A 115343-nucleotide genomic window follows, 5' to 3' on the forward strand; every position below is an offset into this window, starting at 1 on the left:
GTGGATGGGCGGCAATATCTACGGGCTCGCGCCACAGGTAGGCCGGGCGGATGCGGGCCGCGGTACGCTGCTGCTAAACGACGGCAACCGGCAGTGGCGTTCCGTGCCCCCCTCGGAGGCGGGAATCAAGTTGGCGGGCCAGGTCCGGGATGCTAAGTTCATCGATCTTGCCGACGGTAGCCGCGCCCTGATGGTCGCCCGCAATGATGCCGCCCTGCGGACTTACCGGGTTTCTCAGTCAGCTACCCGCTGACCTTTCGTGCATATCCCATTCACCGATCGATCTATCTCCTGCGCTCCGCCGCCCTATTTAAGTCTATTGAGCATGGAAAAACATGTCTATCTCGCCGCTTTCTGTACGATGTTGTTGTTGGCCTGCGGGCCCGAGCGCGATGCCCCTCTCTTTACCCGCCTGGAGGCGGAACGGACGGGGGTGGACTTCGTGAACCGCACCGGCGAGAGTGATTCCTTTAACATCCTGACCAATGAGTACATCTACAACGGCGGAGGCGTCGGCGTCGGCGACTTCGATGCGGACGGACGGCCGGACCTCTTCTTCACCGGTTGTAATGTACCGAACCGCATGTACCTCAATACCGGCGACTGGGCCTTTACGGACGTGACGGAAACGGCCGGCGTCGGCGGTGGCGACAGGTGGAATAACGGGGTGACCGTGGTGGACGTGAATGGCGACGGCCTGGACGACGTGTACGTCTGCTCCTCGACGCGGGAGGAGGCAAGCGGGCGGGCGAATCAGCTATTCCTGAATCAGGGCAACAATTCCGACGGGGTGCCCACTTTCGTGGATGCCGCCCCGGAAATGGGCATCGCCGACACCAGCCATAACACCCAGGCAGCCTGGCTCGACTACGACCTAGACGGTGACCTGGATCTGTTCCTGCTGGTCAATAAAATGGTTAATAACAAGCGGCCCAACGACTTTAGCCGGAAGGTGGTCGATGGAAGCGGTAGCCGGACGGACAAACTGTACCGCCAGGATCGCGACGGCGACCGCATTTATTTTACGGAAGTGGGAAAGGAAACCGGTATTTTGTTTCAGGGCTTCGCGCTCGCTGTAAGCGTATGTGACCTGAACCGTGACGGCGCACCCGACCTCTACGTCAGCAATGATTACCTCAGTAACGACCTCGTCTATCTTAATACCGTAGACGAAAAAGGCAATCATTACTTCCGGGACATAGCGGCCGGCCTGGTGAAGCATACGAGCTACAGCGCGATGGGCAACGATGTGGTGGACCTGAATAACGACGGGCTTTCGGACATCTTCGTAGTCGATATGCTGCCCGAGGACAACCTGCGGCAGAAGACGATGATGACCGCGAATAACTACACCTACCTCCTGAATCTGGAGCGCTATGGCTATCAGCCCCAATTCGTCCGGAATACGCTCCAGCTCAGCCAGGGCCACCGCCCGGATTCCCTACAGGGGCTGCCGGTGTATACGGAAATTGCCATGCAGGCCGGCTTACCCGCCACGGACTGGAGTTGGGCACCGCTAATTGCGGATTTCGATCTGGACGGTAATAAGGATGTCATCATTACCAATGGCTTCCCGCGTGATATCACGGACAAGGACTTCATGGATTACCACGGCGTGAACGCCCGCTTCTTCTCCATCGATCGCATTCTCGAAAAAATCCCATCGGTCAAACTCCTGAATTACGCCTACCGGCAAACCGAGCGGGAGAATGGCATCCCTCACTTTGAGGATGTCACGGCCCATTGGGGCATCACCCTACCGACCTTTAGCAACGGGGCGGTTTACGCCGACCTCGACCTGGACGGTGATTTGGATTACGTTGTCAATAACATCGACGACCCGGCGCACCTCTTCCGGAACGAACGTGCCGATACCGCAGCAAAGGAAGTGCTTAGCGTGAAGCTGCCCGACGATTTGACCGATGCCGAAGTGTGGGGGTCAGAATTCGCTTACGGCGGCGAGTTCGACCAGCAGACGATTTACCTCCACCCGCACCGAGGCTATCTGTCCAGTCAGGGTCGGGAACTAAATTTTGCCTGGAATGCGGAGGCGACCCTCAGTGTGCGCTGGAAATCCGGGCTTACGGAATCTTTCGGTCCCTTCCCGGCGGCGGGCTCGGTGGAGGTTACCCCGGGGCGCGGCCGGGCGACCACTTTAAATCCCGAGGTAGCGGAAACACTGCTCGAGTCAGTCTCCTCTCCGGACTATGTGCACGAGGAAATGGATTACATCGATTTCAACGTGCAACCGATGTTGTTGCGAAAACTGAGCCAGCAAGGGCCCGGCATCGCCGTAACCGACTGGAACGATGATGGCTACGATGACCTGTACGTCAGCGGTAGCTACGAGAAGCCGGGGACCTGGCTGGAGGGTGGCCGTTCGGGCTTCACCGTCGTCGAAGCTCGCTTCACCGCCGAGGTAGCCCCGGGGCCGGAAGAGTTAGGCTGTCTGTTTTTCGATGCTGACGGAGACGGTGACGACGATTTATACCTCGTCAGCGGGAGCTATGAGCGTAGCGCTCCTGACGGTGCGTACGGCGACCGGCTCTTCCGGAATGAGGGAGGCACCTTCACCAAAATCGAGAACTGGTCGGATACGGCAATAGATTTTTCCGGGTCTTGTGTGCGCGCGGCGGATTACGACCAGGACGGTGATCTCGATTTGTTCGTAGGCGCCCGCGTCCATCCCCACGGGTACCCCAGGCCGGTTGTCAGCCGCCTGTTGCGCAACGAGAGCAAAAACGGTGAGATAAGTTTCGTAGCCGATGAATCCGTCGGGGACCTGCTGGCAGAGGCCACCAACGTTTGCGATGCTGCCTTTGCCGACTTTACGGGCGACGGTCGTCCTGATCTGGTGACCGTAGGGGAATGGGAACCACCACGGTTGTTCGTTAACGGGTCGGATGGCTGGGAACTTTCCGGGCAGGCCGTGCCCGAAAACTGGAACGGTCTCTGGAATAGCCTGGTGGCCACGGACCTGGACCACGATGGTGACCTCGACCTGGTAGCTGGAAACTATGGGACGAATACGATCCTCCGGGCCAGCCCGGAAACACCGGCCACTGCGCTGCTCACCGACGTGGATATGAACGGCACCCTCGATTTTATCCCCTTCCGTTACTACCGGGACCGGCAAGGACGTCAGATGGCCCATCCCTTCTTTGGACGTAGCGACTTTGCCAAACAGTCCACGAAAATCAAAGGATTATACGGAACGCATAGCGCCTACGCCGGAGCTAAAGCCGAGGATTTTCTTCCGACGGACGACCGGGAAGCCTACACTTTCCACGCGGATCGAACCGAGACAGTTATTCTACGGAATGAAGGTGGTGTATTTACCATCGAGCCACTGCCCGCCGCCGCACAGAGCTTTCCAGTTTACGGGGTCATGCCCTTCCCGCTAAATGACGATGATTACACCGACCTACTCCTGATCGGCAACGATTTCGGTGGCGAAAGCGGTCAGGGTTACCTTGATGGAGGTAACGGTCTGGTTTTGCTCGGTGGACCAGATGGTTTCGAGGCACTTACGCCGGAGGCCTCCGGATTTTTCGTGCCCGGCGAAGGCCGCGGCATTGTGATCACTAGCACCCCTTCCGGTCCGCAGATCGTGGCCGCTCAGAATTCTGGTCCACTCGTGATCGTGCGTCCCCGGGGTACCTACGAGCGATCGAATACGGACAGCCCCGTATTGGGTGGGTACCTCGGTCAGTCCAGTCGTCATGCCTGGTACCGCGAGCAGCGAAACACGAATGAGCCCAGCCGCTAGCGGCACCGATGTTGCCGTACAAAGGGGTACACGCTCAGGGCTCTCCGGAACCTGCTGATTTCAAGTAAGCCAACTATAAAAAAGGAGAGCAAGGCAGTACATTACGTGCTGCCCTGCTCTCGGTAGACTCACTTTGACACTCACATAGTTCTGGAAATCTACCGCTTGCCAGAAACTAGAATCGGGTGGCCGGAGGCAGATTATTCCCCGTAAAGGTCAGTACCCAGTATAATGTTTACGTTAAGTGAGCATTTATCCGTTATAACGTCGACATTAATTCAAGTAACCGGCATTCTGAGGGTACCCCCCCAGCGTTCGGTCTATTTGGTTCTGGGGTATCGGGCGCACCACGTGATAATCCTGAATATTCGGACCGCCGACGGGATTATACTCGCGCACTCGTTCCACTAGGGTCATGGTACGGGTCAGATCGAACCAGCGGTGTCCCTCTCCAACAAGCTCTCTGGCGCGTTCGTCCAGGAGAAAATCCAGGTCGACGTCCGATGCCGCGATCTTGATATCTTCTTCCATGCCTGAAACGGCTGACCGCATGCGGATGGTGTTGATGTCTTCCGCGGCACCTTCGGTATCCCCTAGCTGGAGACGGGCTTCCGCGCGGAGTAAGTAGGCATCACCGAGGCGCATCAAAATCATATCCCGCTGCCCCTGCTCGTGCTGGCGGTTGGGCCGTGTCGGGTCGAGCCATTTCTTCAGGGAAGGAAAGTTACGCTCGGTATACTCATCCGCCGTAAGGACCATATAGGGTGTCGCGGCCTGCCGTTCCTGGGTCCAATACGCGTCCTGACCGGGCCCGGGAATGTAGAGCGCGGTGTCACCCACTTCGAATTTGGGTTGACCCTCCGTGCCATAACCCGCCGCCTCATCGGCGGCGGTCCATAGGGGGATGGTAGCCTCGTTGTTGGAGTACCAAACCTGCTTGAAGGATTTGTCGTAACGGGTATCGATTGACCGGTCCCACAGACTGAGCGTGTAATCCGTAGGTTTGAAACGCTTCCACGGGCGGCCGTTTTGGATATCCCGAAGCATACCTGCCTGTACGTCGTATTCCATGATAAAGTACAGGTGTCCGCGGTTTCCGTTACCGTCCAGTCCTTCGTCCACCTGCCCTTTGGAATTTTGCACCGCGAATACAACTTCCGCGTTTTGCTCATTAGAGATATCCCACAGGTCAGCGTAATCATCCAGCAAACGGAAGTTGTAGTTTTCGATTACGCTGTTGAACAGGGTATCGGCCTCCACGGCATCCCCCCCTTCGGCAAAATCGCGGTAGCTCCGTCGAAGGAGTACTTTACCCAGCAGCATTTCGGCGGCCGGCCTAGTGGCGCGACCGTATTCCTCCTGCTCGACGGGCAGGTTTGCAATGGCATACCGCAGATCGGGAATGATTGCTTCGTTGTAAATCGTCCCCTGGCCGGTACGGTTGGCTTCGACTTCTATTCCTTCCGTTTCTTCCAACGTAAGGTGAACGTCTCCGTAAATACGGGTGAGATCGAAATAATACAGCGCCCGTAGGAAGCGGACCTCCGCCAGTCGCACCGTTTTTTCTTCCTCACTCATGCCCTCGAGATCCTGTGACCGGTTGATCACGGCATTCGCCTGATTGATACCGCGGTAGAGGTCGCTCCAGGTATCCCTTATAAATCCGTCCGTGCCGTTCAGGCGGCCGTCGTAGGCATTAATGCCCTTGTAGCTGCCGTCCGCCCCGTTGGTGTAGGTATCCGTACCGAAAACGGTCATGGTAAACCCACGCTCGACTCCGTAGAACGGTTTCATGAATGAGTAGGTCGCCTTTACGGCATCCTCAAAACCGGAAACGGTGGGGTAATAAGTGGCAGCGGAAACACCGGATACGAGTTCCTCCTCCAGGTAATCCGCACAGGAGGGTGCCATCAGGCATACGGCCCCCAGCGCCATTGTTTTGAATATGGTTTTAAACATCACGATAGTATTTTTAGAAGGTGGCACGCAGGCCGCCCAAAATGATCTTGGTGGTTGGAATGAGATCGTCGATGTCCGGATCTTGAGTCTCCGGGTCGAAAGATTCGTAATCGGACTTAAACCAGAGATTCTGCCCGGATACGTAAAGGCGCAAACGGGATAGTCCGATGCGCGAAACGATGTTGTCCGGCACCTGGTAACCCAGCTGGATGTTGCGTAGCTTCACGAAACTTCCGTCGAAGTAGCTCAGGGTAGAACCGTTCCGTGGGCTTTCCTGATTCTCATTCGGCCGTGGGTTGGCATTTGTCGGATTGTCGATGGTCCAATAATCGACGTCGAGGTTGTTGTAGCGGGCGAAAAGGGAGTTATTTCCTCTGTGGAAGCGACTGCTGATCATCTGGCCCTGACGGAAGTACAGGAAGAAGGACAGATCGAGACCGCGGTACTCGAAGCGGTTGGTGAGCCCACCGAAGTAGTCGGGAACGTCCGATCCCAGGATCACGCGGTCATCGGCGGTAATGACGCCGTCACCATTCACGTCGTCCAGTTTGATTTCTCCTGGCACCTTATTCTCCATGGCGTCGGCCATCTCCACTTCATTGGCCTGGTAGATGCCAATCTTACGGTAGTCAAAGAAGACGTTCAGGGGCTCGCCGATAAACCATTGGTTGCCGACGTCGTCGGCGGGATTCCCGTCCGCATCCACCAGGGCAAGTTCCTTGATGGATTCCCGGTAGCCCGATATATTGAAGTCCACGCTCCAGTTAAAGCCGGTAGGATTATTCAGGATACCGGCGCCAAGCACCAGCTCTACACCATTGGTCTGGGTTGCTCCGACGTTCTGCAAAATGTTGTTGTAGCCGGAGGTCGGTGGCAGGTTCCGCTCCAGCAGTAGATTCTCCGTGCTGGTCCGGTAAAACTCGAAGGACGCATTGAAACGGCCGTTGAGCACATCGATATCGACACCCGCATTAATGGTCTTCGATACTTCCCAGCCCAGGGCGGAGTTCGGAATCGAACCCAACGCAAAACCGAAGGCCGGGCTTTCGTCCCAAGCGTAGACGGTACGCTGAAGACCACCGCGTGTCTGGTAGGGATCAACCGACGTGTTACCTACCTCACCGTAGCTGGCCCGCAGCTTCAGTCCGTTCAGCCAGCTGATGTTTTCCATGAACGGCTCGGCACCAACACGCCAACCGACGGAAATGCCGGGGAAGTAAGCCCACTTATTGCCTTCGGCGAGTCGGCTGGACCCATCCGCCCGCAGACTGGCCTGGAAGAGGTACTTACCGTTGATCGAATAGTTGGCCCGGGCCATAAAGGAGGCTAGCTGCCACTCCTCCAGGTTGGAATCGATATTTCCCTTTACCTCACCGGTGGACAGGTTGTAAAACAACTGGCTCTCGTAGGGCAGGTTAGAGACGCTGGACCATTCCTGTTCAACGCGCAGGCTCTGTATGGACTGTAGCAGCGTAATGCCCAGCTCGTCATCCCCACCGATGGTCCGGTTGAAGTTCAGGATATTCTCCAGCGTGTAGCCAAAGTCCTGCTGATACTCCGTGGATGCGTCCGCGGGACCTCCACGGTTATCGTTGGTTTCGCTGCCAAAGAAGGCTCCCCGCCGGTAATAGCGGATGTCGGGGCCGAAATTGGTGGTGAATACCAAACCCTCCAGCAGATTAGCCTTAATGTAGAGCGGCGCGAAAATGCGGGTAACCCGGCGGTCGTCAACCACAGCATTGGGGACGACTTCGGAGAGCGGATTGGTCCGAATACCATCGTTGGTGGGAAGGAACCTGACCGAACCGTCCTCATTGTACGGAACACCCAGTGGGTTGTTAGCCAGGGCTTCTCCGATCGTGGCGTTGGAGCCGAAGTTCTGCAGGGAATTCGAAGCGGTAAAGGAAATACCGGCCTGAAAGATTGGGCTGATCTGCTGGTCCAGGTTCACCCGGGCGGTGAAGCGCCGGAAATCCTGATTGGAGATGATACCCTGTTCGTCGAAGTAGCCAAGCGAAATATTGAATTGCGTAGCCTCGCTACCACCGCGAACGCCCAGTTGGTGGTTCATCTGCCAGCCGTCGTTGAGTACGAGGTCCTGAAAGTCCGTGCTTCGGTTCTGCGCGATGCTTTCGAGTTCGGTGGGATCCAGGAAAACATCCTCATCCGCCGGGATGCTGCCGTTCCATCCTTCACGTTGGCTCTCGCGCTTCATTTCGGCGAATTCCGAGCCGTTCATCATATCGACGGTGTTCAGGGCACTGGTTCCCCCATAGTAGCCATCGTAGCTAACGATCGTACGGCCGGCGGAACCACGCTTGGTGGTCACGATCACGACACCGTTGGACCCCCGGCTACCGTAAATGGCGGTAGCCGCCGCGTCCTTAAGGACTTCCATGGATTCGATATCCTGTGGATTGATGTCCGCAATAGCACTGGTACCGCTGGTTTGGGGGATACCGTCAATGACGAATAAGGGGTCGTTGTCGGCCGCGATCGACCGGCGGCCTCGGATGCGAATCGTCGGGTTGGAACCGGGGCGGCCTCCCGGGCTGATGATATCCACGCCGCTGACCTGACCCTGCATGGCGGCTACGCCGCTCGAGGTAGCGATTTTCTTGATCTGTTCGTCATTTAGGCTGGATATCGCACCGGTTACGTCGCGCTTCTTCTGAATGCCATAGCCTACGACAACTACCTCCTCCAGGGTTTCAGCGTCTTCACTCATGACCACGTTGAATTCGGATTGGTTACCAACCTGGACGATCTGACTTTCGTAGCCCGTGTAGGTGATGACCAGATGGGGATCGTCTCCCTGGACATCGATTCCAAAAGTTCCGTCGATATCGGTCACGGTTCCGTTCGTGGTGCCTTCTTCCAGTATGGTTGCGCCGATGAGCGGCATCCCACTCTCATCAGTGACTGTTCCGGTGATCATTCGCCACGGAAAACGGTCAGGGGGATTTTCGGCCGCGGACAAGCCGGTCAAGCCGCCCAGCAGCAGCAGTAATAAAATCAGTCGCATGATCAGGATCGATTTAGTGAGTAAAGCATAAAATAGCGGTCCGCCCATCTAAGGCCAACCATAGTTTCATATCTGCCGCTAATACTACAACTAAATTGTATAAATGGCAACTAAAGAATAATTTTTCAGCCTGCCCCGATCTGTTGTCAATACAAGCTTTAGTCTTAATAGCGCTGTACCTTGCGACGATGCTGAATACGCTACAGGAGGGCCCGGGATGGGCGGTCATAAATAAACCGGCGGGGATTGCTACGGAGAAACACTTTACCTACGACACCCTGGAAGGCCGCGCGTTGGAAGCGTGGAAGCGACCGGGAGCTAAAAAGCCACCGTTCGTCGGTATCGTCCACCGGCTGGACCGGGTGACCAGTGGTGCGGTCATCCTGGCACGACGTAAATCAACCCTTGTTTTTCTCAACGATGCCTTCGCCAGCGGCAAGACAAGTAAACGCTACGTCGCCGTAACCACGAAGGCGTTGCCTGAAGACAGCGGTCGCCTTCACCATTACCTGAGCAGAAATTCTACCAACAAACTGGCTGTCACCAGTACACGACCGGCGGCGGGAATGAAGGAGGCTATCCTGGAATACCGGCTCACTGCATCCAGAGATGGTCTGTTCGTCTACGAAGTCAGCCTACTCACCGGCCGTTTCCACCAAATCCGCGCGCAGCTAGCCGCGGCCGGCGCGCCGGTATTCGGGGATGTTGCCTACGGTTCCGATCGAATACTAGGCGATCACCGCATCGCGCTACACGCCCGTGAGCTTACTTTTCCGGACCACGCCACGGGAGAAGCCATTACCGTACAAGCGCCCCTTCCCGATTACTGGCCGGTCAAAACAACTTAGAAGCATGCGTGCTTATCTGATTCGCTATTATATACTGCTGCATCTCCTACTTCTGGTGGGCACCCTGCCGGGACAGGCACAACTCGAGTCGCCCTACCAACTTTCTCTACCGCGGGAATTAGGGATCTCCCTGGCCGGCGCCGGTAGCGTCACGGCGGGATATTTCCTCAACCACGCCACCGATGAGGTGGTCCTCTCGAGTCTGTCGCTGCCAAAAGTTCCATCATTTGATCGGACTTCACTGGGCCGTGACTCCGAATCAGCCGCTACGGGTTCGGACATCGTTGCCTATGGCTCGCTATTGCTCCCCGTGACGCTTATGGCAGACAAGCGTATGGCCACCGACGTCAAGCAACTAACCATCATCTTCGCCGAAACCATGCTGCTCAATCAGGGGCTGACCGACATCATTAAGGGCCTGGCGAAGCGACCCCGGCCCTATCTATACGATGCAAGTCTTCCCGCCGATCGTGTGGTTTCCGCCTACGATCGCAGTTCCTTCCTGTCCAACCATACCAGTACGGTAGCAGCTGCGACTTTCTTCGTCGGTCGCGTATTTGCCGATTACCACCCGGACAGCAAGTTAAAGCCCTATGTATGGGTGGCCACGGCGACCCTTCCCGCCGTCGGAGGACTTCTACGGGTCCGGGCGGGTCAGCACTTTCCCAGTGATGTGGTTGCCGGATATGCACTGGGGGCGATTATGGGATACACGATACCGGTTTTGCACAGGCGGAAAGGCGACGAACGGAAGTGGACGCTGACCCCCCTTAGCTCGGGCATGCTGTTTACTTATCAATTGAACTAAGGAGAGGACCGCCTCACCGACAAATTGAACCGACTGGCCAGGCCGTTGCTTAGTATGGCCTAACGGTCAGTAGATGAAAATCAACTTACAATTACCTTGTCTGGGAAGTTACCTGCTGACCGCCCCGGAAATACTGTGGCGATCGATACCTCATGTATTTCAGCCTAAAGGCCTGGCCGCTCTGACCATCGCTTTGCTTTTCGGTGCTTGCGGCCCGGCGGATCCCGTCCCGCCCGTGTCTACCATCCTCAGCCCGGCATCCGCTCCGAAGATATACCAAGACTATGTCGCGGTTGCCCCCCTGTTCGAACAGCAGGGCGATACCACCTACCTCATCAATTTTTGGGCGACGTGGTGCAAACCCTGTTTGGAAGAATTACCCCTGTTACAACAATTATCGGAGGATCACGCGGACGATGCCCTGCAAATAATTTTGGTTAGCCTGGATACGGAACCTTCCGCCATCGACCGTATTCCCGCTTATCTAAAGGAACAGCGAATCGAACTGCCTACTATCGTCCTCACCGACGAGGGCAACGAATGGAAGCGGAATCTGGATGACAAATGGGATGGATCATTACCTACCACGCTTATTTACCGTAAGGAACTTCGCTACGTCTACCGGCGTCCGTTTATGAGTATGCCGGACGTGAGCGGCGCCGTCGCACCCTTAGTTAGCCAATAGCCGACGATCTTCGGCGAGGGATATTGACCGAGTCGGTAAAATTGCTATTTTGAGACTCAAATAATCGGCATATGCGGCAGCTTTACCTGATAGTATTTTTGCTAATCTGCTCTACCCTCTCCGCTGAGTCATACCGGGGTTTCCTGCTGACCAAGGATGGCTTCCAACTCACCGGCTACCTCAACGTACTGGCCTACGCCCCGGGGGGAAACCAGATCACGTTCACCAACGATTTTGGTGACGAGTACACCATCCATCCGTTTCTGGTCAGCGGTTTCGGTTTCAACTACGATGGAAAACCCCTCCGCTTCGTCAGTCGCCGACACGAAGGGCTGTGGTACTTCCTGCAGGAGGATATCAGCGGCCGCGCGGTCAGTTTGTTCCGCTTACCCCGCGGAGGCAGCCGCTGGATCGACGATCGCATGCTTCGGGTGTTTACGGAGCAGCCCCCGGAATACTATCTGGAGTACGGTCGGGGAGAATTTCTGGCGGTGCCCCGGACCGGATATAAGCGGAACTTACGCGACTTCTTCCGCACTACCAGCCCGGGCCTTGCCAATAAAATTGGTAAACGGGGCTACCGCTACCGCGATCTGCCATCCATCATAAAGGAATACAACGAGCTCAGCCGGAGAAAGCGTAAGCGCCTGTAAGCACCCGACGAATTCTATCCAACCCTGGTAGAATATTGTGCGTTAGCTATGCACCGGCTACGGACCTTGCCGGAAACTTCTTCGCTGCCTCACATGCTTAAAAAAGATCTAGCCGGTTTTTTTGCCTTTTTCCTGGGCGTCTTCGGCGTGCACCGATTCTACCTCGGGCAGTGGTGGCGGGGTGCGGCCCAGTTTGTCGGATTCTGGGCCATCATCGCCATTCTGGCGGAGAATGGTCCGGAAATGCCCCTACCCTTTTTGCTGGTCGGCATGGTGCTGGCGCCCCTGATTACGGCCGTCGTATTCTGGGCAACCCCCTACGAACGATGGGCCGCCAAGTACGACCCGCAGGCGCTGGTAGCGCCGGGCTATACTTACCCGAAAACCAGTCAACGCCCGACCATGCAAAGTAGGCAACCGCGAAAGCCCAGCCTGCGCGCCCTCAAGGCCGAAGGAGTGAAGTATTACCGCGCCGGTGATTACGACCTGGCCGTGGAAGCTTTTTCGGAGGCGCTCGATCAGGCACCCACGGATCCGGTAGCCCACTTTAACATCGCCTGCTGCTACGCACTCATGAGTGAGTTCCCACCGGCTATTCGATCGCTCGAGGTAGCGATTACCTACGAATTACCAAAGCCGGAGCGGATCGAAACCCATCCCGCGCTTACCGATCTGCGCGCAAGCGAGGCGTACCGCACCTTCCGCAATAACAATTACCGACGGCTTAATCTTTTGGACCTGCACCACGATCAGGTACCCCCGCATCATTACCAATCGACAAGGGAGGAAACGGAGGAGTTGGAAGACAACCCCGATCTGTTGGAGCAAATCAACCGGTTGCGGGAACTTCGGGAAGCCGGCATTCTCACCCAGACCGAATATCAGAATCAACGGCAAAAACTGCACTGATGCGGATTTTGCTTTTGTGTGCTTTTCTATTCACCGCTGCCCTGCCCGGGCAGGGACTTGCGGGTGTACGCAATGCGGACCGTGCCCTATTGATCTCGGCCGGTTACGGGCTCTTTACGACCGCCGGCGATTTGGCCGATCGATTTGGAGGGGGATTCGCTCTCGATGGCGGACTGGACTACCTGCCCGCCGCCGCCAGGTGGCATGTGGGCGTTATGGCGCGATTCGGCTTTGGGAATTCCGTCTACGAGGATGTTCTTGCCGGAGTGCGCACGGATGCGGGCTACATTATCGGCAATCAGCGGCAACCCGCCCAGATCGCTTTACGCCAGCGCCAGCTCTTTATCGGCCCCCGCTTCGGTTATACGCTTTCGCTGGGTAAGAACGAGCGGGCCGGATTGCAAACCACCACGGGCCTCGGTTACTTCTTTAGTCGGATCAGGTTTCAGGAAGATCCGGTACAGTACGTCCCCCAGCTCGAGCGAAGCCGTCAGGCCGGATACGATCGCCTAGCCGGGGGGCCGGCAATCTACCAGTTCATCGGGTACCAGCAGCTTGCCCTAAACCGCCGCCTGAACTTCTATGTGGGGGGAGAATTTCTCCTCGGACTTACCCAGCACCTCCGATCGTACGACATTGCCAGCGGCGCTCCGCCGGACCCCAACCGAAGGACTGACGTGGTACTCGGCCTACGGGCCGGCATCATCCTGCCCATCTACTTCGGGGAAGGAGAAGAAATCTTCTATTAATTGCGCTGGCTGTACCGTACCGGGGTGGGCGCGTACCACTTGGGCATCCAGCTGGCCGCACGGGTAGGAAACGACCGTGCGCAAAAGTGGATCGCCGGGCGGCGCGAACAGCCCGTCCAAGAAATTGGACAACTTCACCGCCAGGGCCGACCTATTCTCTGGTTGCATGCCGCCAGCCTGGGTGAATTCGAGCAGGGCAGGCCGATACTCACGGAGCTACGGAAGCAACACCCCAACTGGGCAGTAGTCGTCACCTTTTTTAGCCCGAGTGGCTACGACCGTTGTCGCCAAACGGAATTAGCCGAAGTTGTTGCCTATCTGCCCCGAGACAATAAGGAGGCGGCACAAAGCTGGATCGCTTTGCTTCAACCCAAGTTGGCGGTATTCGTGAAGTACGAATTCTGGTACCACCACCTCAATGCCCTTCGGTCCGCTAGCGTGCCTACTTTCCTAATTGCCGGCAGTTTTCGCCCCGACCAACCCTTCTTCAAGTGGTACGGATCGGTCTGGCGCGAAATGCTGCAATGCTTCACCTATTTTGCCGTACAAACCCAGGCTGACAAGGCACTGCTTAAAAGTCTGTCTCTAACGAATATTTGCGTCACGGGTGATCCCCGCCTGGATCGCACCGCCGATCTGGCCGAAGCCCCTTTCCACGATGAGCGGCTTGCCGATTTTTGCGACCGGCAGACGCTATTTGCCGGCTCGGTATGGCCGCCCGATGTTAAACTGTTGGCTGAGGTCTGGCCCCGGTTCGAGGACCGGTGGAAGTTGGTTCTGGCCCCACACCAACTTAAGAAAGACGAGCTGGAAGAGTGGCAGCGGCTGTTCGCGGCCGAACGGTACACGGAATCCCCGGAGAACAAACGGGTTTTACTCCTCGACACGATAGGCATCCTTAGCCGCGCCTACCGTTACGGATCGGCCGCCTACGTCGGCGGAGCCTTCGGAAGTGGACTACACAATACGCTGGAGCCGCTGAGTTATGGCTTACCGGTCATATTCGGCCCCCGATATCATAAATTTCCGGAGGCGGATGCCGCCCGGAAGAAAGGTGGCGCATTTAGCGTGGAAACGCCCCAGGAGCTGGAAAAGGTCTGGCAGCAACTGAGTGATTCCTCCGCTAGGGCAGCGGCGACTCAGGCCCAATTAGCCTACCGGGATTTGCATCGGGGTGCAGGTAAACGGACCGCCACCCTGATCAGCAAACTGCTCCTTTTCCTGATACTATTACTCCCGCTTTACAGCCCGGCCCAGTCCTGGTCCGCCAGCGACCGGGTAGTAGGCACCCTGGATGGGGTATTCGGTAAGTGCAACCTGATGGTTGCCCTATCGGGGAAGGAATGGCGCCCCGGACTCTGCATGGCCGCTGCGGAACTGGAGCCAGGAGCTTCCATATCTCTGGCGCTGTACCTAGAAGCCGATACCGATTACATTTTCATTGCCTCGGCCGAAACGAAGCGTAACGACCTTGACCTGTACTTGCGCAACGGCCAGGATAGCCTGCTATTGGAAGACGACAAAGCGGATGGCACCCCGATCATGGAGTTTTCTCCGGAATTTGACGGGAATTACGTCATCCAGCTGCACCTGCCGAGCGGCAAATCGCCCAATACCTTCGTCGGTCTGGGGATTCTGAGCTCACGCGGGGTGCCCTTTACCGACCTGGAATACCGAAAGGTCAGCACACAATTCGGCGCGGCGGCCGGGGCCGTACACGCGGCGGGGGGAGCTCAACGCTTTGGCGGCGGCCAGAACGGTTGGTGCGTGTACGGATATATACTGGGTGAAGGAGAGGGGGCCACGCTGGATAACCTGAGCTTACCTCTCGGTCAAAATTTTCTGGCGGCGACGGGGTCGGACGTAGTCCGTGATCTGGACATCTTTCTGGCCGACGAGGAAATGCGCATTTTGCGGCGGGATCGCGACCCCGATCCGTATCCCATGATCGAATACGACAGCCAGGCTCCGGGGCCTTACATCTTGCGCGTAGAAGTCGAAAAGGCCACCGATACGGGATTGATCCTCCTCGGCCTGTTCACCCGGTAAGCGGACGGCTAAACGCATACACCGGCTTACGCTATATTGGAGCCATGCCGATCATCATTACTCTGCTGGCCGTTGTCGTCCTGCTGCTCCTCATTGTATTCTTAAAATGGCATCCTTTCATTGCGCTCATCCTCGTGGCGACCGCCACGGGGTTACTGCTGGGTATGCCGGCTGGCGAAGCGCTGGAATCCATTACATCGGGGGTCGGGGGTACACTTGGGGGGCTGGCGCTGATTCTCGGACTAGGTGCCGCCCTCGGCGGGGTCATCGCCGAAACGGGAGCGGCACAGCAGATCACGGACCGGCTGGTTGGTCAACAAAAAGGATACTCCGTGGTATGGGGCCTTTGCCTGGTTGGATTCCTGATCGGCATTCCCTTGTTCTATTCGGTCGGCTTCGTCATGATGGCCCCCATCATATTCGCGACGGCGAAAAAGACGGGGCTTCCGCTGGCAATGGTCGCCGTAGCCTCCGTCGCCTCCTTATCGGTGACGCATGGATTTCTACCGCCCCACCCTGCCCCCGTACTGATTGCCGACACCTACGGCGCTGATCTGGGAATAACGCTCTTGTACGGGCTCCTGCTCGCCGTACCATCCGTTATCATTGCCGGCCCGCTATTTTCGAGAACCCTGGCGGGTATGCCCCAGACGATCGCGGCGGCCGCACTCGACGATGTTGAGTCACCCCCCCACCGACCGGGCTTTCTGCTCAGCCTCTTCTGTGCTTTGCTACCGGTGTTCCTGCTTGCCGGCGTGGCGATACTTAAAACCGTCAATCCGAATTGGGCCGACACGGCTTTCCTGACCGTCATGGGCGATGCCACGATAGCCTTGCTGATCGGCGTCATCGTTGCCATGACGCTACTCGGATCACAGACCGGGCAACCCGTGGGTCATCTGATGTCGCGCGTAGGAGCGCAGCTGGCCCCGATGGCCGCCGTCCTCCTGATCATCGCCGGTGGCGGAGCCTTTAAGCAGGTGCTGGTCGACAGCGGCACCAGCGAATACATCGTCAGTACGCTGGAAGGATTCAACGCACATCCTCTCCTCATCGCCTGGATGATCGCCGCCGCCCTGCGCATTACGCTCGGGTCGGCGACGGTTGCGGCCATCACTGCCGCCGGTATAGCGCTCCCGCTGGCCGGCAGCGGTCAGGTTTCCCCGGAGTTGTTGGTACTGGCCACCGGGGCCGGTAGTCTGACCTGCAGCCACGTCAATGATACGGGCTTCTGGCTGTTCAAGGAATACTTCGGCCTTTCGGTCACCCAAACCTTACGCAGCTGGACGGTGATGGAAACCCTCGTCAGCGTGATCGGACTGGCAGGCTGCTTTCTGCTGGAGGCGTTTGGAGTCTGATCCGACTATTTGACCAGGCCACAGATAGCCTTCACTTCCTTGACGGTTTCCTGCGCGCGCTTCCGGATCTCCCAGCTGCTTTGCTTTATCTGATCCTTTACGGCCCGACGGTCTTGCTTCAGTTCCCGCAACTTCTCCTGTACACCGGAAGCGATGGCCACCAGCCCGTCGGCAACGGACTCTTTCAGGTCGGCATAACGTAGATTACCGGCTTCGTAGTCAGCGAGTAGGCTGGCGTGTGCTTCCTGCTGACCGGAGGCCGACAGGAGGCTGAACAGGTTCGCCACACCCGGGGACATGGTATTCGTCTCTTCGCCCGTATCGGTGACGGCAGAGCGGATCTGCTTCCGGATGCGCGACTCATCGGCAAATACGTCAATGTTGTGCTTGTCGCCCAGGCTGGCGCTCATTTTTCGATTTGGATCCGCGGTCGACATCACCTTCGGGATCTGCGTATAGAGGGCTTCCGGGATGGGGAAGAATTCCTTTCCGGCGAAGTTGTTGAAGCGCTGGGCGATATCGCGGGTCAGTTCGAGATGCTGCTCCTGATCCTTTCCTACCGGCACGACTCCGGCGCGGTAGATTAGGATATCGGCGGCCTGTAAAACCGGATAGGTGAGTAGGCCCGCAGAGATGAAATCCTCGTTCTGCGCCCCCTTATCCTTGAATTGGGTCATGCGCGTCAACTGCCCGTAGCTGGTGAAGCAGTTCAGGATCCAGTTCAGCTCGGTATGCTCGGGAACGAGGCTCTGAATGAAGAGATTTTCCACCTGGATACCGCAAGCCAGCAAGTTAAAGCAGAGTTCCCAGGAGTTTTCAGCCAGCTTTTTGGCGGTGAACGGCATCGTCATGGCGTGGTAGTTCACGACCATGTATAGACAGTCGTATTCTTCCTGCAGGCGCTTCCAGTTTTCGATGGCACCAAAGTAGCGGCCAAAATGAAGCTTGCCGGTAGGTTGAATACCGGATAGGATGGTCTGGCGGTTGGACATGGCGCGAAGGTAAAACATTAGCTGTAGGTTTGCCCGGGCAGGTACGCCCCGATTCCATGACCAAATCCATTCTCATCCTGATTGCCCTGGCGGTCGGATTATTCCTGCCACTATTGGACGCCTATACGTTTACCCTGCGTCCGTTCCTGATGATTCTGCTGTTCTTCTCTTTTCTGAATATCCGCATCGATAGCAGCATCTTCAGCCGCAAGCAGGTATGGATCGCTCTACTGCTACCGCCGGTAGGCTTACTGGTCTACTTTCTCGGCCGGATGTACAGCGAGGATTTAGGACTAACGTTACTGCTGATGGGGCTAGCCCCGACGGCCGTCATCACGCCCGTACTCGCCGAACTGATGAGTCGGCGCGTCGGCTATATGGTTGGAGCCATTATCATCACGCACGCCATCTTCGCCCTGATCGTTCCCCTAGTTCTTCCCTGGATCTTGGGAATACAGTTGTCGATTGCCGCCCTTGGCCGGCTGGTCGTGACCATCGGCAGCACCATCATCATTCCCCTGGTTTTGGGTCAGCTCGTGCGGCGATATGGGGGCAGTCTGAGGCGAGGCCTGCAAATTGTCGCGCCCTACGGCTTCGCTCTCTTCTTAAGCAATATTACCGTAGCTGCCGGCAGCCTGTCCCACTACTTACAGTATGAGGGGGATACGCCATTTGCCTTTATCGGGGCCACGACACTCGCCATAGGTACGTTAATGCTATTCAATTTTGCCGTAGGTGGCAGGATAAGCCCCCCGAACCACGGCGTGGAAGGCAGCCTGGCCCTCGGACGTAAAAACACGATGCTGTCCATCTGGATCGCCCTCGAGTACATCAACCCACTGGTGGTCCTCGGGCCTATGCTGTACATCCTGCTCCAGAATGTATTCGTTGCCGGGCAGATCGTGTACGTCGAGCGAGCGGATCGCAAGCGGGATCACAATTTGTCCCAACGCAGCTGAAGTACCCCGCCCCGCTCGAAGACGGTCACGTTTAGCGAGTTGTTGTTCAGGCGATCGATGGTCCCCAGCCATTGGAAGGCGGGGCGTCCCCGAAAATCGAAGAAATCAGCGTCGAGCGTAAATTCTGTATCGTCGTCTAAATCCCGAACGGCGGAAATCACCCAAAAGCCATCGAACAGAACCCCCGATCCCGTTTCGTATAGCAAGGTATTATCCGGCAGAAAAGTGACGATGTCGCCCCGAAATTCAGCGGTAACGTTATCGCGAAAGAGCGCGTTATCGTCCTTGAAGGTTGCCTTGTCGATCTGCCAGGTACCTAACAGACGATCCTCGCGGCGTTCGATGCGATCCTCGATGGAACAAGCAGCGAAGAAGAACAAAATAAGAAACGGAAAAACAGAAGTATAGCGCACGGCCGGGACATTTGGATCTACGGAAGATCGGCCCCATTTATGATGGTCACGGTGTCCGGTCCGGTGTTTAGCTATAGTTTAACCAACGTGAAAAATATTAACCCACAGCCTGGTGAACAAGGCAATCAGGCTCGCTCGAATTTCTGCAGGCTTTCCTCGTAGCTTTTCAGGGTACGAGCCTGAATTTCGGCGGTGGCGTTGAGCACCTTGAGTTCCTCGTTTAACTGGGTCTCGCGTTTGGGATCCTCGCGAAAGAACTTCCGCTTTCGATTGATTTCCAGAAGTTGCTGAATGGTTTGGCTGAGAGCGATTTTCGTCTTCAGGTATTTGTACTTCAGATTTCTTCTGGTGCTCATTTCAAGGTGTAATTAGGGTATCGGTCAATGAAATTACCTACGCAGAAAATAGGATTAAATTGCGTAATGGGCAAATTTTACCTACCAAATCTTCTGCGTCGGGCGATGCTTCAAGGAACCCGATTCGCCGCCCCGGGGTTGCCCGGACAACCATATTATTCTTCCATTTTAACTCCCTCGTGACCCTGCTACCGGAGCGGGTTCCGAGGCACCCAACTCTCCGGTGTATGTACATAGCGGAGCAGGCGTTCGAGAATCGGATTGAACCACCGAAAACGGCTCGTGGCCAGTACACCGTAGGCATGGCCTTCGGCGCCTAGCGAGCTCTTGATTTCCAGGGCGGTACGCCCGAAGTCCAGTACGCTGACCGAATGCAAGAGGGCATCCTGAAGCAGGTCGAACAGCATATTGTGGTAAAGATGATGGCTGTATTTGTATGGCTCCCGCAGTCCCAAATAGTGAGCGTGTAGATAGTCACCGCTAATGATCGCCGTGGTGAACCCAACCAGGGTTTCCCCGTCGTAATATCCATGAAACTCGGCGCGGTCCCGCAACCAGGCAAAATAATCGAGCGAGAGTTCCACGAAGCTAACGTCCGCTCCCCTCCTAGTTTCCAGGTGTAATTCGTAGATAGTGGGTAAGCTGGCCTTGAGCGCTTCTCCTTTTAGCAGCCGTCTGTTCAGCCCTTCCCCTTTGGAACGGGCCCGTCGGTAGCGCACACGGTATTTACTGGAAAGCGCAGCGAGATAGTCGCTGAAGTCAGTGAAACGATCCAGGTGCAGCAGCATCACTGGATCGACCCCTACTGATGTGAATCCGCGATCCCGCAATAAAACCTCCGCCGGATGTGCCGAAGGAAGAAGGTCCTTGACAACCACCCCGGCAAAGCGCTTGCCCCGGATAAGGTACCGGCCCAAGGCATCCAGCAGCTCTGCGGTGGCATGCGGAGATAATTGTTCCAAACCGCTACCCCCGAACGGACCCGAGGTGAGTAGTTGTCCGAGCACCAGCACGTCAACCGGCGAACGGGCCAATAGCCGCCGCCAAAGATGGGAGAAGCTGAAGGCACGCTGCCGCTGCCGACGAATCTGCTCGCGCAGGTTCAAGCTAAGGGATTGCACGCAGAGCAGTATCGGCCGGTCATAGTCGGGATGCCGAAGTACGACTGCCTGGCTCCGCATACCCTGTGGGTGCTGTTGTAGGAAGGAGAGAAATTCCGCGGACAACCAGAATGATTCAGCGGACGTCCCCCCGGGCCAATCGTCCCAATCCTCCTCCTCCCGGTAACTTCTTATCCGCCAGCCGGGTAGGCCGGTCAGCGCAGGCCACCCCTCTTCGGATTGGGCGGTCGTCGGGCGGCAAAAAGCAGTGGATATAGACATGAAAAGGTTTAGCAATCGGCATGATAACAGGCTAAAGCCGGAATGGATTGCCGGGAAGTGGTAGCTCGCGTTTATCTTTCGCCCTTCATATTTTTCGCTAGCATGATCCACAAAGTTCTCGTTTCGATAGATTTCAGCAAAGGTTCGGCCGCGGCACTCCGGTACGCAGAAGCTTTCTCGGCCTCCGTCGGTATCCGGGAGATCCAAGTTATCCACATCTTTACGCCCCAGACCGTCGCCGCCGGCGAGGCCATGTCTGCCGTTCCCGTTGGCGAGCTAATGGATGCCCGTGAAGAAGCGCTGGCCGAATTTCTCCGTACGCACCCCCCCCACCCCGACGTCCGCCGCCGCAGCGAGCTCATGCTCGGATTTCCCGCCGATAAGATCACCGAGGAAAGCAAACGCTACGATCTCGTCATTCTCGGCGCCACCGGTGACAGCGACGTGCTCGAATCGGTTTTCGGAAGCATCGCCTCCGAAGTAGCCCAGAAGTCCCACTGTCCCGTCCTCCTCGTTCCTTACGGCGCCCACTTCGACGAGTACCGTCACATCCTCTACGCGAGCAGCAGCCTCAGCCTAAGCCGCAAGGCGGTCCTTAAGCTAATGGACTTCAACGATCTGTTCCGGGCCCGGATCCACTTCGTCCACGTCAATAAAGAAGACGGCGATAACCGCCGCGAACGCGAGAAGCTTTTCGCTCCCCTGTTCAATAACCCCGACCCCGAATTCGCCTTCGAGATCGTCGAGGTCAATGCCAATTCCGTCCGCAAAGGATTAGTCGACTACCTCCAGGCCAACGCCGTCCAGTTGGCAGTCATGGTCACCGAACACCGTGGCTTCTGGGAAGGCCTTTTCCACAGCAGCGCCACCAAGCAGATGGTCCTCCACCCGGAGGTGCCGGTTCTAGTGTTCCACTTGAATTAACCCCCCCTACGAAAGCGAAGCATCATCTCTACCGCGAGCGCAGCGAGCCTCTACCACAGAAGCGCAGCCGCCCTGTCTACCACGAACGCAGTGAGCTTCTAAAACCGAACGCGCAGCGTCGGTATCTACCGCGAGCAAAGCGAGTCTCTACAACGAAAGCGAAGCGTCGTCTCTACCACAAGCGGAGCGTCGTCTCTACCGCGAGCGCAGCGAGCCCCTAAACCGCAACAACCTCCTCCTCCTCATCCCGTTCCACCCGCAGGTTATCGATGATGAAGTTCTGGCGGGAGGGCGTGTTCTTACCCATGTAATAACTGAGCAGATCGTCGATATTGGTGTTGGCGGCCATGACGACCGGCTCCAAGCGGATGTTGTCACCGATGAAATCCTTGAACTCGCCGGGAGATATCTCCCCGAGCCCCTTGAAACGGGTGATCTCGGCCTTGCCGCGCAGCTTCTCGATCGCCCCCTGCTTTTCCTCCTCGCTGTAGCAGTAGTAGGTCTTCTGCTTGTCGCGTACGCGGAAAAGGGGCGTCTCGAGAATGTAGAGGTGACCTTTTTCGACCATGTCCGGGAAGAACTGCAAAAAGAAAGTGAGGAGCAGTAGCCGGATGTGCATACCGTCGACGTCCGCGTCGGTGGCGATCACGACCCGGTTGTAGCGGATTTCGTCTACGTCGTCCTCGATGTTGAGCGCGTGCTGGAGCAGGTTGAATTCCTCGTTCTCGTAGACGACCTTTTTCGTCAGGCCGAAGCAGTTGAGCGGCTTACCCCGGAGGGAGAAGACCGCCTGGGTCTGGACGTCGCGGGCCACGGTGATGGAACCACTGGCCGAATCACCCTCCGTAATAAAGATGGTGGTGGCCAGCCGCGTTTCCTCGTCCTTGCTCTTCGCGTTGTCGCTAAAGTGGACCCGGCAGTCGCGGAGTTTCTTATTGTGCAGGTTGGCCTTCTTAGCGCGTTGGTTAGCCAATTTTTTGATGCCGGCGATCTCCTTGCGTTCCCGCTCGCTCTGCTTGATGCGCTTCTCCAGCGCCTGGGCAATGGTCGCGTTCTTGTGGAGGAAGTTGTCCAGTTTTTCCATGAGGAAATTCCGGAGAAAGGTCTGCACCGTCGGGCCCTGTGGTCCCATATCCGTGCTGCCCAGCTTGGTCTTTGTCTGCGATTCGAAGACCGGCTCCTCCACCTTGATGGCGATGGCGGCGATCACGCTGGCCAGGATGTCCTTGCGGTCGTAATTCTTATTGTAGTGCTTCTGAATGGTCTCCACCAGTGCCTGGCGGAAGGCGTTCAGGTGCGTACCGCCCTGGGTAGTAAACTGACCGTTGACGAAGCTGAAGTAATTCTCGCCGTAGGCGTTACCGTGCGTGATAGCTACCTCGATATCGTCGTCCTTTAGGTGGATGATATCGTAGCGCAACTGCTCCACGTTGGTTTTCCGCTCCAGCAGGTCGCGCAGACCGTTCTTCGACACCAGCGTCTTCCCGTTGAAATTGATCTTCAGGCCGGCATTGAGGTAGGCGTAGTTCCAGAGCTGGTTCTCGACGAAATCATTGCGAAACCGGTACTTTTTGAAGATCGAATTATCCGGGACGAAGCTGACGAAGGTGCCGTTCTTTTCCTCGGTCTTCGTGGCGCGGTGATCCTTCACGAGGTCACCCTTCGAGAAGTCGGCCTGCTTGAGCTTGCCTTCGCGGACGGCGTAAACCTGGAAGTCGTTGGACAGGGCGTTCGTGGCCTTCAATCCTACCCCGTTCAGGCCGACCGCCTTCTTAAAGGCCTTGCTGTCGTATTTCCCGCCGGTGTTGATCTTGGACACCACGTCCACGACCTTGCCGAGGGGGATGCCCCGGCCGTAGTCGCGGATGCGTACGGTACCGTCCTCGATCACGACGTCGATCTGGCGGCCGTGGCCCATCACGTACTCGTCGATGGAGTTATCGATGACTTCCTTCAGCAGAATATAGATACCGTCATCGGGGCTGGAGCCGTCGCCCAACTTACCGATGTACATGCCCGGTCGCATGCGGATATGCTCCTTCCAGTCGAGTGACCGGATGTTATCTTCCGTATAGGTAGTCTCTGCCATTAATCGCTGCTGTTCTTAGACCACAAACATACGAAATCCAGGGAATATTATCAAACAATTTGTTGCGTATTGTTGGTAATCCGGTTCGCGATGTACCTTATACCTGCGCTCCGCCGCCCAAACATTCCCACGCAAGCTGCGCTATATGCAAAGTTACGCTTTCGCTTCACCTCGTTTATGTCCGCATCTTCCTTCCGCTTTCGCTGGTGGTACCTTCTATTGCTTCTTCCGGTAGCTCTGTATCTGGGCGCCCGCTGGTACGTGGGGCACCGTATCGACCGCGCCATATCGCAGGCGAATGAGGATGGAAACGAGCTAAAGATTGGAGAGTATAGCTACGGGCTATTCCCCCTGCGGGTGGAAGCCCACCGGATAAGCTTCGACCAGGACCGGAAGAATTTCTCCGCCCGGGGTCGCCTCACGGTGCTCGAAGCCGACCGCCTCCACCTCTTTAGCCTGATCGGCTCCGATCCGATACACCTGGAGTTGATTCGTTTACAGGGACTGGACGCGGAGATACGACGAACCGGCACCAACAACACCGACAGCAGCTCGCTCGCCCTGCAGGTCTCCGAAATCGAGTTGGACAGCATTTTCCTGAATCTGACGGACGAAGCGAACGGGACGGAAGTGCAGCTCACCAACTTCGCGCTCTCGCTGCAGGCTTTCCGGATCCCTTTTCAGCCGGCCGGCATCCAGTCGCTCCGCATCACGGCGGATTCAACACTTTACGCCAATGGCGACGGCCTGGAGGTGACGGCCACCGGTATCGGCTACGGCACCGGTTCGGAATCCGTGGCGATCGCGAATTTGCTGCTGCGCCGGGGCGAGGGTACCACCATTCAGGCGGAGAACATCCTGCTGGCCGGCCTGAACGCCGAGGACCTGGAAGAGGTGATATCGATCGACAGCCTGTCCATCGGCCATTTGGGCGGCGCAGCGCAGGTAAAAAGCCAATCGGATACGTCATCCGGTTCCACAAGGTCCACCCAAACCACGCCGTTGCGAATCAAGCAAATCACTTTGCCGAGTATAGACCTGGCGATAAGCAGTGACTTTGGAAATACGGAATACGCCGGCAGCCTCACTGCAAGAGAAACACACTACGGCGACAGCCTATCCATCGGTACGCTCGAGGTTAACACCGATAGCGCCTCCTTCGATAACCTGAAGGGCTTGGCTGTCGGGCTGCAACGTATGGACCTGGAACAGCGCGACCTGCGCATCCCCCTCTCGGCCGGGGCCATGGGACGAACCGTCCTGGACCTGCCTCAATTCAGCGTCAAGCTCGACGGCCAAACCATCCGCGGCGAGCAACTGAAGTACCGGAGCGAAGCCGGGGAAGCCACGGTCGCCAACCTGAATTTGCGTGGCGATAAGGTCAACGGCCGTACCGACCAACTGCGCGTCACCGGCATCGACCGATCCGCCCTGATCGACGGGCGCCCCGCTCCGTTACGTACCGTATCCCTGGAGGGGGCCGCGGTGAAAATTGCTACCAGCGACGGTGGGCACTACGAGCTATCGGTACCGGAGGTGAATCTGGAGGAAGTAGCGGTACGAAAACCCATCTCCGCCGGGCGGGCCCGCGTAGAGAACGCTACCTTCGAACGCTATGGGTCCGACGGCCGCAAGGATATGCGGGGGGAGGGCATCTACGTCGACCAGCGGTCGATCCCGCTGCCCTTCGACGCTGATAAGTTGGGAGAAGGAAACGTGCGGCTGCGTCAATTGCGAATGATCGGAAAGCCCAGTTTACCAGTTGACTATTTATTCGATCGGGTCGTCTACGATAGTCGGGCGCAATCGGTGAACATGGATAGTCTCCGGCGCCGTACCCAGGTAGAGCCGGAAGAATTATTCGAGCGCGAACTGGCGAAAAGCTGGATGGACTTCTCCTTCGATAGCGTCCGCCTGAAGGGGGTTCGCCGCAATCCCCTTCTGAAAGGCGAGCTGATCTACCTGGACTCTTTGCGGGCCGCCGACTTCCGCCTCATGGTAGTGGAGGATTTATCCCTCAACCTGGACCGCGACAAACGCCCCATGCCCATACAGGCCCTGCGCGGCCTCGGCATGCGCATCGTGATGAACGGGGCGCGCTTTCGGTCGACCAACATTGCCTACGGCGTCGTGGACTCCATTATGGAGCCGAAGACCATTCACTTCACCGAGGGAACGGTGACCATCGACAAACTGGATACGGAAGTGAGTCAGGAGGATTCCGTCCTGGCGAAGATCGACGCCACTTTCGAGGAAACGACGCCCCTCCACGCCGAATTCCGGCTGTCGCGGCGGGAGGGGGGGCGGGGCTATTCCGCCCGGGGGAAAATGGGAGAGTACGACCTCTCGCGGGTGAATCCGCTGATGCGGGTGGCGGCCGGCGCGGTCATTGAGGAGGGGGTCATTGAAGAGCTCTCCTACGATTCCCGTATGGAACACGACACCATCCGCGGCACCCTCACCCTACTCTACCGAAACCTGGACCTCAAGATGGTCGACGGCGGCCTGGCCTGGCTCAAGAACCTGCTGTCCGGGGTGGTCGTCAAGAATAGCAACAGCCGGGGAGAGGACTTTCGCCAGGGGCAGATATTCCACGCCCACATCCCCGAGAAAAGCTTCTTCAACAGCTACTGGAAAGGCTTGGTAAGCGGCATGAAATCAACGGCCCTGTCCGACATAGCCCTTCCCGACGAGCTGGAGGGGAACGACGACTGACGGGCTAAGAAGGGTCGGCGATGGCTTCTTCCTGGGCCGTCCGAATGACCTTGTCCCGTTTCAGTTTCTTCGTATTCACCTCTCCGTTCCGGCTCAGCAAAATGGCGATCGGCCGCGTCTGGTCGAACTGGGCGCAGATGATGATGATGGCCACCGTGATTGGCACGCTGAGCAGCATCCCGACGATTCCCCACAGCATCGACCACAGAATCAGCGTCAGCACGACTACGAGCGGGCTGATATTCAGGGTGCTACCCATCAGGCGTGGCTCGATGATGTTGCCGACAAGAATTTGCACCCCCGTCACGCCGAGCACGACCACCAGAAAAGGGGTCAGGTTATCGTACTGAACCAGCGCCAGGAGGGCCGGCAGTGCCGTCGCGGTGATGGACCCGATGGTCGGGATGAAATTGAACAGGAAGATCAGGAAGGCCCAGAAAAGGGCGTAGTCCAGCCCGATAATCGTAAAGATGACAAAGCTGAGCACGGCCGTGGCGATGCTCGTCACCGTCTTCACGCCCAGGTAGGTACGCATGGCGGAGTTGATCTCGGCCAGGGTGCGGGTAAATCGGGTGCTGCGGCGCATGTCCAGGCCAAGGGCTTCGAGCTTCTTCGGGAAGGTCTGTTGCTCGACAAGGAAGAAGAGCACGTATAGGAGTACCAAAGCTACACCCTTGGCCGCGCTGGTCACCCCCGCCAGTACGAGGGCGAAATTGCCCAGGACCTGCTGCCCGAGTTCCAGGTCGGATACCGAGGGCGGTTCGCGGTCGATGCCGATGCGCTCGTAGGCGTGGGCGATCTGATTCTCGATCTTGGGCAGGTAGACGCCGCTTTCCAGGATGAAGCCGTTGACGGTATTGACGATCATATCGGAGATGGCGTAGAGCGTCAGACCGATAAAGATCAGCGACATGCCGAGGGTCACCGCGTTAGGTAGCCGCGTACCCAAGAAGGGCAGGTGGCGGAACTGGTTGTTTAATGCATTGACCAAATACCACAGGACCAGGGCCACGAAGATGGGCACCAGGTAGCTTTTCCCCACCACGATGAGGGTAAGAATCAGACCGATGGTGAGTAACCAGGCGGCAACGCGAAAGATGGACATGCGGGCTAGCGGCTATTAGTGCTTGGTTAACGATACAAACGACCCTTATGTGTTGTTAAACCTCCACCCGTATTGACTAGTTAAACTAGACAGTCTGCGACAATTCGCTATTTTCGCCGGCCCGCCCGGATTAGGGCACATCAATTTAAACCTGAGAACATCGAATGACCGGATCTAAAATAACCATAACCGACGGCACCCTAAACGTACCCAACGACCCCATCCTGCCCTTCATCGAGGGCGACGGCATCGGTCCCGATATCTGGGCAGCGGCCAGCCGCGTGCTGGAGGCCGCCGTGGAAAAAGCATACAACGGCGAAAAGAAAATCGTCTGGAAAGAAATCCTGGCCGGGCAAAAGGCCATGGACCAGACCGGCGAATGGCTGCCCCAGGCAACCCTCGACGCCATCGAAGAATACCTCGTATCCATTAAGGGTCCCCTGACGACCCCCGTTGGTGGTGGCATCCGCTCGCTGAACGTAGCGCTGCGGCAGAAACTCGACCTCTACGCCTGTGTCCGCCCCGTGCAGTACTTCACCGGCGTGCCCAGTCCGGTCAAGAACCCCCAGGACGTCGACATGATCATCTTCCGGGAAAATACCGAGGATATCTACGCCGGCATCGAATTCGCCGAGGGAACCGACGAGAACAAGAAGTTCCTGACTTGGCTGAAGGACACCTACCCCGAGAAGTACGCCAAAGTCCGCTTCCCCGATACGGCCGGCATCGGCATCAAGCCCGTCAGCCAGGAAGGTACCCGTCGCCTCGTCAAGGCCGCGATCAAGTACGCCATCGACAACGATAAGGACAGCGTAACCCTCGTCCACAAGGGCAACATCATGAAGTTCACGGAGGGCAGCTTCCGCGACTGGGGCTACGAAACGGCCGCCAAAGACTTCGGTGCCACCCCGCTCGACGGCGGCCCCTGGCACGTCCTCAAGACCGACGCTGGAAAGGAGATCATCATCAAGGATGTCATTGCCGACGCCATGCTCCAGCAGATCATCCTGCGCCCGAAGGAGTACAGCATCATCGCCACCCTCAACCTGAACGGTGACTACATCTCCGACGCGCTCGCCGCCCAGGTAGGCGGTATCGGTATCGCACCGGGTGCCAACATTAACTACACCACGGGCATTTCCATCTTCGAAGCTACCCACGGTACCGCTCCGAAGTATGCCGGTCAGGACAAGGTCAACCCCAGCTCGGTCATCCTCTCCGGGGAGATGATGTTCCGTTACATGGGCTGGCCGGAAGCCGCCGACCTCGTCATCAAAGGCATCGAGGGCGCCATCTCCAAGAAACGCGTCACCTACGATTTCGAACGTCAGATGGACGGAGCCACCCTACTCAAGTGCAGCGAGTTCGGAGACGAGATCATCGCGAATATGTAAAAAGCGAATCTGAGCTGATTTTAGATTCACGGGAGAGGTCGTTGCCTATGGGTAGCGGCCTCTTTTTTTGCTGGGTGCTGGGTGCTGGGTGCTGGTTGCTGGTTGCTGGTTGCTGGTTGCTGGGTGATACAATTAGTTTAAAGACTATTTTTATAAACTATTTTGTTTTATATTTAAACCACCACTTAGTATGAGACATGCAACAATCCTACAGAGCCCTTGAGGTCTATCGTGCTTCGTTTGAGTTATTCCTTAAAACGCATCGTTTCTCTATGCGGCTTCCCAGCTACGAAAAGTTTGAGCTCGGGAGTCAGATTCGAAGATCTGCGGATTCCGTGAATTCTAATATTGTAGAAGGGTACGGGCGCCGACGTTACAAACGAGAATTTATTCGTTTCCTGACTTTCAGCCTGGCGAGTAACGACGAATTGACCAATCATCTAAAGAAGGTAGGCCAGCTTTACCCGAACCTGAAAGCGGAGGCAAGCGAATTGCAGGAAGCTTACGAGCGTGTAGGCAAGCAACTAAATAATTTCATTCGGTACGTAGCGCAAAATTGGAAGACCCCCGCCAGTAACCAGTAACCAGTAACCAGCAACCAGTAACTCCCCAAACCAGCAACCAGCAACCAGCACCCAGCAACCGCCCACCCAGCAACCTACCCCACCGCCCGCTTCACCAGCTCCCGCACCGTCAGCGACATGAGTAATTGTTCCTCCTTATCGTTCAAATCGTCGGGAATAAATTCGAAGGCCCGTTGGCTCAGCGGATCGTCCGCTTTGGCGGGCAGATTGGTCAAGGCGCCCACTTCGCGGCTGCCTACACTGACCGGCAGGTAGTTCTCGCGCGGCGTGGTTTCGATGCGGGCCAGTTCCTTACCAGTGCGCTGCCCCAGCAGGACGTTATTATCGATGCGCCCCACGGGTTGGTCGTCGATTTCCAGGCTCGTTTTGCCGTTTTCGGTCCAGTAAACGTAATCGTGCTCGGCCGTGCGGGCGTAGAGCAACTCGTTGACCTTTTTGCCCAAATAGCGCCGGTAGGTATAGCTCACCACCGGTTCGTGAAATATCGTGGTGAATGTTCCCTTGGCAGTGGTGCCGGTGCCCTTTTTCACGACCTGCTTGTCCTGGGTCAGGCTGAACAGATCCAGTTCCTCCTTGCTCATCTTCACCAAGTCCGAACTCCAGGTATCCATATCCGCCTTCAATTCACGGACCACGCGTTCCCGCTGCTTCTTGGAAGGCATGCGGTTGCGGCTCCACTGGTTGAACATGTAGACCATCATGGCCACGAGCAGGATGGAAATAATTAGCAGGACGATCATACGTAGAAAACAGCTTCTTAGGGCCCGTGGGTTGAGCGCTTGGTCGATTTATACGCCCCCTTCGTCTTTCCGGGCGGCGGAGCGCAGGTAAAGTGTCCTTCATGAACCCGGCCGGCTTTCCGGACCTTCTACCATTTCTAAGCCCCGACATTTAACCAACATGGATACCAAAACAACACAGGAGGGCAACGCTACCCTCATCTACCTTCAAGCCTGGGAATGGATCCCCAATAGTAAGCTGCCCGTTATCGTATACCCGGGCGCCTTCCCCAACGAAAAACCCGGCATCAAGGACCGCGTGGCTAAACGGCTGCAGACCAGCGGCTGGGGCAATACCTGGGTCGCCGGCATATACCCCTATCCCCACTACCACAGCAATACCCATGAGGTACTGGTCATTCTCAGCGGTCGGTGTACCGTACAGCTAGGCGGGCCGGAGGGCTATGACCTGGAAGCCACCGCCGGCGACGTAATCGTTCTGCCGGCCGGCACCGGGCACGCGTGCTACTCGAAATCCGATTACCGGGTCTTCGGTGCCTACCCCGGCGGAAGAAGCTGGGACCTCATCACCGGGGCGCCGGAGCACCGCGAACCCGATAATCTGCCGGTACCCGAACAGGACCCGATTGGTGAACGGGGGGTGATGCGGAAGGTATGGCAGGGCGTCGGGGCTGCTACTCGATAGCGGGCTCCGCCGGGTCGATGGTCGCCATCTCCGGGTAATCCGCCCGGTAGTGGACCGTCGGTTTACGATTTGTAGTATGGACTGCCAGGCCGCGGCATATTCCGTTTGCATCCAACTCAAAGGTCAGCCCTTCTCCGGTATCGTGTACCCAAAGGGAATCACCCCCGGATACGAAGACTGCCGCAGGCGACTCAAGTGCGTAGTGGGATGCGATGCTGTCGCGCCCACTACCCACCCCGAGCCCGAATGAGTCCCGGTAGCGGGTGAACGTGGTCCGGGCGACCTGTAGATCCTTCCGCATACTGTCCTGCGGCTCGAAAGTGAGGATCAGGATCAGGTCGGCCTCATTCCCGCCGTCTTTCAGCTCATATCTGGAAACCGTTGTACCGGCACCCGAGTCGCTAAAGACCGCTGGACCGAGCTTCTGACTGACCGTATCCATACGGTCCAGAATGCGTAGCGTGCCGAGCCGTTCACCCGCCACGATCGGGTAGCTCGGCTCCGGTGGGCTGAGTGAAGATTCCGAATCCCGAGTTACCGATGACTCGGTGGAAGGTCCGTCCGAACAGGCCATGCATAGCAGCAGCACCGCGTAGGCAAGTCGTGATAACCAGTAGCCCCTCATCATGCTCCTACGTGTTGCGTGCCAAATCGCTCCATCACCAGGGCGTGGTTGACCATGGCACCGGCCTTCCCCCCCGATCCCGTTGCGGCACTAACCATCCGCATATGCGTGATACAGTCACCGGCGGCGTAGATACCGGTTACGGTGGTCATGGAAAATTCATCGACCACCAAGGTTCCATTATCCGCCAGCTCACAGCCTATCCGTTCGGGCAGCGGACACTTCTGGGAAAGAAAGGGATGGAGGTAAAGGGCGGCAACTCCAATTTCGCTACCATCCAGCAGACGGACCGCCCGTAGCTGCCCATCCTGTTGCACAAGACATTCGATCGGCTGCTCGATGAGCTGTGCCCCGCAGTCGTGGACCTGCTCCTTCTTCACCACGGATGGACCGTTGGTAAACAGCGTCACCCCGTCGGTGAGATTTCGGATCAGCTGCAGCATATGGACCGTATGTTCCGTATTCATCAGGATACCCGTGGCCTGCCCGCGGAACTCGTAGCCGTGACAGTACGGACAGTGAATGACGGTTTTACCCCAGCATTCCGCCACCCCCGGAATGTCGGGTAGTTCGTCGTGCAAGCCCGTAGCAAACAAGATCTTTGCCGCCTGGTAAGATTCGCCGGAAACCGTGCTCACCGTAAAGTCACCATCACTTCCCTTTAGGCCGGTAGCCTTGTCGGACACGAAAGCAACCGTATCGTAAGCCAGCACCTGCTGCCGCGCGCGTTCGGTGACCGCTGCCGGATCGGCGCCGTCGTGCGTAATGAAGTTGTGGGTGGCCGGCGCGGGTTTGTTACACGGCTCGCCGCCATCGATGATCAGTACGCGCCGTAACGAACGGCCTAGACTCATTGCGGCCGACAGACCAGCGTAGCTACCGCCAATGATGATCACTTCGTAGGAATGCTCCATAGTAAATTTTTTTGGGAAACGCCACTATTGCAAATTAGTTGCATTAAAGGAATCACGAGGTTACCTTGGTGCGCAGCTCCGCTACAGCAGGCCGATCACCTCCGCCCGCTTGCGGCTGGCCACCGGCACTTCGTCGCCGTTCGTTAGACGTAGGTATCCCGAGTCCACCTTACGAAATTCAACAACGTGGCGGAGGTTGACCAGGTGCGACTGGTGTACCCGCACGAAGGCATGAGCGCTGAGGAGACGCTCGTAGTGTTTAAGGGTCTTGGTTACGAAAACGGTTTGCTGTCCCTCCAGTACGAAGCGGGTGTTGTTATCGTCTGACTCGCAGCGGATAATGTCTTGGATGGGGGTGACAATGATGTTGTCGGAGGTATGCAGGGATAAGCGATCGGGCAGGGTGTGTGGGTCCCGCAATGTATCCCGGAGTAGATCGAGCCGGTCGTGCGGGGCCGGCCCGAGCTGGGCCAACGCCCGGTCTACGGCGGCCCGGAGCTGCTCCCCCTCCACCGGCTTGAGCAAGTAGTCCACCGCGGCGAAGCGAAAGGCGCGGACGGCAAATTCGTCGGAGGCCGTCACGAAGATGAGTCGGGCGGTGAGCTCCGGAAGAATTTCCAGCAGGTCGAAACTGGTGCCGTCGCCAAGCATAATATCGAGGAAGAGCACATCAGGTTGGGAATGGCGGAGCAGCTTTGCCGCTTCCACTACCCCACCGGCGGTGCCAATCACGCGAATCTCCGGACAGTAGTCCTTCAGGTCGCGCTGCAGAGAAGCTAACGCAGGGGCCATATCTTCTACAATGACGGCGGTGTATTCTTTCTTACCACTCATAGCTGACAGGTATCTCTAAAGTGACGACCGTACCATGGGGCTCGCCGTCTTGTATGGTCATACTCCCCCCCATGGCGGAGATACGCTCCTGCGTAACGCCTACGGCGACCGATTGGTGACCGGGCTGCCGGTCGGCTTGCCGCTGCCCGGCTATAGCCCGACCCACGCCGTTATCCCGGATGGATATCCGGCACCTGCGGCCGACCAATTCGAAGGCAATGTGTAATTCCGCCGGTCGATCCAGTCCCGAAAATCCGTGCAGAATGGCATTCTCCGCGAACGGCTGGACGAGCATGGGCGGTAAACTGACCTCTTCGGAATTTACGGATCCGGGAATATCGATGGAGTAGGTAAAGGGATGCGGATGACAGAACTGCTCCATGCGCAGGTAATTTTCCAGGGTGGCGATCTCCTCCGCCAGCGTGATACGCTCCTGCCGGCTGTTGTGCAGGATACCCCGCATCAGTGTGGCAAAGCGGCTCAATTGGTCGCGGGCTTCCCGGCGATCGACGAGGCCGCGGATACCGTTCAGGGCATTAAAAATAAAGTGGGGATTCATTTGCAACTGCCGCGCCTGCTGTTCCAGTTTGAGCAGTTGATTCTGTTTCTCCCAGTCGCTTCGCACAACAGCCTGCCTGCGAAGCATCCGACGGTTATAGCCGTAAAAGGCTCCGGTCAGCAGCACACTGATCAAAGCCACTCCGGTGATGAGTAACCAGGGCTGCAATAGCAACGGAACCTCGATGGTGAAGCGATAGCTGGCGGGTCTTCCCCAGGTATTGCCCCCGTCGGTACTGGCTGATGCGGTAAATGTGTACCGCCCCCCGGGGAGGCCCGCGTAGCGAACGCTAGTTTCCGTGGTAGCGGGCGACCATTCCGGCTCCAGGGGGGAAAGCCGGTAGCGATAGCGTATTTTTTCCGGATGCGTGAGGTCCACCGCTCGGAAACGAAATCCGAGGTGGTTCTCCCGCGCCCGGAAGGTCACCCGGTTCGGGGCGATCGTATCGTAGAAAAGGGTCACGGCCTCGAGGCTCGTCACCGGCGGCGTTCGGTAATTGTCTTCGTCGTTGGTTAGTCGCACCAGACCGGATTCGGTGGCGAACCACACCCCTCCGCGGTCGTCGGCAAAGATGACGGTGGGTCCGTCACCCCTTACGGGAAAGCCCTCGGCCGCACCGTACTGGCGGGCGTACAGAGGCTGTCCGTTTTGATCGAGGTACAAGCGACTAACACCCTGGTCGGTTCCTACCCATACTTCACGCTGCTCCTCCCGGGCCAGCACGGCGGAGTACTGCTCGGCACCGGCGAGCAAGCGATCGTCGATACGGGCATACCGAAAGGGTTTGGCTCCCAGGTCGGTATAGAAGATGCCCCGGTCATCGGTCGTATACCACAACTGGGTGCCCCTCCGAAGGCTCATTTGCCGCACTGCGGGTAGGCCACTGACGAGTGTCCCAATCGTACGCGATTCGACCTGCCTCTCGCCGTCCGCCAACTGGATGATCAATCGGTGGCTGCTATCGCTGACCATATCGACGATAGAGGGTAGATCCTTTGTACCTAGTGCGTCCAGGCTCACCTGTGTAGTCGTATCACCGACCGTAACGTACGCCAGGTCACCGGCAATAGTCAGCACGGTCAGCCCTGAATGATTCAGCAGCAGCTTTCGAACCCAGTTGCTCGGTAATCCATCCCGCTGCCGTACCTGGAAAAGTGTATCCCGGCCGAGTGCGTATACGCCCCGCCCGGCGGTACCGACGTACAAAAAACTCGTATCGGCGACCAGGGAGGTGATGCGGAGGCCCTCCAGTTCGGCCCCCTGACCGGCGGGCTGCGGTGACCCGTCCACCATTCGGTACAGCCCCCTGCCTTCCGTGCCGATGTAGAGCGTACCGTCTTGCTGCGTGATTGTGCTAACACCGCCTCCCACCGAATACGTGACGAAACTGCTCGGCAACTGGCGGAGGAGCCCGCGGTCGCTGGTAGCCAACCAACGGTAGCCGTGCACGTCGTCGGTGAGGTCCAGGATCTCGGTGTCCGCGTAAGGGGTATCCCGCAAATAGCGCTGCCGGATATGGTCCATTTCGCCCTCGGATAGCCAAACATCGTCACGCACGTAGGCTGGTGGCAGGTCGACGTCCGAAAACTGCAGCCCATCAAACCGTACCCAACCGAGCGGGGTCCGCGCATACAGGTAGCCGAGCGAATCGGTGACTACGCGTTCCACCCGGGCATCGGGCAGACCGGCCGCGGTGGAATACTGGCGGTAGCCGTAATCCTGCGCGGCCAGTCCGACCGAAAGAAAAAATGCCAGCATACGGAGTATCATGCATCACGAAAGTAGCGCAGCCGTACCGTTTGGGCCCGGTCGACCGGCACCAGGATGCAAAACAAGCGGGAGGTGCCCCGGGCCCGGGCGGCGGGTATGCGGCTTCCATCAGCCAGCCGGTAGGTTGTTCGGTCGAACGTCCACCGGAAGTCCGCGTGGGTCAGGCCCATTCCGGCCAGTTCCCGCACCAGGGCTTCCTCTCCCTCCAACCACGCCGTGCGCTCGGCTTCCCGGCCGGGAAGGTAGACTTCCCCGCCCTCCGGGTGCACGCGTAGCCATTCGACGGGCACGTTAAACTGGTAGAGGTACGGCAGCAGGGCTTCGGAAAAGCGATCGCGGGCCAGGGCTGCCCCCCAGTCGACCGCCACGTGGGGGTATTTTCGCCCGAAGCGGACGGCCATCACCGCCGGTAGGGGGTAATCGCCCAGCGGGCGGGCCCGGAAGTAAGCGTCTGCGTAGTGCCGCTCCATACCGCGCGGCCCCTCGCGAAACAGGGTGAACTGCTCCGTCGCCTCCACTTCCGGGAACACCCCTTCGCCGCCGAATACACGGCTCATCTCCCGCAACAGGGAAGGGTCTTTACCCAGACCACAGCCGTGAAGAATGACGCGCGTCGATGAGGTGATACCCGTCAGAGGTTCGGGCGACCATTCCGACAGGCTTTGGGCGGTCGACCGGGCCTCCGCGGCGGTACGGCCGACGGCCAGCCCGGACCACGGATTACCGTGAACGACCAGGTGAATCTGCCCCCAGCCCGCGCGGGGTCGTCGGCTGTCGAGGTAGTAGCGTACCGCGGCCAGGCTTTCCAGACCGGTGACGATCCGCTCCTGCCCCCGTTCGCAGAAGTAGCGTTCCGCCCGGGCGAAGTAGGGGTTGTCCGACTGGTCGCGCCCGAGGATAAAGGTCACGTCGTTAGCCGCCGGCGCTACCGCTTTCTCCTGCATCGCCACTTGTGCGACCGATTGAACCTGCGGTTCCGGGCGCTGAGTCGCTAACGGCATCAGGGCATCGACCACTGTATCGAAATTCTCTACCGGATCAGGTTCCGATACCTCGGTCATGGCCGGAGGAGATTGCGTACACCCCGTAACCAGCCCCAATAGCAACACCAGGGGCGTAAGCGACCGCAACTTCCGAAAACCGACTACGAAGACCAGCAACACCACGAATACCGTAGCAAAACTCCACCAGGGAAGTCCGGATCCCGAAACGGGAAGACCGGACACGCCCGCCACACCCAGGGCGAATCCGACCGCATTGGCCGATACGCCGGCCGGTAGCGGCAGGGGTTGCTTGACCGTTTCGGGGTTGCCGCCGCCCGCGAGTACCGGTCGCTTATCCACGGCGACGAAGGAAGTATAACGAGTCAACAAATTGTGGGCGAGCCCCAGCTCGGTCACTTCCTCTACCCGTTGGTCGCTTTCCCGCAGGTGGTTGTAATCGTCCAGCCGCTGAATCCGGCTTCGGGCCCACAGGTAGGCCAGGGCCTTGTTACGCTCATCGGGTCGGCTATCGCGTACCCGCTGGGTGATAAGTAAATCGCCAGCGCCCGTCTTTCCGGTGAGAACCATTTCGCCCCTCGCTTTGCCGCGGTACTTTCCGAAGACCACCAGCGGTCGTTCACGACTTACATCGGGCAAGGACAGCGGCTCGAGGTCGTAGACATCAAAACCATCATAGGTGAGCCGGACGTCGGTAAGCAGTGGCTCGGAGATGTACCGGCGAAAACGTTCGGCTTCCGCCGGGGCGGCTCCTTCGTCCAATACGACCGCCGGCCGACCCCTTCCTACCCTGGCCATACCGTCGATGAGGTGGCGATTGACACTGCCGCCGATTCCGAAAGTGTAGACATTGGCCTTATCCAGGTTGCCGTCGATCAGGTCAAACACTTCGGGCTCGACGGAGATGTAGCCGTCGGTCACGATGACGAAGTTGCGGCTGATCGAGCCGGGGTCGGTCCGCGCAAAATTCGTCGGACGAATAACCGCCCGCCCGATTGCCTCCGGACCGGGCAGGGCATAGGCATGGTTAAGCGCGGCCAGCAATTCCGTACCCCCGCCGCCGTGGATGCCGCTTAGCCACTCCGTTGCGGTACGCAGATTAGCCGGCATAGCCGGTACCGAGGCCGGGCGCCACGTATCGGATGCCCCGGCGAAGAGCATGATGTTGAAGTGGTCGACGGGTCGCAGGTTACCGACCAGGTCGATCATCAGCCGCTTCGTGACCTCCAGCGGGAAGCCGGTCATCGAGCCGCTAACATCTACGATAAACACGAATTCCCGGGCCGGTATCTCGTCAGCGGCAACTTCGTCCACGGGAGGCTGGGCCATATAGAGGAAGTAATTTTCCTCTTTGCCCTCATACAGCAGTAAGCCCGTATAAATGCCGTCACCGCCCAGGCAGTATTCCAGCACGAAATCCCGGTTACCCGAAGTCGAGGGATTCTCCAGACGGAGGCTTACGTTTTCTTTTCCACTCCACTGCCGGGAAATGCCGTGGGTCGGGCTGCCCAAACCGGCGATCGGCATGCCGGCCGCCAGGTGGAGCCGGAGATCGAAGGGGGAGGCCTTTTCGCTTTTACGGTATGGCTGACCGGTATATTCCGAGGTCTTATCGTCTTCTCCCGTAAAGCGCGGACCCACCACCGTCGGATATACGAAGCGATAGGTACCCGCTTCCGGTACGAGGAGTTCGGTGTACCGCAACCTGACCCGCACGGAGTCACCCGGCAAGATGTTAGCCACGCTCATTTGAAAGACGTTGGGCCGGTGCTGCTCGAGCAGGCTACTTCGCTTGCCTTCGGTTTTCGCGCGCTCGTAGGTTTGCCTGGCCGCTTCCTTGCGCATCACCACTCCTTCGATCACCCGATCCCCGATTTGCATTTCCATGCCGTGCACCGCAGCCCCGGTGGACGCGGGAAAAACGTAGGTTGCTTCAATGGGTCGGTCACCAATATTGCTATACACCTGCTCCACGGTCACCTCGGCGATCACGCCCGCGATATCCACTTCCGCGGTAGTCGAACGGAGCGGAAAGGCCGCCGCATCTCCTTTCACGAGAAAGTACGGGCTCTCCGGCTGTGCAAGTATCCAGCCGGAACCGAGGCAGAGTAGTAAGAATATGAGAAAGTATTTCATTGCGTTGTTCTTTGTTGACAAGGCAATGTTCGGGGCGGAATGCAGGGCCCGGACCGGTGATCTAGAATTCGCGGGGATAACACGAGAATTCGCGGCCGTCCCGGTAGTGGATCACCGCTTCCCCTCGTAGAATTGTACTACTTCGGGATCGACCATCACGTCGCGCAGGCTAAGCGGTTGCCGTAGTACGATCCCCTCCAACGTCCGACAACGGCTGAGCGCAACGTAGGTCTGGCCGTGCTCGAAAGCCCCCGACCGCCCCAGGTCGATGATGATGCGATCGAAGGTTTTGCCCTGCGCCTTGTGGATGGTGACCGCCCAGGCCAGGCGGATCGGCAGTTGGCGGTAGGTGCCCAGGGTTTCGGTGGCGATCTTGCGCAGGTCCTCCCCGTCGGCGGTGTAGCGGATGATGTCCCACTCGTCAAACTCCACCTCTACCTCCACGGGCCTTCCTTCCTCCACGATCTCGATCGTCACGGATTTCGGTTTGCACGCCGTAATGGTACCGATGGTGCCGTTCACGAACCGACGGTCGGGGTCGTTGCGCAGCGTCATCACCTGGGCACCCACCTTCAGCCGCAGGATCTGCGGGACGGGAAAGAGGCGATCCGGAAAATTGCCCTTCACCTCGGCGGTATACAGGTGTTCGGGAGCTTCCAGCGCTTCCAGGGCTCCGCTGTTAATGCGGGTGACGGTCGCATTGCGGGCGGCCAGGGTCAGGTAGTTGCTTCCCTCCTCGGGGGCAAAGTCGGGAAGGCACCGCTGATTGAGGTCGGCCAGCTCGTCGTAGTCGACCGTCGCGTTGCGGATACTCTCCAGGAGGCGAAGAAAGTGGCGACTGTCCTGGCGGTACACCTGCCGCAGCTCCACCATTTCCAGGTCGATGTAGTCGAGGCAATCGGCGCTGAAGAAGTACGGACTGGCATACCGCAGCGAGAAAAACTCCCGTTCCGTTTCGCTGCTTACCACCGGCGGTAATTGAAACAGGTCACCGAAGAGAATCAATTGCACGCCACCGAAGGGCTTTTCACTACCCCGGTTGACGCGCAGGCCGAGATCGATGGCCTCCATCACGTCGGCGCGCACCATACTGATCTCATCGATGACCAGCGTTTCCAGGTTTTGAAAGACGCGGCGGTTGCGCCGATTCGGACGCACGTCCTTCGACTGCAGCAGGCGCGGGGGGAAATTGAAAAAGGAGTGGATCGTCTGTCCGCCCACGTTCAGGGCCGCGACGCCGGTGGGGGCCAGTACCACCACGTTCTTGCGGGTACTGCGCTTGAAGATCTGCAACAGGGTCGATTTGCCGGTACCCGCCCGCCCCGTGATGAAGAGGTGGGCTCCGGCCTCCATACGCTCGAGGGCGTAGTTGAAATCATCGGATAGTTGCAGGGCTTCGGGCATGCGGGCGAAGGTAGGAAGGCCCGGACATTAACCCCACCGTAACAGCTTTAGCTAATCATTCATTAAAGCCGTACGTCACCCATTGTACCGATCGTGACGGGGACTACATTCGATACGTATTACCCAACATCCATTAAGAAAAAGACATGAAACACTTCTTTACCCTCCTCCTACTCCTCGTCGCCACTTGCTTCGTATCCGCCCAGGTGGACGCCAAACTCAACGCCGGTTCGGCCATCACGGGCGGCATCAACCTCTCGGCCGAATTTCCGGTCGGGCAACAAATGGGTATCGCCATCGGTGCCGCCTATTCCAGTTTGGGCTTGCTCATCAACGAGGAAGATGACTACCGCTACCGGAATCTTCGCCTGATTCCGGAAGTCCGCTACTACTTCAACCCCCGGGAAGGCTTCGACCGCTTTTACGTCGGTGGCTACGGCAAACTAGGCCAGCTGACGGGCATCAACCGCGACACCGATGCCTCCGTCGATGCCACCCGCGCCGCTCTCGGCATCATGACCGGGCATAAGTGGGTATCGCCCTCCGGCTTCCTGTTCGACCTGAACTTCGGTGTCGGTCGGGCAGCTACCTTCGGAGGGAATGATAACGACGCGGAGTACGCCGCAGCCATCGGGGCGCTTACCGCCATTGATCTGCGTCTGGGCATCATCGTCGGCTGGCGCTTCGGCGGCGGCAAGGATTAGGCTTTCCCTGTAATCGATCTAAATAAACCGGGGCACCTTGACCCGCTTTACTTCCCGACCGACCTTAGGAATAAAGCGAGATCATGGTGCCCCGTTCCTTTTTCCGGCTGCTGTACATCGGCGTTACCGGTATCCTGTTCACACTGGCGGTCATTTGCCTGAATGCCCTGGACTCCGACCGCATGCCTTTGGCTAACACCACGTATGGGTATTGCGGCACACCGGACTCCCCTTTCGAAGCGGACAGCCTGGCCACCATAGGCTACGATTTGTGGCGGGAAAACGCCTGCGGCAGCTGTCACGATTCCTCCATGCGCCGCGACATGACCGCTCCGGCGCTAATGGGGGTGACGGAGCGCTGGGCGGACTACCCCCGTGAAGATCTGTACCATTGGGTACGCAGAAGCCAGCGCCTGGTAGACTCCGGCCACCCGCGCGCCAAGGAATTGTGGGCGGAGTGGGGACCTTCGGTCATGTCGAACTTCACCAATTTGACGGACGAGGACGTAGCAGCATTGCTGGCCTTCATTGAAGCGAGGGGGCGGGGCTAGCCGACGGGCAACGTACCTTTGCCTCATGCTCACTTCCCGTTTTCTGACTCAGCTGGCCGGCATTACCGGCCTAGCCGTCCTGGGGCTCGCGCTCAGTCACTGGTTGCTTCCGATTGGGTACGCCCTGCCCTTTTCCATCATCACGCTGGTTCTGTTCCTCGGGATATGCGTCGCTCTGTTTTTTTTAGGGCGGCGGAGCGCAGGTGCAGAGAATCGCATGTTATTCAGTAATGTTTTCCTTGCCGCCACCATTGCCAAAATGTTCCTCTGCGGTATGCTGGTGGTAGGATACGTGATCCTCGCCGAACCGACCAGCAAACTATTCATCGTCCCCTTCTTCTGGCTTTACCTGGTGTACACCGGGTTCGAGGTGTACTTCCTGATGAAGCTGAGCGCGATCGTGGCCTCCCCCCGCGAGACGGCCAAGCGTTAAAAGCGAGAAGGCTAATTTTAGGATTGGCACCTCCCCACCACGCTTTCGGGTGGAGAACCTCCGGTTCGACTTTTCTTCGGCCGCCTAGCTCAGGGCCCCTCGCGGCGCTCGGGTGCGTTCGGACCTGAGGTCCTCAACCCGTGCGTGTTTTGACCGGCAGGCTTACCAATCTGGGTGACCTCACTACGGAAGCCCAAATCAGTATACTGGCCGCCGCCATCGCGGGTGGAGAACTTCCGCTTCGACTTATAATCCAACATGCGACCTTTGGCCCCTCGCGGCGCTCGGGTGCGTTCGGACCTGAGGTCCTCAGCCCGAGTTCAACGTAGTCCGAAAGCCGGGATGGCTTACCTTCGCCCCATGCGTACCTTCCTACTCGTCCTGTTTTCCTGTTCCCTGCTGGGCTGTACCGACGCGGATTCGGCCGGAGATGCGGATTTATCAAATGCTTCTCCCGCTTCGACCGACACTTTACCTGCGCCCCGCCGCCCGCTAACCGATAGTCTGGCCGGCCTGCCGGTCTACACCTACCTCACCGGGAAATTCGATCCGCGGGAGAATGCGTCATTCGTCCGCGTGGCCGACGCGTACACGGATGGTGATCCCTACTTGCTACACGAAGATACTTACGCCGCTTTCCGGGATATGCACGTCGCAGCGCTGGAAGACGGGGTCCGCCTGCGGATCATCTCCGCCACCCGCAACTTCGACCGGCAGAAGCAGATCTGGGAAGCCAAATGGAACGGGCAGCGCCTGCTGGAGGGGACGGAAAAGGCGAATGACGTCTACCCCGACGCCGCCGACCGGGCCCTGGCCATCCTGCGCTACTCCAGCATGCCGGGCACCAGCCGCCACCACTGGGGGACGGACCTGGACCTGAATGCGCTGAACAACAGCTACTTCGACGAAGGCGAAGGGAAGAAGATCTACGATTGGCTGACCAACCACGCCGCCGATTACGGCTTTTGCCAGCCCTATACCCCCAAGGGCGACGACCGGCCCAACGGCTACGAGGAGGAGCGGTGGCACTGGAGTTACCTGCCCCTGGCTACCCAACTCACCGACTTTGCCGCCGAGCGGCTACAGGACGCCGACATCAGCGGCTTCGCGGGGGCGGAAGCGGCTCCCCGCATCGAGGTCGTCAAGAATTACGTTCTGGGGGTAAATCCGCGTTGCAAGGAATAGACCACCTGCCCCTGTAAACATCTCAAGGGCCAAGCGGCGTTTACACTTCCACACAACCGAGAACCTATGGACCTTTATGATATCAATCGCTACGCCCTGATCGTCACCCCGAGCGAGGCACTACTCCGCTGGGCGATTCGCGAGGACCCCAGCGCGGAAGAGGAGATTGACTTCGACGATACCAGTGATCTCACCACGGTCTATCTGCTTCCGGACTTCGGCGATATCGAAGAGGCCGAAGAATGGCTCGACAAAAATTACCGGCCCATCCTGGAGAATCTGCTATCGGAATGGGTAGAGGACGAGAGCAACTGGCCCAGCAACCTGGCCTTTAACCACTTCGAGAAATTCAGCGACTACACCATTACCAATATGGTGATCGATACGCAGGATGCCAGTTATGATGAAGAGTAGGTGTTAGTCTGTTAGTTCTTAATTCTTTTAGGGGGCATCCGCGTCTTGGTGGGCGGTGGTTCGCGCGTGCTGTTCCGCCAGGTCGCCTGCTGCTGCTTTATCGCTACTTTGGATGGGGAATGGAGGTCATTTTCCGGGGACCTGGGTTAAAGCGGTGAAAAAGATTAGGCGGGAAAGGAACAATTTGCCGCCTGAATCATACTACAACTGGCCGTTTTCATGATAAGATGGTCCCTTCGGCAAGGCTTGCTTGCCGGACATATTACACTTACCCAGCCTGAATGCTTTACCAACGCCCCCCCGATGCCATTGCCGATCTGGTTAACCTGAAACCGGATCCCCTGATGCTCTTCGGGCCGGATCGGGACTTCATCATCATCGCCGACCGGCCGATGTACCCCAGCGTGGAGGAACTGAAGGAAGAGAAGGTAAAACTGGCCGGCCGGCAGATCAACCCCCGCAATTTCACGCCCTACGGTAGCCGGGGCTTTTTCAGCCCCCGGATGCGGAAGGTGTCCACGGGCACCGATACGTTCTTCGAGGGCCTTCCCGAGGGAGCCATGTTCCGGTACTTCACCTGGTCGGCCGACGGATCGCGGATCGCCTTTTGCGAGGTGACGGACGAGGGCTTACAACTCTGGACGGCCGAACGCGATACCCTTCAGTGCGCGCGGGTAGGCGGCAACGATATCAACAACAGCCTCGGTGGCGTACCCTACGACTTCATCGGCAACGACCGTTTCCTGATCAAACGGCGTATAGCCGGCGTGGAGAAACCGGTTGATTCCGAAACGGTGACCGGCCCGAAGGTGCAGGAGTCCTCCGGCAAGGAGGGAGCCAACCGGACCTATACGAACCTGCTGCAGAGCGACTACGATATTCGGCTGTTTCGCTACTACGCCAACAGCCAGCTTTACCTGCATCGCCTCGATACGGGTAACGAGTCGCCCTGGGCCGAGCCGGGTATCATTGCGGGTCTGGGCGATAGCCCCAACGGAAAATGGTTCGTGATCACCTACGTGGTGGAGCCATTCAGTTTTAACGTTCCCTACGACAAGTTTGCGGACAAAGTGCTGCTGCGTGACCGCGAAGGAAACGAGGTGCGTGAACTGGCCCAACGGCCGATCGTGGAGCACCTGCCCCCGGCCTTCGGTTCGGTTATCACCCAACCACGTCGCTTCAGTTGGCGCAGCGACCACCCTGCTCAACTGTACTGGACCGAGGCACTTGACGGCGGGGACCCCCGGGTGGAGGCCCCCTACCGGGAGCAGTTTTACTACCTGGACGCCCCCTTCACCGGCGAGCCCCAAAAGAGTATCCGCCTTCCGATGCGCTTCGGCGCGCTACGCTGGGGACGGGGCGACCTGGCCATCGCCGTAGACTGGGAATGGAGCAGCCGGCGGCAGGTCACGCGGCGGTGGTATCCTGACGATCCGGAGCGGGAACCGGAGGTCCTTTTCGACCACAACTGGGAAGACAACTACAACGACCCGGGGAACGTCGTTTCGACATCCCTGCCTACCGATCACAGTGTTCTGCTGACACGTGACGAGGGGGAGACACTAATCCTCATCGGCAACGGTCACCGTCCGGAGGGCCCCCAGCCCTTCGTCGATGCATTTAACCTGCAGACCCACGAGCGAACCCGGCTGTGGGAATCGTCGCCCCCCTACTTCGAGCGGCCGCTATTCTTTCTCGATGAGGACCCGGACTACTTTCTGCTGGCCCGGGAGCAAGCCAACGAACGCCCGAATTTCTTTCTGCGTCACATTATAACGGGGGAAGAGATCCGCATCACCGACTTCCCGCATCCCTATCCGCAACTACGCGACAGCCAGTACCAACTGGTGAGTTACCAACGGGCCGACGGTGTACACCTGAGTGGTGAACTACACACCCCGGAGGGCTTCAATCCGAAAACGGATGATCCCCTGCCGATCCTGATGTGGGCGTACCCACAGGAATATAAAGACGCCGATAAAGCCGGACAGGTTTTGACGAGCAGCCACCAGTTTCGTCGCATCAGCCCGCTCTCTCCCCTACCCTTCCTCGCAGCCGGCTACGCGGTCTTTGACGACTTTGCCATGCCCATCGTTGGCGAGGGCGATGAGGAGCCCAACGAAACCTTCATCGAACAGGTGCGCATGAACGCCCAAGCGGCGGTGCGTAAACTCGTACAAATGGGGGTGGCCGATCCGAACCGCATCTACGTGGGCGGACACAGCTACGGCGCATTCATGACGGCCCACCTATTGGCACATACTAATCTCTTTGCCGGGGGAATAGCCCGCAGCGGCGCTTTCAACCGAACGCTAACCCCCTTCGGTTTCCAGGCCGAGGAGCGCACCTTCTGGCAGGTACCGGACACCTACGTCCGCCTCAGCCCCTTCGTACACGCGGACAAGATCAACAGTCCCCTGCTGCTGATACACGGGGAGGAAGACAGCAACAGCGGCACGTATCCCGTACAGTCTAAACGCATGTTCACCGCCCTGGATAATCTGGGCAAGACCGCCCGACTGTGCCTGCTTCCCTACGAGGATCATGGCTACGCGGCCGAGGAAAGTATCCTGCACATGCTCTGGGAGATGTACCGGTGGATGGAAATGTACCGCAAAGAGGGAAAAACGGTGAAAAAGCGCAAGGCCATTTCGGTCGACTAACCGCCTACCGGGAAGATCTTTAGGCGGGCGGGGTTTACCTTGGGCGAAAGCCCGACACGGACACCGACCATGCGCATACTTACTTTGCTTTCCCTTACCGTCATGCTGTGGCATTGCCGCAGCACCCTCACCTATACCCACCCGGACGTTAGCAAGTGGGAAAAGGTTACCCTGGATTTTGCCGGCCCGGAGACCGCGGAAGATGCCGGGGAAAACCCTTTCGTCAATTATCGCCTGGACGTCACCTTCACCGAGGGGGATTACCAGATCACCGTACCGGGCTTTTACGCCGCTGACCAAAGCGCCGCCGACAACGGAGCCAGCGCGGGCAATCTCTGGCAGGTCCGCTTCCGACCCGACCGCGAAGGGGAATGGGAGTATACGGCCAGGCTCGTACGCGGTGACAGCATCTACCTGGCTGAGGATCCCACGGCCGGGAAGGTGGTCGAGCGGTACGACGGCGCTTTTTTAGTGGGGCCGGCCACAGCGGGCGAACGCGGTAAGCTGATGCGCGACCACCCCCGCTACCTCCGCTGGGCGGAATCGGGCGACTACTTTATCAAAACGGGGGTAGACAGTCCCGAGAACCTGCTGGGTTACCAGGATTTTGACGGCACCTACCGCCACAGTGAAACATTCCGAGAGGGGGAGAGCCGTACCGAAGGGCTGCATACCTTCATCCCCCACGAGCAAGACTCCCGCAGCGGAGATCCAACCTGGCAGAACGGAAAAGGTATCGGCCTGCTCGGGGGACTGAACTACCTCCGGGACGCCGGCGTGAACAGCATCTACTTTCTCACCCTGAATATCAACGGCGACGGTAAAGACGTCTGGCCCTATACCGATCACGAGGAGCGCTACCGCTTCGACGTAAGCAAACTGGCCCAGTGGGAACGGGTATTCGACCACGCGGACAGCCTGGGCATGATGCTCCACTTCGTGCTGAACGAAACCGAAAACGAAACGCTGCTGGACGGCGGTGATACCGGTCCGCAACGGCGGCTTTATTTCCGGGAACTGGTTGCCCGCTTCGGCCACCACCGCGCCATCACCTGGAACCTGGGAGAGGAGAACGGCCCCAACGACTGGTCGGATGCCTACCAGACGAACGATCAGCAACGGCAGGTCATCGAGTGGTTTGCCGACCACGATCCGTACCAGCACTACGTCGTGTTGCATACCCACCCCGGGGAAGAAGCCTTCACGGCCATCTATGAGCCCCTGCTCGGCAACGAGAACCTGGACGGGCTGTCCCTTCAACTGGGCGATCCCTATTCCGCGAATGAAGTGACCCGCCGCTGGATCGATCGCTCCGCCGCGGCCGGTGCACCGTGGATCATGACGCTCGACGAAGTTGGTCCCTGGTTTCGCGGGTTGGACCCCGACGATGCCGCCGACAACAATCAAGACAGCCTGCGGGCGCTCACACTCTGGGGTAACCTGATGGCCGGGGGAGCCGGTGTGGAATGGTACTTCGGCGCCAACAGCCCCCACAACGACCTCAACCTGGAAGACTGGCGCAGCCGCGACGCCGCGTACCGGTGGTCGGCGGTGGCGCGCCGGTTCTTCGAGGAATACCTACCCTTCCCGGAGATGACGGCCCACAACGAATTGACGGAAAGCGAAACGGACTGGTGCTTCGCTAAACCGGGGGAGGTTTATGCTGTCTACCTCCCCTTCGGGCACCCGGCGCAGCTGGATCTGTCCGGTACGGACCATGAGTTCGACGTCGCCTGGTACGATCCCCGAAAGGGAGGCGAGCTGATCGATGTGGGAGAGATGGTCACCGCCGAGGACATCCTGGTGGAGCTGGTACCACCGGGCGAGGGGGACTGGGTGGCCTTGCTGCGGCGTCGGGAGCGGTCGGAGGATTAGCGCTCGGACGGCTACCCGGCGAATCGTCGAAAATTAGCCTGCAGTTACCGCCAGCGGAGCCGCAACACCCCCAGCACGGCTTCCTTGATGATCGACTTATGCATCTTACTGTTGCCGGCGATGCGGTCGGTAAAGGTGATGGGAACCTCCACGATGTTGAAGCCCAATCTGCGGGCGGTGAACTTCATCTCTATCTGGAAGGCATAGCCGATGCACTGGATTTCGCTGAAGTTCATCGCTTCCAGCACCGGGCGGGAGTAGCACATGAAGCCCGCCGTAGGGTCCTTGACCGGCATTCCGGTAACGATACGGGTGTACAGACTGGCACCGTAGGATAGGACGATGCGGTCCATGGGCCAGTTTTCTACGGCGCCCCCCTTGGTGTAACGGCTGCCCACGGCTACATCCGCGTTCCCGTCGTGACAGGCGGCCCGCAGGCGAATGAGATCGGCCGGTGTGTGGCTGAAGTCGGCGTCCATCTCAAAGAAGTACCGGTACCCTTCGGGCCGGGCCAAGCCCCAGCGGAAGCCATCGAGGTAGGCGGTTCCCAGGCCAAGTTTACCCGATCGCTCCAGCAGGTGCAGGCGATCCGGAAAGCGGCGTTGCAGGCCACGGACCACATCGCCGGTCCCGTCGGGCGAGCCGTCATCGACGATCAGCAGGTGAAAAGGCTGCGACAGGCCGAATACGACTTCCACCATGCGGGATATGTTTTCTCGCTCGTTGTAGGTGGGAATGATAACCAGACTATCGCTCAAGGTAAGTTCAAATTGAGCGGCCAAAGATAGGACAGCGTACGCATAGGGCCGTGATATCGCACGCTGTAAGCTGACCGGCCAGCCGGCCCTCCCGTAGAAAGGCAGATTTACTCCCTACTATTCAATATTTCCGCCACGTGCATGACCCGCAGTGGCAGTCCGTCTCGGCGGATGAGGCCTTCCATATGCATGAGGCAGGACATATCGCCGCTGGTGATGATTTCGGCTTCGTGGCGCAGGTGATCCGCGATGCGGTCTTTTCCCATCTTGGTAGATAATTCCGGCTGGTTGACACTGAAGGTGCCACCGAATCCGCAGCACTCATCAACCCGGTCCAGTTGTACTAGCTCGACGCCATCGACCATACTCAGGAGGTAGCGGTAGTAACTGAAATCAGCCCCTACCCGCTCCGAACTGGCACCCAGACGCAAGCCGCGCAGGCCGTGGCAGCTATTGTGGATACCAACCCGCCCGCTGAACCGCGCATTCAGCTCCTTTACGCCCAGCACGTTCACCAGGAAATCCGCCAGCTCGAAGGTTCGTTCCCGGACCGAGGTCACGGCCGCTGACTCCTCCAGCACATCGTAATGGTGGTTGACGTGGTACACGCAGCTACCCGACGGGCATACGACGTAATCAAAGGAGGAAAAGGTTTCCACGAAGTGCTCGTAGATCGGCCGGGCTTCCTGCTCCATTCCGCTGTTCGCCAGGGGTTGGCCGCAGCAGGTTTGCTCGCGCGGATAGACGACCTTGCATCCCAGTCTCTGCAGCAACTGGAAGGTCGCTATGCCGGCTTGGGGATAGAACTGGTCGATGTAACAGGGAATAAAGAGGCCTACGGTCATGATTCGGGAATATCGGTCAAGGTAATAAAGCTACCCAGCGGGCGCATCCTGCCGTGTCCGCCCGTCCCCGATCAGACTTCCGCCCCGTATTCAAACTGCAGTTTCTCCAACCGCAGCAGGAGCGACTCCAGTGAATCCCGCACCTCATCGAGGTTAGCGCGCACTACCCGGGCGAAGGATGGATCGACGAATAAGTGATCGCCGATGTCGGATAGTTCTTCCGGACCGTTCTCCTCGATTGCGTTCAGTTGTTGCCGCACGTAGTCGGTCAGCTGCTGCGTCCGCCCGTCCCAAAATTCCCGAAGCAGGCGGTGGGGTTGCTTGCGGATGACCTCCCGCCGTTCGGTCAGCTGCGTTTTAAGCCGGAACACGGTATCCGTACCGTTGAAGTTGACCTCGAGGGTATGCTCGCGGGGACCCTTGCGGCCGCGGATCCGATTGACCAGGTTCAACTCCTCATCGTAAAAGTTGACGCTCGAATATTCCTCATCGCTCAGTCCCCGGAACTGATCGATGGTTACCAACACGCCCCGAAACTGGCTCAGGTCCTTTTCAAGTTCGTAGTAGCTCTCGTTGACCGGCAGCAGTTGCTCTTCCTCCCGCACGTGCTGAATGCGCGTTTCCTCCCGCACGTCTTCCTCGAATTCGCGCACCTCCGTCTTCAGGGCGGACAGATTTACCGCCACGCTGTATCCGTGCTTGCGAACGGCGTCGACAATCATCTCCCGGATCACCTCGCGCTGCTCCGGCGCGTTCCACAGGCAGTGCTCGAGCAGGAAGCAGTCCATCAGGTTCACCGCCGAACGGCCGTGGAGAAAAGCGGCGGCGCGCAGGAGACGAACGGATTTCTTCCAGCGGCGATCGTAGATGAGGATCGGGTGCGGGGCATTATTGGGCTGCTCGTTGTACGTTTCGATCTTGTAAAGCAGCAGTTGGAGGGTATTAAGTACCTCGGCCGGGACCTCCACCGCGTCGATCCGCTCCGACCACTCGGTCAGTTCGGCCTCCGAAAGCTTGGTGGTCTCCGGGATATTGTCGTCGTACACATCGCGGGTGTCGACCACCATCTTGATAAAATTTTGGTACTCGTTGATACGGCCGAGTTCCAGCCGCACGAGAAAACGATCCCAGATCGGGGCCAGATTCGCCTGCCGGGGCGGCAGCTCGTTACTGGCGGTGATGATGCCCCGAATGTTAACCTGGATATCGTGGTCACCGTTCCGGTATATCTTTTCATTGAGGATGGTCAGCAGCGCGTTCTGGATCGCGGGTCCCGCTTTCCAGATCTCATCGAGAAAAACAATGTTGGCGCCGGGGAGGTAGCGGTCGGTGAGGCGCTCGTATTTGTCCTCGTCGCGCAGCTTTTTAATGGAGATCGGCCCGAAAACCTCATCCGGCGTAGAAAACTTGGACATGAGGTACTCGAAACTGACGCCGTCGCGAAAGGCATACTTTAACCGCCGGGCAATCAGGCTCTTTCCCACGCCCGGGGGGCCGAGCAGGAAGATACTTTCCCCGGCGACGGCGGTGAGCAGGGCCAGGGCCATGGCCCGATCCCGTTCGTAGAGTCCGGCGGTGAGGGCGGTGAGCAGGTCCTCGGTACGCTGGCGTAATTGGCTTTCGGGGTTGGCGGTCATGGGGAGGTAACGAACCCGCCGGGGGATGGTTTGAAAAGCAAGAACGGCCCCCGGAGCGCGTGCTCTGGGGGCCGTTCACATCCCGAAGGACAGTAGCCTGCCGGGAAACGAGAATTACTTCTCGCCGTATTTCTCGAGGCGGTATTCTGCCTTTAGCTTCTCTTTCCGACGCTTCACGCTGGGCTTGGTGAACTCACGACGGTTGCGGAGTTCGCGGATCACGCGGGTATTGATAGATTTGCGCTTATAGCGCTTCAGGGCGCGGTCAATATTTTCGCCCTCACGTACATTAATTATTAGCATTCAGCGTCACTGTTTTTAGAATTGGAGCGCAAAGATACAAATTATTTCCGTACCGAGCAAGCGATTTCCAAGACTGTGCGCCCGGTTTCCGTGCGATATTGCAGTTTTTCGACGTCTAGTTTACGGAGTAAGGCCTTCGGGTCCGGCGTAGCCGCCTTCTTTTCCGTCGAGTCGTACGGCGTGGGTGTGCTCTCCGGAGCGGGACTTTCGGTCTTGCCGGCGGGGGCGGCCGACGATTTTGTTAGCATGGCGACCACTTCGTGCAGGCCGAGGTTGATCAGATCGTCGCTGACGGCGATGCGACCGTCGACCCGGCTGCCGGATAGATCTTCGAAGTTGGTGTCCATTAGGTGCTGAAGTACGGGATGCATGGGCTTATTCGGCTTTTAAATGAAGATTGAGAAGCAGGCGATTGGCTTCGCTTTTGATTTCCAGCGACTGGATGAGCGGTACCAGGCGTTGGTAGCCCAGGTGAGTCAGTAGTCCCGGAATATGGATACGCAGGTTCTTACTGCTTAATTCGATGCCCCGTGGTAGACGTCTCTCGATCTGCCCCTGCAGGACGCTGATCAGGGAGCGGTCGAAGAAACCGAGCCCCTCCTCAATGCGGAATTCGAGCCAGGGCTGATCGGGAAAACTGACCGGCATACCGGGGGCGAAGAGGATTTGCCGGGACACCGTTCCTACGATCGGCGCCTGGGCGGTGAGGTGTACCCGGAAGCGGTTGCGGTCGTTGGGGTCGATGAGGAGTTCCCGAACCGGTGTGTTGGCGGGGCGGGCGGCCAGCACCTCATTGAGCAATACACGGGTGAGCGGCAAGTGAATCTGCAGGTCGGTCCCGGCCAGCGCCGCGGCCGGCTGGCTGACCAGCGCGTTCAGGGTAGTAGAATCAGTGACGGGCATACGCTACGTAACCACGCCGGTGAGCGGTAGTTCGCTAATCTGAAAAGTGCACCCTTCGGGCGTAAGGACCCGGTCAGGCTTTCCCGCACCTCCGGACGTCGAATCCAGGCGGTACAGGAGCTGCTTTCTGCGGTGTAAGACTGGTTTCAACCGCGAATAGCGCCTGGTTGACAAGCCCTGAGAGGGTCTAATCTACACATCGGGTATAAGGCTCGACGGTTCGTGGTGGGCAGTCTATGCTTTTTCTGAACGGTTATCCTAGGCTCACGTTGCACTATACGAACAGTCCTCCCACCCATGAAGCCGATCTTTTACACCTTCCTTTTATTATTTATTTGCTCCGGTCTATACGCCCAGACGAATGGCAGTAATCCCGACCTCGCCCCGAATACCGGTGGTGTGGGCGGCAAACTGCTTGAGCAGGGGAGCGACCAACCGGTAGGCTTCGCGAACGTGGCCGTTTATAATATAGAAAACGGTGAAATGGTCGGGGGCACCACCAGCGATATCGACGGAAACTTTACGCTGAAAGATCTGCCCTACGGCGATTACCGCCTGGAAGTAAGTTTTATCGGCTACGAGGATGAAGAAATGATGCTCGAGTTGAATAATTCCGAGCGCTTCCTTGAGGTCGGCCAGATCAACCTGGCAACCGGGGGCGCTACCAACCTGGATGAAGTAGTCGTGACCGCCGAACGGGCCATTATGGAATTAGGGCTGGACCGAAAGTCCTTTAACGTAGAGAAAAGCGTAGCCGCCGTAGGGGGATCGGCCGCCGACCTGCTGCGCCAGATCCCCAGCATTACCGTCGACCTGGAAGGCAACGTCAGCCTGCGGGGCAGCGGCGGTGTCCGCTTCCTGATCAACGGTAAGCCCAGTGGCATCGTGGGCTCCGATCCGGCGACCTACTTGCAATCCCTGAGCGCTTCCAGCATCGAACGCGTGGAAGTCATCACGAACCCCGGTGCCGCCTACGACCCCGAGGGCACCGCCGGCATCATCAACATCATCCTCAAGCAGAAGGAAGAGGACGGCTTCAACGCCTCCGTCAATCTTAATGCCGGTACGAATAACAAATTCGACGGCAACCTCGACCTGAACTGGCGGGTCGGTAAGTTCAACTCCTTCGCCGGCGTGAGTGGCCGCTACGACGAGCGCTACTTTCAGGGTTTCCGCGACCAGGAGGGCACCCTCGGTGACTCGCTGTTCAGCCGCCGCTTCGAATTCGATGGCGACCGCGTGCGCAAGTCCACCATGATGAAACTAGGTACCGAATACTCTATCGGCCAGCGTGGGGTGATCGGCGTACAGGCCAATTACCAACTCGAGTGGGGCGACAACACCAACCTGCGGACCACCCAGTTCTTCAACAGCGAAAGCGATCTCGACCGGACGAGTGTACGGACCGAAACCGAGCCCAACGAGGAAAAGGATTACGAGCTACAACTCAACTACAGCCAGGGCTTCAAAAAGGAAGGCCGCCAGCTGAGCGGACAGCTACAGTACAGTAACAACGACGAAAACGAGATTGAGAATTACGACGAAATCATCGTCGACGCGCGGGACGTGCAGATCGGCACCGACCGGCAGCGCTCCCCTACCCTGGAAGGCCGCGACCGGGTACTCGCCCAACTTGACTACGAGCAGACCTTCGGCGAGTTCAAACTGACCACTGGCTGGCGCTCGACCTTCGAACGACTGGAAGAAGACGCCGAGTTTCAAACCTTCGGCGTAAGCGACTTTCAAAAGGTCGACAGCCTGAGTAACCTCTTCGCCTACGAAGAAGACGTCCACGCTATCTACGCGACCTTCGGTGGTAAGATCGACAAGATCACTTTCAACCTGGGTCTCCGGGCCGAGCAGGCCTATACGACCAGCAAACTGCTGGAGCCTAATCCGGAAACCTTCGAGAACGATTACTTCAAGGTTTACCCCAGTATCTACGCGGGTTATTCGTTCACGGAGCAGACCACCTTGCAGGCCAGCTACAGCCGCCGCATCGAGCGTCCCCGCGCCTGGGCCCTCAACCCCTTCGTCGACCGGGGCGACCCCTTCAACCTGCGTGCGGGTAACCCCTTCCTGCTTCCCGAGCTGATCAACAGTTTCGAACTCAACGTTCAGCAGCAATTCGGCGCCGGCACGATCACCGCGGGCGTTTACTACCGCCAGCTCAACGATATCATCAGCCGCATCACGCGTATCCAGGAGGGCGGTGTCAGCCTGAGCACCCGCGACAACCTCGACCGGGGACGCGACTACGGCATCGAAGTCATCAGCACCTACCGGCCTACCGAGAAGCTGGACCTGACCATCAGTGCCAACGGCTACCGCAGCGAGATCATCGGCAACAACCAGGACGAGAACATCGACCAGAACGGTTATCTCTTCAGCGGCAACATACAGGGCAGCTACGAACTTCCCTGGGGTATCCAGACGCAGTTCACTTACTTTTATCGCAGCCCCGGCGTCCGGCCACAGGGACGGATCGAAGCCATTCAGAGCCTCGACGTCGGCTTCCGTAAAGATATCCTCAACGACCGCGGTGCCCTCACCTTCCGCGTATCGGACGTCTTCAATCAGCGCCAGTATCGCTTCACCACCGAAACGGGCGGTATCACGACCGTCAGCGAGTTCCAGCGGGAAAGCCGGATTGCCTACCTCGGCTTCCAGTACAGCCTGAACAGCCTCGGTCGCGATAATCGTCGTGACGGTGGACCACGCGGTGGCGGTGACGGAGGTGGCGACGGCGACTTCTAACCCCGGGGCCGTATCTTATGGGTATTGAAGAGTTATCGCTGACGCATTCATTTCATACCCATGCCTATAAAAAGCCCAAGGATCATTTACGGCCTCTTTTCCCTTTTCGTTTTTTGTCAAGGCTGCGACCCCGCATCAACAGACAGATCAGGACCACCGCCCGCGCCGTCCACCGGGGTTCAGCCGGAGCGGCCGTATCGGGATACCCTATTCGCCTTTCAAACCACCCTTCCATCGGGATGGGAGGCGGTTACCACGACTGATCCAAACCTACCCAGGACCATCAACCTGATGCCCGTCGATCGGCAGACTTCCGATCGGGCAACCCCCTCCTTGGAGTCGGGCCAGGAAATGGCGTATGTGGTGGCTATACCCGATGGCTTAGGCACGGAAATACCCGTTGGAAGCAACGAGGCCTGGCAGTCCGTAGCGGAGCGGCAATCCTACCTTGGATTTGCGGTGGATGAAGCCCGCTCCCAGGCATTCCTACTCGAAAACGACGAGGTGTGGGGCTATCTGCTTTACCCGGCCACGCCCCCCCGGGGCTGGTCGAATAATGGATTCGTTTTCGTTCAGTACGCCGTAGACGACGGGGAAGTGCGCTGCTACGACGCCAACGGCCAGCCAAAAGCACGGAATGACTGCGACACCATGGGGCATGACACGCTGGTGCGCAGGGGCACGGTTTCCGAATCCTCACGGTCAGCCATTGACCTCATCCTCAACAACTGGGAATTTATTGAAGGGTCCCGGCGGGCTACGGACGATCTCATCCGGGTTGACATCCCGGTGCCGTACATGAAAATATCCTCACCGCTCACCGTATCCGGCGAAGCCCGGGGTCCGTACTACTTCGAAGGGAGCTTCTCCGTCATCCTGGAGGACAGTGAGGGCCATACCCTGACACAGGCACCGGCCACCGCGCAATCGGACTGGATGACCAATGACTGGGTTCCCTTCGAGGCTACATTTCAATTCGAGGCACCGGAAGTGAAGAATGGCGTAGTGGTATTCGAACGGGCCAATCCATCCGGGCTGGAAGAAAACGCACGCCGCCTGGCGATTCCAGTACGCTTCTGACCAAGCCCCACCGGCTTTTTGGGTCCCGAATAGTTGCGCGAATTTATTGGCGGTGTACGCAGGTAAAAACCTTTTCCCGGAAGTCAGGCGGATCAATGCCATGCACCTTTATAAGACAGCGTTCCGGCGGCCAAACTCCCGACCCCGGGGAGGGCACCTACCGCACGATCAGGCGGCGGGCCGACACCGAACCATCGCTCCCCCGCACGACCACCACGTATAGCCCTCCGGGTAGACCCGTGAGCGCGATGTTCTGCCTTCCCCGTAATTCTTCTCGCTCCAGCACCACCGATCCCGAAAGATCGAAGAGTCGAAGTTGATACGTACGGATTGACAACTCCGGGTCAACGGTGAAGAAATTACCAGCCGGATTTGGAAATAGGTCGAAAATACGTGCCGCACCTCTCCCAAGATCATTCGTGGCGAGTACGATATCGCTGAAATCATAGGGTTGTCCGCATTCGATTTCATCGTTCGACAGATAACGGAGAAAGGTCCGGTCCGGATACATCCCGATCAGGAAGGTATCGACCATCTCCGGTACGTAAGTCGTGTAGAGCGGTTCCGGGCCTCCATCGATGAGAATGATCAGATTACCGCAATCGGCTTCGCGATCGGTGAAGTAGGCTCCGTCGGAGAAACGGGTGCTCGTAAGTCCGCACACCTCATCCTGCATAAACCGGACGCGGTATTCTAATCCCTGATCGGTACTGTCGACTAACGCCCGTGCCCCTGGTTGCACGCCCACCATAGCCCCGGGAAACGAAAACGTCCGGCGACAAACTACGTCGCGGACCAGCGTAGAATCCTCCGGGGGGGAAGAACCATCGGTTCGGACGCGGTAGGTCAGCCGATCACCTACCGTTTTAAAGTACCGCACATCTCCCACCGTGGAATCGATGGACAGCACGGTATGCGTTTCCTGGGTATATTCCTCGTAGAGGGTAGAATTATTGGGGCCAATCGTCCTGCGGGGCGCATGGGTTTCCGTGTCGTAGCGGTCGCCCACCCGTACCTGGCCGTAGGTACTGTCGGCGGGAAGCTGCCGTCCTAACTCACCCTGGCTCGTACCTGCCAGTGTCAGCGTCCGACCCGCGGGCGGGAGTTCGTAAAGGAAGCCACTCCTCACCACACCGTACGTGTGGCTGATGGCCAGCCGATGGAGGGTATCCCCCCGCTGAGTTAGAAGGACGATCCGTTTCACGGAGTCGGTTATTCCCAGTACGCTTTCCTGAACTATAGTGTCCACCACCCCCGTAAGTATGATCTCGCCCTCCTGCCGTGCCTTCCAGCGCGTCCCGACCGGGGCGCCGTGATAAATAACCATCGTGCCCTGCTCCAGAAAATCCATCACCGTACTATCGGCCTCCTGGCATATAGAGTAACCGAATGGGGAAGGCAAGCGACGGAGGCAGGGTTGTTTCCCCCCTTCCCCCAAGGCCATTGATGCGTACAGTTCCTGACACCCCGTTCCGTCTACCCGCACACCGTAGAATTGCGAGCGCTGAAACTGGTCGAAGGGAGTATACTCGTCATCCTCGTACAGATACTGAATCTCCGGCCGAAATAGCTGATAGTCGCTTTGCGCAGTGAGCTTGCAAAAAGAGATCAGGAAAAGTAGCAGGGGAATAATTCTGGTCACGTTCATCTTGACGGCACTATGGGGTGGTGAGGTACATGCTGTTTATAAAAGGCAGCATGATCAGGCTCAAGATAAGCCGGTTAGTAAAAAAGCATATTACCTGCGCTCCGCCGCCATCCCATTGGACCTTATGTTGTCTGCTGGTTCCGGGGAGCACGAATGCTACGGATACCGCTGCACTGACCGGAATCTTTCTCGGTCGAATGGCTTGAAGCACCTGCCATCTATACCCTCACTTTTTCGTATTCAATAATTTGAACGTTTCCCGGTTGGCGGTTTACTGTCGGTAAAAAAACCTATGCCCTGGCCCCTCTTACTCTATGCCGCCATGTTGGTAGCCTCAGCCCCCTCCCCTGCTCCCCGAGACTTTTTGCCGGATAGCTACGAGCAGCACCCGGGCGAATACTACGCCACGCAGGCCAGGGAATGGGCGGAGCACCTACGGGGTGACTGTGCGAATGAAGATGACTGGTTGCAGTACTTTCTGCACGCCCGCTTTGCCAACCGCAGGGCGGGGGCTGGCTATGACCTGGCGGCCATTACCGAGCGGGCGGGAGACGCCGTACACCTCGACGGTTTCGCCGTGAACTATATGCGCTACACGCAGGCCACCTTTCCCCAGGCTTATACTTTTTTAGAACGCGCCTACGCGGCCGAACCGGAGGAGGAGCTGCTCCAAAGCCCCATGCTCGGCTACGCCATGGTGCGCGGTGACACGCAACTGGCCCACAGGGTTAGTCAACGCATTGATTCCCAACATCCCTACCCCGCCGGTTTACGCGATTTCAACTATAATCTTTTGCTTAGCGTAGCCCCTAATGGAGTGCTCTTAACCTTCGGGGATGCAGATACCTATCCGGCGTGGGTTCTGCAGCAGGCCAACGGAGTACGGCAGGACGTGCTCGTAGTCAGTTATTCCCTGCTCCCGAATGCGGACTACCGCAGCACCCTTGCGGAGCGTCTCGGTCTACCGGAATTACGGACAGTAGCGGGTACCGAGGTGATTGACTTTCTCCGTAAAGGCGACCGCCCCATGCATTTGGCGGGTACGGCAGGCGACCTCCTCACCAACCTCGGCATCGCGCCGGAACAGTTGTTTACGGTCGGTCTCACCTTCCGAATCTCAGACCGGCCGATCGAGAACGTGGCCGAGACGGAGCGGCTGCTGCTTTCCTGGCGCCTCGACCAGCTGCGTACTCCACTGGCCAGCGATGCCCGGAGTCGGGCCGGTGGGCAGTTTGACGCGAACTATCTCGTTCCCTTGGTAGAAATTCAACGGTACCGGCAACAGCAGAACGTACCGGATGACGGTCTCGAAAACATGATCTACGGTTTGGCTGATCGCCTTGGTTTACGGGCGGAAGTCATGGGGCTGCTATCGCCCCCGGCGGCGGCGCCCGAACTGGCCAGCGCACAGCCCGGCCTGACAGCCGCAGCGATTCTGAAGGCATACGAGGCCGGTAATGTACCCCGGCGACCACGAGAGGTTTCCCGAAAGGACTTCATTCCCGACTTCGTGATGAAAACAACCGAGGTGTCGAACGCGGAATACCAGCTGTTCCTGGAAGATCTGCTCCGACAGCGAAAATTCGATTACCTGGACAGTGCGGCAATCGTCGTGGAAGAGAATTGGTTGGCCTATTTGCCCGACAGTCTAAAGGACCTTTCCCCCGCGGTCCTTTATCCTCGCGGCAGGCCGGAGTCGGGCGATCACCCCGTGGTCAACCTTACCCACCGGGCAGCTGAACTGTACGCGGCGTGGCTCACCCAGGTGTATAACCGGGATCCAAAGCGTCCGAGAGGCTTGGAGGTCCGCTTCCGGCTACCCACCGCCTCCGAATTCGAGCTGGCGGCGCGGGGAGGAAAACAGTATGCTCCGTATCCGTGGGGAGGGCCGTATTACCGCAACAGCAAAGGCTGTATATTAGGAAACCTCAACACCGCCCTGATCGACGATGAGCACACCTCAAGGGACTACCAGGGTCTTGCGCGACAGTCCGCTGAACCTGTTGGGGAGTGTAACGGCGATGGTTACTATCTCACGGCCCCGGTGGACAGCTACTACCCGAACAACTACGGGCTCTTTAATATGAGTGGAAATGCCGCGGAAATGACCGACGTCGACGGACAGACCATGGGCGGCAGCTGGCTAGACGGTCCGGAGGCGCTTAAAAACGGCACGATCACGCCCCGGGAACTACCTAGTCCCAGTACCGGATTTCGCCTGGTGATGGAATACGTCACCGAATGAGGCAGCCGCCTAGCGATCGCCAGTTGTTGATTGCCGCCGCCGCGGGCGACGAGGCAGCCTTCACTGCCCTGTACCAGCGGTATGCGTTACCCTTGCGGGAATACTTTGCTCGGGCTCTGCCATCGGATCTCGAAACCGACGATTTGGTTCAGCAAGTATTCATTCAGCTGCTCGGAAGCAAAGCCTTCCGACAACCACAGGAGGGTCCCGATCAACTGAATGCCCTGCTCTTCACCATCGCCAAGAATTTGCTGCGCAATCAGGCCCGGAAAGAGCGCCGTCGTGGAGAACGGGAAACAGTTTACCTCCGCCTTACCGCTACCGCGGAATTTTCACCGCCTCATCCCGGCATCGATGCCGCGCAGTTCGATGCTGCGATCCTGCAACTGCCCGACCACCAGCGGCAGTGCATCCTCCTGCGTTACCGGCACGGCCTGGACGTAGCCGGCATCGCGGAACTCATCAACTGCGCCCCCGGTACGGTCAAGAGCCGGTTGCACTACGGCCTCAAAAAACTAAGCAGTCTGCTTAACCACCCCACTTCATGACCTACCTCGACTACCTGCTTACCCATTCCTATGCGGACTTACCCCCCGGCGTCAAAGCGGAGATCAGTGGGGACGACTATCGGGAACGGCAAAGACTCGCCCGTCGGCTCCTGCCCCCCCCCGCCCTACCGCGTTCACTACGGGACGCTTACCGCCAGCGGACACAGCATTCCGCACCCGGAGAGCACCGACGCTGGTGGTGGGTTACGGCGGCCGGATGGTTATTGGTAGTAGTGTTAGGCGCCGGCTGGATAATGAATAGCGCCCCGAAGCAGCAGGCCTTCCAGCCTCCTTCCGTACAATGGCGGACGGATACGCTTACGCAAGTCGTGACGGACACCGTGATTCAGCTACGGATGCGAACCCACTACGCGATCGATACGGTGTACATACCCGCGAGTCCTCCGCCTCCCCGGCGCATCGTACTGGTACGTGATACGGTGTATCTTCCCCGAGCGCCAACCTACGCCAGACAGAGCGCTACCGTCAATCGGGAGGCGCTAAACCTATTGGTTACCAGCCGGGGTGACTGAGTGCCGTAAACATTTGCCCTAACCGCGCTTTATGCCACCATAAACTTAGCTTACCATATGAAGAAGATCGGAATCCTCTACGGCCGCGAACGCTCCTTTCCCCCCGCCCTCGTGCAACGCATCAACGACAAGAACGTAGACGGCATCACCGCCGAGCCGGTCAAAATCGATAAGGTAGGTCAGGGCCTCAATCCGGGCTACGCCGTCATCATCGACCGCATCAGCCAGGACGTCCCCTTCTACCGAGCCATGCTGAAAAACGCCGCCGCCACGGGTACCGCCGTCATTAACAACCCCTTCTGGTGGAGCGCTGACGAGAAATTCTTCAATAATGTACTAGCTGTCGGTCCGGCCGGCGTGCCCGTACCCAAAACCGTGCTCCTACCCAGCAACGACCATCCCGATGACACCTCCGACGAGAGCTTCATCAACATGGCTTACCCGCTGGACTGGCAAAGCATCTTCAACTACATCGGCTGGCCCGCCTTCATGAAGCCCCACGCCGGCGGTGGGTGGAAGAGCGTCTACAAACTCGACAATCCGGACCAGCTCTGGAAGGCACATAAAGAAACCGGCCAGCTCGTCATGATGCTGCAGGAGGCCATCGACTTCACCAGCTACTTCCGCTGCTACTGCATCGGCGGCAAGCACGTCAAGATCATGCACTACGAGCCCCGCAACGAGTTTCTCAACCGCTATAAGGTCCACCACGACGTCAGCGACGAGCTATTGGGCACCATTCACGACTACGTGATCAAGTTGAATAAGTGGCTCGGCTACGACTTCAATACCGTCGAATTCGCCGTCCGGGACGGTATACCCTACGCCATCGACTTTTGCAATCCCGCCCCCGACGCCGACAAATTCAGCGTAGGCGAGGAAAACTTCGAATGGGTCATCGAGACCTCCGCCAATTACGCCATCGAGCGCGCCCAGCAACAGCAACATGGCCGTGACAACCTCACCTGGGGCGAGTACATCCGCAAGGCGGTGAACGGCAGCTACGAATTTGGAAAGTAGACTCGCTGTCGCTCGTGGTAGAGGTTCGCTATCGCTCACTATAGAGACTCCCGTTGGTCGCTGCAGAGATTCGCTTCGCTCTCGGTAGAGGCTCGCTATCGCTCGCGGTAGACTGGCGCTTGCCCCCGGCCCCGTGCATTTTCTGCTACTCCAGTCATTCCATCTACCGCCGAAGGCATCTACCACCACCGCAGGGAGCATCTACCGCCGTCAGGCTTCTACCGCGACCGCAGGGAGCTCTAAGCCGCAGGCTCTACCGCGACCGCAGGGAGCATCTACCGCCGTCAGGCATCTACCGCGACCGCAGGGAGCTCTAAGCCGCAGGCTCTACCGCGACCGCAGGGAGCATCTACCGCCGTCAGGCATCTACCGCGACCGCAGGGAGCTCTAAGCCGCAGGCATCTACCGCGACCGCAGGGAGCATCTACCGCCGTCAGGCTTCTACCACGACCGCAGGGAGCTCTAAGCCGCAGGCATCTACCGCGACCGCAGGGAGTTCTAAGCCGCAGGCCTCTACCGCGACCGCAGGGAGCTCTAAAAACCGACCGCAGGAAACCTCTACCCAACCTTATCCACAAACAGCTTGTGATCCAGCGACAACCGTCCCGGACCGGCGATGAGGATGGCGGTAGCGACAACGGCGTAGTTCATCGGGTTGGCGATACGTCCCCAGGGGTCGCCGGCGGCGTAATGTACCAGTAGAGCAGCGACCAGCATCGTAATGATGTACGGAATCGTGGCCAGGCGAGTGAAAAGACCCAGCGCGATGAGTATACCGCCGATGAATTCCGCGCCCGCGGCCAGGATGAGACTGAGCGTAGGGCCTACGCCGATCGGGTCACCGAACTCGAAATTGCCGTTGATGACTTTCAGCATTTTGGGCCATCCGTGGGCGAAAGCCATTTCCAGGCCGAACCAAACGCGAAGAATGAAGAGGGCTATGTCGATATTTCCTTTTGTCATACGGAATAAGCGTTGTGTTTTAAGAAGATGGGTTCCGGGAAGCTCGAAAAGTTGGCATGAGATGCAAGTATTCTGTTTGGGAGACCGATCCTCACTTTTCGCCGTCACCCTAGAAAGTCGGCCGGGCCGGAAAGCATCACAGGATTTTGTTATTGGTTTTTGAAATCCTGCTGAATAGCCTTCCAGAGCGCGCCGGCGGCACGATTGTCACCGGCATCTTTCGTCTGCTCAATGTATTCCAGGCCATCGGCGAGAAGGTAAGTGACGCCGGCCAGGGAAACCGGAAAATAGTTGGCGACGTCAATATGCAGGCCGAGCCGATCGGTCGTATAGCCGAAAAGGATGACCTTGGTTACTTTCAACTCCCGGATGAGTCCGGTGAGGTCAAGATCGTCGCTTGCCGGCCACTCCAGGAGGTGCAGTTGCGTGCCGGGATCGCGGTACCCCGCGGCGGCAAGAATACGCCCCAGAAAGGCGCGCCGGGCCAATTCACCGTGGTACACTACCAGCAGGTCCAGCTGTCGTTCGGGGCTGAGTTGCTGTAGGGCTTGCCGGTATTCGGGCTGGCCAATAAGTCGGAACGGTAGCATGCGGTAAATATACGCGTCCGGTACGGGCCGCCGGGAGGGAGATCAAAAAACTAGATCGTACCTTCCCGCTTCCCTACCTTTACACCAAATATTGACCCCGATGACTACGGCCACCAGCAACATCCGCGTAGAGCGCGTCCAGCAATCCCGCCTCCAGGACGTCGACTTCAGCAACCTGCCCTTCGGCAAGATCTTCAGCGACCACATGTTCGTCAGCGACTACCGCGACGGGGAGTGGACGGACGATCGCATCATTCCCTTCGGGCACTTCACGATGCATCCGGCCAGCATGGTTTTGCACTACGGCCAGGCCATCTTCGAGGGTATGAAAGCCAGCGTGCACGAGGACGGAACCCCCATGCTCATGCGCCCCGAGGAGCACGCCAAGCGACTCAACGCCAGCGCCCGCCGCATGATGATGGCGGAGTTTCCGGAAGACCGCTTCGTGGAAGCCGTCAGCCAGTTGGTGGCCATGGACAAAGACTGGATCCCCCCGCAGGAAGGCAGCGCACTCTACCTGCGCCCGTATATGTACGCCACCGACGAATTCATCGGCGTCCGCCCCAGCGAGACTTACCGCTTCTGCATTTTCACCGCTCCCGTTGGCCCCTACTACGCTAAGCCGGTCCGCCTGGTCGTAGAAGAAAAATACGTGCGTGCCACCCCCGGCGGCACGGGAGAAGCAAAGGCGGCGGGCAACTACGCCGGTAGCCTCCGTGCGGTCCACGAGGCCAACGCCAAAGGCTTCGACCAGGTCCTCTGGATGGGCGTGGAGAACAAGCAGCAGATCCAGGAGGTCGGCACGATGAACGTCTTCTTCGTCATCGACGGCGAAGTAATTACGCCCGTCACCGACGGCGCCATCCTCAAGGGAATCACCCGGAAGATGTTCATCGACATTCTAAAGGGAAAAGGCATCCCCGTCAGCGAGCGCCTGATCACCATCGACGAGGTGGTCGACGCCTTCGAAGCGGGCAAACTGCAGGAGATCTTCGGTGCCGGCACCGCCGCCGTCGTCAGCCACGTATCCGAACTTCAGTATCGCGACAAGCTCATCACCGTGCCCCCCGTTGAGGAGCGCAAAATTGGGCCCATGCTCAAGCGCCACATCGATGGCCTCCGCGTCGGCAAGGTCGAGGATACCCACGGCTGGCTGGTTCGGGTGTAAAACGCGGTTTCCAACCGCGATGTAAGAAGCGGCATCCGGCCGCGCCGTTCGATGCGGTTTCCGACCGCGATGTAAAAAGCAGTTTCCAACTGCGCTTGCCCCTGGTGCAACCACCCCTGCTCTCCGTACTCCTCACGCTCACCCTGCCGCCCCCCGGCCACGCCCAGGACAACCCGCAACAAATCCATTCGCGGGTGGACGATATCGTAGCCAACGCCGGCGTCACCGCCCTTTCCACAGCCTAGATCGAAAACGTCCAGATCCAAAACAAGGTAGCCACCGGCCACGCCAACCCAGCAACCAGCAACCAGTAACCAGCAACCAGTAACCAGCAACCAAAACCACCGTCTTATCCGCCGCTTCCCTCAGTAAACCCGTACTAGCCCTGCTCTGGTGAAGGCTACGTCTGGCTGCAGCACCTGCTGGTAGCGGTCACAGAAATCGACTCCCCCACCCCGGAACCGATTACGGTGGGCTGGGCACCCCGTCTGGCGTGGCAGCGGACCACGCGGGGCTACCCGTACTGGCACTGGGGGCACAACATTGGCTTCCGTGCCTATTTCACCATCCTACCGGCGGAAAACCGGGGGCTGGTCTTTTTCACGAACGACGGGAACTGACTGGACATCGTACCCGCAATCACGGAGTACGCGGAACTTGGCGCCCAACCCGGTTGGCGCTGGGCGGGTTACGCGAAGGACTAGTACTTACAACTCCTCGCTTTCCATTTCTTCCCGCAAGCCTGCAGTCACCCGAACCTCCATATCACCGTTCTCCGCCCGCACGAGAAAGTAAGCTTCCAGATCCTGAAGCCCTTCGATCAGTGTCATGGCTTTATCCGGCCCCAGCACCATGCAGGCCGTCGCGTAGGCATCCGCCGTCGCGCAGTCTTCCGCCAGTACACTAGCACTCAACAGGGCGTTGCGCTCCACGTAGCCGGTCAGAGGATTGATGGTGTGGCTGTACGTCTCCCCGTCCACCTCGTAGTGGTTCAGGTAATTACCGCTGGTGGCCAGGGCGCGACCTTTCTCCAGCGGAAGGGTACCCGCGGCACTGACGGCTTCCACGTTCTCCTCCGGCAGCCGGATGGCCACCCGCCAGGGCCGACCGTTTTTGGTTCCCCCGGCCCGGAATTCACCGCCGATATCGACCAAGTGGTTGGGCCTACCCCGCTCGGTCAGCAGATCGGAGATCAGATCCACGCCGTAGCCCTTGGCGCTGGCGTTGAGGTCGAGCTGTACACCGGGGCGTTGCTTAACCAGCGAATCCCCGCTTACAGACACCAGCTCATAACCTACGTTCTGCCGAATGGCGTTTAGCTCCACGGTATCGATATTATTGCTGGTTCGCTTTTCGCCGGTCCCGAACCCCCAGTAATTGACTAAGGGTGCCACGGTTGGATCGTACGCGCCTCCGGTTCGCTCCACCACCTCCGCCGCCAGTTCCAGATTAGGCTGGAAGTGCTGCGTACCGGCCAGCGACACCCCCTTCTGACTATCGTTGAACTGGCTGATCGTACTTTCCTCCACCCACGGTGATAGTTCGAGGTTGTAGGCATCCAGCAGGCTGTCGACGCTTTCCTCCAAACCGTCGAGGCGTGCGCCCAGGTAGGTGATCCGGTAATAGCTCCCCATGGCCTCCCCGCTCAGCTGGTGGGCTGCCAGGTACTCGTCCGGGCTGGTGTTGTCACAGGCGCTGAGAATCAGGAACAGGGCGGCGAACGCGCAGAAAAATGCTTTCATGGAACGGGATACGGACTTTGGTATCCAACCCCCGAGTCGCCCGGCGGTTCGCCAGTCTATTTCAAGGGTCGGGCGCTGACCCCGGTGAAGGTCATGTCAACCGGGCGGATGGTGCCATCCTCATTGAAGTACATCCGGTCGATGCAGGTTACCCGGTGGTCACGGTCTTCGTTCGGAATGGGCCGGCGGTGGTAGATCATGTACCAATCGTCCGTTTCGGGTATCTGGATGGCGCTGTTGTGCCCGGCGCCCGTTGCAACGGTGGTGTCCGCTTCCAGAATCGTCCCCACGCGGTCGAACGGGCCGAGGGGTGAATCGGCCATGCCGTAAGCCACTTTATAGGTCGAATTGGTCCAGCCACCCTCGGACCACATCAGATAATAGGTGCCATTGCGGCGAAACAGGAAAGGGCCTTCTACATAATTCTCGGGCGTGATCTCGTGAAACAATTGCCCATCCTCCCAGGGAATAAAGCCGTTGAAGTCCTCGTTTAGCCGCCCGATATTGCAGTGCCCCCACCCGCCGTAGTAGATGTAGTGGGTGCCGTCCACGTCGCGGTACACGAACTGGTCGATGGGTTGGGCATCGTGGTAGAAGGAGTCGATCAGGGGACCGCCGATGTGATCGGTATACGGCCCACCCGGTGCATCGGCCACGGCCACCCCGATGCCGCCGTAATGATCGATGTCGTCGTCCGGATTCCAGCCCGGACGGCTGGGGCGTTGCACGTCATTACCGGCAAAGAAGATGTAATATTTGCCGTCCTTCTCGATGGCCGCAGGCGCCCACATCGCCTGCCGCACCCAGGGTACGATGGTGGTGTCGAGTACGCGCTCGTGTTTCGTCCAGTTCACCAGGTCGGTAGACGAAAAGGCGTCCAGGTGCAGCTGATCCCGATAGGCCGCCGAATAGGTAGGGAAGATCCAGTATTCGTCACCAAAAACTACCCCCTCCGGATCGGCGTACCAGCCCGGAAAGATCGGGTTACCGGAGGTGGCGTCCGCGGTGGTTTCTTCCCCTCCGCCTTCGGCGGACCGGCAACCGGCAAGTAGAATGGTACTAACACAGAGGAGGCCTAAAATTCGATACATTGAATAAGCTGCTAGTTCGTTAGCAAGATAGTGACGACAGCCATTCGTCCGCCGAGCGCAGGGCGTTCGTCCGCCGAGCGGTAGCTCGTCTGCCGAACGCCGGGGAAGAGCTTTCCTGACGACCCGCCGGCAGACCAGCTAGCGCTGGGCGGACGGCTGATGCTGGGCGGACGGCTACTCCTCGTTAAGCCGGCGGATCAGATCCGTCTCATCCTTGCGGTAAGGCGTCCCGTCCGGCCGGAAGATGTCGTGAAACCACTCGTTAGGTTCGCTCCCGTCCTCAATGGGGGTATTCCACGCGTAGATGGTATTGGACTTGCCGGCTACGAGCCCCCAATTGATGGCGCCGATGTTCTCCCGCTTCAAAATCGGCAGGATGTTCCAGAAGCGGCTGTTGTTCGTCCGGGCCATGTACTCGGTGCAGATCATCGGACGGCCGTGGGTTTTGAGCAGGTTGATGATGAGCTGGTGTTCCCGAGGCCCCTCGTACTGGTGATAGGTGAGGATATCGGAATGCTGGGCCTGAAACGTGTTAAGCTCCTGGAAGTCCCACCGCCACAGACCCACGGTCAGTGGCTGGCTCGGATTGACCTCCCGCGCCCAGGTAAATACGTTTTGCAACAGCGGCATGGACGTCGTCAGCTTATCACTGTTACCGGGTTCGTTGTACAGGTCCCACATCAGGATCCGCTCGTCATCCGAAAAGGTGGTCAGCAAGTCCTTGACGTACTTCTCCAGCTCGGGAAAATTCTCCTCCTCCCGGGAAGCGGGATCACCGGGGTCCTGTACCCAACCGGAATTGTGCGTTCCGGGGATGGGATCGGGTTGCTCCCCGATCTGTGGCGACGTGCCCCACACGTCCTCGAAGATCACGAACATGGTAAGGATTCCGTGCCGGTCGGCAATTTCCAGGTACTGGTCCAGACGGTCCTTGAACCCCTCCGGGTCGGCCTTGTACGCCAGGCTGTGCAGGTACACGCGCATCGTGTTGAATCCAATACCCTCGGCGTAGCCCAACTCCCGATCGATGGTCTCCGGGTCGAAGGTGGCCTCCTGCCACATTTCCAGCTGGTTGATGGCCGTGCTGGGGTTAAAATTGGCTCCCGTGAGCCAGTCGTGATCCGCGTACCATTCCGCCGCCCGTTCCGGCGACCATTTATTCGTTTCCAGTACCGAATCCTGGGCGTAGCCGCTAAGCCAGCCGCAGAAGAGGATGATCGTAAGAACGTGTCGTTTCATTTCTTTTTAGTTTTTGCCAATCGACTATTTGGACAGCGGATGCGGAATCTCCTCGGTTGAGGGCCCCTTAACGGTAAGCTTGCCCGTCGGGGAGATCACGATCTCGTCCATAAATACCACGCGCTCGTCCCCCGTAGGTTGGGTCCGTCCGTGGTAAACGGTGTATAGCTTGTCGCCCAGGGAAAGTACCATATTATGGCCGGTACCGGTCACGTCGCCTCCCCGATCGACGTTCATTTCCAGTACGGGGTTGTTGTCCGCCTTGGTGAAGGGTCCCAGCGGATTATCGCCGGTAGCGTAACCCACCGCATAGTTGGGACCGGCATAGTGGTTGGCGGAATACATGATGTAGTAGGTCCCGTCGTGCTTGAAGGTAAAGGATCCTTCGGTCCAGCGGCGATTGACTTCTCCCGTAGTGACCGACCGACTTTCCCACTCCGCGTTCTCATCGTCCATGCTGACGGGAGGACGCAGCAGCAGCACCGGTTCCCCGATGACGGAGGTGAAGTCCGGGCTCAACTCGATCCCGTATACCCAGCTTTCCTCGATCTCATCGAATAGCCCTTCAGCGCGCGCCCAGTCGGCTACCTCACTTTCCACCGGATGCTGGTAGCATGCGCGGGAGTAGTAGAGGTAATATTTCCCGTCGTCATCCTGAAATACGTTCGCATCGATGATGGGGTAACCGGGCTCGAAAAGTGGCTTGTTCTGGATGTCGGTAAAGGGCCCGGTGGGCGCATCGGCAACCGCGACGCCTATATGAAAATTCTCGGCCTCGTCGGTTGGATTATGCTTCCAGTTGGCACTGTAGAAGAGGTAATATTTCCCGTCGATCTTGTAGCATTCCGGGGCCCAGAAGGCGCTTTCGTTCCAGCTGTCCTCGGTGTTGCCGTGGTACACCTGCCCCCGGTCGGTCCAGTTGACCAGGTCCGTCGAAGCGTAAACGGCAAAGCCATCCTTCGCCCCCCCGCCGGTGCCGTATAGGTAGTAGGTTCCATCGCCGTCGTCAAGAAGGAAGGGGTCTCCAAACTCGACATCGAGCGGATTCTGGAAGGCCGGCAGTGCGGTGGTCGCCGTTTCTTCCCGGCTGGGTTGTTGGCTGCAGGCCGTCGTTGCCAGCAGGGCGGCCCCGAGAAGCAGATATAAGAATTGTTGCACGGCTACTTTAAGTTTTTATCAGGCTGTTGACTACGGAATCGGCGCGCTACTCGCCCGCCGGTACGGGGAGGGATTGCCCGAGGGCAACGGGATCACCGAGTACGGGCAGTCCCTCGGCCGACCAGGTGAAGGGCTGCATCCGCATACTCCGCTCGTCGCCGCATCCCTGTCCGGGTTCGGCGTTCGCGTGGTAGAGTATCCAGGACTCGCTGCCATCCGGCGACGTAAAAAAGGAATTGTGTCCCGGCCCGTATGCCCTCGCGGCCGCATTGGAAGTGAAGAGCGGATTCTGGTCGAGACGACTCCAGTTGGCTACGTCCATTGGATCCTCGCCAATGTTCAGTTGCATCGCGCCCAGGCTGTACCCATCCGTCCAGCACCCACCGGCGGAATAGAACATGAACAGGCTACCGTCATGGGTAATAAACTGCGGGCCCTCGACCACGCGTGGGTCGGTACCGTTCGTCTCCCAGGCCGCATCCGGTTCGAGCAGCCGCACGCGTTCGCCACTTACCTCGGTGGGGCTATCCATTTTGGCCAGATAGATGTCCTGCTGTACGTTCGTATTTCCATCCCAGCCCGACCAGGCAAAGTAGAGCTGCCCGTCAATGTCCACGGGGCTACCGTCAATCGCCCACTTATCATCCGGCAGTTCCAGTTCACCGCGGTCTTCCCAGTTGTCCGACAGCGGGTCATCGTTTTCGTTGGCCAGCACCCACATCCGGTGGTTGTCGTTGTTGCCGTCGCTGGCGGCGTAGTAGACGTACCAGGTCCCGTCGATGCGGTGAACTTCCGGTGCCCAGATCTGGCTGGAGTTCATCCCCGAGGACGGCGGGGACCACACGGTCCGCGTGCGCGCGGCGGCGGTCCGCAATCCCGACATCTTGTCGGTTTCGATCAGCGTGATGTTGCGACCGGTGGTATAGGTCACGTAATACGTATCGCCCTCCTGGAAGACCCAGGGATCGGGCCCCACTTGATATACCGGATTGACAAAAGTAGCCTCGGGCTCGGGTTCCGGCCCGGGCTGGGGCGTGTCGCTGTTTCCGGACGGGTCACAAGCCAAAAGTGTCGTAAGGAACAAGGCTAGCCACACAGGAAAACACTTGAAATAGAAGGAAGAGAACATAGCGGAAGTTAAGTTGGAAAGCGACTGCTTGCTTACCAGTTGGGATTTTGCACCAGGTTGGGGTTGATGTCGAGGTCGCGTTGGGGAATGGGAAGCAGGCCGTGTTTGTCCTGCTGAAAGTTAGCAAAGCCCCCGTCGCGGTCGGCTAATCCCGGGCCGAGGGCATTCCAGCGCTTGAGGTCGTTGAAGCGGTGCCCCTCACCGGTGAGTTCCGTCAGGCGCTCGTGCTTGATCTGCTCCAGGAATGCCGCCTGGTCCAGGCCGGGACGCACCTCCGACAGCGGGGCCAGTCCGGCGCGTTCGCGGACGCGGTCTACATAAGCGTAGGCTTCTTCGGTGCGCCCTATGGCATTCAGACTTTCAGCGTACAGCAGCAGCACGTCCGCGAAGCGGATGAAGCGGTAGTTATTCGGCGACCGAAAGCCCTCCTCGTTCTTGTAATCATCGTTCAGGAATTTGCGGAAGAAGACGCGGTCACTCTCCCCGTACCGCTCCGCCCAAGACGTACCGTAGATGATCGAGGCCTCGGGGCCGGCGGGGTCCGTGTAGTTGTAGAGGTAAGTAGCGGCTACCCGTGGGTCCCGTTCTCCGGCTACGGTAGAGTCCTGCTCGAACTCGCCGATCACCCAGCGGAGGGCCTCCCCGTCGGCGTAGCCAACCCCGGGAGGCGCGTAAAATTGCGCGATCGACGTGCCGTAGTTGTGGTTCGGGGTCTGCGTATCCTGATCGGTAAATTCAAGCGGGTTGTCGGCGTAGCCCCATTCCAGGACCGACTCGACGTTGTATTCCGTCTGCGCGCTGAAGTTATCCGCGTAATTTTCGGTCAGGTCGTACAGACCGGCCCCCTCCCCGGTGAAGAAGAAATCCAGGGCATCCACGGCATCCGCATAGCGACCGTTCTGCATGTACGCTTTGGCGAGCAAGGCCAGTGCGCCGCCGCGGGTAATCCGACCGAGATCGTCGGCCCCGTACTGCAGCGGCAGATTATCGGCGGCCATTTCGAGGTCGGCGATCACCTGTGCCCATACATCGTCTTCCGGGGAAGTCGGTGGCAGATCGTTGGGTGACGAGGGGGTGAGCTGCAGCGGCACGTTGCCCCACAGACTGGCGAGGTGGTAGTAATGCATGCCCCGGAAAAAGTGCGCTTCGCCCAGTACGCGGGCTTTCAGGTCCTCATCCATATCGATGTCGGGCACGTTAGCGAGCACCTGGTTGGCGCGGGAGATCCCGACGTAGTTATCGGCGTAGACATCCGTCATGGGACCGAAATTGGAGTTGGGCTGGATGAAGTTATTCATCGCGTTGGCCAACTCGGCCCACGGACTGGTGCTGGTACCGACGTCCGAACGCAGGTCGTACAGCATCGGCTGCCAGCGGGAAAATCCCGTACGGTGTAGCGTACTGTAGGCCGCGTTGATGCCCTGAACGGCATCGGTCCCGTCCTGCCAGAAACTGTCGTTGGTTATTTGGTTCGGATTGATGATGTCCAGTTCGTCCTGGCAGGAAGCGAGGGTCAGAACGGTACACAACAGATATAGTAAGCGATTCATGATGTTATATTTTTTGGCGGCGGAGCGCAGGTAGAAGCCTTTTCCTAGAAGTTGAGATCCAGGCCAAGTGATACGATCCGACTCGACGGCCAGTTGCCGTTGTCGACGCCGCGTTCCAGGATCCCGTTGCCCTGTACGTCGGGGTCCAATCCCGTATATCCGGTCAGGGTAAATAGATTCTGCCCGGTGAGGTAGACGCGCAGGTTGCTGATATTCAGGCGGTCCAGGGTGCCGGTCGGCAGGGTGTAGCCGATCTGCAGGTTCCGCAGGCGGAAGTAAGAGCCGTCCTCCAGCCAGCGGTCGGTATTGCCGCGGGCGTTGTCGACCAGTCCCTGATCGTTGGTCGCCACCCCGATGCGGGGGTCGTCGGTGTTCGGATCGTCTGCGGTCCAGGGATTGATGTCGGAGCGGAAGTTGGTATTCTGGTAGGAGTCCAGCGAGGAGCGGACGCCGTTGTAAAGCGTATTGCCGAAGATGCCGATCAACTGCGCCGAGACATCGAAGTTGCCGTAAGACAGTCCGAGCTGGCCACCGAGTTGCAGGCTGGGCCAGGGCGATTCTCCGGTGAACGAGCGGTCCTGGTCCGTGATCTGCCCGTCACCGTCCACGTCGACGTAGCGGATGTCGCCGGGCTGGGCAAAGGGCTGGATAAGGTTTCCTTCCAGCGCGTGCTCATTGATCTCGGCCTGGTTCTGGAAGATGCCGTCGGTCTTCAGCAGGTACCATTCGCCGAGCGGCTCGCCTACGCGGGAACGGGTCAGTCCCGTTTGGATGTAGTCGATGCCTTCCCCCCGGTTACCCACCGATTTAACGGTGTTGTTGATGGTGGTCAGGTTGAAGCCGATGTTGAACTGTACCCGGTCCAGCTGTTGGCGGTAGTTGGCTTCGAATTCGAGTCCGGTATTCTGGATGGAACCGGCGTTTACCGGTGGGCTGCCCCCCAGGTTACCGAGATAGGTAGCCACCGGAAGGTTGGTCACCAGGGCGTCCTCCGAGAGGATGTGGTAGTAATTCGCCGACAGCGTCAGGCGGTAATCGAGGATGGCAGCCTCCACCCCGTAGTTCTGCGACTTGCGATTTTCCCACCGAAGGTCCGGATTGACCAGGCCCGCCTGGGTGGCACCGACCTGGACGGTTCCGAGAATAGCCCGGGGGTTGTTGTTGATTGTTCCCCGCCAGTCCCAGGAGCCGAGCGTCACGATCCCCAGCGTACCGTAGGAAGCATTGAACTTCAGATCGTCGATCCAGGGGACCCGGAAGAAGTCCTCCTTGCTGATTCGCCAGCTGGCGGCTACCGACGGGAATAGCCCGGTCCGGTTATCCCGGCTGAAGCGGCTGTCCTGGTCGACCCGCCCGGTAAGGGTCAGGTAGTACTTCTGGGCATAATTGTAGTTAAAACGGCCGAGAAAGCCGATCGTCCGGTAATCGGTGGAGACACCACCCTCCGCCAGCGATTCCCCGGTAGCCGAGTTGATCTGCTCGAAAGGATCGCCGCCGCTCTCCACGATGTCGCTGCGGGAGGCAAAGGTGTAATTCCGCTGGGTCTGCTGGTCAGACGTTCCGATCACCGCGCTGATGTTGTGCTCGCCAAAGGCGCGGTCGAAGTTCAGCGTGTGCTCCATCAGCAGGCTGGAGAACTGCGACCGGTTGTCCTGGATGCTGCTCGGACGTACGGCCGCGTTAAACTGGGTGATACCGAAGCGGCGTAGTCCCTTGGCGAAGTCGTCGCTATTCTCGAGGCCTACGTTGAATTTATAGCGCAGTCCCTTCAGCAGTTCCACCTGCACGTAGGCGTTACCGATGAGTTTGAGGTAGTTTATTTTTTCCCGGAGCAGGTCAGTCACCGCTACCTGGTTCTTAGCGTAGCTGACGGCATCGACCGTACCGATCCCCCACCCTCCGGGGTTGGTGTCGGAGATGTACCGGTCGCCGCGCACGGGGATGACGGGCAACATCGTCACCATATCGTAGAAGGGGTTACCGGTGTCAAACCCGCCGAGGGGCTGCTGGATGTTGTTGTTGGTCAGCACGAGGTTTTCGCCCACGGTGATTCGGCCCAGATCCAGCGTGCTGTTCACCCGGAAAGCCGTACGGTTGAAGCCGCGACCGATGATGACGCCCTCGTTCCGGAAGTGGCTGCCGGATAAGAAGTACTTCAGGTTGTCGGAGCCGCCGGAGGCCGACAGGTTCGCGTCTAGCGTACTCCCCGTCCGGATGACCTCATCCTGCCAGTCGGTATCGATGCTCGGGTCGAAGTCGTCGCCCACCGAAGCCGGCACTTCCAATCCGGAATTCCGGTAGCTGGTCCGCTGCAATTCGGCGAAGCCCGCCGCGTCCATCACGTCCCACCGCTGGGGAATGGTTTGGATACCGGTCGTCACGCTCAGGGACGGCCGGATAGGTCCTTTGCGACCCGACTTGGTCGTAATGATGATCACCCCGTTGGCCGCGCGGGAACCGTAGATGGCCGCAGCGGAAGCATCCTTCAGGATCTGGACGCTCTCGATGTCGTTATTATTAAAAGTGACGTTCGCGTCGGCGATCATGCCGTCGATGACGTACAGCGGACTGGTATTCACGAAGCTCGCCGCGCCGCGGATTTCGATCACGGCCCCCGATCCCGGTGCCCCGCCGTTGCGTACGGTAATGCCCGACGCCAGGCCCTGTAGGGATTCAGCGAGGGAGTTTGATACCGTTTTATTGATCTGCTCGGAGGGCACCACCGCCGTAGCCCCGGTCAGGTCGGATCGCTTCACTTCCTGATAGCCGATCACGACGACCTCGCCCAGGTTGCTGATGTTTTCGCTCAGGTCAATGTCGAAGCTAGTCTGGCCGGCCACCGCGATCGTGCGGGGCGTATAACCGACGTAAGTCACCTGGAGACTATCGGTTGCCTGTACTTCCTCTAGCGTGAAGCCGCCGTCGATGTCGGTGACGGTACCCCGTGTCGTTCCTTTCACGGTAACGGTCGCGCCGATAAGCGGACCGTCGTCGTCGGAGACGGTACCGGATACCGTTAGAAGGTCCTGGGCATGGAGCAACCCGCCGCTGGAAAGCAGGCACGCCCATAAGCATACCTGGAGAAGATGTTTCATTCGCATGATCAATTGTATTAAAGAGTAGCAATCGAATCGTTCGCAATTATTTATTGCGACACAACGGAAAGCCGACTTTTATTCTGTGGGCCAATGTATTACATCCCCATACATTCCAATCCGACGCCCTGAATCAATTCTTCCACAATCCGTTGCGTCCACGCCGATAGCCGCCATTTTGCTGCGATCTGAATCAATTTGTGGAGAGGATGAAACGGATTGCTGTGTCCTTTCTACGGATAAAAGACTTTATACCTGCGCCCCGCCGCCCGCGCCTGTCGTATTTTAGATACATTAGCCTGAGCCGCTATCCTGAAGGGCAGAGGCGGGATTGATTATGCAATTACCGAAATACACATCGTGGTTTTACGGGAAGCGTCGCCTGCTCCTGCTGGTCGTGCTACTTTGGCTGGTGGGATATGGGGCAGACATGAGATCCCAGCCCTACTATTTCATTAATTACGAAGTCGCCGACGGCTTATCGCATAACACGATCCACTGCGCCGCGCAGGACAGCCTGGGCTTTATGTGGTTCGGCACGAAAAACGGACTGAACCGCTTTGACGGCTACGAATTCCGGTGGTACCAGGCCGATAGCACCACCTCGGGTACGCTCGGTAGTAACTTTATCGAATGCCTTGAATTCGCGAACGGGCGACTCTGGGTGGGTACGGACGACGGGCTTTTTAGCGGTGATGCGTACGGTACCCGCTTTACGTTGGTACCGGGCACGGAGGACATACCGATTCTGGACATCGCTCCCGCCCCGAACGGCGACATCTGGGTTATTGCCGACCAGATATTGCGACGCATAAACGCACGCACCGGGGAGGAAACCGGACGGTACGACAGCGGCGAATTCGGTCCGGCACTGCGGGTCGACGTCTCCGGCGCCGGCGCCGTTTATCTCGCGACGGACAGGCAACTGTTCCGTTATCTCCCGGAGGAAGACCGCTTCGAGCCGCTGGCGCTCTCCTTCCCTACCGAGACCGATTATCCCCTGCGGTTTTCGTCGATCTACGCGGCCTCCGAGACCAGCCTGGCCGTGGGTACGGTAAGTCACGGGGCTTTTTTGGTCGACCTGCCGGCAGGCACCGTCGTACCGCTCACGGGCGGGACGGAACGCCGGTACGTACGAGACTTTTTACTCCTTGGCAATGACCTCTGGATCGGAACCGAGGACGGCATATATATTTATAACCTCCTCACCGCGTCCAGCCAGCATCTGCGCAAGGACCCGGCGGAACCCTACGGGCTTACCGATAACGCCATCTATAGCCTGTATGCCGATCGCGAGGGCGGTGTCTGGATCGGTAGTTATTTCCGGGGCATCCATTACTACAGCCCGGCCCTGACCGGTTTTGAAAAATTCCTGCCGGTACCCGGAGAAAATTCGGTCAGCGGGATGGCGGTGCGGGAAATGCAACGGGACGGTAACGGGCAGCTTTGGATAGGCACCGAGGATGCCGGGCTGAACCGTTATGACCCGGAGACGGGTCAATTCACCCACTTTGCCCTGCAGGCGGGGGAGGGTACGGAAACCGTGACGAATATTCACGGGATACTGGTAGTCGGGGATGAAGTGTGGGTCGGGACCTTTCAGAATGGCCTATTCATCCTCGACGCCGAAACGGGCGCGGTCAAGCGTCACCGCATGGCGGGAGAGGCGAGCGGACTCCGAAGCAACTTCATTTTTTCCCTCTACCTGACGGATGACGGTACGGTGATTGCCCTCACGGCATCCGGTCTGCAACGTTACGACCCCGTGCTGGACAGCTTCGTGCTGCTCGAAGGCTTTCCGCCCGACTACTTCTACACCTCCTTTTTGGAGGACAGCCGCGGTGAACGGTGGGCGGGTACGTACTGGGACGGTTTATTCCATTACGACCCGCGGGAAAAGGGCACCATAGCGTATAACACCGGCATCGCCGGCCGGCAACTCGGAAACGATGCCATCAACGGCATCTTCGAAGACAGCGATCGCAACATCTGGATCCCAACCGAGAACGGGGTGAATAAGATCGATCATGCGAGCGGGGCCGTAAGCCGCTATGGCAAATCGGACGGCTTTCCCAGCAACGTCTTCTACGCCGTGCAGGAAGATGCGCGGGGGAAGTTGTGGATGAGTACGGCCAACGGCCTGGCCTGTTATCATCCGGAAAGCGGACGGGTGGACACCTACGGTGCGGAGAATGGCCTGCCCAGCAACCAGTTCAATTACAACTCCGCGCTGACCGATACTACTGGCCGGATGTATTTCGGCACGGTGGAGGGCTTCGTGTCCTTCGACCCCTACGACATCCGATTCAGCAAACAGGACCCCCCGGATCAATTGGTGCTTAGTAATCTGGAGATTCCCGCCGCCCGGAGCGGGGAGGCAGCGATCGCCTACCGGGAGGCGCTGGCTACGGGGCGTGTAGACCTTCCCTACGACCGCTCGACCTTTAACCTGTCCTTTTCCGCGCTGGAGTATACCTCCCCCAAACTCACGGAGTACCAGTATGCCATTAGTGGGCTCAACGGCGGCTGGATCGACCTCGGGTACACGAACGAGATCCACTTCACCGACCTGCAAGCGGGCCATTACGGACTGCGGCTGCGGGTACGCGGCCACAACAGCGAGTGGAGCGCCCCCACCGATTTCCTTCAACTCACGATTGCTCCACCGTGGTGGCGCAGCGGATGGGCCTATGCGGCCTACGTTACCCTGGGGCTGGTAGTTGGATGGGTGTTGCTCCTCCTGTATCATCGCTATAATAAAGACAAGGCTGATCAGCGGCAACGGCTATTCGAGCACGAGAAAGAGAAGGAACTCTACCGGGCGAAAATTGAGTTCTTCACGAATATCTCCCACGAAATCCTGACGCCCCTTACCCTGATTCAGAACCCGGTGGACAAAGCGTTGCACCACGCGGAGGGGGACGAGCGGATGTACCCGCTGCTCCATATGGTACAGCGGAACACTACCCGCCTGGTCAATCTGGTCCGGCAACTGCTAGACTTCCGGAAGATGGAGATGGCCACCCCTACCCTCTCGTTCGTAAGGGTGGACGTCACCGCCCTCCTCCAGGATACCCTGGACCGCTACGCCGCGGATGCCCGTGAACGAAATATGACCGTCCGGCTGCAAGCGTCGGCCGATCCCCTGTACGCCTACGTCGACGAAGAGGCCTTCCGCAAAATTTCCGGCAACCTGCTGGAGAACGCGCTGAAGTACGGAGAACGGCTGGTTGAGGTCCGGCTGTCCAGTTCGGAAAGTGACCTCACCCTCTGCATCTACAACGATGGGACGTCGATACCTGCCACCGAACGGGAGAATATCCTGCGCCCCTTCTACCGCCTTCCCGGGCATGAAGACGAGCCGGGTACCGGTTTGGGGCTACCCCTTGCGCATTCTCTGGCCGAGCTACACGGCGGCAGCCTCACGGTGGACCCGACGACTACCGACGGCACTACCTTCGTCGTATCCCTGCCCATTCACCACCGGGACGGCTTCGAGCTACCCGCAGGCGTGCCCGCAGTTGCCGTCTCGAGAACGGGTGAGGCCGCCCTGGCAAGCCCTGCCGGCCCGACGTCTGCGACCGTGCTGCTCGTAGAAGACAACGCCGACCTCTTAGCATTCACGGCGAAAGAATTGTCGGGGCACTTTACCATCCTGCAGGCGACCAACGGGGCCGAGGCACTCGAACGGCTGGAGGAGCATACGGTGCAGCTTGTTGTCAGCGACGTCAAGATGCCGCGGGTAGACGGCTATACGCTGTGCGAGGCAATCAAATCAGACGTCAAATACAGCCATCTGCCGATCATTCTCCTCACCTCCCGCAACGAATACAGCTCCGAACTCGCGGGGTTAGAGCACGGCGCCGACGCCTACATCACGAAGCCCTTCGTGATCGATTACCTGCGCGCCCGCATCCGCAATTTGCTGGATAACCGGGCCCGTATCGTCGACCACTTCGGTCGCAGCCCGCTGGCCCACCTTCAGACCATCGCGCAGAGCCCGGTCGACGAAGACTTCACCCGCAAACTCGACGCCGTCATCCAGGACAACATTACCGACCCGGACCTGAACGTAGAAACCCTGGCCGAACGAATGCACATGAGCCGGTCCACCCTCTACCGGAAGATCCGCGACATCAGCGACTCCAACCCCAACGAATTGATCAACCTCGTACGCCTGAAGAAGGCCGCCGAGCTGCTCCGCACCCGGCAATACAAGGTCTACGAAGTGGCTAATATGGTCGGCTACAATTCCGCCACCAGCTTCGGCCGCAATTTCAAAAAGCAGTTCAACGTCTCCCCCGGCGACTACGCCAAATCGGACGACCTGGTCACCTAGCTGCGCAAGCTTCGTGTACCGCGACCAGCCGGCAGACCAGCTCCGCTGGGCGGACGGCTGATGACCAAAACGACAGTGCGGCAGCCGGCCCAATGCCAACCACCGCACTACCGACTAACAGCGACCGCAGGGAGCTACTACTCCGGATGGCGAAGCCAGCCGACTACCGTACTACCACCCCGGCAAAAGGTTAACCCCGAAGTTCCAGCTACCCCCGTCGATCAACGGACGCGCCAGGTAGGGCTCGACCACAATCTGTCCGAAGACATTCACGCGGGCACTCACACCGGCGGTAAAGATCGGACGGACACCGGGGCGAACGATGTAGGGCTCGCCGTCGGGACCGGTCAGGATCTCTCCGTTCTTGTCCAGCGTATACTCCGGGCCGCCGAACTGGGAGAAGTCCGAGAAGGCCATGCCGCCGTCGATAAAGAGGTTTAGGTCACTGAACAGGAACTTCGACTTGATCAGGGCCAGCTGCTCGGGACCGGTGAAGGGGATACGAAGTTCGACGTTGGATATCAGCACCTTGCTCCCCAGCAGCTCGTTGACGTTGCGGCCGTTGTTCTCCAGGGTATTGAAGGCATCGCTCGCGTTCAGACCGCGCATGTACCAGGGGCTACCGACGTAGAGCGGATAGAGGTCCTGCCCGCCCTCGCCGTAGCGACCGAAGTGCAGGGCTCGGAAGGCCAGGGCACCCTTACCGAACCAGATGTACTGGCGGTAGTCGGTATTAACAGCGGTGAAGTCGTAACGACCCGCGTACTGATCCACGCCCAGGCGGAAACGGTGTCCCTTGATCGGGGCCGTCAGGCCGAAGCTGGCGTTATCGCCTACCAGGGCTACGCCGCCGTTGTAGAGATTGAAGCTCTCCTGCTCGAGGTCTTCCCGCCGCTCGGGCTGGGCGTTGACCTGGATCGGGTAGCCGGTATTCGGGTTGAAATAGCGGGCGTACTCATCCACGCGGTTGTTATAGATCGCTCCACTCAGGCTACCTTCCAGGCGCAGGTTGGTATTGAACGCATAGGAAGCGAAGCCTCCCACCTGATTCTGGTATAGTCGACTGATGACGTAGGGCGAATTGATCAGCTCGATCTGCTGGTCGTCGTTGTATTGCAGCGTATCCAGGAAGGGCTGCATCGTGGCGAAGTTGCGGTAGGGAATGCGGCTTAGGCTGAACCCATAGTTGACACGCGTCTTCTTGTTCAGCCAGGCTACGCTGCCCCCGAAGTCGGTGATCTCTCCGTTCAGGCTGAGGGAGGTCATCAGCTGGTTGTTACCCAGAATATCGCTGAACAGCAGCTGCACACCGCCGGCCAGACCGGTCGTCGTACCGAATACCTGGTTCGTTCCCACGCCGGCGCCGGCGCCACCGCTGGCGTAGTCCAGTTTAAACTGGGGGCGGTAGGGCTGGGATACGATCTGGTCGCTGGTGATGACGTCGTACTTCTCCATATTGCTCAGCAACTCGTCGACCTTAAGAGTGGCACGGGGGTTCAGGCGCGGAAGGGTCGCCGGCGTCAGGTCCACGGAGTCCGCGGGTACCGTAACGGCATCCATGTCCTCGACCTGGGTACCGAAGATCTTATAGGCCTTCTGGTTAAAGTAGGTGTAGACCAGGCGGTTATTGCTGCGGTCGATCGACATGGCCGGCGCGTAGTGCGTGATGCCCGATACGCCGGTGATCAGATCCGTCAGTCGCTCGGCCTCACCCGTAGCGGGGTCGAAACGGTAGATGTTCCGGAAGCCGTCGCGGTTACTCAGGAAGTACACTTTACCGTCCTGGCCCTCGATGGGGTTCAGGTTATCGGCACCGGGGAAGACATCCAGCTCACGGCTCTCGCGGCTTTCCACGTCCAGGGCGGCCAGGTTGAAGCGCAGGGCCCCGTAGGGACGCTCCTTGAGCTGCATGCCCCGGGCATCGGTGCTGTAGTAGATCGTTTGCCCGTCGGCCGACCAGCTGGGGTGGATTTCGCTGTATACGTCGTTCGTCAGTTGCGTGACGCGGCCGCTGCGTACGTCGATGGCGTACAGGTCCGATTGTCCCTGCTTCAGACCGGCTACCACGATGGAGCGTCCGTCGGGCGACCAGCTGGGGAAGGTGAAGGCGGGCAGGTCTTTCAAGCGGATCTCGCGCGTAGCCTTACCGTTTTCGACGTCGGCAATAATCAGGACGTTCTGTCCCTTGCTGACCGCCGTATAGGCGAACTGCTTGCTGTCGGGGCTCCACGTACCGCTTGTTTCGATGTAGCTGATCTCGTCGATATGAGTACCTACCGTGCGGGTACGGATTTTGCGGATCTGCTCACCGGTCTTGGCGTCCGCCAGGAAGAGGTCGATGCTGAAGAGGTCCTGCTCCGAGAGGTAGATTATGTATTTACCGTCGGGGCTGATCTCCGGGGCGATGTTGATGCGGCCCCCTTCCTTGTCGCCGCCGACGAGCAGGTCACCGACGAAGCGATCCTCCTTGGCGTCACCGATCTGGTCGCCGTAGGTCCGCCGTAGCGCATCCTCCCACAGCTTGCTGAAATCCTCGAGTTCGTAACCGAGGATGATCTTCGTAGCGCGTTCCAGTCCCCACTTCGCGGTGGCCCGAAAGTACGGATTGATGACGTCGTCGCCCTGCAGCCCGGTCACGAAAGCCCAGAAGGCCTGACCGTAGCGGTAGGGAAAGTAGCGGCCGCTGCTCAGGTCCTTCAGGCTGGGCACGTCGTCGTTCAGTACGGCGTCGCGCATCCACATGGCGGTGAAGGGATCGACGGATCCGATACTCAGGTATTCGGCAAGTCCTTCGACCATCCACAGGGGCAGGTTGCCCAGGTCGCGCAGGTTGGTGCTGTCGCCCCGGATCACCATATCGTACTGGAAGGCGTGTACGAGCTCGTGGCCCAGTACGTGGTGCGTCTGCGCGTTGGTGTGGGCTACGGGTAGCACCACCCGGTTTTTGAAGGCCTCGGTCACCCCGCCGGTACCCGAGCCAATCTGGCCGCTGATGGCGTTGGTCTGTTGAAAATCCGCGTGGTTCGCGTAGATGATCATCGGGTTTTTAAAATCGATGGTATCCCGCAACACGAGCTGGTGGACGCGGTACCACTCCTCGCTGTCGTTGAGAAAATTCTTGAGCCATTCCTCGTTCTCGATGTAGGTGTACATCTCGAAGTGGGGCGACTGGTATACGTCGTAATCGAAATTCTCGTAATTGGGCTTATTCTGGCCGAAGGAGTTGAAACCCTGGCCGAAAGTCGCCAGCGGCAGCGCAAGTAGCACGACCAGGAAAAGGTTATAAATCGTCTTCATAATTTGGTAGTCTTTGGGAAGATCTTTCACTTCTAGAACACCTGCAAGACGGCCTTACCCCTATGCTTCGCTTGTCGGAGAGGCTTAACAAAACGTTATTTTTGGTCGGCGGAGCGCAGGATATCGACCTCGCTACCAACAGCAGGCTTTTCAAAAATTAATCCGACACTCCATCGGCCAAAATTCCTTACCACCGAATCGAGCCAGCCATTTAGCGGCAATTGGCGAAAGGATATTCTCCTGCGCGCCGCCGCCGCCCGATTGTGTACGTATCCTTTTTGTTAGGTTATAAACCAGTGTGTATTTCTGCCGTTGGAACCCCCAATGAGTGAGCATAACTTCGCCTACCCCGACCGCTACCTGCCCATTGCCGAATACGGCATCATCGGAAATTTGCATACCACCGCCCTGGTGAGCGTCACCGGGAGCATCGATTTTCTTTGCCTGCCCCGCTTCGACAGCCCGACGGTGTTCGCCCGGATTCTTGACGCCGATATCGGAGGGTTTTTCAGTTTCGAATGCGTAGCCGAAGACACCCAGCACAAGCAACTCTACCTCCCCGGCACCAATATCCTGATCACCCGCTTCCTGAGTGAGGACGGGATCGCGGAACTCACCGATTTCATGCCCATCGTCAGCGAGGAGCGGGACTTTGCCATTTTTCGCCGGCTGAAGGGGGTCTACGGGCAGCATACCGTCCGGATCAAAATCGCGCCCCGGTACAGCTACGGCAAAACCGACTGCCGGATTGAAAAGAAGCCGAACGGCCGGGGCTACCTCCTCCACGACCCCAACGGCGAGCAGCCCACGATGCACCTCATCTGCAATATGGAGATGGACATCCAGGATTCCGCCCTCACCGCCACCATCGACCTGAGCCAGGGCGATGACATCGACTTCATCCTCACCCTGGACGAGGGCAAGAATTTCGACCTCGACTGGATGGAGTGCTTCACCGAGTGCCGCCGGTACTGGACCGAGTGGTCCGCCAAGTGTAAATACAACGGCTTCTGGAAGGAGGCGGTGATGCGATCGGCCCTCACGCTGAAACTGCTTACCTCCGCCCGCTACGGCAGCACCATCGCCGCGGCCACCTTCGGGCTGCCGGAAAAAATGGGCGGCTCCCGCAACTGGGACTACCGCTTCACCTGGGTGCGCGACGCGGCCTTCACCATGTACGCCTTCCTACGGCTGGGCTACACCAAGGAAGCGGAGCAATTTATGGACTGGATCCGCGACAAGTGCATGGCCCATCTCCAGCTCATGTACGCCATCGACGGCGAGACCGAACTCCACGAGATGGAGCTCGACCACCTCGAAGGCTACCGTGGCAGCAAGCCCGTCCGCATCGGCAACGGTGCCCACGACCAGACCCAGATGGATATCTACGGCGAGCTGATCGACACCATCTACCTGTATAATAAAGCCGGCGGGAGTATTACCCACGACTTCTGGCAGTCCATCCGCGGCATCGTGGATTTCGTCATCGAAAACTGGAAGAAAGAAGACCACGGCATCTGGGAGGTACGCAGCGAAAAACAACGCTTCCTCCACTCCGCCGTCTGCTGCTGGGTAGCCATCGACCGGGCCATGAAGATCGCCGAAGACCGCAGCCTCCCCTGCCCCATGGGCGAGTGGCGCAAAGTTCGCGATACCATCTACGAAGACATCTACCACAATTTCTGGAACGAAGACATTCAGGCCTACGTGCAGTACAAAGGCAGCGACACCGTCGACGCGAGTGCCCTGCTGATGCCCCTACTGCGCTTCGTCAGCAGCCAGGAGCCGCGTTGGTTGAGCACCTTCAAAGCCATCGAGGAAAAGCTATCCGCCGATGTCCTCATCTTCCGCTACAAACTCGAACAGGGCGCCACGGACGGCCTCGAGGGCGACGAGGGCGCGTTCGCCATCTGCTCCTTCTGGTACGTCGAGTGCCTCGCCCGCATCGGCGAACTCGACAAAGCCACCGTCGTCTTCGAGAAAATGCTCGGCTACGCCAATCACCTCGGCCTCATGAGCGAAGAGATCGGCATTCACGGCGAGCAACTCGGGAACTTTCCCCAGGCGTTCTCCCACCTTAGTCTGATTTCTGCTGCTTTTCAGATCAATAAGAAGAGGAAGTAGGGGGGAGGAGGTAGTACGGTAGTACGGTAGTACGGTGGTCGCTCCCTTCGGTCGCGGGGTAGTCGGGTAGTCGCCTCCTACGGTCGCGGCTGGTCTCCGTACATCAGCGCGCGGTAAGTAGATACATTGCAAAGGCTTTTGCTCTTCGCAGCGAAGCACCGGCTGCGTCTATCAGGGCGAAGCCCGTCTACCAGCCGGAAGCGCAGCGACCCGGCATCTACCAAGGCGAAGCCCGTCTACCAGCCGAAAGCGCAGCGACCCGGCATCTACCATGGCGAAGCCCCTCTACCAGCCGGAAGCGCAGCGACCCGGCACCTACCAAGGCGAAGCCCGTCTACCAGCCGGAAGCGCAGCGACCCGGCCTCTACCAGGGCGAAGCCCGTCTACCAGCCGGAAGCGCAGCGACCCCGGCGTCTACCAGGGCAAAGCCCGTCTACCAGCCGGAAGCGCAGCGACCCGGCCTCTACCAGGGCAAAGCCCGTCTACCAGCCGGAAGCGCAGCGACCCGGCCTCTACCAGGGCGAAGCCCGTCTACCAGCAGAAAGCGCAGCGACCCGGCCTCTACCAAGGCGAAGCCCGTCTACCAGCCGGAAGCGCAGCGACCCGGCGTCTACCAAAGCGAAGCCCGTCTACCAGCCGGAAGCGCAGCGACCCCGGCGTCTACCAGGGCAAAGCCCGTCTACCAGCCGGAAGCGCAGCGACCCGGCGTCTACCAAGGCAAAGCCCGTCTACCAGCCGGAAGCGCAGCGACCCGGCGTCTATCTATACCCCGCCGCCTGCAATTCAAACAACTCCGCATACCGCCCCCCAAGCGCCAGTAACTCCTCGTGACTCCCCTCCTCTAACAACCCCCCGTATTCCAGGAAGAGAATGTGATCCGCCATGCGGACGGTCGAAAAGCGGTGACTGATCAGCACGGCCGTTTTCCCCTCGATGAGCGCAGTGAAGCGTTGAAACACCTCGTACTCCGCCCGGGCATCGAGGGCGCTGGTCGGCTCGTCAAGGATAAGTAACTGGGCGTCGCGCATGTAGGCGCGGGCCAGGGCGATCTTCTGCCACTGCCCGCCGCTGAGATCGACGGCACCGGCGAAGCGCCGCCCCAGAAGCTGATCGTAGCCGCCGGAGAGGCTGTCGATAACCTCCTTCGCCAGCGACTTGCGGGCGCTGTCATCGATGCGTTCGTCGTTGTCGGCTTCCTCGACGCGGCCGATGACGATATTCTCGCGGGCCGTGAGCTGGTAGCGGAAAAAATCCTGAAAGATGACGCCGACGTTGTCCCGCAGCGTGCTGAGTTCGTAGTCCCGCAGGTCGCGGCCGTCGAGGAGGATGCGCCCCTCGGTGGGTTCGTAGAGGCGGGCCAGGAGTTTGACCAGCGTAGTCTTCCCCGCGCCGTTCTCCCCGACCAGCGCCAGCTTTTGCCCGGCGGGGAGGGTAAAGGAGAGGTTCCGGATGGCGTAGTCTTCGCTGTTCGGGTAGCGAAAACTGACGTTCTGGAATTCCCATCCGGTCCGCAGTTGCTTAGGGAAGGGAATGGACCCGGGCCGGTCCGCGATATTGGGGGTGATGGCGAAGAAGTCGAATAAGTCCTGGAGGTAAAGCGCGTTTTCGCCGATGGTCGAAAAGCGCGAAAGTACCGACTGCAGGCCCTGCTGCATTTGCCGGAAGGCACCCGCCAGAAAGGTGAGCGAACCGACGGTGATAGCGCCGCTGATGGTCTGGAAAATGATGAGGACGTAAGCGCCATAGTAGGTCAGGGCACTGATCGCGCTGAAGAAAGCCCCCCAGCTGGCCCGCTTGATGGAGAGCTTCCGGTTGACGTGGTAGTACTTCATCGACAGCTCGTGAAAGCGCTCGGTGATGAAATCAGCCAAGCCAAAAATTTTGACCTCTTTCGCGGTGGTGTCGCTGGCCCCGATGTAGCGGAGGTAATCCAGTTCCCGGCGCTCCGGCGTCCAGCTGCGGGTGAGACTGTAGACCTGCTGGTTGAAGTAGTTCTCCTGGATAAAGCTGGGGATGACCGCCACCACCAGCAAAGCAATCAGCCAGGGGTTGAAGGCCGCGACGCTTACGCCCAGGAAGACCAGGGTTACGGTGCTCTGAAACTGGGCGAGCAACTGGGAGATCAGCGTCGACCGACTCGTGGTCTGCCGCCTGGCCCGCTCCATCTTGTCGTAGAACTCCGAATCCTCGAAGTGATACAGATCGAGCGTCGCCGCGTGCCGCATCAGGTCGACGCTGGTTTGGTTGGTGTAAAGATCGGCAAGGAGGCTATCTACCAGGTTGATGCCGCGGCTGAGCAAATCGGAAGTAAGGAAGAGGGCAAATTCCAGCCCCACCATCTGCCAGAGAAAGGTGGAGTCCCCCGCCCCGTCCAGGATGCGAATCACCTCGTCGATGATCAGTTTGCCGACGTACAGCTTGGCGGTGGGCAGCGCCGACTGCACGACCCGCAGGACCACGTTCGTAATGGTGAGCGAAGGGCTCGTACGGTAGATTAGCCGGAAGAAAGGGGGAAGATTGCGTAGCGCGGCCAGTTGGTCACGCCAACCGGTGGTTTCGTCTTCCTGGGGACGGGGTCTGGGCATGGGGGCTTAACAACCGGTAGGGAAGCCTGGTTGCTTCCGCCGTGGGCCGTGGGTGTAGCCGGCTGATTGGACAGGTATTGACCTAGTCGTCCTTCCGCTTGAAGTCACCCCGTTTCCAACCGTCGAAGAATTGCTTCCAGGCGACGGGGCTGAAGATATTCATGGGAGGCTTCTGACCGATATAGTAGGTCTGACGCGCTTGCTGCCGGAGGTAATAACTGCTGTTCTCGGCCCCACTACGCGGTACCGTCTCCTGGAGGCGCTCCAACTTGTCAGCGCTCAGGTTCTCGGAGGCGCGGGATTGCAGTTCGGGCGTCACGTCCATCGCCAGGAACTCCAGCTTGAAGTGGTCGCGGCTGGGCCAGGGGAAGACCACCGCCTCGGGCAGGTCGATGGAGTTGTAGGTCATCAACTGGACGAGGCTGTATTTGTCGTCTTCGAGTTCCGGGTCGATCACGAATTCAGCGTCCTCGTAGCCGAGCGCGCTGAATAGGATGGTATCGCCCTTATGCGCCACGATGCTGAAGAATCCCTCGAGGTTGGCGTAGGTACCCCGGCCGTCGTCTTTGATCAGGACCGTTGCGTAGGGTACCGGCTGCAGTTGACTGGTCGTGCCGTCCAGCACCATACCCGAGAATTGCACCAGGGGCTCGCCGTACTGGTCCACGAGCTGCGCACGGGCTACGGTGCCAAAGCCTAGACAGAGCAAAAACAGGAACAGGTACTTCATAATCGGGAAACGTAATCGATTAAGGGACGCGATACGGGCCGTCGCGGTTGGCCGGCCCTTCCCATCTTAACGATAAATTAGGGCGCGGGGTTGTTATCCGGACATACCCGGACCGCTAAGCCGGCTCCAGGGCCAACTCCAGCACGTCCAGCATATTTTCCACGTAGTGGATCTCGATACCCTTCAGATACCGCTCCTCCACCTCGCGCACGTGGCGTTGGTTCGACTCACTGAGGATGATTGTTTTCATTCCGGCCCGACGCGCGGCCAGTAGTTTTTCCTTGATTCCCCCTACCGGCAGTACCCTACCCCGCAGCGTGATCTCTCCCGACATGGCCAGGTAGGGCCGCACCGGCCGCCCGGTGTAGACACTCGCCATGGCCGTCAGCATCGTGATGCCCGCGCTGGGTCCGTCCTTCGGCGTAGCGCCCTCCGGAACGTGGATATGCATATCCTGGCTTTTGAAGGCCTCCTGGTCGATGCCGATCTGTTCCGCCTTGGCCCGCAGGTAAGAGCGCGCCGTGCTGGCACTCTCCTTCATGACGCTGCCCAGGTTACCGGTCTGCTGAAGGTTCCCCTTGCCCGGGCTCAGGCTGGCTTCGACGAAAAGAATTTCCCCGCCTACCTGTGTCCAGGCCATACCGATGGCGATGCCCGGCTGGCGCCCCACCCGGTACGGTTCGCGTTCGAAGGTGCGCGGTCCGGCCACCTCTTCCAGGTCGCCCTTATTGATGGTGACCTGCTCGGCTCCCTCCATGGCAATCTCCTTCGCCGCGTGCCGCATCAACCCGGCGATCTGCCGGTCCAGCGAGCGCACACCGCTTTCGCGGGTGTATCCTTCGATGAGCTCCCGCAGGGTAGCTACCGGAATCTTCACCTGCTTGGCCTTTAGTCCGTGGGCTTTTCGCTGCTTGGGAACCAGGTGGCGCTTGGCGATCTCGACCTTCTCTTCGGTGCTGTACCCGCTCAGGCGGATGATCTCCATGCGGTCCTTCAGCGCCGGTTGTACGTTCTGCAGACTGTTGGCGGTGGCAATGAAGAGCACCTTGCTCAGGTCGACGTCCAGGTCGAGGTAATTGTCGTGGAAGGTGGTATTCTGTTCGGGGTCGAGCACTTCGAGGAGGGCCGAGGAGGGATCGCCCCGGTGGCTCTGGCCGATCTTGTCGATCTCGTCGAGGATGAATACCGGATTGGCACTTCCGACTTTCCGCAGCGACTGCACGATGCGACCGGGCATGGCCCCGATGTAGGTCTTGCGGTGACCGCGGATTTCGCTCTCGTCGTGCAATCCACCGAGGCTGATGCGGACGAATTTGCGACCCAACGCCGAGGCGATGCTTTTACCCAGGCTGGTCTTACCGACGCCGGGAGGGCCGAGCAGCATGATGATGGGAGCGTTCATGTCGCCCTTCAGCTTCAGCACGGCCAGGTGCCCCAGAATGCGGTCCTTCACTTTCTCGAGGCCGTAATGGTCGTCGTCCAGCACTTTGGCTACCGCCTTCAGGTCGAAGTTATCTTCGGTGTATTCCTGCCAGGGTAGGTCCAGCAGCATTTCGAGGTAGGAAAGCTGGACGCTGAATTCGGCTACCTGGGGGTTCATCCGTTTGAGGCGGATGATTTCCCGGTCGAAGGTCTTGGCTACCTCTTCCGGCCATTGCTTGTCCTTGGCGCGGGTTTCCAGTTCCTGGATCTGCTGCTCGTTCGGGTTCTCTCCGAGCTCGTCCTGGATCGCTTTGATCTGCTGATTGAGGAAATACTGCCGCTGTTGCTGCTCGATGTCCCCGCGGGTCTTGTTTTCGATCTGGTCACGGAGCTCGAGTATTTGCAGTTCCCGGCGCAGTTCGTTGAGTACGCCCTCCGCTTTGCCTCCGAGTTCGTCGGTTTCCAGCAATTGCTGCTTTGCCTCGATTTCCCCGTTCAGGTTGCTGGCAATGAAGTTGAGCAGCTGGCTGGGCTTATTGATGTTGTCGAGCATGACCCGGGCCTCGGTAGGGATGTTAGGACTCAGCTCAACGGCCCGGACGGCCATATCGCGTATACTGTCCATCGTGGCCTTAAAGGTCATCTCCTCGGCCGGCTGCTCGTAGTGAAGCGGCACGATATCGCCCGCCATATACGGGGTCTCCTGGATGATGGACGTCCGCCGCACGCGCTGTCCGCCGCGGAGGACCGCCGTCAGGCTGCCGTCGGGCATACGCAGCATCTTCAGGATCCGCGCCATGGTGCCCACTTCGTAGAGGTCCTTCACCTCGGGTTCCTCGATGTTCTGGTCGCGCTGGGTGAAGACGGCCACCAGTCGGTTGCCTTCCTGGGCGTGGTTCACCGCGTTGATGGATCGGTCGCGACCAATATTGATCGGCGTCACGATGGTGGGAAATAGCACCGCGTTTTTCAGTGCGAGAATAGGGATCGGGCTGGGCGCGTTTCCATCGACCTGCTCTTCGTCACCGTCCTCAAGGCCGATGAAGGGGAGCATATCCTGGTCGTCGTCAAATCCGCGGTTATCCATCTTAATTTTGATCTTCGGTCGGCTCACTTGGCTGGGGTTGGGGGGCTTGCTTGCGCACTACAAAGGTACGCAAGGAATAAAGGAAGGAGTTTGCGCCGGAGCGCAGGTAGAAAGCGTACAAGCATCGTGCCGCAATCTAGGACCTGACACTTTAGCGTGCCGTCATTCCGGCCTGGTGAAGAGACTGTCCGTTCCGGTCCAGGCAAAAAGAGTATCCCATTCTTCCGTCCTGTAACCCGCCGCTTGCTCCAGGAGGGCCGGCCATTCGCCGGGAGCAAGGTCCGGATCGACAATTCGGGTCAGCCCCAATTGCTCCAGGGCGCGCATTTTACAGCCTTGCTCGTCAAAGGGCCGCGGTTCCGGCCTGCTCAGGAAAGGGCGGCGTGCTGCACCCACCTCCATCATCGTGTTGGTTCCGCCACTACCCACTACGACGTCCGCGGCCCGCAAATAGGGAAAAGTATCGTCGACTTGTCCAATTCGTTTGAGGTTGGTAGCCGGCTCCGGAATCGAAGAAACGCTTCCCACCAGGAGGAAGGTCCAGTCGGGAGTGGCATGCGCGATGGCTTGCCACCGGCTTATTTCCTGCGCTCCGCCGCCCGAACCGTTAATGACCGTCACCACTCTTTGATCCGACAATCCCAGCTGGCTACGGCAATCGGCTACGGATTCCTGCCGTTCGTCGTATCGGGAAAAGGCTCCCAGATAGAGCGTTTTTTCCCGTACCCAGGCCGGCGTATGCGCATCTTCCAACTGCGGGGGGAAGGGGGCAACGAGCCGGTCGGCAAGTCTAAACGCAGCCCGGTGGGCGGGGTCGTCCCGGTACCCATGCAGGCGTACCAGTGCCGTCCGGACGCCGCAGAGCCTTACAAACAGCAGGACCTCCACTGACAGATCGACTACAAATAGCGACGGTTGTTCCCGGGCGATCCAGTCGGCCATGCGGGCCATGCGTTGCTGCAGACCGGGAAGGTCGACGGGAGCGTAATGAAAAATTTCCCCGTCGAGCAGATCGTCCAACGGATCGCGCCCGGGCTCCATATCGGGGGGAAGGGCGTGGATGATCCCGCGGTCCCAGTCGGCAAAGCGCTCGGTCGCGGAGGTGAAGACGTGTATCGGCGTGTTAGCTGGTAGCCGGGCCGAAAGCAGCTTGGTCCGGTTGGCGTGGCCGCTGCCGTGGTGGTGGACGTAAAATGCAACAGGCCTAGGCAACACTGGCGGAGGGGGCGTGTAAACTGCGACCGGTGGCGGGGGCGGCCGGGGTGGCGTAATGGGGAACCAGCTTCCGGTAGACTGCCTCGTAGTCGTCGATCATGCGGTCGATCGCAAAGTAGCGCTCGGCGTACTGCCGACAATAGGACCGGTCGAGGGCAGCGGCAATCGGTATCGCCTCGGCCATGGCGGCGGCATCTCCTTTCGGAACGATCATGCCACAACCTTCTCCAATGATTTCCCGTGCCGCGCCGCTATCGAAGGAAACGATCGGCGTACCGCAGGCCAGCAATTCGGCGAGCACCAGACCGAAGGGTTCTTCCCAGACGGAGGTAAACAGGCCGACGGCGCTGCGACCGGCTTCGCGGCAGATACCCGCGTGGTCGAGGTGACCGATGTACTCGATCCGGTCGTCCAGTTCCGGGGCGATGTGCTGGTCGAAGTAGGCGTGATCGTAGATGGATCCCGCAAGCCGGAGACGGTAACCGGCCAGGCGCGCCGCCCGGATAGCATGGTGCGGCCCCTTCTCCGGGCAGAAACGTCCGAACCAGAAGGCCGTGCGCTCTTCTCCCCGTAGAGAGCCGGTCCAGCGCTCGACCTGGATGCCATTGAGGACTACGCGGCAGTGCGTGATGTCCTCGTCCCACTGCCGGGCAATGCTTTCGCTAACGGCGACGAACTGATTGCCCAAATACGGTCGGGCCAGGATTACCCCGCTGCGCAACGAAGCGAAGGGCGGACAGTGCAGGGTCGTAACCATCGGACAACCCAGTGTATGCGCCAGAGAAAGCGGCAGGAAGTGCAGGCTATTGTTGTGTACGATGTCAAATTCACCACGCTGGATGGTCAGCATCACTTCCATGTACGTATGGAACTTGTTGACAAACTCGAGGCCGAAGCCCGGTTCGCCGTCGAATAGATCGTTACCGGGCGTGGGCGTAATAGCCGCCAGGGTCGGCTCGATTACGTTGAATGCGGGATCGGACTCGCGGAGGGCAAACAAGGTAACCTCATGGCCGCGCCGCATCAGTTCCTGCGTCAGGCAGTGGGTATGCATTTCCAAGCCGCCATGAAAGGGCTCGGCAATCGGGAACTTAAGGTGGGCGATGATGGCAATCTTCATAAACGGGGCTTAGATGGTCAAAGCTGTGGGGTGCGTGCCGTGATTTCTGCTATTTGCGAAATCATCCTTCGCTGTTCTAACTGCGACTTTTCCAGAAGGGTTCTGAAATAGGGCGATTGCTTTTCCACATCGACCCCCACCCTATCCTCGTCGATTAATGAGACCGTCACTAATCCTTTCGTTCCCCCGAGTAGTTAGATCAAAAACGTCTATTTATATGGTCACCGTATTCCCGCTGTCGCAACCCAATTTGTTAGGCTTCACCCTCGATGGCGAGGTTGACGAGGAGGGAATGCGCAAACTTCTGATGGCCATCGAAGCCAAGGTGGTGACCCACGGCCGGATCCGTTTATTGGGGAACATCAAAAACGTACGGGGCTTCGCTAACTACCAGTCCTTCTGGAATACCATCAAAGGCAAGCAGGACCTGCTGGACAAGATCGAGAAATACGCCGTGCTCACCGATCACGGCTGGCTCTCGGCCATCACCGGCGGCATCGATTACTTTACCACCCGGATGGAAGTCAAAACCTTCAAGCTAAGCGAGGGGGAAGTCGCCCACCAGTGGTTGCTACGTGACCGGGAAGAACCCCGTACGGCCAACTCCGTTAAGGAGGTCGATCTGGGTGACGAACGCCTGCTGGGCCTGGCCATCGTGGGCAAGATGTACCCGGCGGACTACGACCGCATCAACGTGCTCGTCGGCGAAAAAGTAAAGCACTACGGTAAGGCCCGCATCCTGCTGGAAATCATCAGCACCGACGGCATCAATGCCCGTACCCTTTGGGAAGATCTGAAGGCCAGCCTGAAGTTCTACAAAGACCTGGAACGGGTAGCCATCATCGGGGATCAGTCGTGGCTGAAGACCAGCGTTAAGCTCAGCGACCTGCTGACCCCGGGACTGGAACTGGCCGCCTTCTCTTCCATTGAACGGAAGCGCGCGATCGCCTGGCTGGATTAGGAGGGCAAAGGCGGTAGGTCACCCGCTATTCCCTTACCCGGGGACGAATGATCAGGCGCAAACTCTGATTGTAATTGATGTAGTTATACAGCCAGTTCAGGAAGACGAAGACTTTATTGCGGGTGCCGAGGATAGCGAATAAATGAACGAGGAGCCAGACCAACCAGGCCAGGACGCCGCCGAAGTGGAATTCGGGTTTCGGGATATCGACTACGGCCCGGGCACGACCGATGGTGGCCATACTTCCCTTGTCGTGATAGTGAAATTCCTCCCACGCTTCGCCGCGTGAATGCCGGTAGCGTAGGTTCTTGGCCAGGTGTTCGCCCATTTGGATGGCTACCTGGGCGACCTGCGGGTGGCCTTTCGGGAAATCGGGTTCTTCCATATACGCCACATCGCCGATGGCGTAGATGCAGTCCGTACCCTTGACCCGGTTGAATCGGTCGACGGCCAGGCGGTTGCCGTAGGTGACGGACTCTTCCGGCAGACCGGGTACGGGCATCCCCTTGACCCCGGCCGCCCAGATCACTTTTTGGGTTACGATATTGCGTCCGTCGTCCAGGGTGACCTGACGACCGTCGAAGCCGGTCACGCGGCTGTTCAGAATGACCTTTACTCCCAGCTCTTCGAGATAACGCAGGGCTTTTTCACTGCTATTGGCGCTCATGCCCTTCAGGATCACGTCGCCGGACTGGATCAGGTAGATATCGAATTCCTCCTCGACGTGGAGTTCGGGGTAATCCTTTGGGAGGACGTGGGTCTTCATTTCCGCCAGCGAACCGGCAAGTTCCACCCCCGTTGCCCCGCCGCCGACGATAACGATATCGACGAGTTCCTGGCGGTCGTCGTAGCCGGGGGTGGTCAGGGCATCCTCGTAATCGTCCAGAATGGCGTTACGCAGCTGCAGGGCTTCGACTACGGACTTCATCGGTAAGGTGTTGCGCTCCAGTTCCTCGTTGCCGTAATAATTGGTATCCGCCCCGGTGGCGATGATGAGGTGGTCGTAATTGCAGTGCCCGAGGGGGGTCTGGATCTGTTTGGAAACGGGATCGACGTGGGTGACCTCCGCCATCCGGATGAACATATTGCTACGCCCCTGGAAGAGCTTCCGGAATGGGAAGACGATGCTGCTTGGTTCCAGGCCGGCCATGGCAACCTGGTAGAAAAGCGGCTGAAACTGGTGGTAATTGTTCCGGTCGATGAGCACGACCTGGTAGTCGGCCTTCACCAGTTTACGGGCGAGCTGAAGCCCGCCGAATCCGCCACCGACGATCACGATCCGTTCCAGTTGGCTTTCGGGGATATTTATCTTAGTCGTAGGATCCATATGCAGGCAGTAAGCCCTCCGGGCACCCGAAGGTTCGCAGGTAGGGATCCGGAGCGTGGGTCGGGGTGACTACGATCTGACTAAATCGATTTATCTACGCCGGCGATTGACTGATTTATGTATATTGGTGCATCCAATTATCGATCATGCAGAAGAAAAGTATACCCAGCAATCGTCGCCAGTTTCTCCGTACCGCCGCCGGTGCCGCCGCTGCTTTCACCATCGTACCCCGACACGTTCTCGGCGGTAAGGGCTTCCAGGCTCCTTCGGACACGGTCAACATCGCCGCCATCGGAGCCGGTGGCAAGGCCACGAGCACCCTTAGCAACTTGGTCAGCGAGAACGTCATCGCGCTCTGCGACGTCGACGACAGCCGGGCTTCCGAAAGCCGCGAACGGTTCCCGAAAGCCTCTTACGACCGGGATTTCCGCGTTATGCTGGAAAAGTACGGCGACGACATCGACGCCGTCGTGGTGACCACCCCCGACCATATGCACGCAACGGCCGGACTCGCCGCCATGGAGCTGGGTAAGCACGTGTACATCGAGAAACCCCTCACCCGTACCATCGCGGAAGCGCGGATGCTCACCGAGATGGCCAAAAAGAACCCGCAGCTCGTAACCCAGATGGGCAACCAGGGGGCCAGCGGCAACGGGATCCGCCGCACTCAGGAATTGTACGAAGCGGGCCTGATCGGCGACGTCCATACTGTTTACGCCTGGACCAACCGCCCGGTATGGCCGCAGGGGGGCAAGGTGCCGCAGGGTTCCGACCCTATCCCCGCCGACTTCGACTGGAACCTCTGGCTCGGTATTGCCGAGATGCGCCCGCACAACAGCGCGTATCACCCCTTCTCCTGGCGAGGCTACTGGGATTTCGGCACCGGTGCCCTGGGCGATATGGGTTGCCACATCATAGACTCCCCCTTCTACATTCTCGAATTAGGTTACCCCGTCAGCGCGGAAGCGAGCGTAGCCCAGGTCTTCAGTCAACCCTGGAATCCGGACTATCACCCGGAAACCTGCCCCCCCGCCTCGAAGATCCACGTCAAGTTCCCGGAGCGTGGCGATAAGCCACCCGTAGAGCTGGTGTGGACCGACGGAGGCATTCTGCCCGGTCGCCCCGAAGAGCTGGGTGTGGACGAGCCGATGGGTAATAGCGACGGCGGTTTTCTCATGGTCGGTACCAAGGGTAAACTTATGGCCGACACCTACGGGAATAACCCCCGCTTGCTGCCGACCACCCGCATGGAGGAGATCAACGTACCGGAAACGCTGGCCCGCGTAGAAACCACCCACGAGATGGACTGGATCAACGGTATCAAGGAGGGCTATCAGCCCAGCAGTCACCTGGGCAAGGCCGGCCCCCTCACGGAAACCATCCTCATGGGCAACCTGGCGGTTCGCGGTTACGCTTACCGCTTCCCCAAGGTGGGCGGCGAAGATGGGGAATACGAACTGCGCGGCCGCACCCGTCTGCTTTGGGACGGAGATGACATGCGCGTAACCAACGTAGAAGAAATGAACCGCTTCGTGAGCCCGGAGAACCTAAGAAGTTTCTAGGTTCAATCCGGCGCTGACCACTTGCCCCGTTCGGTGTCTTCGGCATCGATCGGGGCAAGGTGGTCAATGAAGGTGGCACGGGGAATAGATTCCGCGCCCAGACTTAAGAGGTGGTTCGTTTCCTGCTGGCAATCGATTATGCGATAGCCTCGGTCGGAGAGCCGGCGGACGAGGCTAATGAATCCGAATTTGCTGGCATTCGGCCGCTTGAAAAACATGCTTTCGCCGAAAAAAACGCGCCCGAGGGAGAGGCCGTATAGCCCACCGACCAATTCTTCGCCCTCGTATACTTCTACGCTGTGTGCAATACCGAGATCGTGGAGGCCGACGTAGCCATCGATCAGTTCGTCGGTAATCCAACTGCCCCACTGGCCCGGCCGGTACAACGCGCGGCATTGCTCCATCACCTCCCGAAACGACGCATCGTAGGTTACACGGTATTTTTCCTGGTTAAAATAAGGGCGCATGCTTTTGCTGACCCGCAGCTTTTCGGGATACAGGACGCACCGCGGGTCGGGGTGCCACCACAGGATGGGCTCGCCCTCGGCGAACCATGGAAAAAAACCTAATCGATAAGCGTTAAACAGCCGCTCCGGGCTCAAATCTCCGCCAAAACAGGCGGGGCCTTCACCGTTCGTGCGTAACGGGTCGGGAAACAATTCCGGAAATCGGGGATCCAGTCGATAAAGCGGCATTCATTATCCTTTCCCCTCGATGACGGCACTGAGACCGCGATCGCACAGGGCCTCTTTCTTGGGCCTGAGCTCGTTAAAGGCGGCGGACTTTACGGTCGCCTTCCCTTTCAGATGAATCATCAGAGCCAGTTGTTCGGACTGCTCCGCCGAGTGACCGAGAATTTCCACGAAGCTCTGCATAACCCAATCGAACGTATTGTGATCGTCATTAAAAACGATGAGGTCGGCGGGTTCTCCGATGTTTACGTCAATGTCTTCTTCTAACAGGACATCCTCCCGGCCAGATGCATATATACTCATAAGCTCACGCACTAAATTCGATAAAAAAACTACTGTAGATGGGCCAAAGTTTCCCGGATGGCTGAATAATCCGGCTGGTCACCGGCTGAGGCCAGCACTTCCGCGTACCGGATGATGCCCTCACTATCCAGAACGAAAGCCGCCCGTTTACTTACCCCGTGCATGCCCATAACGAAGCTTTCGTAGAGAACGCCGTACTGGCGGCTTACTTCTTTGTTAAAGTCGCTCAGGAGGGGGAAATTCAAGCTCTCCGACTCCTTGAATCGCGCCAGGGTGAACGGGCTGTCGACGCTGATCGCCACGACCGCGGTCTCCAGATCCGTATAGGCGGATAGCGAATCCCGCATCGTACACATTTCCTCCGTACACACACCGGTGAAGGCAAGGGGAAAGAATAGGAGGACGAGGTTTTGGCCGCGGAAGTCCGTTAGATTGACTTCGCGCTGAGCATCGCTGTAAAGCGTAAATAGGGGGGCTTTATCGCCGGTTTTTAGATTCATGGGGGTCCTTCTGGCAAAAAAATAAGACAATAGCGGCGAATGATTGTTCAGGTCGTCCGGCTTTGGCGTAAAAAACCCAGGCCCGGCACCTCATAGGGGGGATTGGAGAGTGAGCCATCCGCAAAACGCCAACCGTTGACAAAGGATCGGATGGGATCCCTACAATCTATTCGGAATTATATCTAGAATCCGTGGATGTTGTTCGTATACTTATGACTTTAATACCACTTATAATTGAGCCCGCTTTGCAACAGGTCCGTAAAAGACCTATGTAATAGACTATTTCTGCATTTAAAGGAATTACGTTGACGAAATCTGCTTTAGTAGACAACCACAATATAACCATCACCGGTCCGGAAAACGGACAGCCGATGCTGTTCGCCCACGGCTTCGGATGCGACCAGGAGATGTGGCGGCACGTTGCCCCCCACTTCGAGGATCGTTACCGGGTGATTCTGTTCGATTATGTCGGATCGGGAAGGTCCAAACGCAGGTTCCGACGCAGCAAATACCAGAATCTTTCCGGGTACGTCGATGATCTGGTAGAGATCTGCACCACGCTGGATCTGCGCGACATCATTTTCGTCGGTCACTCCGTAAGTGCCATGATCGGTTTGCTAGCCGTGCAACAAATCGCCGATCGCTTTACCAAAACCATCCTGATCTCACCGTCGCCCTGTTATCTGAACGTAGGCGAATACCTCGGTGGATTTGAGCGCAAGGAAATCGATCAATTGCTGGACAGCCTGGAGAGCAACTACCAGGGCTGGTCCGACCAGATGGCGTCCCTGCTTATGTATGACGCAGCTCATCCTGAGCTTACTCAGGAGCTCAGTCAATCGTTCTGCCGCATGGATCCTACGGTAGCCTACACCTTCGCTACGGCCACCTTTCTGGCGGATCACCGATCGATTTTGCCCGGGCACGCCATTCCCACGCTGATCTTACAAAATAAGCAGGATCGCATTGCAGCGGAGGTAGTTGGAGAATATACCTCCGAACAAATACCGGGCAGTCAGCTTGTGTACCTTGATAACATTGGCCATTGTCCCCATTTGAGTTCTCCCCAACTGACCATTGACGCCATTGAAAACTTTCTCTAATTGAATCTGCATGACTGATTCCAGCTCATCACTGAACGATCGGATTCAAAAGGGAATCACCAAACACGCGGCGGACTTCTTCGACCAGGCACCGTGCGGTTGCATCATCACCACGACGCAGGGAGAAGTAATTCGTTTCAACGATCAGCTCCGGGGATGGCTGGGCTACGGTAAAGACGACCTGCCGGAAGGTCTCCATTTTGCCGATCTCATCAACAAGGGAGGACGCATTTTTTACGAAACCCACTTTGCGCCACAATTGGCCATGAACGGGCAGATCAGCGGCATAGCCCTCAAATTTCTGCGCAAAGATCAGACGGAACTTTCCGTTCTGATTGCGGCCCGGCGCCATTACGATGGGGAAGGTGAACCGCTCTTCCAAAGCATCGTTGTCACCAATTTTACCGACCGAAAGGTGTACGAGGAAGGACTGCTGGCGGCCAAACGTACCGCCGAGGACAACGACCAGGCCAAATCGGTCTTTCTGTCGACGATCAGCCACGAAATTCTTACGCCGCTCAACGCCGTACTCGGGACGGCAGAACTCCTCGGAGCCAGCGACCTGAGCGATCAGCAGTCGCACCTGCAGTCGATTCTGGTACGATCCGGCAATCACCTGCTGTCGCTCTTTAAAAACATCCTGATCATTTCCAAGTCGGGACTCGACGAACTCGAACCCGTCCGGCAGCCCTTCCGGCCGGAAAGCCTCTTGAGTACGACCGTAGACAGCTTCCGGTATGGGTCCGAACGACGGAATTTCGTGTACGCCCTCGAAATAGACGAAAATACCCCCGAGGTTCTGATCGGAGACAGCACCCTGCTTACACAGGTCATTACCAATCTGGTAGGAAATGCTTCCAAGTTTACCAAGACCGGGACGGTGACGGCTGGCGTCTCCGTACTGGAGCGAAAGGACGACGATACGTGTCGGCTCCGGTTTTTCGTGCGGGACACGGGTATCGGGGTGGAACAAAAGCACCTGGACCGACTTTTCACTCCTTTCACCCAGGCGTACCAAAATATTCACGAGCAGTACGGCGGGTCCGGCCTGGGCTTGTCCATATGTAATAATATTCTCAAGGAGTACGGCAGTAAAGTCGAAGTTGAAAGTCGTATCGGCGAGGGATCGACCTTCTGGTTTGACCTGACGCTACCGGTTGGAGACCCCGCCGAGGCAACAAGTGAGCATTTGGGGAATCTGCCGCCGATCAATCAGGGCCACGTATTGATCGTAGAGGATAATCGGACCAACAGCTTTTTGGTGGCCCGGTATTTCCGAAAATGGGAGGTAGCCTTCGACATTGCCCACAACGGCCAGGAGGCCCTGGAGGCCGTTGCGTCCAAACCGTACGATCTAATCCTTATGGACCTTAAAATGCCGGTCATGGACGGATATTCCGCCGCCCGCGGCATCCGGGAAATGCCCGCACCGGTAGGCAATGTTCCGATCATCGCGTTCTCCGCAAGCGCCAGCTTAGCCATATCGGAGCGCATGCGCGTTGCCCAAATCGATGATTTTATTCTTAAGCCATTCGCTCCCCGGCATTTGTATAACTTGGTTAGCCAGTACTTAAATCCCAGCATAATGAAATACCCCGAGTTACGGGAAGCCATGGATAATAACCCGGAGGATCTCGAACGATTTGCCGAGGTTCTCCAGCGTGAGTTGACCCTTGCTGCTGATGAGCTAGTCACCGCGCTTTCTAAAAATGACGCCCAGAAGGTGGCGGATATAAAACACAAACTAAAGACCAGTTTGCAGCTCATGGACGGCACCGCCATTCAGCATGATTTCGCCGCCGTGTCGCAGGATCTACGCAACGGCGTTACCGTTTCCGCCGCCCGGAAATCCGGTCTGGTCGAAAAGATTCGTCAGGCCAGCCGTGAGCTTAGCCGCGAACGCTGGTAAGGCGGGTTTATACGTCCTTGCCCTTCATGGCCGCCGCTACGTTACGATCCAGGGCCTCGTGCGCCAGCGGTGCGGTAAAATCGTTGAGCGATTCCATCCGGCGATTGATTTCATCCTTATCGTCGCCGTCCACTGCCTTCGCCAGGTCGTCGGTATAGGATTGAATCTCGCTTACCTGATTATCGGACAACCAATCTTCGTTTTGCCGGATAAATTTACGGGCACTCAGGAGGACGTTGTTCGCCTCCGTTTTGGCCTCCACCAGCCCGCGGGCGGACATATCCGCCTCCGCATTTTTCAGGCTATCGAGTAGCATCATAGCCATCTCCTCTTCCGATATTCCATACTGTGACTTTATGGTCACGCTTTGCTCGGTCCCACTACGGTTCTCGGTGGCCTTGACGCGGAGAATACCGTCGGCATCCAGGTAGAAATGGATCTCGATCTGCGGAATCCCCGCCGGCATGGGCGGAATATTTTCCAGAATGAATTCTCCCAGCTTGCGGTTATCGGCCACCATATCCCGCTCGCCCTGGTAGACGGCTACCTTCAGTTTCACCTGACCGTCTACGCTGGTGGTGTACTTACGCCCGACCTTAGTCGGAACCTTGGAGTTGCGGGGAATGATCGGGTCCATGAGCCCACCGACGGTTTCGATACCGAGGCTCAGGGGGGTGATATCCAGGAGCAGGACATCCTTCTGGTTACCGGCCAGCACGTCCGCCTGAATGGCCGCACCCAGTGCCACGACCTGGTCGGGATCCAGGCTGTTGTTGACCTCCCGACCGAAGAAATCTGCGACCTGCTGCTTGACCAGGGGAATACGGGTACTCCCGCCGACCATGATGACGTGATCGATGGCTTCCTTCTCCAGCTTGGCGTCCTTGAGGGCGAGCGCACAGGACTGCAGGGTTTTTTCAACCAATGGCCCCCAATGGCTTTCGGCTTCCTCGCGGGTCAGTTGCAATTGCTGGCCGTGATACTCCGCCGTATAGCTATCCTGGCGACTCAGGGCTCGTTTGGCAGCTTCGGCGACCAACCTCACTTCACCACGCTGTGCGCTGGATTGGATGTCGAGATCATACTTGCGTTGCCAGAAGTCGACGATGGCCTGGTCGAAATCATCCCCGCCAAGGAAGGTATCCCCGTTCGTCGAAAGGACCTCGAAAATGCCCTGCTCGATGCGCATGATGGACACGTCGAAGGTGCCGCCGCCCAGATCGTAGACGGCGATGGTACGTCCCTCGTCTTCGTCCGTCAATCCGATGCCGTAGGCCAGGCTGCTGGCGGTGGGCTCGTTAACGATGCGGAGCACGTCGAGTCCGGCGAGCTTGCCGGCGTCGCGGGTTGCCTGCCGCTGGGCGTCATTGAAGTAAGCCGGAACGGTGATGACCGCGCGGCTGACCTCCGAGTTCAGTTCCGCTTCGATGCGGGTTTTGAGCGACTTTAAAATCTGGGCGGACAGCTCGATGGGGCTATAGTAGCGATCTTTTCCTTCGGCGTCCCTGACCGCTACCTTGACGAGTCGATCTTCGTCCTCGTCGATGATGCGGTAGCCGAAGCGGTCCTTCACTTGGGCGAGATCCCGGTATGATTTGCCGAGCAGCCGCTTTACGCTATAGATCGTCCGTTCCGGAGCGGTCAGCAGCTGTTCGCGGGCCGCGTCGCCGACCAGGGTCATGCCATCGGCCTGAAAGTGGACGATACTGGGTACGAGTACGCTCTTTCCGTCCGGACCGGCTACGGCTACGGCCCGACCGTCGCGCACGTGGGCGACCAGGCTGTTGGTGGTGCCGAGATCGATGCCGACGATGGTTTCTCCGCGGGTGGAAACGACGTCATCCTCCTTAACTTTTCCTGCTTGTAGGTCGATACTATACTTTGCCATACTGGGTATACACATTACCGGCGGGGGGAGTTTGGCCGGATGCTCGCCGATAAGCTTCCTCGGTTAGTCGAAATTTTTCTACCTGCGCGCCGCCGCCCGCTTAATTACGTAGTTCATACACCTACCCTATATGCTCACTTCTATTCGTACGGCCTTCGCGGAAGCCTTTCAGAATCTGCGCAACAACTTCTTCCAGACGCTGCTATCGGTGCTGGGCATCATCATCGGGGTGGCCGCCCTGGTAGCCATGTTGGCGATTATCGACGGACTGGAACAGATGGCGCGGGAGGGTGTAGCCAAAAATTCAAGCCTGGAAACGGTGGTCTTACGGGCTACGACCAGCCGGGAAGTCGACGGGATACGCGTGCCATTAGAAGATCCGGTTGCTCTGCAGCGCGGACTGATCGACAGCGTGGTGACCGCACTGCCCTACCCCACAAACGGGCAGCTGGTCACCGGCGGATCGGTCTTGATCAATCACCCGGATACGGCAACGGAACTGGCTATAGCGTACACGGCGGTTACGCTGCCCCTCACGGAAGACGCTCCGGAAATCACGATCGGTCGGGAGTTGCGCGCGGAGGATGACACCGACGGCGGCACGGCCATGCTCATCAACGACCTTTTCGCCCGGCGGCTGATTGGCCCGGCGGATTCGCTAGCGGAAGCCCTCGGTCGGCGCCTGCAACTCTTCGGAGGATCAGTGGAAATAGTGGGGATCGCCGTGACGGAGGAGAACGAAACGACCATGATGGCCATCCTTCCGCTGGCGGTGTTGGAAAATTTACCCGACGCACCGCAGACGCCCCGCGTAGCGATGATCAATTTCGACCGGGTGGAAGACGTGACGCCGGGGCGGGATTCCATTGCCGGCTGGTTCGCCGCGCGATTCCCGGAAATCGAGGAGCCCGTTCAGGCCCGGGCGAACCTGGAGGTGGTCAAACAACTGGAGACCGGCTTTACGGTCTTCCGGTTTGTCATGAGTTTCCTGATCGGGATTGCCGTGGTGGTTGGCGGCGTGGGAGTAATGAACGTGCTGCTGATGTCGATTGCCGAACGGACGCCGGAGATCGGCGTACGCAAGGCGGTGGGGGCTGCTCCCCGACGCATCCTTACCCAGTTTTTGTCGGAAAGCGTGGCCATTTCAACCCTCGGCAGCCTCATCGGCCTGATTTTCGGCGGGTTGGCGGCACTGGCTATCGCGGCCATCATTTCGTATGTTTTGGAGGTGGATTTTCACGCGGTCTTTACTTTCCGTACCTTGATGATCGTCTTTACGGTGGCCATCCTGACCGGCATCGTCTTCGGCACCTACCCGGCCCGCCGGGCGGCGCGATTAGATCCGGTGGCCGCCATTCAGCGGAGTTAACTTCAGAGCCCTTACGTCCATCCCAGCCATGGTTACCACCCTGCGCCTAGCCTTCGCGGAAGCGATAGACAACCTGCGGAATAACTTCTTTCACACCGTGCTTTCGGTGATGGGTATGATCGTGGGCGTCGCCGCGCTGGTGACCATGCTGAGCATTATTGACGGGCTCGAGCTACTGGCGCGCCGCAGCATCGCCGACCGGTCGTCGGTTACTACAGTCAATGTACTCCAGCGTACCACGCAATCACTTGACGGACTGGTCGTTCCGATGGCCACAACGGCCAGCATCACCTCCGAGAATATGCGGGCGATGTTGGACGAACTACCCTATGCCGCGACCTTCCAGTTATACGCCACGAATGACGTCACCGTTACGGACCCCCATACCGGAGTCCCGATGGGCATGCGGTACGCGGCGCTATCCTTACCGATTCTGCGGGATGTCGCTCCGGTGGTCATCGGTCGTGACCTTACGGAATCGGACGAGGTGAATTTCGCACCGGTCATCGTGGTGAACAGTTCCCTGGCCCGACGCCTGACCCAGGAAGGTGAACTGGCGCAGGCTGCCTTAGGTCGATTTATCAACATCGAGGGACAGGACATGGAGGTGGTCGGGGTGCGCGAACCACAGGAAAACGAATACTACCTGCAGGCCGAAATGCCACTTAGCGTACTGAGCCGAAATACGGATGCGGACTACAGTACCAAAGCATACATTGATTTTGAACGAGTTGAAGACGTTCGTCCCGGCCAAACCTTTATCGAAGATTGGTTCCAGGGCCAGTATCCGCAGATAACCGAGCCGGTAGAGGTGAAGGCCAACATCAGTGCGGTCGAAGATCTGGAGGAAGGCTTTCTGCTGTTTCGGGTCGTTATGGGCTTGCTAATCGGCATTGCGGTGGCGGTCGGCGGATTGGGGCTGATGAACGTCTTACTAATGTCGATCACGAACCGAACGCCGGAGATCGGTATCCGCAAGGCCACCGGCGCGACGCCGCGCCGTATCCTGTTGCAGTTTCTGGCCGAGAGTGTCGCTATCTCGTGTATCGGCTGCGTCTTCGGGCTGATACTGGGAGCCTTGCTGGCCATTCCATCGGCCGCCATAATTTCCCAATTCATAGATGGTGAGTTTGAAGCCGTTTTCACCATCCGGACCCTCGCAATAATCAGCGTGGTAGCCATCATTTCCGGCATCGCCTTCGGGACCTATCCCGCACGGCGGGCGGCCCGACTGGATCCGGTGGCCGCCATCCAGCGGTCATGATTTACGCTATCGTGCGGGATGGGCTACTTTTGCATCGTGCCCGCCGCTACCGTCATCGTTTCCACTTATAACCAGCCGGAGTGGCTGCGGAAAACACTGTGGTCGCTAGAGGTGCAGGACAGCCGCGACTTCGAGGTGGTGATCGCCGATGACGGTTCGGGGCAGGCAACGGCGGAACTCATTACGGAGGCAGCCCAACGAGCGAAATTCCCCCTCCGTCACGTCTGGCACGAGGATACCGGTTTCCGGAAGACGGAGATACTTAACCGGGCTATTCAGGACAGCCAGAGCGACTACCTGATCTTTACCGACGGGGATTGTCTCCTGCGGCGCGATTTCGTAGCCACCCACCTGAAACGCCGTCGACCCGGGCATTTTCTTTCGGGCGGCTATTATAAGTTGGTGCGGGACGTGAGCGAGAGGGTAACCCGTTCCGATATCGTGGCCCAACGCTGCTTCGATACCGAATGGCTGCACGCCGCGGGCCAGCCGTCCAGTCTCAAGGACCTCAAACTGACCCGCAAGCCGTGGCTGGCGGGGGCGCTGAATCGCCTGACCCCTACCCGTCCTACCTGGAACGGACATAATGCCAGCACGTGGAAGGCCGCCATCGTGGCCGCCAACGGATTCGACACCCGGATGAAATACGGCGGGGAGGACCGGGAATTCGGAGACCGCCTGCTACACGCCGGCCTGCGGGCGGTACAGATACGCTACTCGGCGATATGCGTTCACCTGGATCACGACCGCGGCTACGTCACGCCGGAAATGGTGGCCGCCAACCGGAAAATATGGGACCGGACACGCCAGGAAAAGCGTCAACGAACCGCCTACGGAATTACCTCCGAATAGCGAAGGCCGTGCGGCGGCGCGAACAAGTTCCCGCGGTCGTGGATTGAACAGCAGCACCGATACGTCACGAATGGCGAACGTGTGTATCTTACTCCCAAAACCCGGCTTATGCTAGTAACCATCAATCCCGACAATCCACAGCCCCGCCTCATCAAGCAAATGGTCGACATCCTGGAGGAGGGCGGCGTTTTGATTTACCCCACCGACACCGTCTACGGCATCGGCTGCGACATCACCAACAAGAACGCGGTAGAGCGGGTAGCGCAGATCCGGGGCATCGACCCGGACAAGGCGATGTTCAGCTTCATCTGTCAGGATATCAGTCAGGTTACCGATTATTCCGCTACCATCAATAACGACATCTTCCGGGTGATGAAGCATAACCTGCCCGGACCGTTCACCTTCATCCTCAAGTCGAATAACCGCACCCCGAAGGTGCTGAAGAATCGCAAGGAGACGATTGGCGTCCGGATCATCAACAACAACATCGTAGCGGCTCTCGTACAGGGGCTGGGGCGTCCGATCCTGACGGCCAGCGTAAAGCACGATGACGACGTGGTGGAATACTATACCGACCCCCGCGAAATTCACGAGGTCTACGGAAAACGCGTGGACGCGGTGATCGACGGCGGCATGGGTGGTAACGAAGCCAGTACCATTATCGACTGCACCGGTGAGGAAGCGCTCCTCCAGCGCGAGGGAGCCGGCGTGCTGAAGTAATCAGATATCCTCCCGCTCCCAGTCGAGCTGAGCTACGTAAATCAGGATGAAACCCAGGATGACCATCAGCAGGCGGATGGCAAAGGAAATGCCTACGCCCAGGTCGTATAGCCAGGCGAGGAAGAAAATGTCCACCCCTACGTAGTTGAGTACGATCGATACCAGCCCGAGGAATAGCAGGAGGAAACCGATTACGGTAAGCGTGGTAGAGTGTCGTAGCATGGTCACCAGTTTGGAACGAAACTACCTACCCCCGGCAGGTGTTGTCGGTCAAAAGGTGAAATCTGCCCCTAAACCAGTCGTACGTGCCTGATATCAAAATTATAGAATGCCCCCGGGATGCCATGCAAGGCCGCCACGAGTTCATTCCGACCGATATTAAGGTGAGCTATCTGCAGCGGCTGTTGCGGTGTGGGTTTGACACCCTCGACTTTGGAAGTTTCGTTTCTCCGAAAGCCATTCCGCAGATGCGGGACACCGCGGAGGTCGTCCGCCGGCTGGACCTGCGCGACACTGATACAAATCTGCTGGCCATCGTAGCAAACCGACGGGGCGCGGTGGCCGCCCTGGAGCACGACGAGATCGACTTTTTGGGATACCCCTTCAGCGTCAGTGAGACCTTTCAGCTCCGTAATACGAATGCCACGCTGGCAGACAGCGTGGAACGCGTTAAGCAGATTCAGGAGCTCACCCAATCCAAGGGTAAGCAGATGGTCGTGTACCTGAGTATGGCCTTCGGGAACCCATACGGAGACCCCTGGAACGTGGAGGTCGTTGAGCAATGGCTCGATCGGCTGGCCAAGCTGGATATCCGGATCTTCCAGTTATCGGATACGATCGGGGTCAGTTCGCCGGCCAGTATCAGCTACCTGTTTTCCAATTTGATCCCGCGCTACCCAAATCTGGAAATCGGTGCCCACCTGCACACGACCCCGGCCAGCTGGGAGGAGAAAATTATTGCTGCCAGCGGGGCCGGGTGTCAGCGTTACGATGGAGCGATCAGGGGATTCGGCGGCTGCCCGATGGCGCGCGACGAACTAACCGGCAATATGCCGACCGAGCACCTCGTTGAATACTTTGGAAACCCATCCACCGGCGTCGGTCCTACCGAATTCGCGGATGCCATGCGGGCCAGCCTGGCGGTTTTTACGTAAATTGACGGGGCGATGCACGGTAATTGGCCGCGGTCGACCCACCGAAATACGGCCGTCGGGCATTTACTTTACGTCAGACAACCCCATATATGCGCATTCAACTGCTTGCCATCCTGTTTCTTCTCGCCGCGTCGGCCGTAGGTCAGACGGGGTACACGAAGGTGAATGGGTCCTACTACCCGTACACGCTGGATGATTGCGGCGATACCATCATCATCGCTCAGCTCGGCGACGTATCGGTCAGCTCACCGGAATTTTTTGAGTCCGACGAGGAGTACAAACTATACCGCCGGTACCGTATCTACGCCCAGCGCGTGTATCCCTACGCCGTGGATGCCATCCGCATCTTCCGGGAGACGGAGTACATGACCCAGAACATGAGTAAGCGCGACCGCCGGCGTTACATCAAGCGACTGCAGAAAGAGCTGGAAGAGAAGTTCGAGGAGCCGCTGAAGAGCATGTCGAAAACCCAGGGCAAGGTTCTGATCTCCATGATCGAGCGGGAAACCGGGGAACCGATATATGATCTCATCAAAGATCTAAGGGGCGGCCTGACGGCCCGGTACTGGGCGACATTAGCCAGTTTCTTCGGGCATAAGCTCAAGCAGAAATACGAGATCGGGGATGACCGTATCCTGGACGCGGTGCTGGACGACTTCGACGTCAGCTATCAACTACCCGAGCAGCAGGTCAGGCGGTAACTACTGCCGTTCTATTAATAATTGGTTTCGGCCTCTATACGGCGGCGGGTATCCAGTATTTGGGTGCGTAGGCGGTTGAAGAACCATTCGCGGTACTTATTCGCATCCGGGCCTAACGAGCCCGAAACGGCCGCAATCCGATCGAACCACTGCCGGGTCATCTCGCATATCTGCGCGTCTTCGGTTTGCAGGTAGTTCGGCGTCAGGAAGGTTACGAAAAGGCTGCTGCGGTGTGCCGATTCGATGAGAATGGCATTGTCGTTATTGGCCAGTTCATTATGTACCGGCCGAAAGGTCGCGCTCATCGCTTCGGGTTGCCCCCCCGGTGCGTACTTCCGCCCTACCCTGGCCATCTCGTTGAGGTGATTGACCATTCCCCCTACCTCGTCCAGTAGTCGCAGTGCTTCTCCCTCCCTGGCGTAGCGGCCCGCTACGTGCAGATACTCGATCTGATCAAGGGTAGTACTCAGCAGACCCAATGACCATAATTCCACGCCGGGAATATGCAACGAGGCCACACCGATATCGCGGGCCCGCTCCAGCAACCGCGAATCAATCAACGAATCGGAAAAAGCTAACTCGCGCCAGCCGGGAAAATTCCAGCAGGTGATGCTGTACACGTACAGCTTTAGGGCCAGCAGTCGCGGGTACAGCATTTCGTAAAAAATGGGAATGCCGGGGTTCGCGATGTAGATGTACGGGTCCTGGAGCTGCTCCACCCGGGCTAAATGGACTTCTAGCTGGTTGAGGTAATCTTCCGGGCTTCGGATATCTACTTCCGAGCGGTTGTAGCGAAAGGGAATCTGGTACTGCCCGTCCGGCATCGGCTGGTCGAAGGTGCGGGCCAGTTCGGCTAGTTCGTTTGCCATCAACTGACTGTCGCCCCTGACCCGGCGGTAGATGGCATCGCGGCTGAGGTGAAGCAGCTCGGCTATGGCTTCGATCATCGCTTGCTTGCTGTCAAAGCGCTTGGACAGGTTAGTGAAGTACCGGCGCTGAAAATCTGATGGCGACATAAGCGATCGTTACTCTTCTAAAATCCGGATGTCTTCGATCAAAAATTCCAGGGGTTCATCGGCGGGCACGAGGGTGTCCCCGCGGGGTGAGACGAGGCCTTCCGCGCCGTAGGCAAGGCTACTGGGAGTAAGGATGCGCAGGCGGGCACCAGGTCGTACGCGCCGCAGCGCTAAATTCCAGGCCGGAATAAGATCACCGAGACGAAAGCGAAGCGGGTCTCCTCTCCGTTGGCTACTATCGAATTCGGTTCCGTCGAGGAAGCGACCGGAATAGTGGACGGTCAGGATATCGCCCTCGGCCAAATAGCTGTATTCCCCTGAATCCACGACCTCGTAGAAGTAGCCTTCCGGCGCGGCATAGACGTCGTAGTTCCGGTCGATCGCCCGGTTAATGATGGCGTTACGTTGCCGGCCCGCCAGGTCATCTACCGGGCTAAGCTCCGTAATCAGGCGCTCCTCGATGGCGGAGCGTTCTTCGGCGGCTCGTTCGGGTTCTTCGCGTGTATCCGCCTCCCCGCATGCAAGCACCAGGAACGGTAAGAGAAAAAGGCTTCCGCGGGCGAAGCAGACGATATAATCGAGGGAGAACATGAACGTTGTGGGTAGAGTAAGTTGGAAACGGATGCGGTTCGGATCAAAACCAGAACGGAATGAATCAAAAGCGCGTTTCCCCGAATACGAAACCGGTGAGTTAATATGTACGAAAGTAATGAATCCCGTCCTATGTCCCTCGTCTGCCGCTTGGCCCTCCCATTTACGCTACTGCTTTATACCTGCGGTCCCTCGCCCGAAATAAGGGAGGAGACCGACCCGGCCGGATACCGTACGGAGTACCAGGTGTCGGCCGAAACCGGGGAGCAGGAGGGATTCTCCCGGCGCTACGATCCGGCGGGTAAGCTGATCAGCGAGGAAATGTACGCCAAGGGAGCACTGGAGGGAAAGCGGACGGCCTATTATCCGGACGGAAGCGTCGAACTTATTGAAAACTACCGGGCGGGTCAGTTCGACGGGGATTATATGACCTACGATTCATCGGGCAACTTGCGGCTGCACGGACAGTACCGGGAGGGAATCATGAGCGATGACTGGATACGCTACTGGCCGAAGGGCCGGGTAAGGGAAGTGGTCGCGGTCGCGGACAATAAGGAAAACGGCCCCTTCCGGGAATGGTACGAGAACGGCCAGCCCCGCGCGGCCGGCACCTACGTTGACGGCAAAGAAAACGGTACCCTTTGGCAATTTGACGAGGAGGGGACGCTCCTTGCCGTACGAGACTGCGAGGATGGCGTCTGCCTGGCCCGCTGGAAAGCGGAGGAAGGAGGCGAAGCGCCCGAAGCGGCCCCCGATATGCAGCGGCCGCCCGACCTGCCGGAAAGTTGACAGGCCACGCCCTGAATGTCTTTCCTATCTTACCCCCGATGAGAAGATTACTGTCCTGGACCTTCGCCCTTCTTTTCTGTTTCAATCTGTCCGCTCAGGTCGGGGGTATCTCCGCCTACGAGTTCCTTAACCTCCCCAATTCGGCGACGGTGGCGGGCCTCGGAGTGCACCATATTTCGGTCAGGAACGACGACCTCTCACTGGCCGCCCGAAATCCATCCTTGCTGAACCGGGAGATGCACGGGCAGGTGGTCCTGAGCCACGGCTTCGTGCCGGCCGGTATCCACAACAGTTATCTCGCCTACGCGCGCCACCGCGACGACCTCAATCTGACCTTGCAGGCCGGCCTGCAATATGTCGGCTACGGATCGGATCTGGTCCGCCGCGACGTGACGGGCCAGGCAATGGGCACCTTTAGCGCCAGCGATTTCGCCGTTACGGTGGGGGCGGCCCGGGAGATAGAGGAGCGGTTATCGGTGGGCGTAAATATGAAAGTCATCGGGTCGCAGCTGGCCGGCTACGGTAGCTTCGGGCTGGGGTTTGACGCGGGATTGTTCTACCGCGACACTTCCGGTCGTTTCGGGATCACGCTGCTGGCGCGCAACTTCGGTCGGCAGCTCCAGCACTACACGGACGATGGCTTTCGGGAACCCATGCCCTTCGAGCTGCAGGTGGGGCTGAGCCGGGAGCTGAAATACCTCCCTTTCCGCTTCTCCATCATTTACCGCTACCTCGACCGGTGGAATATCCTGTACGACAACCCGGACGCGAACGACGATTTTATACTCATCAACGAAGCGGAGGGCAGTACCGACCCGGGGGCGGGGGCCGTCTTTTTCGATAATCTCGCCCGTCACTTCGTCTTCAACGGGGAGTTGCTCATTGGCAAACAGCGCAATTTGAGCCTGCGCCTGGGATACAATCACGGATTACGGCGCGAACTGCGGCTGACGGAATTCCGCTCCGGCGCCGGCTACAGTTTTGGCTTTGGCTGGCGCACGCGGCGTTTTCGCATCAGCTATGGCCGTACGACTTATCATTTAGGTGGCGGAGTGAACCAGTTGGGCCTGGGCACGATAATACGTTAACCCGGCCGATACTTCCCCTCCAAACCACGGCCCCTACCTACCTTAGCCATATGAAAGCCATCATCCCCGTTGCCGGGGCGGGCATGCGTCTGCGTCCCCTGACTTATACCCAGCCCAAACCGCTTATCCCGGTGGCGGGTAAGCCCATTATCAGTTTCATCGTTGATCAGCTGATCGAGCTCGGCGTCAATGATTTCGTTTTTATTATCGGGTACCTGGGGGAAAAGATCCGCGAATACATCGAGCGCGTCTATCCGCAGCTCAATACCAAATTCGTCAACCAGGAGGAACGCATGGGATCCGCCCACGCGATCTGGCTGGCGCGCGATCATTACGTTGATGCGGACGAGATCATCATTTTCTTCGGGGACGCGATCATCGATGCCGACCTCAGTGAATTCGTGCGCTCGAAGGTGAGCTGCATCGGCGTGAAGACCGTGGAAGACCCCCGCCAGTTCGGCGTGGTCGAACAGGACCTGGAGGGCAACATCCGTGGCCTGATCGAAAAGCCGACGATACCGAAGTCAAACCTCGCCATGGTCGGCTGCTACAAGATCCGGGAGGTGCAGCAATTCATCGAGGCCTGCGCGCATAACCTGGAACACAAGATCCGTAGCATTGGCGAGTATCCCCTGACGGATGCCCTGGCCAGAATGCTTGAGTGGGGGACCGAACTGCGGACGATCCGCGTCGACAACTGGTTTGATTGCGGTCGCAGGGAGGTTCTGCTCCAGACGAACGCCATTTTTCTGGACCGCCCGGGCTTCGCCACCGACGACCCGCCACCCTACGACAACAGCATCATCATCCACCCCGTACACATCGGTCCGGAATGCGTGATCAGCAACAGCATCGTTGGTCCCCACGTTACGGTCGGGGCTAATTCTAAACTCGAGAACGCAATCGTTTCCGACAGCATCATCGGCGACTATGCCCGCATTTACGACATCGTGCTGCGCAAATCGGTGGTCGGAAACGACGCGAGCATCGGCGGTATGCGACACAGCCTCAACATTGGCGACAACACCGAAATAGACTTTGGCGGATAGATTTTATAAATTACCCCTATGAGCCTGGCGATTGCCATTATTGCCTGCCTGTTGCTGTCCGCCCTCTTCAGCGGTTCCGAAATCGCCTACGTTTCGGCCAATAAACTACGCGTCGAACTCAAGAAAAAACGCAACAATACCCGCAGCCGCATCCTGACGGGCTGGTTCGACCGCCCCGCCGAGTTTCTCAGCACCATGCTGGTCGGCAACAACATTGCCCTGGTCGCCTTCACCTCGCTGATGACCGTGCCGCTCACGCTGGTGGTCAACAACTACCTGGGGCTGGAAACGGAGATCCTCGTCCTGCTCATCAATACGCTGGCCATCACCATCACGGTACTGATCTTTGGCGAGTACGTACCGAAG

92 protein-coding genes (2 of these 92 cut by a window edge) are annotated in these 115343 nt (G+C 58.4%); 47 read left to right on the forward strand and 45 right to left on the reverse strand.

What is annotated here, in order from left to right:
- Both DRW39_RS08625 and DRW39_RS08630 read left to right on the forward strand, forming a co-directional pair.
- Nucleotides 1-253, forward strand: partial view of an FG-GAP-like repeat-containing protein gene (locus DRW39_RS08625; protein WP_198664826.1) — the 3' portion only. 3107 nt of this gene lie to the left of the window's left edge; only the last 253 of its 3360 coding nucleotides appear in the window; its start codon lies beyond the left edge, outside the window; it ends in the stop codon at nt 251-253.
- Between the two features lie 72 nt (nt 254-325).
- Nucleotides 326-3769, forward strand: coding sequence for an FG-GAP repeat domain-containing protein (locus DRW39_RS08630; RefSeq protein WP_116106623.1), 3444 nt, complete (start codon nt 326-328; stop codon nt 3767-3769).
- Nucleotides 3770-4042: 273 nt separating this feature from the next.
- Here DRW39_RS08630 and DRW39_RS08635 read toward each other — a convergent pair whose 3' ends face one another.
- Both DRW39_RS08635 and DRW39_RS08640 read right to left on the reverse strand, forming a co-directional pair.
- A complete protein-coding gene (locus tag DRW39_RS08635) occupies nt 4043-5728 on the reverse strand; it encodes a RagB/SusD family nutrient uptake outer membrane protein (protein WP_116106624.1) in 1686 nt (561 codons plus the stop codon).
- A gap of 13 nt (nt 5729-5741) precedes the next feature.
- Entirely contained in the window at nt 5742-8753 is a 3012-nt protein-coding gene (locus DRW39_RS08640) for a SusC/RagA family TonB-linked outer membrane protein (RefSeq protein WP_198664827.1), read from the reverse strand.
- A 188-nt stretch (nt 8754-8941) separates the two neighbouring features.
- Here DRW39_RS08640 and DRW39_RS08645 point away from each other — a divergent pair, with 188 nt between their 5' ends.
- The 8 genes from DRW39_RS08645 (at nt 8942) to DRW39_RS08680 (ending at nt 16812) form a co-directional block, all read left to right on the forward strand.
- Nucleotides 8942-9601, forward strand: a complete 660-nt coding sequence (locus tag DRW39_RS08645) for an RluA family pseudouridine synthase (protein ID WP_116106626.1) — start codon at nt 8942-8944, stop codon at nt 9599-9601.
- A gap of 4 nt (nt 9602-9605) precedes the next feature.
- The gene (locus DRW39_RS08650) at nt 9606-10409 is read left to right on the forward strand and encodes a phosphatase PAP2 family protein (protein ID WP_116106627.1); all 804 of its coding nucleotides are present in this window, start codon (nt 9606-9608) and stop codon (nt 10407-10409) included.
- Nucleotides 10410-10482: 73 nt separating this feature from the next.
- Nucleotides 10483-11094, forward strand: a complete 612-nt coding sequence (locus DRW39_RS08655) for a TlpA disulfide reductase family protein (protein WP_116106628.1) — start codon at nt 10483-10485, stop codon at nt 11092-11094.
- A gap of 71 nt (nt 11095-11165) precedes the next feature.
- Nucleotides 11166-11747, forward strand: coding sequence for a hypothetical protein (locus DRW39_RS08660; RefSeq protein ID WP_116106629.1), 582 nt, complete (start codon nt 11166-11168; stop codon nt 11745-11747).
- A 93-nt stretch (nt 11748-11840) separates the two neighbouring features.
- Nucleotides 11841-12656, forward strand: coding sequence for an NINE protein (locus tag DRW39_RS08665; RefSeq protein ID WP_198664828.1), 816 nt, complete (start codon nt 11841-11843; stop codon nt 12654-12656).
- Nucleotides 12656-13405: a hypothetical protein gene (locus DRW39_RS08670; protein WP_116106631.1), complete on the forward strand. Its 750-nt coding sequence runs from the start codon at nt 12656-12658 to the stop codon at nt 13403-13405. Before DRW39_RS08665 ends, DRW39_RS08670 begins: the two co-directional genes overlap by 1 nt.
- Entirely contained in the window at nt 13406-15454 is a 2049-nt protein-coding gene (locus DRW39_RS08675; RefSeq protein WP_116106632.1) for a 3-deoxy-D-manno-octulosonic acid transferase, read from the forward strand.
- Between the two features lie 44 nt (nt 15455-15498).
- On the forward strand, nt 15499-16812 hold the full coding sequence (locus DRW39_RS08680) for a gluconate:H+ symporter (RefSeq protein ID WP_116106633.1): 1314 nt from the start codon (nt 15499-15501) through the stop codon (nt 16810-16812).
- Between the two features lie 5 nt (nt 16813-16817).
- Here the strand turns inward: DRW39_RS08680 and trpS are convergent, their stop codons facing one another.
- Nucleotides 16818-17822 (reverse strand): tryptophan--tRNA ligase, encoded by a 1005-nt coding sequence (trpS, locus tag DRW39_RS08685; protein WP_232830103.1) that lies wholly within the window; start codon nt 17820-17822, stop codon nt 16818-16820.
- Nucleotides 17823-17860: 38 nt separating this feature from the next.
- Here trpS and DRW39_RS08690 point away from each other — a divergent pair, with 38 nt between their 5' ends.
- On the forward strand, nt 17861-18763 hold the full coding sequence (locus DRW39_RS08690; protein WP_157976010.1) for a hypothetical protein: 903 nt from the start codon (nt 17861-17863) through the stop codon (nt 18761-18763).
- On the opposite strand, the gene DRW39_RS08695 is transcribed toward DRW39_RS08690, so the two are convergent.
- The 3 genes from DRW39_RS08695 to DRW39_RS08705 all read right to left on the reverse strand — a co-directional run bounded on the left by DRW39_RS08695 (nt 18739) and on the right by DRW39_RS08705 (nt 20914).
- Nucleotides 18739-19176: a hypothetical protein gene (locus tag DRW39_RS08695; RefSeq protein ID WP_157976011.1), complete on the reverse strand. Its 438-nt coding sequence runs from the start codon at nt 19174-19176 to the stop codon at nt 18739-18741. The two genes, DRW39_RS08690 and DRW39_RS08695, sit on opposite strands and share 25 nt — an antisense overlap.
- A 125-nt stretch (nt 19177-19301) precedes the next feature.
- Complete coding sequence (locus DRW39_RS08700; protein WP_116106637.1) at nt 19302-19532, reverse strand: hypothetical protein; 231 nt, start codon at nt 19530-19532, stop codon at nt 19302-19304.
- 188 nt (nt 19533-19720) lie between these two features.
- A complete protein-coding gene (locus DRW39_RS08705; protein ID WP_116106638.1) occupies nt 19721-20914 on the reverse strand; it encodes a GNAT family N-acetyltransferase in 1194 nt (397 codons plus the stop codon).
- A gap of 102 nt (nt 20915-21016) precedes the next feature.
- On the opposite strand from DRW39_RS08705, the gene DRW39_RS08710 reads away from it, so the two are divergent.
- Entirely contained in the window at nt 21017-21838 is an 822-nt protein-coding gene (locus DRW39_RS08710; RefSeq protein WP_157976012.1) for a universal stress protein, read from the forward strand.
- 217 nt (nt 21839-22055) lie between these two features.
- On the opposite strand, the gene DRW39_RS08715 is transcribed toward DRW39_RS08710, so the two are convergent.
- Entirely contained in the window at nt 22056-23927 is a 1872-nt protein-coding gene (locus tag DRW39_RS08715; protein WP_116106640.1) for a DNA topoisomerase IV subunit B, read from the reverse strand.
- A gap of 177 nt (nt 23928-24104) precedes the next feature.
- Here DRW39_RS08715 and DRW39_RS08720 point away from each other — a divergent pair, with 177 nt between their 5' ends.
- Nucleotides 24105-26642, forward strand: a complete 2538-nt coding sequence (locus DRW39_RS08720) for a hypothetical protein (protein ID WP_157976013.1) — start codon at nt 24105-24107, stop codon at nt 26640-26642.
- Between the two features lie 4 nt (nt 26643-26646).
- On the opposite strand, the gene DRW39_RS08725 is transcribed toward DRW39_RS08720, so the two are convergent.
- Entirely contained in the window at nt 26647-27747 is a 1101-nt protein-coding gene (locus tag DRW39_RS08725; protein ID WP_116106642.1) for an AI-2E family transporter, read from the reverse strand.
- 164 nt (nt 27748-27911) lie between these two features.
- Between DRW39_RS08725 and icd the strand changes: the two genes are divergently transcribed.
- Both icd and DRW39_RS08735 read left to right on the forward strand, forming a co-directional pair.
- Complete coding sequence (gene icd / locus DRW39_RS08730) at nt 27912-29141, forward strand: NADP-dependent isocitrate dehydrogenase (protein ID WP_116106643.1); 1230 nt, start codon at nt 27912-27914, stop codon at nt 29139-29141.
- 272 nt (nt 29142-29413) lie between these two features.
- Complete coding sequence (locus DRW39_RS08735) at nt 29414-29725, forward strand: four helix bundle protein (protein WP_232830107.1); 312 nt, start codon at nt 29414-29416, stop codon at nt 29723-29725.
- 74 nt (nt 29726-29799) lie between these two features.
- Here DRW39_RS08735 and DRW39_RS08745 read toward each other — a convergent pair whose 3' ends face one another.
- Nucleotides 29800-30465 carry a hypothetical protein gene (locus DRW39_RS08745; RefSeq protein ID WP_116106646.1) on the reverse strand — a complete coding sequence of 222 codons (666 nt, stop codon included), beginning with the start codon at nt 30463-30465 and terminating at the stop codon, nt 29800-29802.
- 160 nt (nt 30466-30625) lie between these two features.
- On the opposite strand from DRW39_RS08745, the gene DRW39_RS08750 reads away from it, so the two are divergent.
- Nucleotides 30626-31150, forward strand: coding sequence for a cupin domain-containing protein (locus DRW39_RS08750; RefSeq protein ID WP_116106647.1), 525 nt, complete (start codon nt 30626-30628; stop codon nt 31148-31150).
- Here the strand turns inward: DRW39_RS08750 and DRW39_RS08755 are convergent.
- The 6 genes from DRW39_RS08755 to DRW39_RS08780 all read right to left on the reverse strand — a co-directional run bounded on the left by DRW39_RS08755 (nt 31140) and on the right by DRW39_RS08780 (nt 40393).
- On the reverse strand, nt 31140-31778 hold the full coding sequence (locus DRW39_RS08755; RefSeq protein ID WP_157976014.1) for a hypothetical protein: 639 nt from the start codon (nt 31776-31778) through the stop codon (nt 31140-31142). The genes DRW39_RS08750 and DRW39_RS08755 overlap by 11 nt on opposite strands.
- Nucleotides 31775-32689, reverse strand: a complete 915-nt coding sequence (locus DRW39_RS08760; RefSeq protein ID WP_116106649.1) for an NAD(P)/FAD-dependent oxidoreductase — start codon at nt 32687-32689, stop codon at nt 31775-31777. The genes DRW39_RS08755 and DRW39_RS08760 overlap by 4 nt, the downstream gene beginning before the upstream one ends.
- An 81-nt stretch (nt 32690-32770) precedes the next feature.
- On the reverse strand, nt 32771-33523 hold the full coding sequence (locus tag DRW39_RS08765) for a LytR/AlgR family response regulator transcription factor (protein ID WP_116106650.1): 753 nt from the start codon (nt 33521-33523) through the stop codon (nt 32771-32773).
- On the reverse strand, nt 33513-35852 hold the full coding sequence (locus tag DRW39_RS08770; protein ID WP_116106651.1) for a histidine kinase: 2340 nt from the start codon (nt 35850-35852) through the stop codon (nt 33513-33515). The genes DRW39_RS08765 and DRW39_RS08770 overlap by 11 nt, the downstream gene beginning before the upstream one ends.
- Complete coding sequence (locus tag DRW39_RS08775; protein ID WP_116106652.1) at nt 35849-38989, reverse strand: VIT domain-containing protein; 3141 nt, start codon at nt 38987-38989, stop codon at nt 35849-35851. The genes DRW39_RS08770 and DRW39_RS08775 overlap by 4 nt, the downstream gene beginning before the upstream one ends.
- A gap of 111 nt (nt 38990-39100) precedes the next feature.
- Nucleotides 39101-40393, reverse strand: a complete 1293-nt coding sequence (locus DRW39_RS08780; RefSeq protein ID WP_116106653.1) for an ATP-dependent RecD-like DNA helicase — start codon at nt 40391-40393, stop codon at nt 39101-39103.
- A gap of 146 nt (nt 40394-40539) precedes the next feature.
- On the opposite strand from DRW39_RS08780, the gene DRW39_RS08785 reads away from it, so the two are divergent.
- The 7 genes from DRW39_RS08785 (at nt 40540) to DRW39_RS08815 (ending at nt 48218) form a co-directional block, all read left to right on the forward strand.
- On the forward strand, nt 40540-41097 hold the full coding sequence (locus tag DRW39_RS08785) for a DUF3575 domain-containing protein (protein WP_116106654.1): 558 nt from the start codon (nt 40540-40542) through the stop codon (nt 41095-41097).
- An 83-nt stretch (nt 41098-41180) separates the two neighbouring features.
- Complete coding sequence (locus DRW39_RS08790; RefSeq protein WP_232830104.1) at nt 41181-41648, forward strand: c-type cytochrome; 468 nt, start codon at nt 41181-41183, stop codon at nt 41646-41648.
- Nucleotides 41649-41673: 25 nt separating this feature from the next.
- Nucleotides 41674-42081: a hypothetical protein gene (locus tag DRW39_RS08795; RefSeq protein WP_116106655.1), complete on the forward strand. Its 408-nt coding sequence runs from the start codon at nt 41674-41676 to the stop codon at nt 42079-42081.
- 360 nt (nt 42082-42441) lie between these two features.
- Complete coding sequence (locus tag DRW39_RS08800; protein WP_116106656.1) at nt 42442-43266, forward strand: M15 family metallopeptidase; 825 nt, start codon at nt 42442-42444, stop codon at nt 43264-43266.
- A gap of 66 nt (nt 43267-43332) precedes the next feature.
- The gene (locus DRW39_RS08805) at nt 43333-43680 is read left to right on the forward strand and encodes a hypothetical protein (RefSeq protein ID WP_116106657.1); all 348 of its coding nucleotides are present in this window, start codon (nt 43333-43335) and stop codon (nt 43678-43680) included.
- Nucleotides 43681-43961: 281 nt separating this feature from the next.
- Nucleotides 43962-46343, forward strand: a complete 2382-nt coding sequence (locus DRW39_RS08810; protein WP_116106658.1) for an alpha/beta hydrolase family protein — start codon at nt 43962-43964, stop codon at nt 46341-46343.
- A gap of 69 nt (nt 46344-46412) precedes the next feature.
- Complete coding sequence (locus tag DRW39_RS08815; RefSeq protein WP_116106659.1) at nt 46413-48218, forward strand: DUF5060 domain-containing protein; 1806 nt, start codon at nt 46413-46415, stop codon at nt 48216-48218.
- 44 nt (nt 48219-48262) lie between these two features.
- Here the strand turns inward: DRW39_RS08815 and DRW39_RS08820 are convergent, their stop codons facing one another.
- The 6 genes from DRW39_RS08820 to DRW39_RS08845 form a co-directional block, all read right to left on the reverse strand.
- Nucleotides 48263-48976 carry a polyprenol monophosphomannose synthase gene (locus DRW39_RS08820; RefSeq protein ID WP_116106660.1) on the reverse strand — a complete coding sequence of 238 codons (714 nt, stop codon included), beginning with the start codon at nt 48974-48976 and terminating at the stop codon, nt 48263-48265.
- Between the two features lie 107 nt (nt 48977-49083).
- The gene (locus tag DRW39_RS08825; RefSeq protein WP_116106661.1) at nt 49084-49821 is read right to left on the reverse strand and encodes a (Fe-S)-binding protein; all 738 of its coding nucleotides are present in this window, start codon (nt 49819-49821) and stop codon (nt 49084-49086) included.
- A gap of 71 nt (nt 49822-49892) precedes the next feature.
- Nucleotides 49893-51458, reverse strand: a complete 1566-nt coding sequence (locus DRW39_RS08830; RefSeq protein WP_116106662.1) for an AAA family ATPase — start codon at nt 51456-51458, stop codon at nt 49893-49895.
- A 114-nt stretch (nt 51459-51572) separates the two neighbouring features.
- On the reverse strand, nt 51573-51761 hold the full coding sequence (gene rpsU, locus DRW39_RS08835) for a 30S ribosomal protein S21 (RefSeq protein WP_104419187.1): 189 nt from the start codon (nt 51759-51761) through the stop codon (nt 51573-51575).
- Nucleotides 51762-51802: 41 nt separating this feature from the next.
- Nucleotides 51803-52132: a hypothetical protein gene (locus DRW39_RS08840; protein WP_116106663.1), complete on the reverse strand. Its 330-nt coding sequence runs from the start codon at nt 52130-52132 to the stop codon at nt 51803-51805.
- A 4-nt stretch (nt 52133-52136) separates the two neighbouring features.
- Nucleotides 52137-52664 (reverse strand): hypothetical protein, encoded by a 528-nt coding sequence (locus DRW39_RS08845; RefSeq protein ID WP_116106664.1) that lies wholly within the window; start codon nt 52662-52664, stop codon nt 52137-52139.
- Nucleotides 52665-52961: 297 nt separating this feature from the next.
- Here DRW39_RS08845 and DRW39_RS08850 point away from each other — a divergent pair, with 297 nt between their 5' ends.
- Both DRW39_RS08850 and DRW39_RS08855 read left to right on the forward strand, forming a co-directional pair.
- Entirely contained in the window at nt 52962-55421 is a 2460-nt protein-coding gene (locus tag DRW39_RS08850; RefSeq protein WP_116106665.1) for a TonB-dependent receptor domain-containing protein, read from the forward strand.
- Between the two features lie 291 nt (nt 55422-55712).
- Nucleotides 55713-56501: a Gmad2 immunoglobulin-like domain-containing protein gene (locus DRW39_RS08855; protein WP_157976015.1), complete on the forward strand. Its 789-nt coding sequence runs from the start codon at nt 55713-55715 to the stop codon at nt 56499-56501.
- Between the two features lie 157 nt (nt 56502-56658).
- On the opposite strand, the gene DRW39_RS08860 is transcribed toward DRW39_RS08855, so the two are convergent.
- The gene (locus tag DRW39_RS08860) at nt 56659-58149 is read right to left on the reverse strand and encodes a T9SS type A sorting domain-containing protein (protein WP_116106667.1); all 1491 of its coding nucleotides are present in this window, start codon (nt 58147-58149) and stop codon (nt 56659-56661) included.
- Nucleotides 58150-58441: 292 nt separating this feature from the next.
- Here DRW39_RS08860 and DRW39_RS08865 point away from each other — a divergent pair, with 292 nt between their 5' ends.
- From DRW39_RS08865 to DRW39_RS08880, 4 genes are read left to right on the forward strand one after another with little or no spacing between them, the layout of a single operon-like run.
- Nucleotides 58442-60394, forward strand: coding sequence for a formylglycine-generating enzyme family protein (locus DRW39_RS08865; RefSeq protein WP_116106668.1), 1953 nt, complete (start codon nt 58442-58444; stop codon nt 60392-60394).
- Nucleotides 60391-60942, forward strand: a complete 552-nt coding sequence (locus tag DRW39_RS08870) for an RNA polymerase sigma factor (protein WP_116106669.1) — start codon at nt 60391-60393, stop codon at nt 60940-60942. The genes DRW39_RS08865 and DRW39_RS08870 overlap by 4 nt, the downstream gene beginning before the upstream one ends.
- The gene (locus tag DRW39_RS08875) at nt 60939-61475 is read left to right on the forward strand and encodes a hypothetical protein (RefSeq protein ID WP_116106670.1); all 537 of its coding nucleotides are present in this window, start codon (nt 60939-60941) and stop codon (nt 61473-61475) included. The genes DRW39_RS08870 and DRW39_RS08875 overlap by 4 nt, the downstream gene beginning before the upstream one ends.
- Nucleotides 61476-61532: 57 nt before the next feature.
- Nucleotides 61533-62495 carry a RimK family alpha-L-glutamate ligase gene (locus tag DRW39_RS08880; RefSeq protein ID WP_116106671.1) on the forward strand — a complete coding sequence of 321 codons (963 nt, stop codon included), beginning with the start codon at nt 61533-61535 and terminating at the stop codon, nt 62493-62495.
- A 558-nt stretch (nt 62496-63053) separates the two neighbouring features.
- On the opposite strand, the gene DRW39_RS08885 is transcribed toward DRW39_RS08880, so the two are convergent.
- A complete protein-coding gene (locus DRW39_RS08885; protein ID WP_116106672.1) occupies nt 63054-63458 on the reverse strand; it encodes a DoxX family protein in 405 nt (134 codons plus the stop codon).
- Nucleotides 63459-63607: 149 nt separating this feature from the next.
- Nucleotides 63608-64048, reverse strand: coding sequence for a hypothetical protein (locus tag DRW39_RS08890; RefSeq protein WP_116106673.1), 441 nt, complete (start codon nt 64046-64048; stop codon nt 63608-63610).
- Between the two features lie 100 nt (nt 64049-64148).
- Here DRW39_RS08890 and DRW39_RS08895 point away from each other — a divergent pair, with 100 nt between their 5' ends.
- Both DRW39_RS08895 and DRW39_RS22220 read left to right on the forward strand, forming a co-directional pair.
- Nucleotides 64149-65216, forward strand: a complete 1068-nt coding sequence (locus tag DRW39_RS08895) for a branched-chain amino acid aminotransferase (RefSeq protein ID WP_116106674.1) — start codon at nt 64149-64151, stop codon at nt 65214-65216.
- Between the two features lie 104 nt (nt 65217-65320).
- A complete protein-coding gene (locus DRW39_RS22220; protein WP_157976016.1) occupies nt 65321-65461 on the forward strand; it encodes a hypothetical protein in 141 nt (46 codons plus the stop codon).
- Between the two features lie 462 nt (nt 65462-65923).
- Here the strand turns inward: DRW39_RS22220 and DRW39_RS08900 are convergent, their stop codons facing one another.
- From DRW39_RS08900 to DRW39_RS08930, 7 genes are all read right to left on the reverse strand, one after another.
- Nucleotides 65924-66958: an FAD:protein FMN transferase gene (locus DRW39_RS08900; protein WP_116106675.1), complete on the reverse strand. Its 1035-nt coding sequence runs from the start codon at nt 66956-66958 to the stop codon at nt 65924-65926.
- Between the two features lie 56 nt (nt 66959-67014).
- On the reverse strand, nt 67015-68049 hold the full coding sequence (locus DRW39_RS08905) for a glycoside hydrolase family 43 protein (RefSeq protein ID WP_116106676.1): 1035 nt from the start codon (nt 68047-68049) through the stop codon (nt 67015-67017).
- 174 nt (nt 68050-68223) lie between these two features.
- A complete protein-coding gene (locus DRW39_RS08910) occupies nt 68224-69288 on the reverse strand; it encodes a cellulase family glycosylhydrolase (RefSeq protein ID WP_116106677.1) in 1065 nt (354 codons plus the stop codon).
- A gap of 24 nt (nt 69289-69312) precedes the next feature.
- Nucleotides 69313-70446 (reverse strand): glycoside hydrolase family 43 protein, encoded by a 1134-nt coding sequence (locus DRW39_RS08915; RefSeq protein WP_116106678.1) that lies wholly within the window; start codon nt 70444-70446, stop codon nt 69313-69315.
- 46 nt (nt 70447-70492) lie between these two features.
- Nucleotides 70493-71512, reverse strand: coding sequence for a family 43 glycosylhydrolase (locus DRW39_RS08920; protein WP_198664829.1), 1020 nt, complete (start codon nt 71510-71512; stop codon nt 70493-70495).
- A gap of 95 nt (nt 71513-71607) precedes the next feature.
- Nucleotides 71608-73125 (reverse strand): RagB/SusD family nutrient uptake outer membrane protein, encoded by a 1518-nt coding sequence (locus tag DRW39_RS08925; RefSeq protein WP_116106680.1) that lies wholly within the window; start codon nt 73123-73125, stop codon nt 71608-71610.
- A 44-nt stretch (nt 73126-73169) separates the two neighbouring features.
- Nucleotides 73170-76220: a SusC/RagA family TonB-linked outer membrane protein gene (locus DRW39_RS08930; protein WP_116106681.1), complete on the reverse strand. Its 3051-nt coding sequence runs from the start codon at nt 76218-76220 to the stop codon at nt 73170-73172.
- 430 nt (nt 76221-76650) lie between these two features.
- Here DRW39_RS08930 and DRW39_RS08935 point away from each other — a divergent pair, with 430 nt between their 5' ends.
- The gene (locus tag DRW39_RS08935; RefSeq protein WP_198664830.1) at nt 76651-80559 is read left to right on the forward strand and encodes a hybrid sensor histidine kinase/response regulator transcription factor; all 3909 of its coding nucleotides are present in this window, start codon (nt 76651-76653) and stop codon (nt 80557-80559) included.
- Nucleotides 80560-80730: 171 nt separating this feature from the next.
- Here the strand turns inward: DRW39_RS08935 and DRW39_RS08940 are convergent, their stop codons facing one another.
- On the reverse strand, nt 80731-83856 hold the full coding sequence (locus DRW39_RS08940) for a PD40 domain-containing protein (protein WP_116106683.1): 3126 nt from the start codon (nt 83854-83856) through the stop codon (nt 80731-80733).
- Nucleotides 83857-84180: 324 nt separating this feature from the next.
- On the opposite strand from DRW39_RS08940, the gene DRW39_RS08945 reads away from it, so the two are divergent.
- Nucleotides 84181-85980, forward strand: a complete 1800-nt coding sequence (locus DRW39_RS08945; protein ID WP_116106684.1) for a glycoside hydrolase family 15 protein — start codon at nt 84181-84183, stop codon at nt 85978-85980.
- 758 nt (nt 85981-86738) lie between these two features.
- On the opposite strand, the gene DRW39_RS08950 is transcribed toward DRW39_RS08945, so the two are convergent.
- From DRW39_RS08950 to DRW39_RS08970, 5 genes are all read right to left on the reverse strand, one after another.
- Nucleotides 86739-88565: an ABC transporter ATP-binding protein gene (locus DRW39_RS08950; RefSeq protein WP_116106685.1), complete on the reverse strand. Its 1827-nt coding sequence runs from the start codon at nt 88563-88565 to the stop codon at nt 86739-86741.
- Between the two features lie 82 nt (nt 88566-88647).
- Nucleotides 88648-89295 carry a carboxypeptidase-like regulatory domain-containing protein gene (locus DRW39_RS08955; protein ID WP_116106686.1) on the reverse strand — a complete coding sequence of 216 codons (648 nt, stop codon included), beginning with the start codon at nt 89293-89295 and terminating at the stop codon, nt 88648-88650.
- A 115-nt stretch (nt 89296-89410) separates the two neighbouring features.
- On the reverse strand, nt 89411-91804 hold the full coding sequence (gene lon, locus DRW39_RS08960; RefSeq protein WP_116106687.1) for an endopeptidase La: 2394 nt from the start codon (nt 91802-91804) through the stop codon (nt 89411-89413).
- 162 nt (nt 91805-91966) lie between these two features.
- Nucleotides 91967-93016: a hypothetical protein gene (locus DRW39_RS08965; protein ID WP_116106688.1), complete on the reverse strand. Its 1050-nt coding sequence runs from the start codon at nt 93014-93016 to the stop codon at nt 91967-91969.
- Nucleotides 93009-94139, reverse strand: coding sequence for a glycosyltransferase family 4 protein (locus DRW39_RS08970; RefSeq protein ID WP_116106689.1), 1131 nt, complete (start codon nt 94137-94139; stop codon nt 93009-93011). The genes DRW39_RS08965 and DRW39_RS08970 overlap by 8 nt, the downstream gene beginning before the upstream one ends.
- A 217-nt stretch (nt 94140-94356) precedes the next feature.
- Between DRW39_RS08970 and DRW39_RS08975 the strand changes: the two genes are divergently transcribed.
- Nucleotides 94357-95100 (forward strand): STAS/SEC14 domain-containing protein, encoded by a 744-nt coding sequence (locus DRW39_RS08975; protein WP_198664831.1) that lies wholly within the window; start codon nt 94357-94359, stop codon nt 95098-95100.
- A gap of 25 nt (nt 95101-95125) precedes the next feature.
- On the opposite strand, the gene DRW39_RS08980 is transcribed toward DRW39_RS08975, so the two are convergent.
- Nucleotides 95126-96427, reverse strand: a complete 1302-nt coding sequence (locus DRW39_RS08980) for an NAD(P)/FAD-dependent oxidoreductase (protein WP_116106691.1) — start codon at nt 96425-96427, stop codon at nt 95126-95128.
- Between the two features lie 146 nt (nt 96428-96573).
- Between DRW39_RS08980 and DRW39_RS08985 the strand changes: the two genes are divergently transcribed.
- Nucleotides 96574-97989 carry a Gfo/Idh/MocA family protein gene (locus tag DRW39_RS08985; RefSeq protein ID WP_116106692.1) on the forward strand — a complete coding sequence of 472 codons (1416 nt, stop codon included), beginning with the start codon at nt 96574-96576 and terminating at the stop codon, nt 97987-97989.
- Nucleotides 97990-97991: 2 nt separating this feature from the next.
- Here the strand turns inward: DRW39_RS08985 and aat are convergent, their stop codons facing one another.
- From aat to DRW39_RS09000, 3 genes are read right to left on the reverse strand one after another with little or no spacing between them, the layout of a single operon-like run.
- Entirely contained in the window at nt 97992-98684 is a 693-nt protein-coding gene (aat, locus tag DRW39_RS08990; protein ID WP_116106693.1) for a leucyl/phenylalanyl-tRNA--protein transferase, read from the reverse strand.
- A 3-nt stretch (nt 98685-98687) separates the two neighbouring features.
- On the reverse strand, nt 98688-98984 hold the full coding sequence (locus tag DRW39_RS08995) for an ATP-dependent Clp protease adaptor ClpS (RefSeq protein WP_116106694.1): 297 nt from the start codon (nt 98982-98984) through the stop codon (nt 98688-98690).
- Between the two features lie 29 nt (nt 98985-99013).
- Entirely contained in the window at nt 99014-99484 is a 471-nt protein-coding gene (locus DRW39_RS09000; RefSeq protein WP_116106695.1) for a redoxin domain-containing protein, read from the reverse strand.
- 305 nt (nt 99485-99789) lie between these two features.
- Here DRW39_RS09000 and DRW39_RS09005 point away from each other — a divergent pair, with 305 nt between their 5' ends.
- Together DRW39_RS09005 and DRW39_RS09010 are read left to right on the forward strand one after the other, a co-directional pair.
- Nucleotides 99790-100587, forward strand: a complete 798-nt coding sequence (locus tag DRW39_RS09005; protein WP_198664832.1) for an alpha/beta fold hydrolase — start codon at nt 99790-99792, stop codon at nt 100585-100587.
- Nucleotides 100588-100597: 10 nt separating this feature from the next.
- Nucleotides 100598-102496, forward strand: coding sequence for an ATP-binding protein (locus DRW39_RS09010; RefSeq protein ID WP_116106697.1), 1899 nt, complete (start codon nt 100598-100600; stop codon nt 102494-102496).
- Nucleotides 102497-102503: 7 nt separating this feature from the next.
- Here DRW39_RS09010 and hscA read toward each other — a convergent pair whose 3' ends face one another.
- The gene (hscA, locus tag DRW39_RS09015) at nt 102504-104384 is read right to left on the reverse strand and encodes a Fe-S protein assembly chaperone HscA (protein WP_116106698.1); all 1881 of its coding nucleotides are present in this window, start codon (nt 104382-104384) and stop codon (nt 102504-102506) included.
- Between the two features lie 130 nt (nt 104385-104514).
- Between hscA and DRW39_RS09020 the strand changes: the two genes are divergently transcribed.
- From DRW39_RS09020 to DRW39_RS09035, 4 genes are all read left to right on the forward strand, one after another.
- Nucleotides 104515-105753, forward strand: a complete 1239-nt coding sequence (locus tag DRW39_RS09020) for an ABC transporter permease (protein ID WP_116106699.1) — start codon at nt 104515-104517, stop codon at nt 105751-105753.
- Nucleotides 105754-105781: 28 nt separating this feature from the next.
- The gene (locus tag DRW39_RS09025) at nt 105782-107017 is read left to right on the forward strand and encodes an ABC transporter permease (RefSeq protein ID WP_116106700.1); all 1236 of its coding nucleotides are present in this window, start codon (nt 105782-105784) and stop codon (nt 107015-107017) included.
- An 18-nt stretch (nt 107018-107035) separates the two neighbouring features.
- Nucleotides 107036-107869: a glycosyltransferase family 2 protein gene (locus DRW39_RS09030; RefSeq protein WP_116106701.1), complete on the forward strand. Its 834-nt coding sequence runs from the start codon at nt 107036-107038 to the stop codon at nt 107867-107869.
- Between the two features lie 108 nt (nt 107870-107977).
- Nucleotides 107978-108589 carry an L-threonylcarbamoyladenylate synthase gene (locus tag DRW39_RS09035; protein ID WP_116106702.1) on the forward strand — a complete coding sequence of 204 codons (612 nt, stop codon included), beginning with the start codon at nt 107978-107980 and terminating at the stop codon, nt 108587-108589.
- On the opposite strand, the gene DRW39_RS09040 is transcribed toward DRW39_RS09035, so the two are convergent.
- On the reverse strand, nt 108590-108811 hold the full coding sequence (locus tag DRW39_RS09040; RefSeq protein WP_116106703.1) for a hypothetical protein: 222 nt from the start codon (nt 108809-108811) through the stop codon (nt 108590-108592).
- An 83-nt stretch (nt 108812-108894) separates the two neighbouring features.
- Between DRW39_RS09040 and DRW39_RS09045 the strand changes: the two genes are divergently transcribed.
- Both DRW39_RS09045 and DRW39_RS09050 read left to right on the forward strand, forming a co-directional pair.
- Complete coding sequence (locus tag DRW39_RS09045) at nt 108895-109743, forward strand: hydroxymethylglutaryl-CoA lyase (RefSeq protein ID WP_232830106.1); 849 nt, start codon at nt 108895-108897, stop codon at nt 109741-109743.
- A gap of 89 nt (nt 109744-109832) precedes the next feature.
- Complete coding sequence (locus DRW39_RS09050; protein WP_116106705.1) at nt 109833-110444, forward strand: DUF4294 domain-containing protein; 612 nt, start codon at nt 109833-109835, stop codon at nt 110442-110444.
- 14 nt (nt 110445-110458) lie between these two features.
- Here DRW39_RS09050 and DRW39_RS09055 read toward each other — a convergent pair whose 3' ends face one another.
- Entirely contained in the window at nt 110459-111460 is a 1002-nt protein-coding gene (locus tag DRW39_RS09055; RefSeq protein WP_116106706.1) for a hypothetical protein, read from the reverse strand.
- A 9-nt stretch (nt 111461-111469) separates the two neighbouring features.
- Nucleotides 111470-112051: an FKBP-type peptidyl-prolyl cis-trans isomerase gene (locus DRW39_RS09060; RefSeq protein WP_116106707.1), complete on the reverse strand. Its 582-nt coding sequence runs from the start codon at nt 112049-112051 to the stop codon at nt 111470-111472.
- A gap of 132 nt (nt 112052-112183) precedes the next feature.
- On the opposite strand from DRW39_RS09060, the gene DRW39_RS09065 reads away from it, so the two are divergent.
- The 4 genes in view from DRW39_RS09065 to DRW39_RS09080 are tightly spaced (at most 50 nt apart) and all read left to right on the forward strand, a layout consistent with a single transcriptional unit that may run on beyond the window.
- On the forward strand, nt 112184-112840 hold the full coding sequence (locus DRW39_RS09065; protein ID WP_157976017.1) for a toxin-antitoxin system YwqK family antitoxin: 657 nt from the start codon (nt 112184-112186) through the stop codon (nt 112838-112840).
- Nucleotides 112841-112878: 38 nt separating this feature from the next.
- Nucleotides 112879-113928, forward strand: a complete 1050-nt coding sequence (gene porQ / locus DRW39_RS09070) for a type IX secretion system protein PorQ (protein ID WP_116106709.1) — start codon at nt 112879-112881, stop codon at nt 113926-113928.
- 50 nt (nt 113929-113978) lie between these two features.
- Nucleotides 113979-114977 (forward strand): sugar phosphate nucleotidyltransferase, encoded by a 999-nt coding sequence (locus DRW39_RS09075; RefSeq protein WP_116106710.1) that lies wholly within the window; start codon nt 113979-113981, stop codon nt 114975-114977.
- 18 nt (nt 114978-114995) lie between these two features.
- A protein-coding gene (locus tag DRW39_RS09080; protein ID WP_116106711.1) for a hemolysin family protein crosses the window boundary here: on the forward strand, nt 114996-115343 show its start. It continues 918 nt past the right edge of the window; 348 of the gene's 1266 nt are visible here — the first part of the coding sequence; the start codon lies at nt 114996-114998; its stop codon lies off the right edge, out of view.

This window comes from Lewinella sp. IMCC34191 (genome assembly GCF_003390935.1).
GTDB lineage: Bacteria > Bacteroidota > Bacteroidia > Chitinophagales > Saprospiraceae > Neolewinella.

Excerpts from the sequence above, each read along its gene's own strand:
- DRW39_RS08750 (WP_116106647.1), top strand. The coding sequence starts at position 30,626 with ATGGATACCAAAACAACACAGGAGGGCAACGCTACCCTCATCTACCTT.
- DRW39_RS08830 (WP_116106662.1), bottom strand. The coding sequence starts at position 51,458 with ATGACCGCCAACCCCGAAAGCCAATTACGCCAGCGTACCGAGGACCTG.
- DRW39_RS08810 (WP_116106658.1), top strand. The coding sequence starts at position 43,962 with ATGCTTTACCAACGCCCCCCCGATGCCATTGCCGATCTGGTTAACCTG.
- DRW39_RS08865 (WP_116106668.1), top strand. The coding sequence starts at position 58,442 with ATGCCCTGGCCCCTCTTACTCTATGCCGCCATGTTGGTAGCCTCAGCC.
- DRW39_RS08825 (WP_116106661.1), bottom strand. The coding sequence starts at position 49,821 with ATGACCGTAGGCCTCTTTATTCCCTGTTACATCGACCAGTTCTATCCC.
- DRW39_RS08710 (WP_157976012.1), top strand. The coding sequence starts at position 21,017 with ATGATCCACAAAGTTCTCGTTTCGATAGATTTCAGCAAAGGTTCGGCC.
- DRW39_RS08690 (WP_157976010.1), top strand. The coding sequence starts at position 17,861 with ATGACCAAATCCATTCTCATCCTGATTGCCCTGGCGGTCGGATTATTC.
- icd (WP_116106643.1), top strand. The coding sequence starts at position 27,912 with ATGACCGGATCTAAAATAACCATAACCGACGGCACCCTAAACGTACCC.
- DRW39_RS08900 (WP_116106675.1), bottom strand. The coding sequence starts at position 66,958 with ATGAAAGCATTTTTCTGCGCGTTCGCCGCCCTGTTCCTGATTCTCAGC.
- aat (WP_116106693.1), bottom strand. The coding sequence starts at position 98,684 with ATGCCGCTTTATCGACTGGATCCCCGATTTCCGGAATTGTTTCCCGAC.
- DRW39_RS08780 (WP_116106653.1), bottom strand. The coding sequence starts at position 40,393 with ATGCCCGAAGCCCTGCAACTATCCGATGATTTCAACTACGCCCTCGAG.
- DRW39_RS08875 (WP_116106670.1), top strand. The coding sequence starts at position 60,939 with ATGACCTACCTCGACTACCTGCTTACCCATTCCTATGCGGACTTACCC.
- DRW39_RS08955 (WP_116106686.1), bottom strand. The coding sequence starts at position 89,295 with ATGAAGTACCTGTTCCTGTTTTTGCTCTGTCTAGGCTTTGGCACCGTA.
- DRW39_RS08715 (WP_116106640.1), bottom strand. The coding sequence starts at position 23,927 with ATGGCAGAGACTACCTATACGGAAGATAACATCCGGTCACTCGACTGG.
- DRW39_RS08840 (WP_116106663.1), bottom strand. The coding sequence starts at position 52,132 with ATGCATCCCGTACTTCAGCACCTAATGGACACCAACTTCGAAGATCTA.
- DRW39_RS08770 (WP_116106651.1), bottom strand. The coding sequence starts at position 35,852 with ATGATACTCCGTATGCTGGCATTTTTTCTTTCGGTCGGACTGGCCGCG.
- DRW39_RS09065 (WP_157976017.1), top strand. The coding sequence starts at position 112,184 with ATGTCCCTCGTCTGCCGCTTGGCCCTCCCATTTACGCTACTGCTTTAT.
- DRW39_RS08870 (WP_116106669.1), top strand. The coding sequence starts at position 60,391 with ATGAGGCAGCCGCCTAGCGATCGCCAGTTGTTGATTGCCGCCGCCGCG.
- DRW39_RS08925 (WP_116106680.1), bottom strand. The coding sequence starts at position 73,125 with ATGAATCGCTTACTATATCTGTTGTGTACCGTTCTGACCCTCGCTTCC.
- DRW39_RS08940 (WP_116106683.1), bottom strand. The coding sequence starts at position 83,856 with ATGAAGACGATTTATAACCTTTTCCTGGTCGTGCTACTTGCGCTGCCG.
- porQ (WP_116106709.1), top strand. The coding sequence starts at position 112,879 with ATGAGAAGATTACTGTCCTGGACCTTCGCCCTTCTTTTCTGTTTCAAT.
- DRW39_RS08855 (WP_157976015.1), top strand. The coding sequence starts at position 55,713 with ATGCCCGTCGATCGGCAGACTTCCGATCGGGCAACCCCCTCCTTGGAG.
- DRW39_RS08890 (WP_116106673.1), bottom strand. The coding sequence starts at position 64,048 with ATGCTACCGTTCCGACTTATTGGCCAGCCCGAATACCGGCAAGCCCTA.
- DRW39_RS09040 (WP_116106703.1), bottom strand. The coding sequence starts at position 108,811 with ATGCTACGACACTCTACCACGCTTACCGTAATCGGTTTCCTCCTGCTA.
- rpsU (WP_104419187.1), bottom strand. The coding sequence starts at position 51,761 with ATGCTAATAATTAATGTACGTGAGGGCGAAAATATTGACCGCGCCCTG.
- DRW39_RS08860 (WP_116106667.1), bottom strand. The coding sequence starts at position 58,149 with ATGAACGTGACCAGAATTATTCCCCTGCTACTTTTCCTGATCTCTTTT.
- DRW39_RS08945 (WP_116106684.1), top strand. The coding sequence starts at position 84,181 with ATGAGTGAGCATAACTTCGCCTACCCCGACCGCTACCTGCCCATTGCC.
- DRW39_RS08975 (WP_198664831.1), top strand. The coding sequence starts at position 94,357 with ATGGTCACCGTATTCCCGCTGTCGCAACCCAATTTGTTAGGCTTCACC.
- DRW39_RS09075 (WP_116106710.1), top strand. The coding sequence starts at position 113,979 with ATGAAAGCCATCATCCCCGTTGCCGGGGCGGGCATGCGTCTGCGTCCC.
- DRW39_RS08805 (WP_116106657.1), top strand. The coding sequence starts at position 43,333 with ATGGACCTTTATGATATCAATCGCTACGCCCTGATCGTCACCCCGAGC.
- DRW39_RS08985 (WP_116106692.1), top strand. The coding sequence starts at position 96,574 with ATGCAGAAGAAAAGTATACCCAGCAATCGTCGCCAGTTTCTCCGTACC.
- DRW39_RS08785 (WP_116106654.1), top strand. The coding sequence starts at position 40,540 with ATGAAACACTTCTTTACCCTCCTCCTACTCCTCGTCGCCACTTGCTTC.
- DRW39_RS09055 (WP_116106706.1), bottom strand. The coding sequence starts at position 111,460 with ATGTCGCCATCAGATTTTCAGCGCCGGTACTTCACTAACCTGTCCAAG.
- DRW39_RS08995 (WP_116106694.1), bottom strand. The coding sequence starts at position 98,984 with ATGAGTATATATGCATCTGGCCGGGAGGATGTCCTGTTAGAAGAAGAC.
- DRW39_RS08665 (WP_198664828.1), top strand. The coding sequence starts at position 11,841 with ATGCTTAAAAAAGATCTAGCCGGTTTTTTTGCCTTTTTCCTGGGCGTC.
- DRW39_RS08745 (WP_116106646.1), bottom strand. The coding sequence starts at position 30,465 with ATGATCGTCCTGCTAATTATTTCCATCCTGCTCGTGGCCATGATGGTC.
- DRW39_RS09030 (WP_116106701.1), top strand. The coding sequence starts at position 107,036 with ATGGGCTACTTTTGCATCGTGCCCGCCGCTACCGTCATCGTTTCCACT.
- hscA (WP_116106698.1), bottom strand. The coding sequence starts at position 104,384 with ATGGCAAAGTATAGTATCGACCTACAAGCAGGAAAAGTTAAGGAGGAT.
- DRW39_RS08650 (WP_116106627.1), top strand. The coding sequence starts at position 9,606 with ATGCGTGCTTATCTGATTCGCTATTATATACTGCTGCATCTCCTACTT.
- DRW39_RS09060 (WP_116106707.1), bottom strand. The coding sequence starts at position 112,051 with ATGTTCTCCCTCGATTATATCGTCTGCTTCGCCCGCGGAAGCCTTTTT.
- DRW39_RS09035 (WP_116106702.1), top strand. The coding sequence starts at position 107,978 with ATGCTAGTAACCATCAATCCCGACAATCCACAGCCCCGCCTCATCAAG.
- DRW39_RS08635 (WP_116106624.1), bottom strand. The coding sequence starts at position 5,728 with ATGTTTAAAACCATATTCAAAACAATGGCGCTGGGGGCCGTATGCCTG.
- DRW39_RS08700 (WP_116106637.1), bottom strand. The coding sequence starts at position 19,532 with ATGAGCACCAGAAGAAATCTGAAGTACAAATACCTGAAGACGAAAATC.
- DRW39_RS09020 (WP_116106699.1), top strand. The coding sequence starts at position 104,515 with ATGCTCACTTCTATTCGTACGGCCTTCGCGGAAGCCTTTCAGAATCTG.
- DRW39_RS08970 (WP_116106689.1), bottom strand. The coding sequence starts at position 94,139 with ATGAAGATTGCCATCATCGCCCACCTTAAGTTCCCGATTGCCGAGCCC.
- DRW39_RS08930 (WP_116106681.1), bottom strand. The coding sequence starts at position 76,220 with ATGAAACATCTTCTCCAGGTATGCTTATGGGCGTGCCTGCTTTCCAGC.
- lon (WP_116106687.1), bottom strand. The coding sequence starts at position 91,804 with ATGGATAACCGCGGATTTGACGACGACCAGGATATGCTCCCCTTCATC.
- DRW39_RS09050 (WP_116106705.1), top strand. The coding sequence starts at position 109,833 with ATGCGCATTCAACTGCTTGCCATCCTGTTTCTTCTCGCCGCGTCGGCC.
- DRW39_RS08850 (WP_116106665.1), top strand. The coding sequence starts at position 52,962 with ATGAAGCCGATCTTTTACACCTTCCTTTTATTATTTATTTGCTCCGGT.
- DRW39_RS08950 (WP_116106685.1), bottom strand. The coding sequence starts at position 88,565 with ATGCCCAGACCCCGTCCCCAGGAAGACGAAACCACCGGTTGGCGTGAC.
- DRW39_RS09000 (WP_116106695.1), bottom strand. The coding sequence starts at position 99,484 with ATGAATCTAAAAACCGGCGATAAAGCCCCCCTATTTACGCTTTACAGC.
- DRW39_RS08980 (WP_116106691.1), bottom strand. The coding sequence starts at position 96,427 with ATGGATCCTACGACTAAGATAAATATCCCCGAAAGCCAACTGGAACGG.
- DRW39_RS08935 (WP_198664830.1), top strand. The coding sequence starts at position 76,651 with ATGAGATCCCAGCCCTACTATTTCATTAATTACGAAGTCGCCGACGGC.
- DRW39_RS08845 (WP_116106664.1), bottom strand. The coding sequence starts at position 52,664 with ATGCCCGTCACTGATTCTACTACCCTGAACGCGCTGGTCAGCCAGCCG.
- DRW39_RS08880 (WP_116106671.1), top strand. The coding sequence starts at position 61,533 with ATGAAGAAGATCGGAATCCTCTACGGCCGCGAACGCTCCTTTCCCCCC.
- DRW39_RS08775 (WP_116106652.1), bottom strand. The coding sequence starts at position 38,989 with ATGAAATACTTTCTCATATTCTTACTACTCTGCCTCGGTTCCGGCTGG.
- DRW39_RS08680 (WP_116106633.1), top strand. The coding sequence starts at position 15,499 with ATGCCGATCATCATTACTCTGCTGGCCGTTGTCGTCCTGCTGCTCCTC.
- DRW39_RS08795 (WP_116106655.1), top strand. The coding sequence starts at position 41,674 with ATGCTCACTTCCCGTTTTCTGACTCAGCTGGCCGGCATTACCGGCCTA.
- DRW39_RS08815 (WP_116106659.1), top strand. The coding sequence starts at position 46,413 with ATGCGCATACTTACTTTGCTTTCCCTTACCGTCATGCTGTGGCATTGC.
- DRW39_RS08755 (WP_157976014.1), bottom strand. The coding sequence starts at position 31,778 with ATGATGAGGGGCTACTGGTTATCACGACTTGCCTACGCGGTGCTGCTG.
- DRW39_RS08705 (WP_116106638.1), bottom strand. The coding sequence starts at position 20,914 with ATGTCTATATCCACTGCTTTTTGCCGCCCGACGACCGCCCAATCCGAA.
- DRW39_RS08630 (WP_116106623.1), top strand. The coding sequence starts at position 326 with ATGGAAAAACATGTCTATCTCGCCGCTTTCTGTACGATGTTGTTGTTG.
- DRW39_RS08910 (WP_116106677.1), bottom strand. The coding sequence starts at position 69,288 with ATGAAACGACACGTTCTTACGATCATCCTCTTCTGCGGCTGGCTTAGC.
- DRW39_RS08735 (WP_232830107.1), top strand. The coding sequence starts at position 29,414 with ATGCGGCTTCCCAGCTACGAAAAGTTTGAGCTCGGGAGTCAGATTCGA.
- DRW39_RS08760 (WP_116106649.1), bottom strand. The coding sequence starts at position 32,689 with ATGGAGCATTCCTACGAAGTGATCATCATTGGCGGTAGCTACGCTGGT.
- DRW39_RS08670 (WP_116106631.1), top strand. The coding sequence starts at position 12,656 with ATGCGGATTTTGCTTTTGTGTGCTTTTCTATTCACCGCTGCCCTGCCC.
- DRW39_RS08895 (WP_116106674.1), top strand. The coding sequence starts at position 64,149 with ATGACTACGGCCACCAGCAACATCCGCGTAGAGCGCGTCCAGCAATCC.
- DRW39_RS08905 (WP_116106676.1), bottom strand. The coding sequence starts at position 68,049 with ATGTATCGAATTTTAGGCCTCCTCTGTGTTAGTACCATTCTACTTGCC.
- trpS (WP_232830103.1), bottom strand. The coding sequence starts at position 17,822 with ATGTTTTACCTTCGCGCCATGTCCAACCGCCAGACCATCCTATCCGGT.
- DRW39_RS09025 (WP_116106700.1), top strand. The coding sequence starts at position 105,782 with ATGGTTACCACCCTGCGCCTAGCCTTCGCGGAAGCGATAGACAACCTG.
- DRW39_RS08790 (WP_232830104.1), top strand. The coding sequence starts at position 41,181 with ATGGTGCCCCGTTCCTTTTTCCGGCTGCTGTACATCGGCGTTACCGGT.
- DRW39_RS08640 (WP_198664827.1), bottom strand. The coding sequence starts at position 8,753 with ATGCGACTGATTTTATTACTGCTGCTGCTGGGCGGCTTGACCGGCTTG.
- DRW39_RS08645 (WP_116106626.1), top strand. The coding sequence starts at position 8,942 with ATGCTGAATACGCTACAGGAGGGCCCGGGATGGGCGGTCATAAATAAA.
- DRW39_RS09010 (WP_116106697.1), top strand. The coding sequence starts at position 100,598 with ATGACTGATTCCAGCTCATCACTGAACGATCGGATTCAAAAGGGAATC.
- DRW39_RS08885 (WP_116106672.1), bottom strand. The coding sequence starts at position 63,458 with ATGACAAAAGGAAATATCGACATAGCCCTCTTCATTCTTCGCGTTTGG.
- DRW39_RS08655 (WP_116106628.1), top strand. The coding sequence starts at position 10,483 with ATGAAAATCAACTTACAATTACCTTGTCTGGGAAGTTACCTGCTGACC.
- DRW39_RS08765 (WP_116106650.1), bottom strand. The coding sequence starts at position 33,523 with ATGAGTGGTAAGAAAGAATACACCGCCGTCATTGTAGAAGATATGGCC.
- DRW39_RS08660 (WP_116106629.1), top strand. The coding sequence starts at position 11,166 with ATGCGGCAGCTTTACCTGATAGTATTTTTGCTAATCTGCTCTACCCTC.
- DRW39_RS08720 (WP_157976013.1), top strand. The coding sequence starts at position 24,105 with ATGTCCGCATCTTCCTTCCGCTTTCGCTGGTGGTACCTTCTATTGCTT.
- DRW39_RS08725 (WP_116106642.1), bottom strand. The coding sequence starts at position 27,747 with ATGTCCATCTTTCGCGTTGCCGCCTGGTTACTCACCATCGGTCTGATT.
- DRW39_RS08800 (WP_116106656.1), top strand. The coding sequence starts at position 42,442 with ATGCGTACCTTCCTACTCGTCCTGTTTTCCTGTTCCCTGCTGGGCTGT.